Genomic DNA, 112,685 nt, shown 5'->3' with positions numbered 1-112,685 from the left:
TCGGAGAAGAGCCTGCGCCAGGGCCGGCGCCTGGCGGCACTGATGCGGCCGGCGGCGCGCCGCATGACGCTGGCCCTAGCCCAGACCGAGGCCGACGCCGAACGCATCCGCGCGATGGGCATGGCCCGTGTCGAGGTGGCCGGCAACCTGAAGTACGACATCGCGATGGACCCGGCCCTGATCGCCCGCGGCCAAGCTTGGGCCGCCCTCCTGGACCGACCCGTGCTGATGCTGGCCGTCAGCCGCGAGGGCGAGGAAAAAGCGCTGCTCCACGATTGGGTCAAGCTGCCTGCCCCTCGACCGCTGCTGGCCATCGTGCCCCGCCATCCCCAGCGTTTCGACGAGATCGCAGCGCTCATTCAGGCTGCCGGCCTGACGCTGGCGCGCCGCAGCCAGTGGGGCGATGAGCCGCCGCCCGAGGCCCTCACCGTCGACGTCTGGCTGGGCGACTCCATGCGCGAGATGCCGCTGTACTACGGCCTGGCCAGCGTCGCGCTGCTCGGCGGCAGTTTCGCGCCACTGGGCGGCCAGAACCTCATCGAGGCCGCGGCCTGCGGCTGCCCCGTGCTGGCGGGGCCGCACACTTTCAATTTCGCCGAGGCGACCGAGCTGGCCATTGCCGCGGGTGCGGCCAGACGCTGTGCCGATCTGTCCGACGCCGTCGCCCAGGGCCTGGCACTTTGTGGGGACACTGTGTCACGGCAGACCATGGCGGCACGGGCGCAAGCCTTCTCCCGGGCGCACCAAGGGGCTGCCGCCCGCATGGCGGTGGCCCTGCTTTCAATCATTCCCTGACGGCCATGACGACCTATTCCGGTGAATGCCTTTGTGGCCGGGTAAAGCTGGCCGCCCGAGGCGAACCGCTGCGCGTGGGCATCTGCCATTGCATGGACTGTCGCAAGGAGAGCGGCTCGGCCTTCACCTTCTACGCCGTCTGGCCAGCCGGCCAGTTCGAGCATCAAGGCGACACCGCCGAGTTCCGCGGCCAGCGCTTCTGCCCTCGCTGCGGCTCGCGGCTGTTTTCCCTCGACGACCAGGAGGCCGAGATCAAGCTCGGCATCCTGTCGCAGGCGCCCACGCCCCTCGTGCCGAGCTACGAGCTCTGGGTCAAGCGCCGCGAGCCCTGGCTTCAGGCCGTCCCGGGCGCCGAGCAGTTCGACGAGAACAGGGGCTGAGCCCCGGGATCAACTGCCCTGGGTCCAGCCGCCGCCCAGCGCCTTGACGAGTTGCGCCGTCGCCGCCCATTGCGCGCCGCGCAGCTGGGCCAGCGCGCGCTCGGTGGCGAGCGGCGTGCGCTCGGCCTCGGTCACGTCCAGATAGCTGACGGCGCCCTTGTCATAGCGGCTCTTGGCCACGTTCAACGCCTGGCTGCTGGACGCCAACGTGCGGTTCTGGGCGTCCACCACCGTCGCGCGCCCCTGCAGTTCGGCCAGCGCGTCGTCGACCTCGCGCAAGGCCTGCAGCATGCGGCCGCGGAAGGCGGCGAGAGACTCGTCCACCGAGGCCCTCGCGCCGGCGAGGTTGGCCTTGTTGCGGCCGCCTTCGAAGATGGGCAGCGAGATGCTCGGACCGATGTTGTACAGGCGCGCTGGCGCGGAGATCAGCGAGTCCAACTCCTTGCTCTGGTAGCCGAAGCTGCCGGTCAGGCGGATGGACGGGTAGAAGGCGGCCTCGGCGATGCCGACCTGGGCGGTTGCGGCATGCAGCTGGGCCAGGCTCTGGGCCAGGTCCGGGCGGCGTTGCAGCAGCTCGGACGGCAGGCCGGCGCGGATCTGCGGCGGTGCCGCCATCGGTGACGCCCGCAGCTTCAGCTCGGCCGCGGCCTGGCCGGTCAGCGCGGCGATCTGGTTGGCCACCAGCGCCTGGCGGCGCGGCAGGTCGGCCACGTCGGCGTCGGCCGAGGCCAGTTCGGCGCGCACGCGCTCCAGGTCCTGCGTCGTCGAGGAGCCCGCGTCGAAGCGGGTCTGCGCGACCTTGAAGGCGTTGGCGCGGCTGTCGCGCAGGCGTTGCAACGCTGCGGCCTCGTCGGCCAGCGCGCGCCACTGCCAGTAGGCGGCGGCGACGTCGGCGGTCAGCGCGACGCGGGCGGCGGCAGCGTCGAGCGTGGAGGCATCCAGCTGGGCTTGCGAAGCTTCAGCCTGGCGCTTCACGCGGCCCCAGAGGTCCAGCTCCCAGCCGATGGAGGCCTGCACACCGGTCTGGGTGCCGTCGAAGGTGATGGCCTGGCCGCCCAGCACCGGCGTCGTCACCGACTTGGCGGACGTGCGCAGGTTGGTGACGCTGCCGCCGACGTCGACACGCGGCAGCTCGTCCGCCTTTGTCGCGCCATACACGGCGCGGGCGCGTTCGACCCGCGCGGCCGCGGCCGCCAGCGTGGGGCTGGCCTGCAGGGCCTGCGCTTCAAGCGCGTCGAGCTGGGCGTCGCCAAACAGCAGCCACCAGTCGCGCTGCAGCTCGGCGCCGGCCACGAGGGCTGCGGCGCGATAGGCGGCCGGTGCGTTGGCGGCTGGGGTCTGATAGTTGGGGCCCAGCGTCGTGCAGGCGGCCAGCGCCGCCATGGCAACGAGGGTGAAAACGGTCTTGAGTTGGATCATGTTGATCTCCCGATTCAATGTGCGGCTTCGGCGGCGCCGGCGCCACCGAGCACCTTCTTGCTCATCCAGACGATGACGACACAGCTGACGAGCGCGATGCCAAGGATCAGGAAAGCGTCGTTGTAGGCCATGACGAAGCTGTCGCGGCGCACGACGTTGTCCAGGGCCTTGATGGCCATGTCCTGGGCGGTGGCGAGGTCGGCGCCCTTGCTGGCGAAGTTCTGCGCCAGCGTGTCCAGGCGAGCCTGCGTGGCGGGGTCGTAAAGGCTGATGGACTCGCCGACGCGGGCGCTGTGCAGGTGCTCGCGGTTGGTCAGCAGCGTGGCCAGCGTGGCGATGCCGACGGAGCCACCGAGGTTTCGCATCATGTTGAACATGCCCGAGGCGCTGGGCAGCAGGTTGGGCGGGACACCGTTCACCGCAAAGTTGGTCAGCGTGATCATGATCAGCGGCTGGCCCAGGGCGCGGACGATCTGCGCGAACAACAGTTCCGGGCCGGCCGTGTCGGCGCTCATGTGCGTGTTCATGAAGCACGAGGTGGCGAACAGCGCCAGGCCCACGCTCATCATCACGCGGTTGTCCAGCTTGGTGGACAGCTTGGCCGCGAAGGGCATGATGAAGAGCTGCGGCAGGCCCATCCACATGATGACGATGCCGATCTGCATCGGCGTGTAGCTGGCGATCTGGCCCAGGTACAGCGGCAGGATGAAGGCCGAACCGTAGAGGCCCATGCCGGTCGCAAACGCAATGACGCCGGCGATCAAGAAGCTGGGGCGGCCGAGGATGTGCAGGTCGATGAAGGTGTTCTTGCGCGTCAGGCCGCGCCAGGCCCAGCCATAGATGCCGCCCACCGCCAGCACGGCGGCCGTGATGATGAAGGGGCTGGCGAACCAGTCCTTGGCATTGCCCTCTTCGAGCATCGCGGTGAGAGACCCAAGGCCGATGGCCATGAAGACGACGCCCCACCAGTCCACTTCACGCAGCAGCCGCAAGTTCATCGGCTCCTTGTCCAGGCCGATGCTGACGCCGAGCATCAGCAGGATGCCGGGTGCCCAGTTGATGTAGAAGATGCTGGGCCAGCCATACAACTCGGTCAGGTAGCCGCCGACGGTGGGGCCAAGCGTCGGTGCCAGCGTGGCGGTCATGCCGAACAGCGCAAGGCCGATGGGGCGCTTGTTCAGCGGCAGCTTGCGCGTGACAAGCGTCATCGCCATCGGGATCATGACGCCACCGGTGAAGCCCTGGGCCGCGCGGAAGGCGATCATGGACTCCAGGCTCCAGGCCATGCCGCACAGCGTGCTGAAGATCAGGAACAGCGCGACGTTGACGACCAGGTAGCGGCGCGTGGAGAACACCATCGACAGGAAGCCCGCCAGCGGGATGACGACGATCTCGGCGACGAGGTAGGCGCTGGAGATCCAGGAGCCCTCTTCCTGCGTGGCCGACAGCGCGCCGAGGATGTCGCGCAGCGAGGAGTTAGTGATGGCGATGTCCAGCACCGCCATGAAGGCACCCAGCAGGCTGGCCAGCACGGCCAACCAGGTGCGGCCGCTGACCTTCTGGTCGGGCGGCGGGGGGAGGTAGTTTTCGTTGCCCATGTCAGGCTTACTCGGAAATTTCGACTTCCACCTGCACCGAGAGGCCCGGCACGATGCGTGTCGCGGCTTCACCCAGGCTCTTCAGGCTCTCGGGCTCGAAGACAACCTTGACCGGCACGCGCTGGACGATCTTGGTGAAGTTGCCGGTCGCGTTGTCCGGCGGCAGCAGCGCGAAGCTGGCGCCCGAGGCCGGGGCAAAGCTGTCGACATGGGCTTCCAGTTCCTTGCCCGGGAAGGCGTCGACCTTCACGTGCACCTTCTGACCCGGCTTCATCTTCGCGAGCTGGGTTTCCTTGAAGTTGGCGGTGATCCAGACCTCGGGCTCGACGATGGCCGCCAACTGCTGGCCGGCCTGCACGCGCTGGCCGACCTCGACCGTGCGCTTGCCGACGCGGCCGTCGCTGGACGCGCGCAGCTCGACATAGCCAAGCTGGTTCTGAGCGTCCTTCAGCAAGGCCTGCGTCGCACTCTTTTGCGCGTTGGCCGACTGGCGCGCGCTCTCGGCGGCGGCGATGGCTTCCTTGGCGGCCGAGGCGCCGGCCTTGCGGGCGGTCAGGTCGGCGCGGGCCACGTCGCGGGCGGCAAGCGCGGCATCCAGTTCCTGCTTGCTCGTGGCGCGCAACTCGGCGCCGAACAGCGCCTGGCTGCGCTTGGCGTCCAGCTCGGTGCGGGCCAGCACGCTCTCGGCCTGGGCGACCTGCGAGTTCGTCACCGCGGCCTGGGCCTTGGACTGGGCGATCTGCGCAGCCGTCGTTGCGATGGCCGCGTCGGCCTGCGCGATCTGGGCCTTCAGGCGCTCGATCTGCACGGCGGCGTCGGACGGGTCCAGGCGCAGCAGCACGTCGCCGGCCTTGACGACCGCGTTGTCCTGCATGCGCATCTCGGTGACGACACCGGCCACGCGCGTGGCGACGGGGTGCAGGCGGCCGGCGACGAAGGCGTTCTCGGTCTCGACGAGATGCTGTGCGCGCCACCACATGCGGCCACCCAGGCCGATGCCGCCGATCAGCAGGATCGCGCCGACGATGAGCAGGGGCACGGGCGGGCCGCTCTTGGCAGGCTTCGGGGCAACGGTGTTGTCTTGCGGTGCATTCATGACAGGGTTTCCTTGTTGTTGCTTGAGGTTGTTCTAGGGCTGAGGCGGCCCATGCCGCCAGACTGGAATCGCTGCAGCGCGGCCACAACCTGGCCTTCGTTGCTCATGACAAAGGGGCCGTGGCGCACGACGGGCTCGAAAAGCGGCCGGCCGCAGAAGCAGGCCAGGCGCAGCGCCTCAGCGGCCACGATGCGGGCGCCGCCACCGACGGACACGCTCAGGGCTCGGCCGGTGGTCAGTGGCAGCTCGCCGGTGTGGCCGCTGCCGTGGATGGGGATGGCAAAACCCTGCTCGCCCTCGGGCAGCACGAAATCGAAGGCAGCGCCGGCGTCAATGTCGACCAGCACCAGCGAGGTCGACCAAGGCAGGTCCAGCCCGGTGTCGGCGCTGAAGATCTGAATGGCGCGCCAGCCGTCACCCACGCGGCGCGGCATCTGCTCGGCAGCAAGCCGCATGACGGTAGGCGCGCGCAGCTTCTGCTCGGCGGGCAGGTTGACGAAGATCTGCAGGCCATGGGCTTCGCGGCCCGCCTCGATGGGAAATTCGTCATGCATGACGCCCCGGCCGGCCAGCGTCCAGTGCAGGCCACCCGGCAGGATTTCATGCTCGCCGCCCAGCGAATCGCGGCTGACCATGCCGGTGGCCGAGTCATCGAAGAGATAGGTCACCGCCGAGAAGCCGGCATGGGGGTGCGGCGCAAACGCCGGCTCGCTCATGCGGAAGTGGTCGACCATGATGAAAGGGTCGAGCAACGCCAGCGGCTCACGCCAACCCTCGGCCTGGAAGCCGGCGCCGATGCGGTGCCTTTGGGGCTGGAGAAGACGGGCGGTTGACATGATGGCCGCGACTGTAGAGAGTTCCATTTATGGCGAATAGCCACAAAACTCAAACTCACCGTTCCAGAAACGAAACGAAACCAAACGAGAAACAGCGAGATAAACGACGCCATGAAGATCGACGACCTCTTGCTGCTGGCCCAGGTTCACAAGGCGGGATCGCTGTCCGAGGCCTCCCGCCAGCTCGACCTGCCCAAGGCAACCTTGAGCCGGCGCCTCACGGCGTTGGAGACCTCGGTAGCCGCCCGCCTCTTTGTGCCCGGCGCCAGCCGGCTGACGTTGACGGAGCTGGGCGAGCAACTCGCCGAACGCGCCGCCCGCCACGAAGAGGACATCGCCGAGACGCGCGAATGGCTGGCCTCACGCGATGCCACGCCCACAGGGCGACTGCGCGTGTCCGTGCCGGCCGAGTTTGCGATGCTGGTGCTGGCGGAAAGCTTTGCTCGCTTCATACGCCGCTACCCCAAGGTGGAGCTGGAGGTGGACACGACGCCACGCCGTGTCGACCTTTTCAACGAGCCCTATGACGTGGCCGTGCGCATGGGCCCGGTGGACGAGCCCGACCTGGTGGCGCGCCAGTACATGCTGTTGGAGCGAGGCCTGTATGCCAGCCCGGTCTATCTGCAGGCCAGGCCCGCACCGCAGACGCCTGCAGACCTGGCCGAGCATGACTTCGTCGTGCTGACCCAGGGCAAGGGCATGTACCGCACGCTGCAGAACGGCAAGCAGACGGCCGAGGTGCATCCGGTTGGCCCGCTGGAAGCGAACTCCATCGGCCTGGTGCTGTCGTTGACGCGCGCCGGCGGCGGGCTCGGCAGCTTTCCCTTCGGCATGGTGGCGTCGGACATCGTGGCGGGCACCCTGGTGCCCGTGTTGCCCGAGTGGAGCTACGAGCCCCTGCCCGTGACGCTGCTGACGGCCAGCCGCCGGCTGATGCCGGCCAAGACGCGCGCCTTCATCGACCACCTGTTCGAGACCGTGCCCGAATGGGCGCATGTGAAGGGCGTGCTGGGGCCGGACGCGACGCCGCGGCGCAAGCCCTGATCAGGCGCCGGCCGGCCGCGCCACCTCCACCGCCGGGGCGGCGTACTCGACCTGTTCGATGCGAGCGATGAAGCGCGAGGCCGACGGTGAATCGGCCTCGCGCGTCTCGCGGCGGATGTCGGCGGGCATTCGCCCATCGTAGCCAGCCTCGTGCTCAGTTCACCTGGGCAAAGAAGCTGCGGATGTCATCGATCAGCAACCGCGGCGCATCCGTTGCGGCGAAGTGGCCGCCCTCCGGCATCTCGGTCCACTGGCGGATGTTGCTGTGCGAACGCTCGGCAAAGGCCCGCACGGAGCGAAAGTCGTTCGGGAAGGAGGCGACCGCGGTGGGCGCCGCGTTGGGCAGCTCGCGGTAGCCGGCGCCGGTGCGGGCGTTCTCCAGATAGAACTCGGCCGCCTGGCCGCCGGTGGCCGTGAACCAGTACAGCGACACATGCGTCAGGAAACGCTCGCGATCCATCGTGGTGGCGGCCTCGCCCTCGAAGCCGAAGAAGAGCTCGGCATTCCAGGCCAGCTGCGCGACCGGTGAATCGACCAGGCCGAAGCCGAGCGTCGCCGGCCGCTTGGACTGGATCTCGGCGTAGCCGTTGTACTTCTGGAAGCGCGCCAGGTTGCCCAGGCCGGCCTTCTCGAAAGGCGACAGCTTCTCCATCTCGCCCGGCGCGCCGCTCGGGAAGGCAAAGATCTGCTGCAGGTGCACGCCCACCAGCCCTTGCGGATTCAGGATGCCCAACTCGCGGGTCAACAGCGCGCCGGCGTCGCCGCCCTGCGCGCCGTAGCGCTCATAGCCGAGGCGCTTCATCAGCACATCCCACGCGGCGGCGGTGCGGGCGGCGTCCCAGCCGGGCCCCGCCAGCGGCGACGAGAACGCGAAGCCAGGCAGCGACGGGATGACGAGATGGAAGGCCTGCGCGGGGTCGAGGCCATGGGCGCGCGGGTCGCTCAGCGGGCCGATCAGGTCGAGGAACTCGGCCACCGTGCTGGGCCAGCCATGGGTGAGGATCAGCGGCAGCGCATGCGGCTCGGGCGAGCGCACGTGCAGAAAGTGGATCGTCTGGCCGTCGATCTCGGTTGTGAACTGCGGGTGGCGGTTCAGCGCGGCTTCCTGCTGGCGCCAGTCGAAACCGTTCAGCCACTGGTGGGCCAGTTCACGGACGAAGGCGACGGGCTGGCCGCGGCTCCAGTCCTGCGCCACGGCCTGCGGCCAGCGCGTCTGGCGCAGGCGCTGCTTCAGGTCGTCGATGGCGGCTTGCGGGATGTCGATGTGGAAGGGGCGGATGGCAGCGGTCATGGTGGGCTCCAGGTGAGGTGAATCGATGGAACCCAGTGTCCGCAGCGGTCGGTTGGGGGTCTTGTAAAAACCCGCCACGGGGCGCTCGCATTTCTTCATCCACCGGCTGTCCGAAAGCTGTCGCCAGGGCTGCGGCTCTCGTCACACAATGACCGGCGCCGCCTCCCGCGCGGCGGCGTACTTCCAAGACTCAAGGAGCCGCACATGAAAAGGATTTCCCAGCTCAACGTCATCGCGCTCACGGCGGCCCTGCTGCCAGCCGCCGGCTTCTGCGCCGAAACGGCGACCGCACACCCCGGCCAGCACCCGGCCCACTGGACTTACAGCGGCGTGACCGGGCCGGCCAAATGGGCCAGCGTCGACGAGAAGTTCGGCACCTGCGCGATGGGGCAGACCCAGTCGCCCATCGACATCCGCACCACCGACGTCCAGTCGGCTGCCCTGCCCGCGATCAGCTTCGACTACAAGCCCACGCCGCTGAAGATCATCGACAACGGCCACACCGTGCAGGTCAACATCGCGCCGGGCAGTTCGATCACCGTCGGCGACAAGCGCTACGAGCTGCTGCAGTTCCACTTCCACAAGCCCAGCGAGGAACGGGTGAACGGCAAAGCCTATCCGCTCGTGGCTCATCTCGTTCACAAGAGCGAGGACGGCAAACTGGCCGTCGTGGCGGTCTTGATGGACAAGGGCGCCAGGCTGCCGCTGATCCAGGCCGTGTTCGACAACCTGCCCAAGGCCAAGGAGCAGGAGTCCAGCGTCGCCGGCCTTGGCATCGACCTGAACGCCCTGCTGCCCGACAACCGCGCCTACTACAGCTTCGCCGGCTCGCTGACGACGCCGCCCTGCAGCGAAGGCGTCAGCTGGTTCGTGCTGAAGACGCCGGTGCAGGTGTCTGCCGAGCAGATCGCCCGCTTTGGCCGCGTCTATGCGATGAACGCCCGACCCGTGCAGCCGCTCAACGGCCGGGTCATCCAGGTCAGCCAGTGAGCGGGCGGGCGCTGCTCAGGCGCCCGTCTCCAACAAGGCCCGCAGGCCGGCCTCGTCGAGCACGGGGACGCCGAGGCTGCGGGCCTTCTCCAGCTTGCTGCCGGCCTCCTCGCCGGCGATGACGTAATTCGTCTTCTTCGACACCGAGCCGCTGACCTTGCCGCCCGCCTCCTCGATCAAGGCCTGGGCCTCGTCGCGCGAGAGTGTCGGCAGCGTGCCTGTCAACACCAGCGTCTTGCCCAGCAGCGGCCGCGGCCGGTCGTCGGCCTCGCCCGCGCTTTCCTTCGGGCTTACGCCGGCCGCCAGCAGCTGCTCGACGACCTCGCGGTTGTGCGGCTGGGCGAAGAACGTGTGGATGCTGGCCGCGACGATGGGGCCGACATCAGGCACTTCGAGCAATTGCTCGACGCTGGCGTTCATCAGCTTGTCCAGCGTGCCAAAGTGCCGCGCCAGCTCCTTGGCCGTCGTCTCGCCAACCTGGCGGATGCCGAGCGAAAACAGGAAGCGCGCGAGCGTGGGCGTCTTGCTCTTTTCCAGCGCGTCAACGATGTTCTGCGCGCTCTTCTCGGCCATGCGGTCCAGCGCCGCGAGCTTGGCGACACCGAGTTTGTAGAGGCCGGGCAGGCTCAGCACGATGCCGGCGTCCACGAGTTGCTCGACCAGCTTGTCGCCCAGGCCTTCGATGTCCATCGCGCGGCGGCCGGCGAAGTGCAGCATGGCCTGCTTGCGCTGGGCCGGGCAGAACACGCCGCCCGAGCAGCGGTGGTCCATGCCGCCGCGCTCGCGCACGACCTCGCTTTTGCAGACGGGGCAGGCGCGCGGCATGTGGAAGTTGGGGACGTAGCTGGCGCGCTCGCCGGGCACGCGGCCGACGACCTCGGGAATCACGTCGCCGGCGCGGCGGATGATGACCTTGTCGCCGACGCGCACGCCCTTGCGGCGCATCTCGAAGACGTTGTGCAGCGTGGCGTTGCTGACGGTCGTGCCACCGACGAACACCGGGTCCAGCCGCGCCACCGGCGTCAGCTTCCCTGTCCGGCCCACCTGCACGTCGATGGCCAGCAGCGTCGTCACCTGCTCCTGGGCCGGGTATTTGTGGGCCACGGCCCAGCGCGGCTCGCGGGTCTTGAAGCCGAGCCTCTGCTGCAGCTCGCGGGAATTGACCTTGTAGACGACACCGTCAATGTCGAACGGCAGGTCGTCACGCGCAGCCGCCACGCGCTGATGGAATTCGACCAGGCCCGCCGTACCGGCTGCGACCGTGCGCAGCTTGTTGACGGGCACGCCGAAGTCGGCCAAGGCATCGAGCAGACCCGACTGCGTCGCCGGCAGCGCCCAGCCCTGCACGTCGCCGATGCCATAGGCGTAGAAGCTCAGCGGCTTGTCGCGCGCTTGGCGCGAGTCGAGCTGGCGGATGGCGCCGGCGGCCGTGTTGCGCGGGTTGACGAAGGTCTTGTCGCCCTTGGCACGCTGGCGCTCGTTCAGCGCCTCGAAGGCGTCGCGTCGCATGTACACCTCGCCGCGCACCTCCAGCACCGGCGGGGCGTCACCTTTCAAGCGCAGCGGGATCTGGCCGATGGTGCGCACGTTGTGCGTGACGTCCTCGCCCGTCTCGCCGTCGCCGCGCGTGGCGGCCTGCACGAGCACGCCGTCCTCATAGCGCAGGTTGATGGCCAGGCCGTCGAATTTCAGCTCGGCGTTGTAGTCCACCGCTGCGTCGCCCTCCTTCAGCCCCAACTCGCGGCGTACGCGGGCGTCAAAGGCGATGGCTCCGCCTTCGGTCGTGTCGGTCTCGGTCGTGATCGACAGCATGGGCACGACATGGCGCACCGGCGTCAGCCCCGGCAGCACGGCGCCGATGACGCGCTGGGTGGGCGAGTCCGCCGTCAGCAGCTCAGGATGGGCGGCCTCGAGGGCCTGCAGCTCGGCAAAGAGCTTGTCGTACTCGGCGTCCGGCAACTCGGGCGCGTCGAGCACGTAGTACTGGTGGGCGTGATGGTTCAGCTGGGCGCGCAGATCGGCGGCGCGGGAGGCGGGGGCGGCGGTCATGGGGGCATTTTGTCGCGGTCGGACAATCCGTCGCATGAGCTCCCGTGTCGATTTCCTGCACGCCGGCCCCGCTGTCGGTTTCGACCAGCCCTTCGAGATGCTGGCCGCCTGCCACGAGCGCGTGCGCCGCAGCCTGGACCTGCTGCAGCGCCTGCATGCACATGTCCAGCAGCATGGCGTGGACGCCCAGGCGCGCGACGCTGCGGCCGATGTGCTGCGCTATTTCGACCGCGCCGGCCCGGCTCACCACGAAGACGAGGAGCGTCATGTGCTGCCGCGGCTGCGCAGGGCTGGCCTGACGGATCTGGCCGATCGACTGCACGCCGACCACGTCGAGATGGGGCGACTGTGGGCGCTGTTGCGCGAGCCTCTGCTCGCATGGACCGGCGGAAGAACCGCGCCTCTTGATGGCAACGTGTTACTTAACTACACAACTCACTATCAGGCCCATTTGGCAGCCGAAGACGATCAAGCATTCCCCATCGCCCAGTCCCATCTGGACAAAGCATCCCTCTCCAAGATTGGAGAAGAGATGGCATCGCGTCGGAAATCGCTCTGAGTCACCTCGCCGCCGCCGAATGTTCTAGGGATTTTGCTCGTTGATTGGTAGTTTTCCTACATTTAAATTACCGCCGTCTGTCTAGAGTCGCAGCACTTTCCTGAACGGGAAAGGCGGCCAGGGCAAGCAGTCGATTGGCCGAACCCAGCCGCCCCATGACGAGGGCGGCGGTCGACCACATGACGGAGACACACCCATGCCATCGCTGCTGCCCGCGAGCTTCCGACTCGCCCCTTCGCTCTCGTTCGCGCTCGCACTGAGCGCCGCCCTCGCCTCACCGGCCCACGCGCTGAACCCCAACTCGATATCGGTCCAGATGTTCGAGTGGTCATGGCCCGACATCGCCACCGAATGCACCCAATGGCTGGGCCCCAAGGGCTTTGGCGGCGTGCAGATCTCGCCGCCCGGCGCGTCCAAGAACGCCAATGGCTGGTGGGGCGTCTACCAGCCCGTCAACTACACCAACCTGACCAGCCGCATGGGCACGCCCGGGCAGCTACAGACCATGATCAACACCTGCCACACGGCCGGTGTGCGCGTCTATGCCGACATCGTCGTCAACCAGATGGCCGACGGCAGCGGCACGGCCACCGATGGCTCGACCTGGAACGCCGGCACGCTCGCCTACCCCTTCTTCAGCGCCAGCGACTTCCACGCCAACTGCAACATCGCCGACAGCGACTACAACTCGCCCTCGGGCCGCTGGGCGGTACAGAACTGCCGCCTCGGCGGCCTGCCTGACCTGTCTACCGAAAGCAGTTATGTGCAGGGCCAGATCGTCAACTACCTGAAGGCCCTGCTGGCCATGGGCGTGGACGGCTTTCGCATCGATGCGTCCAAGCACATGCCGGCCGGCGCCTGGACGTCGATCATGAACGCCGTGAAGGCCGCCTACCCGACGACGCTGCAGGGCGAGCCGATCTGGGTCACGCAGGAGATCATCAACGACGGCGAGGTGGACCGGCCGAGCTACTTCCCCGTAGGCACGCTCAACGAGTTCCAGTTCACGTCGGCCATGCGCGATGTCTTCCGCAACAACAACGGCCTGAACCTCGCGAGCATCCCGAGCGTCATGGGCACCTGGGGCAACTGGGGCGGCAGCTGGGGCTTCATCCAGCCGCAGAACGCAACCGTCTTCATCACCAACTGGGACACCGAGCGCAACGGCGGCTCGCTGAACATCAACAACAACGGCGGCGCCGATGCGACCGGGCAGCGCTACACGCTGGCGCACGTCTTCATGCTGGCCCAGGGCTATGGCGAGGCCCAGCTCTATTCGGGCTTCAAGTTCACCGACACCGGTGCCGACCGCCCCAGCGCCAGCCCCTATAGCGGCGGCGCGCCACAGATCAACGTCGTCTGGGACTTCGCCCACCGCTGGACGCCGCTGGCGAACATGGTGGCCTTCCGCAATGCCAGCCTCGGCCAGGCGCAGCAGAACTGGATCGTCGGCAACAACGGCAACCAGGTCGCCTTCAGCCGCGGCAATGTGGGCTTCGTCGCGCTGAACAACAGCGGCAGTGCCTGGACGCGCACGTTTGCCACGGGTCTCTCCGCAGGCACCTACTGCAACGTCATCAACGGCACCAAGAACGCCGCCGGCACGGGCTGCACGGCCGACTCGATCACGGTGGATGCCAGCGGCAACGCCAGCATCACGGTGCCGGCCAACAGCGGCAGCCCCACGCCGGCCGTGGCCATCTACACCGGGCAGAAGACCAGCGGCGGCGGCGGCAGCAGCTGTGCCGTGACCTTCACGATCGCCAACGCCAACACGGTGATGGGCGAAAACCTGCGCGTCGTTGGCAACGTGACCGGTCTCGGCGCCTGGGCGCCGGGTTCAGGCTTCGCGCTGACCATCCAGGGCTCAGGCGCCAACGTGCCGTGGAGCGGCACGGTCAGCCTGCCCGCCGGCACGGCGATTCAATACAAGTATGTGAAGTGGAACGGCTCGTCGGCCGTCTGGGAAAGCAATCAAGCCACCGGCAGCGGCAACCGCGAGTTCACGAGCTGCGCCAGCGGTTCGCAGGCTCGCAGCGACGGCAACTTCAAACCCTGACGGCAGGCGCTACCGCGGTGATCATGACCTGGTCGACCCGGTAGCTGTCCACGTCAACCACCTCGAAGCGCCAGCCTTCCCACTCGACGACATCGGTGCGCCGCGGAATGCGGCGCAGCATGACCATCAGGAAGCCGGCCAGCGTGTCGTAGGTGCCGGCATGCGGCCAGCCCTCGATGCCCAGCGACCGCTCGACATCCGGGATGGGCGTGATGCCGTCGGCCAGGAAGGAACCGTCCTCGCGACGCACGATCTGTTCCTCGTCGTGCGGCGCGACCAGGCTGCCCATCACCGTGTTCATCACGTCGTTCAGCGTGATGACGCCCACCACGCGGCTGTACTCGTTGACGACGACGGCGAAGTCCTCATGCGCGTCGCGAAACTGCGTCAGCATCTCGGACAGCGTCAGCCGGTCCGGCACGATCAGCACTTTCTTGACCAGCACGCCGCCGTCCTCGCGCAGCGACAGTTTCTCGTCGCGCAGCACACGCTGGAACAGGTCGGTTGCGTCCACGTAGCCGACGACCTGGTCGACGTCGCCGTCGCAGACGACGTAGGTCGAGTGGGGTGTGTCGGCGATGCGGTTGCGGATCAGCACGTCATCGTCGTCGCGCGAGAAGAAGACGATGCGCTCGCGCTCCGTCATCACCGTCTCGACGGTGCGCGTGTCCAACTCGAACACGTTGGCGATGACCTGCTGCTCCTCGTCTGCCACGACGCCGGCCTGGTAGCCGGCCTCGGTCAGCGCGAGGATGTCGCGGTAGCTGATGGTCTCGTCACGCTTGGCCGGCAGGCCCAACACGCGGATCAAGCCCTCGGTGATGCCGCTGAACAACCAGGCCAGGGGCTTCAGCACGCGGCACAGGGCCAGCATGGGGCCTACCAGCGTCATGGCGACGCGCTCCGGCTCGTTCATCGACAAGCGCTTGGGCACCAGGTCGGCCAGCACGATGAAGAGCGACGTGATGCTGATGAAGGAGGCGGCAAAGCCCAGCGTCGCGGCCAGTTCGGGTGAAACGACGAGACGAAGCGCCGCTTCGAAATGCGGCGTGAACGCACCCTCGCCAACGATGCCGGCCAGGATGGCGACCGTGTTGACGCCGATTTGCACGACGGTGAAGTAGTCGCCCGGATGTTCCTGCACAGCCAGCACCTTGGCTGCGCGGGCATCGCCGGAGTCGGCGCGCTGCTGCAGGTTGAGCCGCCGCGAGGCCGCCAGTGACAGCTCGGCCATCGAGAAGAAGGCGCTGGCGGCGATGAGGAGGGCAATCAGCAGCAGGCTGGTGGTCAAGCGCCGAGTCCGAGGTCTGAATGGAGCTTCAGTTTATTCCGCGATCCCGCCCTCACGGCTGCACCGCTCCAGGAAGGCCGTCGCCTCTCGCACAGGCTGCGGGCGCGCATAGCCAAAGCCCTGCATCACGTCGCACTGCCAGTTGCGCAGGCAGGCCTCCTGGCTGGCATCCTCAACGCCTTCCGCGACCACGGTCATCCCCAGGCTGTGCGACAGCTGGATCATGGCCTGCACGATGGCCGCACCGCCCTCGTCCTGGCCGAGGTCTCGCACGAAGGCGCGGTCGATCTTCAGGCGGTTGATGGGAAAGCGCTTCAGATAGGCCAGGCTCGAATAGCCGGTGCCGAAGTCATCGATGGCCAGGTGCAGGCCCAGCGCACGCAGCTCGGCCATCTTGGCGATGGTGGACTCGGCGTCGTCCATCATGGCGCCCTCGGTGATCTCCAGCTCGATGAAGTGCGGATCCATGCCGCTGCTCTCCAGCGCCTCGCGCACCGTGGCCATGAACTCGGGATGCTGGAACTGCCGCGGCGAGATGTTGATGGCCATCACGGGCCGGCCCAGCCCGCTGTCATGCCAGATCCTGGCCTGGCGGCAGGCCTGCTGCAGCACCCAGCGGCCAATGGGCACGATGAGACCGGATTCCTCGGCCAGCGGAATGAAACGGTCCGGCGCAATCAGGCCGTCGGGGCTGCGCCAGCGCAGCAGCGCCTCAAAGCCCGACAGCCGGCGCGTGCGCAGATCGCACTGCGCCTGGTAGAAGAGTTCGAGTTCACCGCGCTCCAGGGCCTGCGACAAGCGGGCCTCCAGTTGCAGCCGGTCCTGCTGGTCGGCCAGCAGGCCTGCCGTGAAAACCACCGCGCTGTTGCCCGGCTGGCCCTGCGCCTGTCGCATGGCGAGCTGGATGGCCTTGGCCACGTCGGAGGTCTGCGCGCCGTGCCGCGGGTATTCAGCGGCACCGATGCTCAAGGTCACCGCGAGCTGCTGGCGCTGCACTTCGAAGACAGGCTGCATCACCTGCAGCAGCTGCTCCAGCAGGCTGCGCAGGGCGGCGTCATCGCCCAGTGCGGGCACGATGGCACCGAAGGAAAGTCCGTCCATCCGGTAGAGCCGGCCACCGGCGCCCTCGACGACGGACTTCAGCCGAGCTGCCACCTGGCACAGCAAGTCGTCACCGGCGGCATGGCCCAGGCTGCCCATGATGCGGCTGAAGCGATTGATGGCTATCCCCAAGCCGATGAAGCTCTCGTTGCCGAGCTCCCGGGCCCGCCGCTCCAGTGCGCGCCGGTTGGGCAGGCCGGTCACGCGGTCATGCAGGCCGACGTAAGCCAGCTCGGCGTTGTGGGCCTGCAGCGTGCGGTTGGCCTTGCGGGCGCGGCGATACAAGGTCACTGTCAGCAGCACGACGATGAGCAGGGCGAGGGCCAGGCCCAGGGTCAGCCGCCTTTCGCTGCTGTGGCGCTCGAGCTGGCTGGCTTGCAGCTCGTTGTCATGCTTGAGGCTCTCCAGGGCGCGCTGGTTCTGCTCGAAGCTGGAGCGGCGCTGCAGTTCCAGCACCGTGCTGACACGGTCGTTGCGCACCAGCTCGGCCTCCAGCCCCAGTGCCTTGCGCGATTGGCGCAGCGCGCCCGCCGCATCGCCCAGGGCTTCCAGCAGGCCGGCATGCCGGTTCAACTGCTCCAGCAGGCGCACCTTGCGGCCCTGCTTCTCCAGCGACGCCAGGCCCTCGTTCACCAGTTGGTCGCCGGGGGCCGTCTGGCGCAAGCCGAGTCGCGCCAGCCCGGAACTGATCGTGGCCACGGCCACAGCGTCCTCGTCACCTTCCTGTCGGGCCAGCTTCAGCGCAGTCTCGGCATAGCGCTGCGCGGCCACAAAGTTGCGTGCGCTCAGGTGCAGGTCGGCCAGTTCCTGCACGACCTCCGCCTGGGTGTTGAACCAGGTCGCGCTGCCCGAAGCAGGATTCACGGCGGCAGCGCTGGCGGCCAGCGTGGGCTCGATCTGGGCGGCCAGCCGACGGGCCTGCTCCCGGGCCAGGTCGCGCGCCGGGCCGCGGCCGGCCTCTTCCTCGGCCAGGGACTCGATCAACTTGGCCGCCAGTTGCAGGGGCAGGCTGCCCGCGGACTCGGCCAGGCGAAAGGCCTGCTGCGCATCGGCACGGGCACCGTCGATGTCGTGCAGGACCAGGCGTATGGGCGCCAGCGCCATATGGGCCTGCGCCCCGCGCCGCGGGTTGGACTGGGCCTGCGCCGACCGGCTCGCCGCCGCGTAGCTGCGCAGGCCTTCCTGCAAATGCCCCGTCGCGAGGCTCAGATTGCCCGCCGTCATGAACACCCAGTAGCGCAAGGGCTCGTCCTGGGTCTTTTCCACCCAGGGCAGGGACGCGTTCACCCAGTCGTAGGCGACGCTCAGGCGGCCCGACAGTTGCAGGACGGTCGCGCGCAGTGCCAGCGCCGAAGCCATGGCCGCGGCATTGCCTTCGCGTTCGCCCAGATCGATGAGCTCGGCCGTTGCCGCATCGACCACCGTGAACTGGTCCATCATGCCGTGGGCATAGCCCCAGGCGGCGAGAAAGACGCGCAGGTTGTCGCCGCCCATGGCGCGGGCCTGCGCTTCCAGCGGCCGCAGGCGCGCGACCACCTCGGGCGGCTCGCTGCCATGGCTGGCTTCGATGGCTTCGATCTGCTGGGCGAGCGTGGGGGCGGCGAGGCTTGGCCCAGCGAACAGCGACAGCAGCAACAGCCAGCCCACCAGCCAGAACTGGGTGGCTGGACGAAGGGTGGGACTGAAAACTTGGGGGAAGCCGCCGCTGCGCATCAGGCTTGAAGGGCCGTGTAACGCGCAGACTTTAGAAGCTTTGCCTCCCGCCGCCCCGTCGGTTGTCAGTCAGACCGCGGCGTTTGCGCGGCCAATGTCACGCGATCAGCTGAACAGCCTTCGTGCGGCAGGCGAGCCGGCGGCCAGATCACGCTCCGCCAAAGCTTCGTAGAGTTTCTTCAGCTCAACGTCGATGGACGCGAAGGCATGCAGGCCCAGCACCTGGCCACGGTCGTCGCAAACCTCGGCCTCCAGATCGCGGGCCAGTGCGCGGGCCGACTCCTGCCAGAGCGCGAACGGCTCCTGATCGGCCGACGTCTGCGGCACGTCCAGCGCCAGCGTCAGCTCGCGCAGCGACAGGGCTTCGGGGTCTTCAGCCAGCGCAGCCTGGGCATCGAACTGCAGCGTCAGCACCGGCGGCGCGCCCTCTTCTGCCGACGGCATGACGAGGCGGCCTGGCAGCGCACCGGCGACGAAGCCGTGGCGACCCGCGGCCTGCTGCACAAAGCCTGGCGTCCAGGCCGCGGCCTTGGCACGCAGCAGCAGGGCAAGCTGGGCGTCATGGCTGGCCGCGAACTGATCCAGCTCGCGGGCGCGGGCGACGACGTCCAGCATGTCGGGGAACTGCACGAAGCCGCCAACGCCGTCGGCAAAGGCCTGGATCTTCTGCACGAACTCCGAGTACTCGATCTCGTTGAGGGCGCCGCTGCGGTTGGCCATCTTCAGCCCGGCCTGGAATTCGCTGTAGCGCTGGCCGGGCGCGGGCAGTTCCCAGTCGCCGGTTGCGGCATTCAGACCTTCGATTTGCAGCGGCTTGGTGCCGGCGCGGCGGCTGCCGGGCTGGTGCTGCAGGGCCATTTCGCCAGAGATGGGAGCCTCGACGGTGATGGTCGCGATGGCGTCAATCAGCGCGTCGATCCGCGCCGACGGCCGGCGCAGCGGGCGGGCCACGGCGGGCAGCGTCGCTTCCAGCGCCTCGGCCTCGGCAGTCGCCTCCGCCGTCACGGGCGGCGCGTCGAAATGCGGCTCCTCCAACGACGGCACCGCGCGCTTCGGTCCCGCCTTGCGGGCGGCCCAGGCGCCCTGGGCGATGACGCCGATCAGCACCACGCCACCCGTGATGGCCAGAAGTTCGGTCAACGAAACGTTCATGCCGCCTCCGCCATCGCCAGGGCTTTGTCCATGTCGACGGCCACGATGCGCGACACACCCTGCTCCTGCATGGTCACGCCAATCAGTTGTTCAGCCATTTCCATCGCAATCTTGTTGTGCGAGATGAAGAGGAATTGCGTGCCCGCACTCATCTTGGTGACGAGGCGCGCATAACGCTCGGTGTTGGCGTCGTCCAGCGGTGCGTCCACTTCGTCCAGCAGGCAGAAGGGCGCCGGGTTGAGCTGGAAGATCGCGAACACCAGCGCGATGGCCGTCAGCGCCTTTTCGCCGCCCGACAGCAGGTGGATGGTGCTGTTCTTCTTGCCCGGCGGCTGGGCCAGGACCTGCACGCCGGCGTCCAGGATCTCGTCGCCCGTCATCACGAGGCGCGCCTCGCCGCCACCGAACAGCTCGGGGAACATGCGGCCGAAGTGGTCGTTGACCTGGTTGAAGGTCGAGCCCAGCAGGTCGCGCGTCTCCAGGTCGATCTTGTGGATCGCGTCTTCCAGCGTCTTGATGGCCGAGTTCAGGTCGGCGCACTGCGAGTCGAGGAAGGTCTTGCGCTCGCGGGCCGTGGTCAGCTCGTCGAGTGCGGCGAGGTTGACGGCGCCCAGGGCCGCGATCTCGCGGTTGATGCGATCGATCTCGCCCTGCAGGCCGTAGAGCTTGACGACGCCGTCTTCGATGGACTTGGCCAGCACTTCCAGGTCGACGGCCGCCGCTTCGAGTTGCTCGCGGTACTGCGCACCGCCGAGCTGGGCGGCCTGCTCCTCGAGCTGCAGCTTGGTGATGGCCTCGCGCAGCGGGTCCAGGCTGCGCTCGAAACCCATGCGCTGCTCGTCGGCCTTGCGCAGGCGCAAGCTCAGATCGTCGTAGTTGGTGCGCACGGCGGCCAAGGCCTGCTCGCGTTCGACCTTGACGGCCAGCGCGTCCTGCAGCCCGGCTTGCGCCGCGGCGTCGTTCAGCGTGTCCAACTCGCCTTGCAGGCTGGCGGCCGAGGTTGCGACGGTGGCGATCTGCGCCTCTGCAGTTTCGATGCCACGCTGCAGCTCGCCGCGGCGGGCAGCCAGCGTCTGGGTTGCGAAGCGCGCTTCCTGAGAGCGGCGCTCCAGCGCGCGCAATTGCTCGCGCGCATCAGCCAGCTTGCGCTCGGCGGCGATGGTGCCGTCTTCGAGCTCCGCGTGGCGCTGCTGCGCGTCGCCGAGCTGGATGTCCAGTTCCTCGAAGCGGGCCTCGCCGACGGCGCGGCGCTCCTGCAGGCCTTCCTGCTGGGCGGCGATCTCGGCCAACTCGGCATCCAGCACGCTGCGGCGCTGCTGGCTGGCTTCGGCCTGTTGGGAGAGGCGCAGCAGCTCGACGTGGATCTGGTGGGCGCGGGTCTGCGCCTCACTGGCCTCGCGGCGCAGCGTCGTCAACCGTCCATTGGCGTCGTTGAACTGGTGCTCGATGCGGCTCAGCGACAGGCGAGCCTCGTCGGCGATCAGGTTCTGGGCGCGCTGGGCCGTCGTCAGCTGCTCGATCTCCTGGGCGCGTGCCAGCAGGCCGGCCTGCTCGGAGTCGGGCGCGTAGAAGGTGACCGAAAACTGGCCAACGGCGTGGCCGGCCGGCGTCAGGATCAGCTCGCCGTGCGTCAGCTTGCCGCGCGCGGCCAGCGCGTCATCGAGCGTCGGCGCGGTGTAGACGCCTTCCAGCCAGTCATTCAGCAGCGCGGACAGGCCCGCGTCGTTCAGGCGCAGCAACTCGCTGAGCTTGGGCAGCGTCTCGTGCGTGTTGGCGATGGAGCCGCTCGGCGTCGAATAAAAAGCCAGGCGAGCTGGCGGCGAGTCGGCCTCGAAGGCACGCACCGTGTCCAGCCGGCCGACGCTCAAGGCGCCCATGCGCTCGCGCAGCGCGGCTTCCAGCGCGTTCTCCCAACCCTGGGCGATGTGCAGCTTGGTCCACAGGCCTTGCAAGCCATCAAGGCCATGCTTGGCCAGCCAGGGCTTGAGCTTGCCCTCGGTCTGCACCTTCTCCTGCAGGGCCTTTAGCGCTTCGAGCCGAGCGGTCAGGTCGGACTGCCGGGCGAGCTGGGCGTTGGTGTCCTGCTGGGCGTTGCGGCGCTGCTCTTCGAGTTGCGGCACCTGCTCGGCCAATTCCTGCAGGCGAGCGTCGGACAGATCGCGCGCCTCGTCGGCCGCTGCGCTGCGCTCCCGCAGGGCTTCCAGCGCCTCGTGATCGGGCGCACCGAGGGCGCGCGACTCGGCCGTCAGCTTGTCCTCGCGCTGGCGCAGCGCCCTCGCCTGCTCGTCCACGCTGCGGCTCTCGGCCGCCAGCACCTGGATCTGCTGCTGCACCTGGGCGACCAGGGCACGCTGCTCGTTGGCTCGGGCCTGGGCGGCACGCACGGCGTCCTCGCTCTGCGGCAGCTGGGCCTGCTGCTCCTCGGCCTGGGCGGCCAGGATCTCGCTCTGTTCGTCGGCGCCGGCAATCTGCTCGGCAATGCCTTCCAGCTCGGCCTTGGCCTGTTCGACGCGCTCGCGCCACTGGCCGTCCTGCGTGTGCAACTCGGTCAGGCGGGCTTGCGCGCGGTTGCGGCTCTCGACGACAAAGCGGATGCGCTCTTCCAGCCGGCTCACTTCGAGCTGGGCCTCGGCGTAGCGGCCTTGTGACGCGTGCAACTCGTCGCCCGCCGCGTAGTGGGCCTGGCGAACTTCTTCCAGCGTGGCCTCGACGGCGCGCAGCTCGGCAGTGCGCGACTCCAGCGCATTCAGCGCCTCGGCGTGTGCCGCCTTGACGCGCGTCGCCTCGTTGCCGGCGTCGCGCAGCTTCAGGAACCACAGTTGATGCAGCTTCAGCGTGCCGCTGTCCTGCAGGCTGCGATAGCTCGCCGCGACCTCGGCCTGGCGTTCCAGCTTCTCCAGATTCGCGTTCAGCTCGCGCAGGATGTCGTCGACGCGGGTCAGGTTCTCGCGGGTGTCCTTGAGCCGGTTCTCGGTCTCGCGGCGGCGTTCCTTGTACTTGGACACGCCGGCCGCTTCTTCCAGGAACAGGCGCAGCTCTTCCGGCTTGCTCTCGATGATGCGCGAGATGGTGCCCTGGCCGATGATGGCGTAGGCGCGCGGCCCCAGGCCCGTGCCCAGGAAGACGTCCTGCACGTCGCGGCGGCGCACCGGCTGGTTGTTGATGAAGTAGCTGCTGGTGCCGTCACGCGTCAGCACGCGCTTGACGGCGATCTCGGTGAACTGGTTCCACGGGCCGCCGGCGCGGGCGGATTGGTTGTCGAACACCAGCTCCACGCTGGAGCGCCCCGCGGGCTTGCGGTTGCCCGAGCCGTTGAAGATGACGTCCTGCATGGACTCGCCACGCAACTCACTCGCCTTGCTCTCTCCGAGCACCCAGCGCACCGCGTCCATGATGTTGGACTTGCCGCAGCCATTGGGCCCGACGACGCCGACAAGTTGCCCGGGCAACTGGAAGGTCGTGGGTTCAGCAAAGGATTTGAAGCCGGCCAGCTTGATCGAGTTCAGCCGCATGAAGCTTGCGCGTAAGCCCTTGATTTGGCTAAAGAAAAGCGCCTTTCAGGGGCGCTTCAACGGGGTCGGATGATAGCATTCGCACCCTCTCTGATTGACCCTGCATCATGGCTACCAAGAAGTCCGCCTCCGCCCCCGCCGCCAAGAAGAAACCCAAGATGCGCGAGGTGCCCAAGAACCCGCCCACCAAGCCCAGCAAGGACATCCTGGTCTTTCCGAATCCGAACCCGGAACGCGACTACGTCATCCAGTTCCAGGTGCCCGAGTTCACCTGCCATTGCCCGCTGACCGGCCAGCCCGATTTCGCCCACTTCACGATCGACATGATTGCGGACGAACTCTGCGTGGAGCTCAAGAGCCTGAAGATGTACTTCTGGAGCTACCGCAACGAGGGCGCCTTCCACGAGAAGGTCACCAACACCATCCTCGACGACATCATCAAGGTCACCGACCCGCGTTTCATCCGCATCACGGCCAAGTGGTATGTGCGCGGCGGCATCTACACCAACGTGGTGGCCGAGCACCGCAAGCCCGGCTGGACGCCCGCGCAGCGCGTGGACCTGCCGGCCCATGGGTTTGAGTCGGGGATGCTGGGCTGATCAGCGTTTCATGATGGGGTTGCGCCGCCACGCGTCCTGGTTGTCATCGACGATGCGGCCGGCGTTCAAGGTGGACAGATAGCGCTTGAGCATGGCATCGAACTCCTGCAGCCGCCCCAGGCAGGCGCTTCGGCGTGACCAGCCCACATAGTTCAGCGCCTCAGCCGCATAGGGCTTGAGCGCAACGTACTTGCCCTCGTTGCCGCTGGTGATCAGATGGGACAGTGCCGGGTAATGTGGCGAAATGAAGTAGTCGATGCGGCCGGCGTCGAGCTTCAGGAAGTTCTCCTTGATGCCCGGCCCTGCCTCGACATTGAGATTGGCCTCGATGTACTCGTCCAGCCCGTCACCGAACCGCGTGCCATGCGTGACGCCGCCGCGCAACCCGCGCAGGTCTTCGCGTTTGGTGAACTTCAGGTTTTGCCCGGCTCGCACAAACACCGACGAAGGGTTGGTGAAGATGGGCGTGTCGGCGAAGGCCAGGTATTGCTCGCGCTCGGCATTGCGCTTGAGTTCGGTGACGATATCCACCTCGCCGACGCGCGCGTTCTGCAGCACGCGCACGAACGGCCCGACATAGCGCAGTTCATAGGGCAGCTTGATCGCTTGCAGCACGGCCAGCACCACATCGACGCTGGCGCCCCGCAGCGTCTGGCCGTCATACCAGGCATAGGGCGGGTACTCGGGATCGGCCGTCACGACGACCTTCTGGCAGGCTGCCTGGCCCAGGGCTGCGCCATTTGCGGCAAGCAGCGCGCAGATCAGCCAACAGCGTTTCGTCACATGCCTCCCCAGGCTGCAGATCACGGGCCGCGCCCTATCATGCCTGCATGAGTTTTCCCGTCAATCCGCGGCTCGACCGGCTGCACCCCTATCCTTTCGAGCGCCTGCGCGAGCTGACCGCCGGCATCACGCCCAATCCCGACCTCGCGCCCATCTCGCTGGGCATCGGCGAACCGCGCCATGCCGCACCGGCCCTGATCGCGGAGGCCATCAGCAACTCGATGAAGAGCCTGGCGGGCTACCCGGCCACTGCCGGCACGCCGGCCCTGCGCGAGGCCATCGTTGGCTGGATCGCGCGTCGCTACGGTTTGACGCTGGACCCGGCCACGCAGGTTCTGCCCGTCAATGGCTCCCGCGAGGCGCTGTTTGCCATCGCCCAGACCGTCGTCGACTCGAGCCGACCCGGCGCCACCGTCGTCTGCCCCAATCCCTTCTATCAAATCTACGAAGGGGCCGCGTTGCTGGCCGGTGCCGAGGTGGCCTACGCCAATTCCGATCCGACGCGCAACTTCGCCGTCGACTGGCGCCAGATCGATGACGCGACCTGGGCGCGCACCCAGCTGCTCTATGTCTGCTCGCCGGGCAACCCGAGCGGCGCGGTGATGCCGCTGTCGGAATGGCAGGCCCTGTTCGAATTGAGCGATCGCCACGGCTTCGTCATCGCGTCGGACGAGTGCTATTCGGAGATCTATTTCCGTGACGAGGCGCCCCTGGGAGGCCTTGAGGCCGCTGCCAGGCTGGGCCGCCCCGACTTCCGCAACCTGATCGCCTTCACGTCCCTGTCCAAGCGCTCCAACGTACCGGGCCTGCGCTCGGGTTTCGTGGCCGGCGACGCGGCCCTGCTGAAGAAGTTCCTGCTCTACCGCACCTATCACGGCAGCGCCATGAGCCCCATCGTGCAGGCGGCCAGCATCGCGGCCTGGGGCGACGAGGCCCATGTGGTCGAAAACCGGGCCCGCTACCGCCACAAGTTCGCCGAAGTCACGCCCCTGCTGGCTGACGTTCTGGACGTGGCCCTGCCCGACGCCGGCTTCTACCTCTGGGCGGCTGTTCCAGGCGGTAACGACGTGCGCTTCGCCCAGGAGCTGCTCGCTCAATACAATCTCGCCGTCCTGCCGGGCAGCCTGCTGGCGCGCGAAGCCAATGGCAGCAACCCTGGCGCCGGGCGCATCCGCCTGGCTCTCGTGGCCGACGAGGCCGAATGCCTCGAAGCCGCCCGCCGCATCGTCTCCTTCACGAAATCTCTCCCATGAACACCGCTGAACTGCAAAGCCTGATCGACCTCGCCTGGGACAACCGCGCGGCGCTGGATCCCACCAACGCGCCCGAGTTGCGCCAGGCCGTCGAGCACGTCATCGCCGAGATGGACGCCGGCCGCCTGCGCGTGGCCACCCGCGAAAGCGTCGGCCAGTGGACGGTGCACCAGTGGGTCAAGAAGGCGGTCCTGCTGTCCTTCCGGCTGAACGACAACCGCATCATGGGCGACAAGGAGTTGACCTTCTTCGACAAGGTGCCCACCAAGTACGCGGGCTGGAGCGACGAGCAGCTGCGCGCCAGCGGCGTGCGCATCGTGCCCCCGGCCGTCGCGCGCCGCGGCAGTTTCCAGGCAAAGAATGTCGTGCTGATGCCCAGCTACGTGAACATCGGCGCCTACGTGGATGAAGGCGCCATGGTCGATACCTGGGCCACCGTCGGCTCCTGTGCGCAGATCGGCAAGAACGTGCACCTGAGCGGCGGCGTCGGCATCGGCGGCGTGCTGGAGCCGCTGCAGGCCAACCCGACCATCATCGAGGACAACTGCTTCATCGGTGCCCGCTCCGAGGTCGTCGAAGGCGTCATCGTCGAGGAGAACTCGGTGATCTCGATGGGCGTCTACATCGGCCAAAGCACGCCGATCTACGACCGCGCCACCGACACCGTCAGCTACGGCCGCATCCCGGCCGGCTCCGTCGTCATCTCGGGCAGCCTGCCCAAGGATGGCGGCCGCTACTCGCTGTACGCGGCCATCATCGTCAAGCGGGTCGACGCGCAAACGCGCTCCAAGACCAGCATCAACGAACTGCTGCGGGCCTGATCATGAGCAGCCCCGGCGCCGGCAACATGGAACGCATCCTGCGGCTGATGGCCGACAAGGGTGCTTCGGACTGCTATCTGTCAGCCAACATGCCGGTGCTGATCCGGATCAATGGCCAGACCGTGCAGCTGTCAGACCAGCTGCTGACGCCGCCCCAGCCGCGCCAGCTCATCGCCGAGGTCATCGACCCGGCATCGCTGGCCGAACTGGACAACACCGGCGAGCTGAACATGGCGGTGTCGGTGCGTGGCGTGGGGAGCTTCCGGTTGTCGGGCTTTCGCCAGCGCGGCTCGATCGCGGGCGTGTTCCGCCACATCCCGCACGACATCCCGACGCTGGAGAGCCTGCAGCTACCGGGCGTGCTGGGCACGATGATCAAGGAAAAGCGCGGCCTCATCCTGATGGTGGGCGCCACCGGCACCGGCAAGAGCACCACGCTGGCCTCCATGCTGGAGATGCGCAACCAGACGATGACCGGGCACATCCTCACCATCGAGGACCCGATCGAATACCTGTTCAGCAACAAGCGCTCGGTCGTCAACCAGCGCGAGATCGGCCGCGACACGGCGTCGCTGCAGATCGCGCTGAAGAACGCGCTGCGCCAAGCACCCGACTGCATCCTGATCGGCGAAATCCGCGACCGCGACACCATGACGGCGGCCATCAGCTATGCACTGTCCGGCCACCTGGTGCTGGCCACGCTGCACGGCAACAACACCTACCACGCGCTGAACCGCATCCTGTCGTTCTATACGCCCGAGTCCCGCCCGGCGCTGCTGAACGACCTGGCGGCTGGCCTCAAGGCCATCGTGTCGCAGCGCCTCGTGCGCGCCACGACGGGCGGGCGCGTGCCCGTCGTCGAGATCCTTTTCAATACCAAGCTGACGTCCGAGCTCATCGAGCAGGGCGATTTCGCCGGCGTGAAGGAGGCGATGGAAAAGTCCATCGCCGAGGGTTCGCAGACCTACGAAGAGCATTTCGCCAAGCTCATCACCGAAGGCACCATCACCCGAGAGGAAGGCCTGGCGTTCGCTGACTCGCCGACCAACCTGCTGTGGCGGCTGCAGAACGAAGCGCCGGGCCAACGCCTGGTCACGGCGCCGCGCAAAGAAGAAAAGGCCGGCGACGACGCCAGCTTCACAGAAATCACATTGGACGTCCGCGGCTCTTGAAACTGATCACCTGTATCGAAACCCAAGCCGCCCGCCTTGACCAGGCGGGCGTGTTTTTTGGCCATGGCACATCGACCGCCTTTGACGAGGCCGCGTGGCTGGCGCTGTGGCGCCTGGGACTGCCCCTGGACGCGCTGGACGCACACGCCGAGCGTGAGCTGAATGAGGCCGACCTAGCCAGCATCACCGAACTCGTCGACCAACGCATTGCAACGCGCAAGCCCGCTGCCTATCTGACCGGCGAGGCCTGGCTGCAAGGCGTGCCCTTCACCATCGACGAGCGCGCCATCGTGCCGCGCAGCTTCATTGCCGAGCTGATTGCCGACGCCAGCATCGACCCCTGGCTACATCCCGACAGCCGCCGCGTGCTGGACCTGTGCACCGGCAACGGCAGCCTGGCCGTGCTGGCAGCGATGGCCTGGCCGGAGGTCGAGGTGGACGCGCTGGACATCGACGTCGATGCACTCGCCGTGGCGAAATTGAACGTGGAGCGCCACAACCTGGCGCTGCGCGTGCGCCTGCTGCAAGGCGACGGCCTGGCCGGTGCCGAAAGCACCTATGACCTCATCCTCTGCAACCCGCCCTACGTGAACAGCACCAGCATGGCCGCCCTGCCCGCCGAATACCGCGCCGAGCCCGAACTGGCGCTGGCCGGCGGCAGCGACGGCATGGATTTCATCCGCGAGCTGCTGCGCGCCGCGCCCGCTGCGCTGAACGACGACGGCGTGCTGGTGCTCGAGATCGGCAACGAACGCGAGAATTTTGAGGCGGCCTTCCCGGCCCTGGAAGTTGTCTGGCTGGAAACCTCCGCGGGCGACGACCAGGTCCTGCTGGTCACGAAGGAGGCTCTCGCATGACAGCCCCCACGTTCGTTTCACTCACTGCCCCCCGAGGGGGCTTCGCCGCCTTTGGGGCGGCCCGGCAGGCGGCGACATGATCACACTTCGCGACATCACGCTGCGCCGCGGCGTCAAGGTGGTGCTGGACAACGCCTCGGCCACGCTGCAGCCCGGCGAAAAGATCGGCCTGGTCGGCCGCAACGGCGCGGGCAAATCCAGCCTGTTTGCGCTGCTGACGCACCGCCTGGGCAACGACAAGGGCGAGGTCGAGGTGCCCAAGCACTGGCGTCGTTCCGAGGTCGCCCAGAACATGCCCGAGACCGAGGACGGCGCGACCGACTACGTGCTCGAAGGCGACCTGCCGCTGGTTGCTGCCCGCGCCGCGCTAGAAGCCGCCGAAGCCGCCAACGACGGCCATGCGATGGCCGACGCCCACGCGCTGCTGGCCGACGTTGGCGCCTTCGACGCCCGCTCCCGCGCCCAGGCGCTGCTGATGGGCCTTGGCTTCAAGACCGAGCAGCTCGACGCTCCCGTCAACAGCTTCTCCGGCGGCTGGCGCATGCGCCTGCAGCTGGCCCGCGCGCTGATGTGCCCGGCCGAACTGATGCTGCTGGACGAACCCACCAACCACCTGGACCTGGACGCCCTGGTCTGGCTGGAAGCCTGGCTGCAGCGCTACGACGGCACGCTGATCATCATCAGCCACGACCGCGAATTCCTTGACGCGATCACCAAGGTCACCCTGCATCTGGACGAAGGCAAGCTCGTGCGCTACGGCGGCAACTACACCAGCTTCGAGACGCAGCGCGCCGAGCGCATGGTGCTGCAGCAGGCCGCCTTCTCCAAGCAGCAGGACCGCGTGGCCCACTTGCAGAAATTCATCGACCGCTTCAAGGCCAAGGCCAGCAAGGCCAAGCAGGCGCAGAGCCGCGTGAAGGCGCTGGAGCGCATGGAGCGGCTGGCGCCCGTGCTGGCGTCTGCCGACTTCAACTTCGAGTTCCGCGAGCCGCTGAATCTGCCCAACCCGATGCTGATGTTCGACGAGATGTCGGCCGGCTATGGCACGACCACGATCGTGCGCGACATCGACCGCTCGGTGCTGGCCGGACAGCGCATCGGCATCCTCGGCGCCAACGGCCAGGGCAAGTCCACGCTGGTCAAGACGATTGCCGGCACCCAGCCGGCGCTGGCGGGCAGGCTAACGCAGGGCAAGGGCCTGTCCATCGGCTACTTCGCCCAGCAGGAGCTGGACGTGCTGCGCCTGGACGAAGGCCCGCTGGAGCACATGGTGCGGCTGGCCCGTGAGGTCGGCCCGGCCGGCCGCGAGCAGGAACTGCGCGACTTCCTCGGCCAGTTCCGCTTCACTGGCGACATGGTCAACCAGGCCGTCGGCAGCCTGTCTGGCGGCGAGAAGGCGCGGCTGGTGCTGGCCATGCTGGTGTGGCAACGCCCCAACCTGCTGCTGCTGGACGAACCCACCAACCACCTGGACCTGAACACCCGCGAGGCGCTGTCGATGGCGCTCAACGAGTTCGAGGGCACCGTCATGCTGGTCAGCCACGACCGCGCGCTGCTGCGCGAGGTCTGCGACGAGTTCTGGCTGGTGGCCGACGGCGTCGTCAAGCCTTTCGACGGTGACCTGGACGATTACCAGAAATGGCTGCTCGACCAGAGCAAGGAAGCCGCCCGTGCGGCCAAGAAGCAGTCGGCGGCAGCGCCGGCGCCAGTGGTCAAGGCTTCAGCTGCGCCTGCGCCTGCCGCGCGCGAGGACCGCAAGGTTTCGGGTCAGGCGCGCGCCAAGCTGGCCGACCAGACGCGGCCGCTGCGCAAGGAGATGGAGCAGATCGACAAGCGCATGCATGCTCTCGCCACTGAGCGCGCCGGCATCGAAGCCCAGCTCGCCGAAGGCGCTGCCGCCTCGGCCATTGCCGAGATGGGCAAGCGCCTGAAGGCGATCAGCGACCAGCTCGAAGCCGACGAGGCGCGTTGGCTGGAGCTGGGTGAGCAGATCGAGGCGCTGAACGCCTAGATCGCGAGCACCGCTGCCAGGGCAATCGCGCCTGGCAGCGCCTGCACGAAAAGGATCTTCTTCGAGGCCGTGGCCGCGCCGAACACGCCGGCCACGACGACGCAACCCAGGAAGAACACCAGCCAGGGCTTGCCCGCGCCTGCGGCGCCCTGCATCAGGCCCCAGGCCAGGCCTGCGGCGAGAAAGCCGTTGTAGAGGCCCTGGTTGGCCGCCAGTGCCTTGGTCTGCTCGGCGAAGTCCGCCTTCAGCCCGAAGGCCTTGCGGCCCAGCGGCTTGGTCCAGAAGAACATTTCCAGCACCAGGAAATACAGGTGCAACAGCGCGACCAGCGCCGACAGCACGATTGCGACCATCTGCATCGTCTCTCCTCGTCTTTTGTGATTGGGGGTGGCGCATCGTCTCAGATCGCCCTAGCGTCCGGTGTCGCATGAAAGACCATTTAACTTGTGTGCAATTTAATTGCGAACTACATTAATGGCCATGGCACGCAGCAAGACCTCCACCCCCACCGCCGATCCTCGCGGTGAATGGCTGCAGCTGGACCGCCAGCTCTGCTTCGCGCTGTACAGCAGCTCGCTGGCCATGACCCGCATCTACAAGCCCCTGCTGGCGCCGCTGGGCCTGACCTATCCGCAATACCTCGTCATGCTGGTGTTGTGGGAGGTCGAAGGCCCCAGCGTCTCACAACTCGGCCAGCGCCTGTCGCTGGACTCGGGCACGCTGACGCCGCTGCTCAAGCGCCTGGAAGCCCTGGGCCACATCGAGCGCCGCCGCGCCAGCGACGACGAGCGTCGTGTCGACATCTTCCTGACGCCGCAGGGCCGCAAGCTGCGCGAGCAGGCCCTGGACATCCCGGGCCACCTCGCCTGCGCCAGCGCCTGCGAACTGGACGAGGTCATCGCGCTGACGCAGCGGCTCACGCAATTGCGCCAGCAACTCAACCGGGCCGCCGACACGGCTGCCTGATTTCTTCCCCCACCACCCCAAAGGAGCCACCATGGCCATCGAAAAAGCCCTCTACACCGCCACCGCCACTGCCACCGGTGGCCGCGCCGGCACCGCCAAGTCGTCCGACGGCGCCATCGACGTGACGCTGTCCACGCCCAAGGAACTCGGCGGCGCCGGCGGCCCGGGCACCAACCCCGAGCAGCTGTTCGCGGCCGGCTATTCCGCCTGCTTCATTGGCGCCATGAAAGCCGTCGCCGGCAAGCAGAAGATCAGCCTGCCTGCCGAGGTCTCGATTACCAGCGACGTCGCCATCGGCCCACACGCCAACAAGCCCGGGGCCTTCGGCATCCAGGTCGACATGAAGATCTCCGTGCCCGGCATGGACCGCGCCGCCCTGGAGGCTCTGGTCGCCACCGCCCACGAGGTCTGCCCCTACTCGAACGCCACGCGCGGCAACGTCGACGTCTCGCTGACTGTCGTCTAACCGTCGTCTGAATGGCCGTCACGCCGGCGTCACGTGCGCCGGTCAGCATCGCGGGTTTTCCAATCACACCCGGAGACCCGCGATGCGCCTCTTCCTGACCACCGCCATCGCCAGCGCCCTGCTGGCCCTCGCCGCTCCATCCCGCGCGGCCGAACCGGTGCTGATCGGCATGGGCAACCTCAGCGGCTCGCTGAGCGACCTTTCCGGCCTGAACTACTCCCTCGAAAGCGGCCTCGCGGCCAACCTGCTCGGCGGCATGGGCTCGGGCCTGGCCTGGGCCGGCGGCAACACCTTCCTGGCGCTGCCGGACCGCGGTCCGAACGCCAATGACTGGGGCGCGCCGCAGCTCGACAACACGACGTCCTTCATCGCCCGCTTCCAGACGGTGCAGCTCAGCCTCACCGCCAACGCGGCCGGCTCCGCCCTGCCGTACACGCTGACGCCGACGCTGCAGGCCACCACGCTGCTGTCCAGTTCCACAACGCTGAACTACGGCCCCAAGGCCGCGACACTGAGCGGTATCGTCGACAGCAGCACAGTCCTCGCCGGCAGCAAGAACTACTTCTCGGGCCGCTCCGACAACTTTGCTTCCGGTCTGTCGACCAACCCGGCCAACGCGCGCCTGGACCCCGAAGGCATCCGCGTCTCCAACGACGGCAAGAGCGTCTTCATCTCCGACGAGTACGGCCCCTACGTCTACCAGTTCGACCGCGCGACGGGCGAGCGCATCCGCACCTTCAGCCTGCCGAGCAGCTTCGCCGTTGGCAACGTCAGCTCTTCCGGCGCCGCCGAGATCTCTGGCAACACGGCAGGCCGCGTCGCCAACAAGGGCATGGAGGGCCTGGCCATCTCGCCCGACGGAAAGACGCTGTTCGGCTTCGTGCAGAGCCCGCTGGCCCAGGACGGCGGCGACGGCGGCCGCTACAACCGCATCGTCAAGATCGACGTCGCCACGGGAGCCACCAGCCAGTTCGCTTTCGACAACCAGATCAACGGCAAGGCCTACAACAGCAGCGAGTTGCTGGCACTGAACGACCACGAACTCATCGTGCTGGAGCGCGACGGCAAGGGCATGGGCGACGGCTCCAAGGCGGCGGTGAAACAGCTCGTCAAGATCGACCTGACCGGTGCCGCCGAGGTCAGTGGCATCGCTGACCTGCGCACCCAACCCGGCACGGCAATAGTCGGCACGCGATTCCTCGACATCAAGGCCGCGCTCAACGCCGCCGGCATTTCCGACGCGCTGATACCGGCCAAGCTCGAAGGCATTGCCTTCGGCGAGGATGTCATCGTCAACGGCAAAACGATGCACACGCTGTATCTCGCCAACGACAACGACTTCCTGGCCACGGCAATCCCGAACGGCGGCAGCGCGCCGGCAGCCTACGGCAACCAGTTCTACGTCTTCGCTTTCGAGGGCAATCTGACCAACCAAGCCATCGCGGCCGTGCCTGAACCCAGCCAATATGCCCTGCTGCTGGCCGGCCTGAGCCTGGTCGGTTTCGTGGCCCGGCGCCGCAGCCGCTGAGGCTCAGTCGCCCAGCAGGCTCAGGATCAGTTCGATCCTGGCCTTGACCGGGCTCAGCGCGCCGGCGCTGGGCAGCAGCCCGGGCAAGTCCATGACCGGGCCGGCGTCGCAGCGCGTGCTGCGCCAGACCTTGACGCCGCCGGCCCGGGCTTCGTGCAGCGCGGCAGCCAGCGTGGTGCTGAGCGTGCCGTTGCCCGTGCCAGCGGCGACCAGCCCGTCGATGCCTGCCGCGCAGAGCGCCCGCACGACAACGCCATCCGCACCGGCATGGTTCATGACGATCTCGACCCTCGGCCAGCGTGCGGCCGGCCGGGCGATGCGCGCCAGCCCCAGGCCATCGCCCACGGGCCAGCGGCCAAGCTGGCGCACGACGCCCTCCTCCACCCGCGCCACCAGCGCCCCGTCGACCGACTCGAAGGCGTCAACGCGATAGCTGTGTGTCTTGCGCACCTGGGTCGCATCGTGCACACGGCCTGCGAATGCGACGACGACGCCCGCCGCATCGGACGTCGCTGCCACCTGCACCGCATCGAAAAGGTTTTGCGGCCCGTCGGGCGCCAGCGCCGTCGCCGGCCGCATCGCGGCCGTCAGAACGACGGGCTTGACAGGTGCCAGCACGCGCTGCAGGAAGTAGGCGGTCTCCTCGAGCGTGTCCGTGCCATGGGTGATGACGATGCCAGCGACTTCAGGCCGGTCGAGGTGCTGCTGTACGGCGACTGCGAGCCGCTGCCAGGTCGCGAAATCCATGTCCTTGCTGTCGAGCTGGGCAACCTGCTGCGCCTCGAGCTTCTGGCCCGACAGCGCGGGCACTGCCGCCAGCAAATCCTCAACGCTCAATTGCGCCGCCGTGTAGCCCACACCGTCGCTGGCGGTTTTGGCAGTGCCGGCAATCGTGCCGCCGGTGCCCAGAATGACGATCAGACGGTCAAAGGTTTGCAATTTCTTGGATTCCTGGATGAAAATACAGGTGCTGGACAAATTTCCAGCCCTGACGAAAAGGCCGCCCCGTGCAAGACCGACCCAAGCTTACCGCCCGACAGCAGCAGATCTTCGACCTGGTCCGCAACGCGATCGAAAGCACCGGCTCGCCACCCACCCGCGCCGAGATTGCCGCCGAGCTGGGTTTCAAGTCCGCCAACGCGGCCGAGGAGCATCTGCAGGCCCTGGCTCGCAAGGGCATGCTGGAACTCGTCGGCGGCACCTCGCGCGGCATTCGCCTCAAGTCCGATGCGCTGAGCGCCGTCAACCGCGCCCGCCAATTCAACCTTCCGATTCCCCACTTCGCCCAGCTGACCCTGCCCCTGATCGGCCGCGTCGCCGCTGGCGCGCCCATCCTCGCGCAGGAGCATGTCGAGCAGACCTATACGGTCGAGCCCGGCCTGTTCGCTAGGAAGCCCGACTACCTGCTCAAGGTCAAGGGCATGAGCATGAAGGACATCGGCATCCTCGATGGCGACCTGCTGGCTGTGCAGTCGGCCAAGGAGGCGCGCAATGGCCAGATCGTCGTGGCTCGGGTCGGCGACGAGGTCACGGTCAAGCGCTTCAAGCGTGGGCCTGATGGCATCCAGTTGCTGCCCGAGAACGCCGATTTCGAGCCCATCCGCGTCGATGAGCACAGCGAGAGCTTCAGCATCGAGGGCCTGGCTGTTGGGCTGATTCGCGGACAGGGGTTCAATTGACCCCGGCGCACTCGAGATGAAAAAAGGCCCGTGTCACCGACACGGGCCTTCTCAATTGGATGGTGGAGCCGGGGGGAATTGAACCCCCGTCCGCAAGCCATCACCGGGCAGATCTACATGTTTAGCCGGCTGATTTGAATCTCACGGTCAACTCGCGCAGTGGCACGCTAGCTTTCCCGCCAGTCACTTGATCTCACGCCCCACCGAGTGACCCGGTGCGACGCCAGCCGATGTGAGTGACTTCTCAGCCTTGCCCCTTGCGGAACTCAGCCCGGCCCATCGGCCTGCCGTTGAGAAGCTCATCCGCAATTAAGCGGCGAGTGCGAACGTAGAGTCGTTTGCAGTTACTTTGTTTCCAGTGGTTTTACGAGCGAACTGGTGCTCGACATGCCCTACTCCGGATCCGCACCCACGTCGAAACCAAGTCGGCCCCAGAGACCTCGCATCTTAGGCCAGACCGAGCGCTTTCAAGAGCTCACCCGGCGCGGACAGCTCCAGGTCGGCGCCCCAATGACGAAATTCACCGCTATGGCCGAGATAGCCCCACGCCGCAGCGGCCGTTGCCATGCCAGCAGCGCGACCGGCCAGGATGTCGCGTTCGTCGTCTCCGACATAGAGGCAGGACGCCGGTACCACGTTCAAGCGGCGTGCTGCCTCCAGCAGCGGGGCGGGGTGCGGCTTGGTATGGCTCGTGGTGTCGCCGCCCACGATGGCGCCGGCCGCCAAACCCAGCGCCTTGGCAAGCGGCAAGGCGAAGCGTTCGGCCTTGTTGGTGACGATGCCCCATGCCAGGCCCGCATCAGCGAGCCCGAGAAGTTCCGCCTCGATGCCGACAAAGGTGCGCGTGCTGTCATACATCAGCGCTTCGTAGCGATCCAGAAATTCACGCTTGAGTTCGTCATAGCCCGACTGACCAGGCGCCGCGCCGAAGGCTTGGCCCAGCATGCCGCGCGCGCCGGAGCCGCCATGCGGCCGATATTGCGGCAACGGCAGCGGCGTGAGACCACGATCGGCGCGCATCGCATTGGCCGCCGCCGCAAGGTCAGCAGCACTGTCGATCAACGTGCCGTCCAGGTCGAACAGCACGGCCTGCAGATGCGACCAGGGGGCGGCAAGCTTCAAGCGGGACGGCGGCAAGCCAGCAGGTAGTTCACGTCGGTGTCGCTGCCGAGGCTGTAGCGCTGCGTGAGCGGGTTGTAGGTCAGGCCGCGGCTGCCTTGCAGCTCAAGCCCGGCGTCGCGACAGAACTGCGACAGCTCCGACGGCTTCAGGAAGCGCGCATATTCGTGCGTGCCCTTGGGCAGCATCTGCAGTACGTACTCCGCACCAACGATGGCGAGCAAGAACGACTTGGCGTTGCGATTGAGCGTCGACAGGAAGACCCAGCCGCCGGGCTTGACCAGCGTCGCCAGCGCCCGCACGACCGAGGCCGGGTCGGGCACATGCTCCAACATCTCCATGCAGGTAACCACGTCGAAGCTGGCCGGTTGTTCAGTGGCCAACACTTCGACAGCGATTTCGCGGTATTCCACGCCTTCGGTCCCCGCCTCCATGGCGTGCAGTTCTGCGACGCGCAGCGGCTTGGTCGACAGGTCGATGCCCAGCACCTGGGCGCCGGCACGTGCCATGGAATCGCTCAGAATGCCGCCGCCACAACCGACGTCCAGCACACGCTTGCCTGCCAAAGGGCAGAGCTGCTGAATCCATCCCAGGCGCAGCGGGTTGATCTCGTGCAGCGGTTTGAAGTCGCTCTCGGGGTCCCACCAGCGGTGGGCCAGTTCGCCGAATTTGGCGAGCTCTTGCGGATCGGCGTTGATCGTCATGACATCCAGAAAGTAGAAAAGCCCCGACGGCGGACCGTGCGGGGCTTTGCGCAAAGCGCCCGAGGGCGCTGAGCTTACTTGTTGCGCGTACCGACGACTTCGATCTCGGTGCGGCGGTTCTTGGCGCGGCCTTCGGTCGTCTTGTTGTCGGCGACGGGCTGCTTTTCGCCCTTGCCTTCGGTGTAGACGCGGTTCGGCTCGACACCCTTGCCAACCAGGTAGGCCTTGACGGCTTCCGAGCGGCGGATCGACAGCTTCTGGTTGTACTCATCGCTGCCCACCGAGTCGGTGTGGCCAACGGCGATGATGACTTCCAGGTTGATGCCCTTGGTCTTGCTGACCAGGTCGTCCAGCTTGGCGGTGGCTTCGGGCTTCAGCGTCGACTTGTCGAAGTCGAAGAAGGCATCAGCGGCGAAGGTAACCTTCTCGCTGACCGGAGCCGGCGGCGGGGGAACCGGCTTCGGAGGCTGGGGAGCCGGGGCCGGAGGCGGGGGAGCAACCGGTACCGGCGGCTCAACCTTGGGTGCCGGCTTGATTTCGCCGTCGCAGCCCTTGGCGGCCGTAGCGGGTGTCCAGAAATTGTCGCGCCAGCAATATTCGTTGGTGCCGTTCTTCCAGACGGTGCCGTCGGTTGCGCGCCAGTTGTCGATAGCTTGGGCCGATGCGCCAGACGCAGCAACGGCGACCGCGGCCACCGCAAACAGCGACGCCACACGATTCAGTTTCTTCATGATTCTCCTCTCAAGGAATGCCGCAGTTGCCCTGCGAGAGTCAGTACTCAACCTCTAACCTCAGGAGAGACTTTAGGGTTTCTCCTAGGGACCCGACGATTGTGCCATGGGGGCACCGAGACCAACGCATTGTGGCGGCCTACGTTCAAGGCCATGGTGACGATGTTGCGCTGCTGCTACAGGGGGGCGGGCCGCATAGAATTCGCGCCTTTCACCTACCTCTGAGGACGCCGCGGCCGTGTAGCGCGTGCGTCATCCTGCCGCATGACCCAGTTCGCCAAGGAAACCCTCCCGATCAGCCTCGAGGAGGAGATGCGCCGCTCCTATCTCGACTACGCGATGAGCGTGATCGTGGGACGCGCCCTGCCCGATGCGCGTGACGGCCTGAAGCCGGTGCACCGTCGCGTGCTGTACGCGATGAACGAGATGGGCAACACCTACAACGCCAAGTACCGCAAGAGTGCGCAGGCGGTGGGCGAGACCATGGGCAAATACCACCCGCACGGCGACTCGGCCATTTACGACACCATCGTCCGCATGGCGCAGCCATTCAGCCTGCGCCACATGCTGATCGATGGTCAAGGCAACTTCGGCTCGATCGACGGAGATAACGCCGCTGCAATGCGATACACCGAGATTCGTCTCGACAAAATCGCTCACGAAATGTTGGCTGACATCGACAAGGAAACCGTCGATTTCGGGCCGAACTATGACGGCAGCCATAAGGAACCCCTGGTACTGCCGACCCGTTTGCCGAATCTTCTGGTGAATGGCGCTTCGGGTATTGCCGTGGGTATGGCCACGAATATCCCGCCGCACAACCTCAACGAGGTTGTCGACGCCTGCCTGTTCGCGCTGAAGAGCCCGGAATGCACCGTTGACGAGCTGATGGAGATCATCCCGGCGCCGGACTTCCCGACCGCCGGCATCATCTACGGCCTGGCTGGCGTGCGCGATGGCTACCGCACCGGCCGCGGCCGCGTCGTCATGCGCGCCAAGGTGCATTTCGAGGACATCGACAAGGGTTCGCGCCAGTCGATCATCGTTGACGAGATCCCCTACCAGGTCAACAAGAAGACCCTGCTTGAGCGCATTGCCGAACTGGTGCAGGAAAAGAAGATCGAGGGCATCAGCCACATCCAGGACGAGTCCGACAAGTCCGGGATGCGCGTGGTCATCGAGCTCAAGCGCGGTGAAGTGCCCGAGGTGGTGCTGAACAACCTGTACAAGCAGACGCAGCTGCAGGACAGCTTCGGCATGAACATGGTCGCCCTCGTCGATGGCCAGCCCAAGCTATGCAATCTGCGCGACATGGTCATCGTGTTCCTGGAGCACCGCCGCGAGGTGGTGACCCGCCGCACGATCTACGAACTGCGCAAGGCCCGCGAGCGCGGCCATGTGCTGGAAGGCCTGGCGGTGGCGCTGGCCAACATCGACGAATTCATCGAGACCATCAAGACCTCGCCGACGCCGCCCGTCGCCAAGGCTGCCCTGATGGCCAAGAGCTGGGATTCGTCGCTGGTGCGCGAGATGCTGTCGCGCACCGAGACGCTGTCGGCCGGTGGCCCCTCCGCCTACCGTCCCGAAGGCCTGGAGCCCGAGTACGGCATGCAGGCCGACGGCCTGTACCGCCTGTCGGAATCGCAGGCTGGCGAAATCCTGCAGATGCGCCTGCAACGCCTGACTGGCCTGGAGCAGGACAAGATCGTCGGCGAGTACAAGGAAGTGATGGCGGAGATCGCCGATCTGCTCAACATCCTTGCCACGCCTGCCCGGGTGACAACCATCATCAGCGACGAGCTGGTGCAGCTGAAGAACGAGTTCGGCCAGACCAAGCTGGGCGCTCGCCGCAGCGTCATCGAGCACAACGCCCAGGAACTCGGCACCGAAGACCTCATCACGCCGACCGACATGGTCGTGACGCTCTCGCACACCGGCTACATCAAGAGCCAGGCATTGAGCGAATACCGCGCTCAAAAGCGCGGCGGCCGCGGCAAGCAGGCCACGCAGACGAAGGACGACGACTGGGTCGACCAGCTCTTCATCGCCAACACCCACGACTGGCTGCTGTGCTTCTCCAACCGCGGCCGCGTCTACTGGCTCAAGGTCTGGGAAGTACCGCAGGGCTCGCGCAACTCGCGCGGCAAGCCCATCGTCAACATGTTCCCGCTGCAGGCCGACGAGAAGATCACCGTCGTGCTGGCGCTGACCGGCGAGTTCCGCAGCTTCCCTGAAGATCACTTCATCTTCATGGCCACGGCCATGGGCACGGTCAAGAAGACCTCTCTGAAGGACTTCAGCAATCCCCGCAAGGCCGGCATCATCTCCGTCGACCTGGACGAGGGCGACCACCTGATCGGCGCCGCACTGACCGACGGCCACCACGATGTGATGCTGTTCAGCGACGGCGGCAAGGCCGTGCGCTTCGACGAGGACGACGTGCGCCCGATGGGCCGCACCGCCCGCGGCGTGCGCGGCATGATGCTCGAGCCCGACCAGCGCCTCATCGCCATGCTGGTGGCCGAAGACGAAACCCAGAGCGTGCTGACCGCCACCGAGAACGGCTACGGCAAGCGCACGTCCATCGTTGAGTACACGCGCCACGGCCGCGGTACCAAGGGCATGATTGCCATCCAGCAGAGCGAGCGCAATGGCCGCGTCGTCGCCGCGACGCTGGTGCGCCCCGAGGACGAGATCATGCTGATCACCGACAAGGGCGTGCTGGTGCGCACCCGCGTCAGCGAGATCCGCGAACTCGGCCGCGCCACGCAAGGCGTCACACTGATCGCGCTGGACGACGGCAGCAAGCTGTCCGGCCTGCAGCGCATCGTCGAGAACGACGCCAACGAGACCGATGCCCCTGCCGAAGATGGCGAGGCCGGCCTTACCGATGACTCCTCCGAAGCCCCCAAGGACTGATCACATGACCTCTCGCAACCTGGGCCTGGCCCTCGCCCTGGCCCTGGCCACTGGCACCGCCCTGGCCGATCCGTCGCCGGCCAAGAAGGCTCTGATCGACAAGATCGTGGCGCTGCAGCAGCAGGGCATGGCCGACAGCATGGCGGCCAGCATCGTGCAGCAACCCCTGCCGCAGCTGACGCAAGGCGGCCGCGCCGCGCTGCAGCAAGTGCCGCCCGAGAAGCGCGACGCGACGGCCAAGGCCATGGACGCCGAGCTGAAGAAGTTCATCGAGGAAAACGTGCCCTACCTGAAGGACAAGATCGCCAAGGCGATTGGGCCCACGGCTTCGGCCCTGCTGGACGAACGCTTCAACGAGGACGAACTGAAGCAGGTCGTCGCCTGGGCAGAATCGCCGGTCAGCCAGAAATTCGGCCTTGCCAGCGTCGAACTGCAGAAGGCCGTCGCGCAAAAGGTGATGGCCGAGGCCGGCCCCACGCTGGAAGGCCGTCTCAAGGCCTTGCAGACCACGCTGGCCAAGCAATTGGGCCTGCAGCCTCCGCCGGCCGCCGCGCCCAAGCCCGCAGCCTCCGCGCCCAAGAAGTAGCCTCCCGGATCTCGATGACCACAGCCCGCCCGTTCAATTTCGCCCCCGGCCCCGCCACACTGCCTGAACCGGTGCTGCAACAGGTGGCGGCCGAGATGCTGGACTGGCACGGCAGTGGCATGAGCGTCATGGAGATGAGCCACCGCGGCAAGGAGTTCATCTCCATCGCGGAAGCGGCTGAGCGGGATCTGCGCGAGCTGCTCGCCGTGCCGGCCAACTTCCGCATCCTCTTCATGCAGGGTGGCGGCTTGGGTGAAAACGCCATCGTGCCGCTGAACCTGAGCCGTGGCGGCAAGGTCGATGTCGTCGTGACGGGCTCTTGGTCGCGCAAGAGCGCCGCCGAGGCGCGCCGCTATGCCGACGTGCAGATCGCCGCCGACATCGGCAGCGGGCATGCCATCCCCGGCGACTGGCAACTTCGCAGCGACGCGAGCTATGTCCACGTCTGCACCAACGAGACCATCGACGGCGTCGAATTCCATGACCTGCCCCGTATCGGCAACGGCGTGCCGCTGGTCATCGACTGCTCCTCCCACCTGTTGTCGCGCCCCATCGACTGGAGCCGCATCGGCCTGGCCTTCGGCGGCGCGCAGAAGAACATCGGCCCGGCCGGCATGACCCTGGTCTTCGTGCGCGAAGACCTTCTGGGCCGCGCACTGGAGATCTGTCCTTCGGCCTTCAACTACGAAACCGTAGCGGCAGCCCAGTCCATGTTCAACACGCCGCCAACCTTCGCGATCTATGTGGCGGGTCTGGTGTTCCAGTGGGTGAAAGGCTTTGAGTACGCCGGCAAGCGCGACCTGGCCGCCATTGAGCAGCGCAACATCGACAAGGCCGGCCTGCTCTACGCGACGCTGGATGCCTCCGGCTTCTACGAGAACCGCGTCGACGCCAGCTGCCGCTCACGCATGAACGTGCCCTTCTTCCTGAAGGATGAAAAGCTCAACGAGAGCTTCCTGACCGCGGCCAAGGCCGCTGGCCTGCTGCAGCTCAAGGGTCACAAGTCGATGGGCGGCATGCGCGCGTCCATCTACAACGCGATGCCGCTGGAAGGCGTGCAGGCGCTGGTGTCATTCCTGAAGGACTTCGAGGCCCGCCATGGCTGAACCTGTCGCCTCCCAGGCACTGCTCGCGCTGCGCGACCAGATCGACGGCCTGGACCGCCAGCTGCTGGACCTGCTGAACCAGCGCGCCCGCGTCGCCGAGCAAGTCGGCGAGATCAAGCGCGCCGAGGGCACACCCTTTTTCCGCCCGGACCGCGTCGCCCAGGTCATCGACAAGATCCGTGCCGCTAACCCGGGGCCGTTGAAGTCCGAGCACGTCGCGGCCATTTGGCGCGAGATCATGTCCGCCTGCCTGGCGCTGGAGTCGCCGCAGCGCGTCGCCGTGCTCGGCCCCATCGGCACCTTCTGCGAGCAGGCCGCTCTCGAATACTTCGGCAGCGCCGCCGACATGACCTACTGCGCCACTTTCGACGAGGTCTTCCACGCGACGGCCAGCGGCAGCGCGCAGTTCGGCGTCGTCGGCGTCGAGAACATGACCGAGGGCGTCGTCACGCGCTCGCTGGACCTGTTCCTGCACACGCCCTGCCATGTGGTCGGCGAGGTCAGCCTGCTGATCCGCCACAACCTGATGCGCAAGGAGCCTTCGATGCACGGCATCGAAGCGGTGCTCGCGCACCCGCAAGCCCTGGCCCAATGCCAGAACTGGCTGAACAAGCACCTGCCCGACGTCGAGCGCCGCGCCGTGTCCAGCAATGCCGAGGGCTCGCGCCTGGCCGCCACCAACCCGGCCTGGGCCGCCCTGGGCAGCGAACGTGCCTCGCAGGTTTTCGGCCTGCACATCACCGCGCACGCCATCCAGGACGAGGCATACAACCGCACGCGCTTCGCCGTCATCTGCCTGCCGCAGACGATGGCCACACCGCCGGCCACCGGGCGCGACTGCACCAGCCTGGTCGTTTCCGTGCCCAACCGGCCCGGCGCCATGCACGATCTGCTGGTGCCGCTGAAGAAGCACGGCGTATCCATGACCCGCCTGGAGTCCCGCCCGGCCCGTACCGGCCAGTGGGATTACTACTTCTACATCGACCTCGACGGCCATCCGACGCAGCGCCACGTCGCCGACGCGCTGGCTGAGTTGCGCGAGCTCTGCGCCTTCTTCAAGATGCTGGGCGCCTACCCGGTGAAAAACTAACCATGTTTCAACAGCTCGGCGTGATTGGATGCGGCCTGATGGGTGGCAGCTTCGCGCTGGCGATGAAAAAAGCCGGCCTGGTCAAACGCGTCGTCGGCTACAGCAAGTCGCCGTCCACGACGGAGCAGGCCAAGAAGCTGGGCGTCATCGATGTGGCCGCCGAATCGGCGCTGCTGGCGGTGTCAGGTTCGGACATCGTGCTGATCGCGGTACCCGTGTCGGCCACCGAGAGCACGCTCAAGGCCATCCGCCACCTCGTCAATCCGGGCGTCCTGTTCATGGACGTCGGCTCGACCAAGTGCGACGTCATCGAGGCCGCGCGCCGCGCCCTGGGTGACCGCTCTTCCAGCTTCGTGCCCTGCCATCCCATCGCCGGCAAGGAGTCGGGCGGTGTCCAGCATGCCGAGGCGAATCTCTACGAAGGCCGTCAGGTCATCCTGACACCCCAGCCCTTCACCAATCCGCAATTGGTGCAGCGTGCAACCGACGTTTGGTCCGCCCTGGGCGCCACGGTGCTGAAGATGCGGCCGCACAACCATGACGCGGCCTTCGCCGCAGTCAGCCACCTGCCGCATCTGCTGGCCTTTGCCTATTTCCAGGCCATCGCCGAGCAGCCGGCCGCGCGCGACTACCTGAGCCTGGCCGGCCCAGGCTTTCGCGACTTCACCCGCATCGCCGCCGGCGAGCCGTCCGTGTGGCGCGACATCCTGCTGGCCAACAAGCACGAGGTGCTGGCCCAGTCCAAGCGTTTTCGCACCATGCTGGATCAGCTCGAAGCGCTGATCGAATCCGGTGACGCGCCGGCCCTGGAAGCCGCGCTGCGTCCCATCTCCGAAGGCCGTTCGGCCTGGGGCAATCCGCCCCCTGCCCCTCCTCCCGGCCGACCAGCCGGCAAGTGATGTTCAAGATCCCCTTTCTCGACCTGCCGCCCCTGCGCGGCGCCGCAGGCACCGTGCGCCTGCCCGGTTCCAAGAGCATTTCCAACCGCGTGCTGCTGCTGGCAGCCTTGAGCGAAGGCAAGACCGTCGTGCGCGACCTGCTGGCGTCCGACGACACGGCTGTCATGCTCGATGCGCTGCGGGCGCTCGGCTGCGGCGTCTGGAACGAAGGCGAGGCCGTCGTCATCGACGGACTGGGTGGCCGCCTTCGCGCCAAGGACGCCAAACTGTTTCTCGGCAACGCCGGCACCGCCATGCGACCGTTGACCGCAGCGCTCGCTCTGCTGGCCGCGACGCAGGGGGCGAGCTTCGAGGTGTCCGGCGTGGCGCGCATGCATGAGCGCCCCATCGGCGATCTCGTCAACGCGCTGCGCGGCCTGGGCTGCGAGATCGACGACCTCGGCAATGCAGGCTACCCGCCGCTGCGCCTGCGCGGCCCGTCCCAGCTCGCGCTGGACACGCCAGTGCGCGTGCGCGGTGACGTGTCCAGCCAGTTCCTCACGGCCCTGCTGCTGGCCCTGCCGCTGGTGGCCGAGCGCGACATTCGCATCGAGGTCATCGGCGAGCTGATCTCCAAGCCCTATATCGAGATCACGCTGGCCCTGCTGGAGCGTTTTGGCATCGCGGTGAAGCGTGAAGGCTGGGAGGCTTTCATCATCCCGGCCGGAAGCCGCTATCGCTCGCCCGGCGAGGTCTTCGTCGAGGGCGATGCGTCCTCGGCGTCCTATTTCGTCGGCCTCGGCGCCATCGCCGCGATCGATACGCCGATCCGCATCGAAGGTGTCGGCAGCGAATCCCTGCAGGGCGATGTGCGTTTCATCGAGGCCGCTGCCGCCATGGGTGCGCAGGTCAAGACCGGGCCCAATTGGCTGGAAGTACGCCGCGGCGCCTGGCCGCTGAAGGGCCTCACGCTGGACTGCAACCACATCCCCGACGCGGCGATGACGTTGACAGTGATGGCGCTTTACGCCGACGGCCCGACCACGCTGACCAATATCGCCAGCTGGCGCGTCAAGGAGACCGATCGCATTGCTGCCATGGCCGCCGAGCTGCGCAAGCTGGGTGCCACGGTCGACGAAGGGCCGGACTGGATCCGCGTTGAACCGCTGCAGGACTGGAAGGCCGCGGCCATCCACACCTACGACGATCACCGCGTCGCCATGTGTTTCTCGCTGGCCGCCTTCAACGGCCTTGTCAGCGCGCAGGCCGTGCCGGTGCGCATCCTCGAGCCGCACTGCGTCGCCAAGACCTTCCCGGACTACTTCGAGACGCTTTTTGGCGTCGTGGTGGCCAACGCTGCCGACATTCCGGTCGTCACCATCGACGGCCCGACCGCCTCCGGCAAGGGCACGCTGGCCGATGAGGTGGGCAAGGCGCTCGGCTTTGCCGTGCTTGATTCCGGTGCGCTCTACCGCGTCGCGGGCTTGGCCGCGCGCCGCGCCGGCTTGAACCTGGATGACGGCGACGCCGTCGCCGCCATCGTGCCGACGCTGCAACTGCGCTTCAGCGATGGCCATGTCTTCCTGGGCCAGGAAGACGTCAGTGCCCGGCTGCGAGCCGAAGCGACCGGCCTGCTGGCCTCACAGGTCGCCGTCCATCCTCAGGTGCGCAAGGCCCTGCATCAGTTGCAACTCGACTTCCGCCGCCTGCCCGGTCTCGTCGCCGACGGCCGCGACATGGGCACAGCCATCTTCCCCGACGCCTCCCTCAAGGTATTCCTCACCGCCAGCGCCGCGACGCGCGCTGAGCGCAGGCATAAGCAGTTGATTTCCAAAGGAATTTCGGCTAATATTGACAGCTTGCGCGAAGATCTGGAGGCGCGGGACGAACGGGACAAGAACCGCTCAGCCTCGCCACTGGAACCCGCGCAGGACGCGCAGCTGCTCGACAACTCGGCGCTGACCATCGAAGCCTCGGTGGATCAGGTGCTGGATTGGTGGCAACAGCGCAGGCCTTTTTGACGCGCCTCGTTACGCACGAGGTGCCAGAGAAGGTCCAGGCTTGAGACGCCACGGCCCGCGGCCCTTCCCTCCGAACGTCAGTTCACTGAGGGTCGCGATGTCAACAACTTAACCCGCAGCTTGTCTGCACGCCGCGTCCGGGGTTCCCCGGCGCATCAGGATCCATCACATGTCCCAAACCCAAACCGCCCAAGCCTCCGGCATGGAATCCTTTGCCGCCATGTTCGAGGAGTCGCTGCAGCGCTCCGACATGCGCGCTGGCGAAGTGATCTCGGCCGAAGTCGTTCGTGTCGAACACAACTTCGTCGTCGTCAACGCAGGCCTCAAGTCCGAAGCCTACGTGCCCATCGAAGAGTTCAAGAACGACCAGGGCGAACTGGAAGTCCAGGTCGGCGACTTCGTCTCCGTCGCCATCGACGCCATCGAAAACGGCTACGGCGACACCATCCTGTCGCGCGACAAGGCCAAGCGCCTGGCCTCGTGGCTGAGCCTGGAAACGGCCCTGGAGTCCGGCGACTTCGTGACCGGCACCGTCTCCGGCAAGGTCAAGGGCGGCCTGACCGTCCTGGTCAACGGCATCCGCGCCTTCCTGCCCGGCTCGCTGCTGGACACGCGCCCGGTGAAGGACATGAGCCCGTTCGAGGGCAAGACCATGGAATTCAAGGTCATCAAGCTCGACCGCAAGCGCAACAACGTTGTGCTGTCGCGTCGTGCCGTGGTCGAAGCCTCCATGGGTGAAGAGCGCGCCAAGCTGCTCGAAACGCTGTCCGAAGGCGCCATCGTCAACGGCGTGGTCAAGAACATCACTGAATACGGTGCGTTCGTGGACCTCGGCGGCATCGACGGCCTGCTGCACATCACCGACATGGCATGGCGCCGTGTCCGTCACCCGTCCGAAGTCGTGACGGTTGGCCAGGAACTGACCGCCAAGGTCCTGAAGTTCGACGCCGAGAAGAACCGTGTCTCGCTGGGCATCAAGCAGCTGGGCGACGACCCGTGGTTCGGCGTTGCGCGCCGCTACCCGACCGGCACCCGCCTGTTCGGCAAGGTCACGAACATCGCCGACTACGGCGCGTTCGTCGAGATCGAGCCGGGCATCGAAGGCCTGGTGCACGTCTCCGAAATGGACTGGACCAACAAGAACATCGCCCCTAGCAAGCTGGTCTCGCTGGGCGACGAAGTCGAAGTCATGGTCCTGGAAATCGACGAAGACAAGCGTCGCATCAGCCTGGGCATGAAGCAGTGCAAGGCCAACCCGTGGGAAGAGTTCGCCGAGAACGTCAAGCGCGGCGACAAGGTCAAGGGCCCGGTCAAGTCGATCACCGACTTCGGCGTGTTCGTGGGCCTGGCGCAAGGCATCGACGGCCTGGTGCACCTGTCCGACCTGTCCTGGGACGAGACCGGCGAAACCGCCGTTCGCAACTTCAAGAAGGGCCAGGAAGTCGAAGCCGTCGTGCTGGCCGTGGACGTCGAGCGCGAGCGTATCTCGCTGGGCATCAAGCAGCTGGACAGCGATCCCTTCACCGCCTACACCACGATCAATGACCGTGGCGCTTCGGTGACCGGCATCGTCAAGACCGTCGACCCGCGCGGCGCCGAGATCGAGCTGGCTGACGGTGTGATGGCCTATCTGCGCGCTTCGGAAATCTCCCGCGACCGCGTGGAAGACGCCCGCAACGTGCTGAAGGAAGGCGACGAAGTCACCGCCGTCGTCGTCAACATCGACCGCAAGACCCGCAACATCCAGCTGTCCATCAAGGCCAAGGACAACGCCGACAACCAGGAAGCCATGACGCGCCTGAGCCAGTCGAGCGAGCGTGAAAACGCCGGCACCACCAGCCTGGGCGCCCTGCTGCGCGCCAAGCTGGACAACCAGGGCAATTAAGCCCTGTTTGAACTGCCCGGTCCTCTAGCGAATTGCTGGAGGCCGGGTATGCTCCCCACAGGCTCGCCGGCCTCGCCAGCGGGCCTGTTTCAATTCCAAGACCGACAAGCTGCCTCGCTTATGACCCGCTCCGACCTCGTCGCCGTGCTCGCCGAAAGATTTGGCCAATTGACCCAGCGGGACACAGAGTTCGCGGTCAAGACCATCCTCGACGCGATGAGCGACGCCCTCGCGCGCGGCCACCGCATCGAGATCCGCGGCTTTGGCAGCTTCTCCATCAGCCGCCGCCCGCCGCGCGTGGGCCGCAACCCGCGCAGCGGCGAGCAGGTCATGATCCCCGAGAAACTGGCTCCTCATTTCAAGCCCGGCAAGGCGCTGCGCGAGGCTGTCGACAAGCATCTTCCTGTGACGGACGCCTGACCCCGCCTGAGTCAGAATCCCGGGCCATGCGCACCCTCGTCTGGCTCCTGCGAGCCCTGCTCTTCTTCACACTGTTTGCCTTCGCGCTGAACAACAGCCACGAAGCCGTCGTGCGCTGGTTCTTCGGCCACGAGTGGCGCGCGCCGCAGGTCATCATCGTGCTGCTGGCCTTTGGCTTCGGCGCCGCCTTTGGCGTGCTGGCCATGGTGCCCGCCTGGTGGCGCCACCGCCGCGCCGCCCAACGCGTCGAACCCCTGCCCGGCATGCCCCAACCCACACCCGAAGTCCCCGCAGCCCCTTACGCCGCCCACCAAGATGGAGTTTGATCCGCGCTGGCTGCTCTTTGTCCTGCCCGTCGTCTTCGTCCTCGGCTGGCTGGCCTCCAAGCTCGACTCCAAGCAGTGGAAGCTGGAACAGCGTGATTCGCCCAAGGCCTATTTCAAGGGTCTGAACCTGCTGCTGAACGAACAGCAGGACAAGGCCATCGATGCCTTCATCGAGGCCGTCCAGAACGACCCCGACACCTCCGAGCTGCACTTCGCCCTGGGCAGCCTGTTCCGCCGCCGCGGTGAGACCGAGCGCGCCGTGCGCGTACACGAGCATCTGTTGCGCCGCGGCGACCTGCCCAAGACCGACCGCGATCGCGCCCAGCACGAACTGGCCCAGGACTTCTTCAAGGCCGGCCTGTTCGACCGCGCCGAGGCGGCCTATGCCGAACTGCGCGGTACCGCCTTCGAGCGTGAGGCGCGCCTGGCCCTCTTGTCGCTGTACGAGCGTTCGCGCGACTGGGCCAAGGCCGCCGAGGTTGCCGCAGAACTGGAAGCCGCAGGTACGGGCTCCTTCTCCGGTCGTATCGCGCATTACCTCTGCGAGCAGGCCCTGGTCGCCCAGTCCCAGGGGCATGTCGACCTGGTGCCCTCCCTGCTTGAACAGGCGCAGCGCCGCGCGCCCGAAGCGGCCCGCGCCTATGTGCTGCAGGGCCAGATGCTGCTGAAGGCCGGCCAGGCCGAAGCCGCGCTTGCCGCCTTCACCAAGCTGCTCGCAGCCAATCCGCCGGCCTTCAACCTCGTTGCAGCCGACTGCGCCGCCGCCGCCAAGTCTCTGGGCCAGCCCGAGCGCGCCATCGCGTTGATCAGCGAGCAGTACCACCGCTCGCCCAGCATGCATTTGCTGCGCGCGCTGGCAGGCCTGCAGCCTGGCCCCCAACGTGAGCGCCTCGCGGCCCATCTGCGCGAGCAGCCGGCCCTGTCGGCCGCCACGGAGCTGCTCAAGCTCAATGCCGGCGCGTTGCCCGCCGACGAGGCCGCTCCCATGATCCAGACGCTGGAAAAGGCCGCCAAGCCGCTGCAGCGCTATCGCTGCGCCGCCTGCGGCTTCGAGGCCGCCCACTACTTCTGGCAATGCCCGGCCTGCCTCAACTGGGACAGCTATCCGCCGCAACCCATTGAGGAGCTTGCGTAGATGAAGCCCCTCGCCCAGCCGCACACCGCTGAACGCGGTGCGCCTGACCGGTCCCCCGGGGGGGACGGCGATGCTTGCCGGATTGACCGGCAAGCACATCGCCAGCGCGGGCCGGCTTGGGAGCGGCCCGGCGCTCGGCCCGCAATGACTATGGAACAACTGAAATGAGCAGCGCAGCCGAAGACCGCTTCGTCATCTGCATGAAGTGGGGCACCAAGTACGGCCCCGAGTACGTCAACCGCCTGTACGGCATGGCCGCGCGCCACCTGCGCGGCCCCTTCCGCTTCGTCTGCTTCACCGATGACGCCAACGGCATCCGCTCCGAGGTCGAAAGCCTGCCGCTGCCCGAGACGCACGCCAGCCAAGGCAAGCGCGATGGCGGCTGGAAAAAGCTCGGCACCTACCAGGCCGACCTCTTCGGCCTGAAGGGCACGGCCCTGTTCCTGGACCTGGACGTCGTCATCGTCGGCGACCTGACCGAATTCTTCGCTGTGCCCGGCGACTTCCTCATCATCAAGGACTGGAAGCGCCCCTGGCGCGTGACGGGCAACTCCTCGGTCTACCGTTTCCGCATCGGCGCCCACGCCGACGTGCTGGCCCACTTCATCGCTCACCAGGACGAGGTGCGCGCCAAGTACCGCAACGAGCAGGAATATCTCAGCCATTTCCTGCACGACCAGGGCAAGCTGGGCTACTGGCCCAAAGACTGGTGTGCCAGCTACAAGTACCACTGCCTGCCGATGTGGCCCACCAGCTTCTGGCGCGACCCCTTCATTCCGGCCGGCGCGCGCGTGCTGGTCTTCCACGGCGTGATGAACCCACCCGATGCGCTGGTCGGCCGCTCGGAAGGCAACTGGCGTCACGCCCGCCCGGCAAAGTGGATCGCCGATCATTGGCGTGAATGAGGCCAGGGGCATGGACAACCGCATCGTCACTGTCGACAGCCGCGACTGGACCTCGCCCAGGCATGGTCTCGTGCCCGACCTGGAAGCCGGTCGGGTGCTGTTCTTCCCCGAGCTGCGCTTCGAGCTGACTTCAGAAGAAGCCGGGCTGCTGCGCCCCGACGTGCGTGACGAGAAGGCACGCAACATCAGCCTGCGCCTTGACGGCGTGCTCGCTGGCGCCGCCGTGCAGGGCGAAGAGCGGGCAAGGCTGGCAGCCATGATCGGGCGTTTCCGCGCCCGCGCCTGCTCGCTGATCGACGCAATCGCGCCAACCTACAAGCCGGCGCTGCGCCTGGCACCCACGAGCTATCGGCCCATGCAGGTCGAGTCGCGCGTGCAGTCCTGGCGCGCTGATGACCGCCGCCTGCATGTGGACGCCTTCCCCTCGCGCCCCAACCGCGGCGAGCGCATTCTGCGTGTGTTCACCAACCTCAACCCCAACGGCGAGCCGCGCGTCTGGCGCGTCGGCGAGGCCTTCGAGGACATCGCCCGGCGCTTCGTGCCACGCGCCAAGCCTTATGTGGCCTGGCAGGCCAAGGCCCTGAAGGCGCTGCACGTGACCAAGTCGCTGCGCACCGAATACGACCACCTGATGCTGCAGTTGCACGACGGCATGAAGGGCGACCTGGACTACCAGCGCAGCAGCCCGCAGGTCGAGATGCCCTTCCCGCCTGGCTCGACCTGGGTTTGCTATTCCGACCAGACGTCGCATGCGGTCATGTCCGGCCAGTTCATGATGGAACAGACCCTGCACTTGCCGGCCGAGGCCCAGGTGGACCGCACGGCCAGCCCCCTCGCCATCCTTGAGCGCCAGCTAGACCGCCGGCTGACCTGAATGCCCTGGTTGTCCACGGGCATCGTCCTCATCGTCGCCGGCCTGTTCCTGCGCGAACTGGCCACCGTGCTGAGGGCCCGCGTACCGACGCAGACCCGCGCCATCATGGTGGGCGACAACGCGCCGCTCTGCCAGGACGAGATTCCCAGGATCATCTGGACCTACTGGCAGCCCAGCCCGGCGCCGGCCTTCATCCAGGACTGCCTGGCCAACTGGCGCCGCTTCGCGCCCGACCACCAACTGCGCCTGCTGGACCGCACCAGCGTCTCGCAATGGCTGCCCGCGCTGCGAACAGATTTCGACGAGATGCCGCCCCACCGCCAGGCCGACTGGCTGCGCGTCCAGCTGCTGGCGCGGCACGGCGGTGTCTGGATGGACGCCTCCATGCTGCTGAGCCGCGACTTGGGCTGGCTGCACGAGACGCGCCGGCGCCGCGCCGCGGACTATGTCGGCTTCTACATCGACCGCTACACAACCCGGCCTGAGCTGCCCATCATCGAGAACTGGCTGATGGCTTCGGTGCCTGGCGGGGCTTTCGTGACCGCGCTGGCTGCCGACTTCGACCGGGCGCTGGACGAAGGCGCCGAGGCGCTGCTGCCGCGCCTGCAGACCGATGGCCGGCATGCACGCGTCGTCCAGGCGCTGCCCGATGACCTCCAGCGCCATCGATTGATGCAGATTGCAGCAACGGAGCTGCTGGACTGCGAGCCCCAGCTCGCTCGTCTCGTGCTGCTGCGCGCCGAGGACGGCCCTCTCGCCTGGCAGGCCGGCGTCGGCTGGCGTCATCGCCACTTGTACGCTCGCTTGGCCCTGGTGCCCTGCCCGCGCGTGCTGCCCGCCGTGCTCAAACTGCGCAGCGCTGACCGCGCCATCGTCGAGCGCAACTGGCGCCGCGGCCTCGTGTCGCCCTTCAGCGCCCTGGTCCAGCTTATGGACCGCAGCAAGTAAAGCCACCTCAGCTGCAGACCTGCCTGGCTTCGTCGAAGCCCTTGCTCGCCGCAACTGCGGCCCCGGCCGCGAGCACACGGCGACACGCCGCGCACCTCTAACTCCCATCACTCTCGATATTAGGGTTCGCGCGAAGCACGGAAGAGCCACAGCCAGTAATCAACAGGTAAACAACCCCAACGTAAGCTCCTCAAAGCCGGCCTCGATCCACGTTCTGTTCAGTTAGAACGGCCATATATTTCGGGCCGGCAAATCAGAGAAGTCACATATACGCAAGGGTAAGATGAAAAAACTGTCATTCGCCAAATCCATGATTGCGGCAGCGGCGCTCGTATGTTCCGCCAGCAGCATGGCCCAAACCAGTCCGAGCCCGTTCGTCGGGCAATGGAATCAGTTCTACGCAAGTCTGAACGGCAACGCCGAATATATCGACAAGCATTCGATCCAGGGTTACGCCTTCAACGCCTTCTATCACAACTGCGGCGGCAGCGCATACCAGGACTGGGCAACAAACAACGGCCAGTCCCAGTATCTGGTCCAGATGTCCACTGGCGGATACATGACTGGGCTGCACGTCATCAACAATGAGCTGCTGTGCGCCAAGGGTGCATCGTCCGCCATCCCTGCCTTCATGGAGTCCAGCACCGTGCGGCAAGGGATGCTCGCCTGCCCGTTGGGCACCATCATGACCGGCCTCCATGTCCAGAACAACAAGATCTGGTGCGCGTCACCGGCCAGCGGCCGGATCCTGCATACCTGGGCCGAAACCGTCGACTATTCAACCGGCCGCCCCGGCACATCAGCTGCACATATGCACGCATGCCCGCCAAAGTGGGTCATGACCGGCGTCCATGTTGGCAACAACGCCTTCCTTTGCACGCCGTATGAAGGCCCGGGCATTGATCCGTGGAGCGCCGCGCCGGTGGCTGATCCCAGCGTTGGCCCGGCCGCGTCCGGCGGTGGCGGTGGCGGTGGTGGCGGCGGCGGTGGTGGCGGGCAGCAGCAGTACTGATATTCCGCTTCAGCACAGCCGTTGAACTGCAGGGTGTGCCAGCCAATCCACTGGCGCACCCGACCAGTTCCAAATTGGAATCGCTTGGCAGGAGTTCCATCCAGGAATATTAATCTCCAGGTTTGATTCGAGCATCTTCGGGAGTTGCAGCCATTGTCTTTGGAGAATGGCTGCAACTCCCGATCTGCATGAGGACTCTCGCGTCCCGTCACCACGCCCTTTGGCCGCGTGCCCCGCCTGTGCGCGAGTGCCCCGCCCCTCCAGCGCGGGTCAGTCGGCTGGCACCACCGCCCCATCACCGATACTTGAAACCATCGGTCTGCAAGCGGGTGAGAGCCCCGGTCTCCTCATGAGTTCCCTGTTTCTGCGCAATCTCGATGAACACCTGCAACTGATGCAACTCCTGGGAGCGCTGGACCCACAAGTGCAGCAGGCCGGCCAACGGCTCGCCGACGCGCTGAAGGCGGGCGGCAAGATCATGTTCTGCGGCAACGGCGGCTCGGCCGCGGACAGCCAGCACCTGGCCTCCGAGCTGACCGGCCGCTTCATCAAGGACCGCCGCCCGCTCGCCGGCCTGGCGCTGACGACCGACAGCTCGGCGCTGACCTGCATCGGCAACGATTACAGCTTTGACGATGTGTTCGTCCGCCAGGTCCAGGGCCTCGGCCGCGCCGGCGATGCGCTGATCGGCATCTCGACCTCGGGCAACTCGGCCAATGTGCTGCGCGCCGTCGAGGCCGCCAAGGCCATGGGCATCTACACGCTGGGCCTGCTGGGCCGTGACGGCGGCAAGCTGGGCGCGCTGTGCGACGACAGCATCATCGTGCCGCACGGCATCACCGCCCGCATCCAGGAGGCGCACCTGCTGATCGGCCACACGCTGTGCGGCCTGATCGAGGCCAACCTGGGCGTGGGCCAATGAGCGCCCTGCCCTCGCGTGAACTGCTCGCCTCCCGCCGCATCCTCGTCGTCGGCGACGTCATGCTGGACCGCTATTGGCACGGGGCCGTGGAGCGCATCTCGCCCGAGGCGCCCGTGCCCGTCGTGCGCATCGAGCGCGAGGAAGAGCGACTCGGTGGCGCCGCCAACGTCGCGCTCAACATCCGCACGCTGGGCGCGCGGGCCACACTGCTGACCGTCGTCGGCCAGGACGAACCGGCCCGCCGCCTGCGCGAACTGCTGCACGAGCGCGACATCGAAACCGTGCTGCGCGAGGACAAGCAGCTCTACACCATCGTCAAGCTGCGCATCATTGGCCGCGCCCAGCAGTTGCTGCGCGTGGACTTCGAGAACGAGCCCGACCACGAGGCGCTGGGCGAGATGCTTGAGGCCTTCGCCGAGCAGTTGCCCCGACACGACGTCGTGCTGTTCTCCGACTATGGCAAGGGCGGCCTCACGCACATCCCGCGCATGATCGAAATGGCCCGCGCCGCGGGCAAGCCCGTGCTGGTCGACCCCAAGGGCAGCGACTACAAGCGCTACGCCGGCGCCAGCGTCATCACGCCCAACCGGGGCGAACTGGCCCAGGTCGCGGGCGCCTGGCGCGGCGAGGAAGAGCTGCGCGCCAAGGTCGAGACGCTGCGCGCCGACATCGACGTCGGCGCCGTGCTGCTGACGCGCTCGGAAGAAGGCATGACGCTGTTCGAAGCCAGCGGCGTCACTCACGAGCCGGCACGCGCCCGCGAGGTGTTCGACGTGACCGGCGCAGGCGACACCGTCATCGCGACGCTGGCCGTGATGACCGGCGCCGGCGTGCCGCTGCCCGAAGCCATGCGCCTGGCCAACAAAGCTGGCGGCATCGTCGTCGGCAAGTTCGGCACGGCAACTGTGAGCTACGACGAGCTGGCGGCATGAGCATGCTGGAAGACAAGCTCATCGACGCCGCCGCGCTGGGCGACGCCGCGCTGGCAGCGCGGTTGGCCACGCTGTGCCGCCCCATGGTGTTCACCAACGGCGTGTTCGATGTGCTGCACCGCGGTCATGTGGCCTACCTGCATGCGGCGCGCGAGCAAGGGGCGAGCCTCGTCGTGGCCGTCAACTCCGACGCCTCCGCGCGTGGCCTCGGCAAAGGGCCGGACCGGCCGCTGAACCGCGACGTCGACCGCGCCCTGGTGCTGGCTGGCCTGGCGTCGGTCGACGCGGTGCTGTTCTTCGACGAGCCCACGCCTTGCGCACTGCTGGCGCGCGTGCGCCCGCAGCTCTACGTGAAGGGCGGCGACTACGACATGGAAGCGCTGGAAGAGACGCGCCTCGTGCGTTCGTGGGGGGGCGATGCGCGCGCCATTCCCTTCGTCGACGGCTACTCGACGACCGCCCTGGTCAACCGCATCCGCGCACAGGGCCGATGAGCGCACGCCGCCCCGCCGCCTTCCTCGACCGCGACGGCGTCATCAACATCGACCACGGCTACGTCTACCGCTGGGAGGACTTCAGCTTCGTGCCCGGCGCGTTGGATGGCCTGCGCCGCCTGCAGGCTGCCGGTTACGCCCTCGTCATCGTGACCAACCAGTCGGGCGTGGCGCGCGGCTACTACGACGAAGCGGCGGTGCAGCATCTGCACGACGCGCTGCGGGAGCACCTGGCGCAACAGGGCATCACGCTGGCCGCCATCGAGTACTGCCCCCACCTGCCCGACGCGCAGTTGCCTCGCTACGCGCTCGACTGCGACTGCCGCAAGCCCGCGCCCGGCATGATCCTGCGCAGCGCCGAAGCGCTGGACATCGACCTCGCCGGCTCGCTGATGTTCGGCGACAAGCCATCGGACGTCGAAGCTGGCCGGGCGGCAGGTGTCGGGCGCCGCGTTCTTCTCGCGAAGAACGGGCAGCCGACCCCGTCGGCCGTGGACTACCTCGACCTCCCGCAGGCGCTGGACGCACTGGGCATCGCCTGACATGAGCCGCCCGCCCGTCTTCGCGATCGAGGCCACCAACCTGACCGACGAACGCGGCACCGGCATCGGCCGCTACACGCGCCAGCTCATCGAAGCCTTGTCGGCGCTGCAGGTGCCACCGCAGGACGAATTCGAGCTGCTGCAGCTGTGCAAGCGCTCGCGCTGGCAGCTGCGCGACCGGCTGGCCCAGGGGCCCCGGCTGTCCAGCCGCTGTTGGTGGGGCCCCGTCTGGCCGCTGCCGCGCCCGGCCTGTGCCTTGCTGCATGTGCCCGACGAACGCCAGCCGCCCTGGCGCGTGCCCACCGTCGCGACCGTGCACGACCTCTACGCGGCGCTGAACATCAACTACACCGACGAGAAGAAGCGCCAGCGCAAGCTGCGCCACTACGAACATCTGCGCGACAGCTGCGCGCGGCTGGTGTGCGTCAGCGAGAACACGCGGCAGGACTTCCTGCGCCTGGTCGGCGGTGATCCGGCGCGGCTCAAGGTCGTCCATCCGGGCGTCGCACCCGAGTTCCGGCCGCACACGGCGGACGAGATTCAGGCCGTGCGCACGCGCCATGGGCTGGCGGGGCCCTATCTGTTGTTCGTCGGCTCCACGCCCAACAAGAACCTGGCACGCACCATCGAGGCCTTCGCCGCTGGGCGCTTCGGCCAGGACTACACATTGTTGGTCTGCGGCGAACACTCCCGCACCCAAGGCGAGGCCCTGGCGGCACGGCTTGCCGAGCTGGGCCTGGCCTCGCGCGTGCACTTCGCAGGCTTTGTCAGCGACACGGACCTGCCCGCGCTCTACGCTGGCGCGGCGGCCTATCTCTTCCCGTCCTTGTACGAAGGCTATGGCCTGCCCATCCTGGAGGCCATGGCCTGTGGCACGCCCGTGCTGGCCAGCGACCGCGGCAGTTGCCCCGAGGCGGCTGGTGGCCACGCCGCGATCGCAGACCCGGAAGACATCGAGGCGCTGGCCGCGGGCATTGCGGCCGCGGTGGCGATGACGCCCGCTCGCCGCGCAGCGGCACTGGCCTACGCGCGCACGCGGACCTGGGAGGTCACGGCCCGCGGGACGCTGGCGGTCTGGCGGGAAGCGCTGGCGCGCTAGCCGATCACGTCTTGCACACGGGCCTCGACGTCCGCGGCGCGGATGTCCGACAGCTGCGCGGCCTGCAGCAAGTGCACATGCTCGGGGTCATGCTCCAGCGGCGGGCGCGGGCCGAGCACGATGAAGGCATGCGTGGCCACCGCGGCCGCGATGTTGACGGCACCCGTGTCGTTGCCGATGCAGGACCGCGCCAGCGACAGGGCCGCCACGCTCTCGGCGACGCTGCTGTCGGTCATCGTCGCCACGCGCTCGCGCAATGCCGGCTCGACGCGCGCCAGGATGGCCTGCGCCAGCACGTCTTCCGCCGGCCCGCCCAGCAGCAGGACCCCGTGGCCACGCGCGGCCAGGCGATTGGCCAGTTCGACGAAGTTGTCTTCGCCCCACTGCTTGTAGGGCTCGGACGCGCCGATGGCCAGTGCATGAAAGGGCCGCGGTAATGGCGCCAGGCGCTCGCCCATGCGCGCCAGCGCATCGGGGCGCACGCTGATGCGCGGCACGATGGGCGCGCTGCAGAAACCCTGGGCGATGGAGAAATTCGTCGCGTCTTTGTGGCCGGCCACGGCGGGGCCGCGGTAGCGACTGATCCAGGGCGATCGGGTCAGCAGCAGGCGCTGCAGCCAGGTCTCGCCGAAGCCGAGGACGGTGCGGATGCCGGCGCGCCAGCAGACGATGATGGCGCGACCCGGATGGTCAGAAAACAGCACCATGCGGTCGAAACGCTTGGGGGCCAGCTCGGCACCCAGGCGCAGCAGCCCATCCAGGCCGCTGTGGCGGCCGCGGCGACGCTCGCTCTTGCGCGGGCGCCGGTCGAAATCGATGATTTCGCGCACCCAGGGTTCGTGGCCCAGCAGCTCGCGGGCCATCGTGGTGGGCGCGGCGATGAGGCTGACCTGGCCGTCGCGGCTCTGCTCGGCCACGCAGCGGAAGTACTGCGCGTGCCACACAAGATCGCCCATGCCATTGAGCTGCAGCTGCACGGCCGTTTTGGGGCGGGTATCTGCCGGGCTCATGCGGCCTGCGCCAGCGCGATACGGGCAACGTCGCCGGGCTGGATGTCGGCCAGCCTGGGCGCGGTCAGCATGTGCAGCGTTTCGGGGTCATGCGCCAGCAGCGGACGTGGGCCCAGCATCACCCAGGTCGGCGTGCCGACCGCAGCGGCTATCTGCACGCCGCCCGTGTCGTTGCCCAGGCAGGTCCGCATCAGCGACATGGCCGCCACGGTCTCGGCCACCGTGCCGTCCGTGACGGCCAGGATGCGCGGGCGCAGTGCCGGCTCGACGCGCTGCAGGATGGCCTGCGCCATCTCGCGCTCCGCCGGGCCGGCGATCAGCAGCACCCCGTGGCCGGCGCGGGCGAGCTCGGCGGCCAGCGCGGCGAAGTTGTCGGTGCCCCACTGCTTGTAGGGCTCCGACGAGCCGATGCACAGCGCATGCATGGGCTGTGGCAGGCCCTGCACCCGCGCCTTCATGCGCTCCAGCGCTTCGGGGCGCACGACGAGGCTCGGCACGATGGGCGCATCGCACCAGCCATGCGCGATGGCGAACATCGTGGCGTCCTCGTAGGTGCCGACCGCCGGCCCGCTGTAGCGCTGAATCCATGGCCCATGCGACAGCAGCCGGCGCTGCAGCCAGGTCGTGCCATAGCCCAGGCGCTCAGGGATCTTCGCGGCCAGCGCCACCAGGGAGCGGTTCGTGTAGTTGGTGAACAGCACGATGCGGTCGAACTGCTTCTCGCGCAGCTCCACACCCATGCGGAACAGGCCCAGCACGCCACGGTGACGCCCCTGTCGGCCCTCATGGCGGCGCGGGTGGCGGTCGAAGTCGATGATCTCGCGCACCCAGGGTTCATGGCCCACCAGCTGCGGCGCGAACACGGTCGGCGAGGCGATCAGCGACACCTGCCCTCCAAAACTGGTCTCGGCGACGCGTCGAAAGTACGGCACATGCCAGACCAGGTCGCCCATGCCGACCCACTGCAGCAGGACCACGGTGCGGGGTCGGGTGTCGGGGCCTGCCGGGCCGTCCGCGGCGGAAGGGATCACCGGCGCGGGCGAAGGCGGAATCGGATGCATCGGGCGTGAGAAGCGGGGGGCGGCGGCGATTCTATGGGCCGGGCATGGCGGCACCGGCTGGCAAAGCGCCTCCAAACACGCACGACAATCACGCCCGATGTCGACCTCCGCCGAAGCCAATCCTGCCCGCCGCCTGGGCCAGTACATCTACCCGCACCGTTGGGGCGCGCTGTTGACGGTGCTGGCCTACATCGGCGCGGCCGCCACCGAGCCGATGATCCCCAAACTGATCGGCTATGCCTTCGGCGAGGGCTTCACCAAGGATGCCTTTCCGCTGTGGATGATCCCGGTCGTGCTGATCGGCCTGTACCTGATGCGCGGCGTCTTCGGCTTTGCCGGCCAGTACCTCTTCAACTGGACGCTGACGCGCAGCGTGATGGACTTCCGCTCCACCCTCGTCAACGCACTGCTGCGGCTGGACGCGCAGGTCTACACGCGCATGCAGCCCGGCACGGCGGTCAGCAAGGTCGTCAACGACCCGCAGCAGATCCTGCAGCTCGTCGGCGATGTCGGCGTGAGCGTGCTGCGCGACGGCCTGCCGGCGCTGGCAATGCTGGGCTACCTCTTCTATCTGAACTGGCAGCTGACGCTGCTCAGCCTGGTCGTCACGCCGCTGATGGCGCTGGTGATGAAGAAGCTCAACCAGCGCATGCGGCTGATGGCGACGCGCTCCTATGACTCTCAGCTGCTGCTAGTCAACAAGGTCGACGACCTGACTCGCGCCTGGCGCGTGGTGCGCCAGTTCGGCGCGGCCGCGCACGAACGCGAACGCTTCGCTGCCGTTGCCCACGACGTGCGCCGCAACAACCTGAAGACGGCAACCGCCGGCGCCTTGGCCCAGCCATTGTCGCAACTGGTCGCCAGCGTCGGCCTGTCCTTCATCATCTGCGTGGCACTGTGGCAGGCGCGCACCCAGGGCACGGGGGTGCAGGCCTTCGCCGAGTTCGTCACGGCCCTGCTGCTGCTGACCTCGCGGCTGCGCCATTTGTCCGACCTGGCCGCGCCGCTGACTCGGGCTACCGTCATCGCCAAGGGCTGCTTCGAGCTGATGGATGCGCCCAAGGAGGCCGATAGCGGCACCCGAGAGCTGCCGTCGCACGCACAGGGCGAGCTGACGATGGAAGACGTGCGCCTGACCTATCCCGGCGCCTCCCAACCGGCTCTGGACGGACTCAGCCTCGCCTTTCACGCCGGCAAGACGACGGCCCTGGTTGGGGCCTCTGGCGCGGGCAAGAGTTCCATCATCCATCTGCTGCTGGGCTTCGGCCGGCCCGATGCCGGCCGCATCCTGCTGGACGACATCGACATCGAGGCGCTGACGCGTCTATCCCTGCGCCGCCAGTTCGCCGTCGTGTCGCAGGACATCGTGCTGTTCGACGACTCGGTCGCCAACAACATCGCCTACGCCCAGCCGCGCGACGAGGCCAGGCTCGAAGCCGCGCTGCGCGCCGCCCATCTTTGGGACTTCGTGCAGACGCTGCCCGAGGGCGTCGAAACCCACGTCGGCGCCAATGGAAGCAAGCTCTCTGGCGGCCAACGCCAGCGCCTCGCGATTGCCCGAGCGCTGTACAAGGACGCACCGATCTGGATCTTCGACGAAGCCACCTCAGCGCTGGACACCGAGAGCGAGCGCGCCGTGCAACAGGCCCTGGCCGCCTGGTCGGGCCGCAAGACGCTGATCGTCATTGCCCACCGGCTGTCCACCATCCGCGATGCGGACGCCATCCACGTGCTCGGCGCCGGCAAGCTTGTAGAGACCGGCACGCACGCCGAGCTGATCGCGCACGATGGTGCTTACGCGGCCATGGTGCGGGCACAGCTCGGCGAAGCCTGACGATGAAGCGGCGGGCCCTGCTGCTGTGGGTGGCACTTCCCGCCCTGGCTCAGAGTGAGGTCGAGGCCAACACCGCGACCCGCGCGGAACTCGAATCCCTGCCTGGCCTGGGCCCGGCCCTGGTGCAGCGCCTGCTGGCCGCGCGGCCGTTCAAGGACTGGGCCGACCTGATGCGCCGTGTGCCAGGCATCAAGGCAGGAACCGCCCGCAAGCTCTCCAGCGCCGGCCTGCGCGTGGCCGGCCAAGCCTTCTCAACAGCCGGCAGCGAACCCGGCTGAGCGGCTCTTGCGAAGCAGCGCCGGGTCGATCTGCGGCGCCCGCGCCGGCCAGCCGAAGAAGCGCTGCACCTCGGCGCGCTTGGCCAGCGTGTCGCTCATGCCCAGGTTGATCAATTCGTTGACGAAGCTAGGTTCGAACAGCAGATAGCTCACGAGCGCCGAGCCGCTGGTCGTCTTGCCCTTGCCGCTGACGCCGAAGGCCCGCAGCATGGCGCGCACCGAGGGCGGCAGGCTGGCCTGATGCTCGCCGGCCAGTTCGTCCAGGCGCCGGCTGGGCGCAATGACGAGCAGCTCGATGGGCCGCAGCGCCGTTGCCGCTCGCGTCTCGCGTGACAACAGGGCCAGCGTGCGGTTGATGCGGCGCAGCCGTTCGACGTCCACCGCCAGCGCATCCAGGAAGATGTTGGACAGCGCATGGCCGGCAATCTGGGCCATGCTGGGATGGGCCTCGGTGGCGGTGACGCGGCGCCCCTCGGGTTCCTTCATGCGGCCCGCGCCGATGACGAGGACGCGCTCGGCACCCAGGTGCACGGCCGGCGAGATCGGCGCGCTCTGGCGCATCGAGCCGTCGCCGAACCACTCGGCCACGCCCTCCAGCTCCAGCAGCTCGGCCGGGAAGATGAAGGGGATGGCCGAGGACGCCATCAGGTGACTCAGGCTCAGCTTGGTCTGCACCGCCATGCGCTGCTCGCGCAACCACGGCACGACGTGGTGATGGGTCTGGAAGAAGGTGACGTGCTGGCCCGAGGTGTAGCTGGAACCGGTCAGCGCCAGCGCGCGCAGATGGCCGCCGTCCAGCATGGTCTCGATGCGCGGCATGTCGAGGTAGCGGGCCAGCAGCTCGCGCAGCGGTGAATTGTTCAGCAGGCTGCGCGGGCGGCTGCGCGTCCAGCGTGCAATGGCCCAGCCCAGGCTCAACATGCTGAGCCAGCGCGCGCCGCTCCTCACCGCCTCGAACGCGTCGGCACGGTAGATGTTCTCGACATGCAGGCCCTGCCAGAGGTGCAGCAGACCGTCGACGGCGGCGTCGAAGTCGTCCGCGTGGCAGGCCAGCGTCGACGCATTGATGGCGCCGGCCGAGGTGCCGCTGATCACGGGAAACGGGTTCTGCTGCGTCGCGCCGGCATCGCGGCGCAGCTGGGCGATGGCCGCCAGCACGCCCACCTGGTAGGCGGCACGTGCGCCGCCGCCGGTCAGGATCAACCCCGTGACCGGTGGCGTACGGTTGAGCCCCATCGACTGGGATGCGGGCTTGGGCACGGCTTGCAGCATCGGCGGGAATCATCGCCGATGCCGGGGCTCATCCAGCTTCGTAAATGACCTCAGCCGCTGTGCCCAATTTGGCTAAAGCCTCGTCCGCGGGCCAGAAACGGCTGGCCTCGCCAAGTTCCACCAGCCAGCGCGCGCCGACGCTGTCGCCATCCGGCTCGGCCTTGACCGACACGCGCACGGGCAGGCCGAGCTTGCGCTTGCCGCCCTCCTCCGTCTCGACCTCGCGCGGCGGAAAGCGCTCGACCAGCTCCTTGACCAACCCGGCGGCACCGGCATTGCCCAGCAGCAGATGCCGGCCGAACTTGGCGCGCGCCGCCGACAGGCTCCACACCGCCTGCACATTCATGCGCAGGCCGCCCGAGAAGCGGTCGTTCTGCACCTTGCCCTGGGCAATGATGAGTTCGTCCTCGGCCAGCAGTTCCTTGTTGGCGTTCAGCAGTTCCTCGTTGGCCACGGCCTCGATGGCGTCGCTCTTGTCGTCGATCTTGAAGATGGCGACGCGGCCGCGCTGGCCGTTGATGACGCGCATGTCGCTGACGATGCCGGCCACCAGCGTCGGCTCGCGGCTGTCCACCAGGTCGGCGATCTGGCGCTTGACGATGCGCCGCACCTCGGCGCCGCCGTGGTCGAAGAGGTGGCCCGACAGGTAGAAGCCGATGGCGGTCTTCTCCAGCGACAGGCGCTCCTTGATGCTCCATACGGGCGCGTCGACCAGATCGGGCTCGACATGCGAGGCCGCATGCGAGTCACCAAAGTCGAACAGGCCGCCCTGGTCGGCATTGGCCTCCTGCGTCTCGGCATGCGTGTAGCCGCGGCCGACGCTGGCGAGCAGCCGTGAGCGCTCGGGGTTGATGCTGTCGAAGGCGCCGGCCTTGATCAGCGCCTCCACCGCGCGCTTGTTGACGGCCTTGCGGTCCACGCGCAGGCAGAAGTCGTAGAAGCTCAGGAAGGGCCCGCCTGATTCGCGCGCCGCGATGATGGCCTCGATGGCGCCGCGGCCCGTGCCCTTGACGGCACCCAGGCCGTAGTTGACGAGGCGGTTCGTCATCGGCTCGAAGCGGTAGACGCCCTTGTTGACGCAAGGCGACTGGAATTCGATGCCGAAGATCTTGGCGTCGTTGAGCAACACCTTGAGCTTGTCGGTGTCGTCCATTTCGATGGTCATGTTCGCGGCGTAGAACTCGGCCGTGTAGTGCGTCTTCAGCCAGGCCGTGTGATACGACAGCAGCGCGTAGGCGGCGGCGTGCGACTTGTTGAAGCCGTAGCCCGCGAACTTTTCCATCAAGTCAAAGACTTCATCCGCCTTGGCCTGGTCGATGCCCTTCTCCGCGGCTCCCTTGCGGAAGATCTCGCGGTGCATGGCCATTTCCTCGGCCTTCTTCTTGCCCATCGCGCGACGCAGCATGTCCGCGCCGCCGAGGCTGTAGCCGCCCAGCACCTGGGCGGCCTGCATCACCTGCTCCTGGTAGACGAAGACGCCATACGTCTCCTCCAGCACCTGGCCCAGCAGCGGGTGCGGGTACTCGATGGTCTCCTTGCCGTGCTTGCGCGCCACGAAGGAAGGGATCAGGTCCATCGGGCCGGGGCGGTACAGCGACACCAGCGCGATCAGGTCCTCGAAGCGCGAGGGCTTGGCGTCCTTCAACAGGCGCTGCATGCCGGGCGATTCAAACTGGAACACGCTCTCGGAGTAGCCCTTGCCGAAGAGGTCGAAGACTTTCTTGTCGAGCAGCGGCACATTGGCCCAGTCGAAGCCGGCGCGGTCGGCGTGGCGGGCGACGATGAAGTCCTTGGCCAGCTCCAGGATGGTCAGCGTCGCCAGGCCCAGGAAGTCGAACTTCACGAGGCCGATGGCCTCTACGTCGTCCTTGTCGAACTGGCTGACGGCCGAGGTTGAGCCGGGCTGCTGGTATTGCGGGCAGAAGTCGGTGATCTTGCCCGGCGCGATCAGCACGCCGCCGGCGTGCATGCCGATGTTGCGCACCATGCCTTCGACGCGGGCGGCGAGCTTCAACAACTCGGCCACTTCCTCGTCGCTCTTCTCGCGCTCCTCGAGTTCCGGCGCCTCGTGGCGGGCGTAGATGACCTTGGCCTTGTCGGGGTCGAAGTTGGGCGGCAGCTTGGCCAGCGTCACCGTCTTGCCCGGCGGCGCGGGGATGAGCTTGGCGATGCTGTCCACATGGCCGAAGCCCATGCCCAGCACGCGGCCGATGTCTCTCAAAGCCGCTTTCGCGGCCATGGTGCCAAACGTCGCGATCTGGCTGACCGCCGGGCGGCCATACTTGTCCTTGACGTAGTCGATGACGCGGTCGCGGTTGCCCTGGCAGAAGTCGATGTCGAAGTCGGGCATCGAGACCCGCTCGGGGTTCAGGAAGCGCTCGAACAGCAGGTTGTACTTGAGCGGGTCCAGGTCGGTGATCAGCAGTGCATAGGCCACCAGCGAGCCCGCACCCGAGCCCCGGCCCGGGCCGACCGGGCAGCCGTTGGCCTTGGCCCAGCGGATGAAGTCCGACACGATGAGGAAGTAGCCCGGGAAGCCCATCTTGATGATGGTGTTCAGCTCGAACTCGAGCCGCTCGACGTAGCGCGGGCGCTCCTTGTCGCGCTCGGCCTCGTTGGGGAAGAGATGCTTGAGCCGCCCCACCAGCCCCTCGTGGCTCAGCTCGCGGAAATACTGCTCCATCGGCATCGGCGTGCCGTCGTCCAGCAGCGGCGTCGGGAAATTGGGCAGCTGTGGCTTGCCCAGCACCAGCGTCAACGAGCAGCGGCGCGCGATCTCGGTGGTGTTCTGGATGGCGCTCGGGATGTCCTTGAACAGCTGGCGCATCTGCGCCTGCGTCTTGAAATACTGGCTGGGCAGGAAGCGCTTGATGCGCTTGGGGTTGGCGAGAGTCTCTCCTTCGGCCACGCAGACGCGCGCCTCATGGGCCTCGAAGTCGTCCTCGCCGAGAAACTGGATCGGGTGCGTCGCCACCACCGGCAGGCCCAGCTCCGCCGCCAGCGGCACGCTGGCCTGCACCAGCGCCTCCTGGCCCGGCAGACCGGCGCGCTGCAGCTCGATGTAGAAGCGGCCCGGGAAGACCTCGGACAGCCGCTGCGCCCATTCCCTGGCGCGCACCTTGTCGCCCTGCATCAGCGCCTGGCCCAGGCCGCCATGCTGGGCCCCGGACAGGCAGATCAGCCCGCCACCCAGCTCCGTCAGCCATTCCCATTTCAGGCAGGCCTGGTTGCGCTGCACGTTGTCGATCCACGCGCGTGACAGCAGCTCGCTGAGGTTCAGATAGCCCTGGCTGTTCTGCACCAGCAGCAGCAGGCGCGTCGGCGGCTTGTCGGTGGCGTCGGTCTCCAGCCAGCAGTCGGCGCCGAGGATGGGCTGCACGCCCTTCTTGCGCATCGCGCTGTAGAACTTGATGCCGCCGAACAGGTTGGCCAGGTCGGTGATGGCCGCCGCCACCTGCCCGTCAGCCGCGGCCGCATCGGCGGCATCGTCGGTGCGCAGGGTGCCGTCCACCACCGAATACTCGGTGTGCATGCGCAGGTGGACATAGGGCAGGTCTTGCAGGTCTTGAACAGCGGTCTCGGGCATCGCCGCATTGTAGGAAGCCCCTCCGCCGTTAAGCTGCGCGCCCATGAAACACATCGCTCTCGCGCTGGCCACTGCCGGCCTGCTGTCCACCGCCCTTGCCGCACCCTCCAAGGCTGCCAAACCCCCGGTCAAGGCGGCCGCGAAGAAGACCGCCCAGCAGATCCTCGCTGGCTCGCCGGCCAGCGACTGGCGCGGGCTCGATCCCGAGAACACGCTGCTGATGGAGTTGGCGTCGGGTCAGGTCATCATCGAACTGGCCCCGCGCTTTGCGCCAGCCCATGCTGCCAACATCCGCGCCCTGGCCCGCGGTGGCTACTGGGACGGCCTGGCCATCCTGCGCGTGCAGGACAACTTCGTCACCCAATGGGGCGACCCCGATGGCGAGGACGCCGCCAAGGCCAAGCCGCTGCCGGCCGGCGCCTCAGCCAAGCTGCCCGCCGAGTTCTCCGTGCCGTTGGACAAGGTCGGCAAGGAAGCCGCCTTCACCAGGCTGCCCGACGTGGAAGGCTGGGCGCCACGCACCGGCTTTGCCGAAGGCTTCCCGGTCGCTGCCGATCCCAAGGCCGGCAGGGCCTGGCTGGCCCATTGCTACGGCATGGTCGGCGCCGGGCGCAGCGACGCGATCGATTCCAGCAACGGCACCGAGCTCTATGTCGTCATCGGCCAGGCGCCGCGCGGGTTGGATCTCAACATCACCGTGGTGGGTCGCGTGCTCAAGGGCATGGAGCTGCTGTCCGGCCTGCCCCGCGGCGGCGCGGCCATGGGCTTCTACGACAAGCCCGAGCAGCGCACCGGCATCCAGCGCATCCGCCTGCTGGCCGAGGTGCCGGCCGCCGAGCGGCCCGCGCTGCAGGTGCTGCGGACCGAGTCCACCACCTGGACGCAGCTGCTCGATGCCAGGCGCTTTCGCGGCGGCTGGTTCGTGCACAGCCCCGGCTATATCGACATCTGCAGCGCGTCGGTGCCGACGCGGCCCACTCCCTGAAGCCCCTCGTCCGGTCTCGCCCCGCTGAACGCGGGCGCGCCCAGCCGGTCCCCCGAGGGGACGGCGATGCTTGCGGCATTGAGCCACAAGCACACGCCCAAGCGGGCCGGCTCGGGAGCGGCCCAGCGCTCGGCCCAGAATACGCTGACGTCAAGCGCCCAAGTAAAGCGCGACGCGGTAGGTGACGAAGGAGGCCAGATAGGCCAGTCCGAACAGATAGCCCGTCATGATCAACGGCATCTTGTAGCCACCGGTCTCGCGCTTCACCGCCGCCAGCGTGGCGATGCATTGCGGCGCGAACACATACCAGGCCAGCAGCGACAGGGCCGTTGCCAGGCTCCAGCTCTGCTGGATCAGCGGCGCCAGCGCCTGGGCGGCATCGTCGCCGGTGGCCGACAGCGCGTAGACCGTGCCCAGCGCACTGATGGCCACCTCGCGCGCCGCCAGGCCCGGCACCAGGGCCAGGCTGATCTGCCAGTTGAAGCCGATGGGCGCGAAGATCTTGGCCAGGCCCGCGCCTAGATAACCCGCGACGCTGTACTGGATGGGCGCCCCGGTCGCGCCCTCCGGCGGGCCGGGGAAGCTGGACAGCAGCCACAGCGCGATGGTCAGCACGAGGATGATGCCGCCGACACGCTTGATGAAGATCATGGCGCGCTGCCACAGGCCAATGGCGATGGAGCGCGGGTGCGGCCAGTGGTAGCTCGGTAGCTCCATCATCAGCGGCCGCACGAGGCGGCCCGTGCTCGTGAAGCGCTTGAGCACCCAGGCCACGGCCAGCGCGCCCAGGATGCCGGCGAAATACAGGCCGAACAGCACCAGCCCCTGCAGCTCGAAGCCCATCACCTCGCGGTGTGGCACAAAGGCGCCGATCAAGAGAGCGTAGACCGGCAAGCGCGCCGAGCAGGTCATCAGCGGCGCGATCATGATGGTGACGAGGCGGTCACGCGGGTTGGAGATGGAGCGCGTGGCCATGATGCCGGGGATGGCGCAGGCAAAGCTGGACAGCAGCGGGATGAAGCTGCGCCCCGACAGGCCGACGCTGCCCATCAGCCGGTCCAGCAGCAGGGCCGCGCGCGGCAGATAGCCCGACTCCTCCAGCAGCAGGATGAAGAAGAACAGGATCAGGATCTGCGGCAGGAAGGCCAGCACACCGCCGCAGCCGGCGATGACGCCGTCGACGATGAGGCTGCGCAGCCAGCCCTCGGGCAGCCACAGGCCGACCTGGTTGCCGAGCCAGGCCATGCCGCTCTCGATGGCGTCCTTGGGCGGCTCGGCCCAGGAGAAGACGGCCTGGAAGAGCAGGAAGAGCAGGACGGCCAGGATGACGGAGCCGGCCACCGGATGCAGCAGCACGCGGTCGACGCGGTCGCTGGGCAGGGTGGGCAGTTCATGGTCGAGGTGGAGCTCGCGCAGCAGCGTCCGCACAGTGACATGGTCGTCGACCTGCTGCTCGCCGGCGACGGCAAGGGGCGCGGCCTCCCAGACCTCGGGCTTGTCGAGCAGCGCACGCAGCTCATCCAGGCCTTCGCGGTGGATGGCGACGGTGCGCACGACGGGCACGCCAAGCTGGGCGGCCAGGGCCACCGGGTCGATCTTGAGGCCACGCCGGGCGGCCAGGTCGGCCATGTTCAGCGCCACGACGACGGGCAGGCCCATGCGGCGCACGGCCAGCAGCAGGCGCAGGTTGCGGCGCAGATTGGTGGCATCCAGCACGCAGACGACCAGGTCGGGCCGCTTCTCGCCCTTGGCGCGGCCGGCCAGCACATCGCAGGTGACGCGCTCGTCGGGTGAGCGCGGGTGCAGGCTGTAGGTGCCGGGCAGGTCCAGCAGGCGCAAGGCCTTGCCGGCCACGGTGACGAGGCGGCCTTCCTTGCGCTCGACGGTCACGCCAGCGTAGTTGGCGACCTTTTGATGGCTGCCGGTCAGGCCGTTGAACAGGGCCGTCTTGCCGCAGTTGGGGTTGCCAACCAGGGCCACCAGCTTGCCGCCGCGGTGGACATGGACAATGGACTCAGTCATGGCCGCGCGGCGTCACGGCGATGCATTCGGCTTCGGCATGGCGCAGCGCAAACGTCGATTGCCCGATGCGCACGACCAGGTTGCCGGTGCGCTGGGCGCCGCGGCGCAGCACGCGCACGGCTTCACCCGGCAGAAAGCCCAGATCGGCCAGCCACGCCGCCCATTCCGGCGAATGCCCGGGTGCGCTGACCTGCTGGACGGTCAGCGCCTGCCCGGCAGGGGCGGCGGCGAGGCTGGAGAACAGCGGCTCGGACATGGGCGGGCTCGGCGGACGAGTCGGTTTGATGAGAATGATTCTCATTGTACGCAAGCCCATGGCGCCCGCACCCCGGGAATGGGTTTTGCCCTATCGGCGGCTCGGCCGGCGCTCAGCGGGGATTGAGGCGGTCCAGCAACTGGTCGCAGGCCTTCAGGGCCTTGCCGAAGTCCAGCTTCGCCACCGCCGTGGAAAGCTGGGCAAGCTCGGTGCCGAAGGCGTCGGCGTGCTGCGTGGATAGCTCTTCGCAGACTGCGACCGAGCGCATATTGCGTTCGACCAGCAACTGGCGCAGCCGGCGCAGTGCTTCCAGAGGCTCGCTCACGATGGCGGGAGCAGTGGGCGGCGGTGGGCCGGGCACGACAGCGGCGGACAGCACGGCGAGGCTGGCGTCGAGCAGCCCCTGCAAGCCGACCAGATCGACCGCGCTGGCGCTGCCACCCTCGCGCAATGCCAACTCCTGGTGGCCGGCCGATACGGCCAGCGCGGTGGCGCCGACGGCGCCAGCCAAGCCGCGCAGGGTATGCAGCACGCGCGTCGCGTCGGCCAGGGCTTGTTGTTGCAGATGGCACCTGAGCGTGTCCATCTCCGCGGGCGCGTCCTGGGCGAAGGACTTGGCGAGTCGCTCGTACAAGGCGGCCCGACCGCCCAGGCGCTGCAGCGCTGCCTCGCGCTCCAGCAGCGGTGCCGACACCGGCGGCGGGGGCGGCGCCGGCCGCATGGGGATGGGGCCGACGTGGCGGCGCAGGCTGGCGACGAGCTGCTCCAGGTCCACGGGCTTGGCAACATGGTCGCGCATGCCGGCGGCCAGGCAGGCCTGGCGGTCCGATTCCATGGCGTTGGCCGTCATGGCGATGATGAGGCTGTCGGGCCGGTGCGCGAGGATGCGCCGCGTCGCCTCGAAGCCGTCGATGTCGGGCATCTGCAGGTCCATCAGGATGGCGTCGAAAACGGGCTCCGCCACCTTGGCCAGATGGGCGCCTTCGACGCCGCCGCCGGCCACCGTCACGACGGCGCCCTCGCCTTCCAGCAGCTCCTGGGCCACCTGCTGGTTGACGCTGTTGTCCTCCACCAGCAGCAGGCGCATGCCCTGCAGTCGGGGTTCGGCGGTGGCCCGCGGCAGCGGCGCCGGCTGCCCACGCGTGGCTTCAGCAACGGCGTCGTGCAGCATGGACGCCGTCACCGGCTTGACGAGATAGCCGCCCAGGCCCTGGATGTCCTGCTCGCTGCGCTCGGCCAGCAGCTCGCGGCCATGGGCCGTGACCATGATGATGACGGGCGCATCGGACTCGTGGCTGGCGCGGATGCGCCGCGAGGTCTCCCAGCCGTCCAGCCCCGGCATGCGCCAGTCCATCAGGATCAGTTCGTAATGCGGCTCGCCGCGCTCGGCGGCCTCGTGCACCACGTCCAGCGCCTGCTCGCCACTGGCTGCCAGGTCGCAGTCCCAGCCCAGGCTGGCGCCGATGCCCTGCAGCACCTCGCGGGCCATCGGGTTGTCGTCGACGATCAGCACCTTGAGGCCGCGCTGCGCCGTGTCGGGCTCACCGCGCTCGGCCGGCGCAGTCGCCATCAGCAGATCGAAATGGAAGCGGCTGCCCTCGCCGACGCGGCTGTCCACGCGCAGCTCGCCACCCATCAGCGCGACCAGCCGCCGGCTGATGGCCAGGCCCAGGCCCGTGCCGCCGTAGCGGCGCGACGTCGACTGCTCGGCCTGGCTGAAGCCGGCAAAGATGTGATCGAGCTTGTCCGCCGCGATGCCGATGCCGGTGTCGCGAACCTCGAAGCGCAGCCGCGCCTGCCCACCCGTCTCGCCCAGCAACGACAGCCCCAGCACCACCTCGCCGCGCTCGGTGAACTTCAGCGCATTGCCGGCCAGGTTGAGCAGCACCTGGCGCAGCCGGGTGGCATCGCCGACGAGGGCGCTGGGCAGGCGCGGGTCGAGGCGGAACAGCACCTCGATGTCCTTGGCACCAACGTTGGCCGACAGGATGACGGCCAGCTCGCGCATGAAGTCGCTGAGCTCGAAGCGGTGCGGGTCCAGCTCCATCTTGCCGGCCTCGACCTTGGAGAAATCCAGCACATCGTTGATGACGGCCAGCAGCGCCTGGGCCGCCGTGCGGGCCTTCGCCGCATAGTCGAGTTGGCGCGGCGACAGCTCGGTGCGCAGCAGCAGGTTGAGCATGCCCAGGGCCCCGCTCATCGGCGTGCGGATCTCGTGGCTCATGTTGGCCAGGAAATCGCTCTTGGCCTGGCTGGCCGCCTCGGCCGCGACCCGGGCACGTACCAAATCAACTTCGGCGCGGTGTCTCTCGGTCACGTCGACCAGCATCTGCACGACGTTGACGAGGCGGCCACGGCGATCGCGGATGGCGCTGGCGCTGCCGTCGACGAACAGCTCGCCGCCGCCGGGCAGCGCGAAACCACGCTCGAAGCGGACATGGTCCAGCCGCCCGGCCGCCAGGCGGGCCAGCTCGCCGCCAGGCAGGCGGCCGGGGCGGAAGTCCGGCAGATCGGCGAGCTTGGCGCCGCGCAGCGCCCCGGCCTCGCGGCAGAGCATCGCCGTCAGCGCCTGATTGACGTCGAGGATGACACCCTGGGCGTCGCACAGCGCAATGCCGACCTGGGCGCGCTCGAAGACGCCGCGAAAGCGCTGCTCGCTCTCATTGAGCGCCCGCGTGCGTTGCTCGACGCGCGCCTCCAGCAGTTGGCGCTCGACGACGAGCTGTTCCGTCATTTGGTTGAAGCTGCGCGCCAGCTCGCGGAACTCGGCAAAGCCGCAGACCGGCGCTCGCTCATCCAGCTTGCCCCCGGCGATGCGGGCCACCGCACCGCTCAGCATCTGGACGGGCTCGACCAGGCGACGCCCCAGCAGCAGACCCAGGCCCAGGGCCAGCAGAAGGGACAGGCCGAGGGCGAGAGCCAAGCGGTCGCGCAGCGCACGCGCCGGCGCAAACGCCTCGGCCGCGTCGATGTTGACGGAGATGCCCCAGTCCAGCGCGGGCAGGTGGCGCCAGGACGCGACGATCTCGATACCGGCGTAGTCGCGCGTCAGGCCGCTGCCGCTTTCGCCGCGCAGGGCGCGCACGGCCGGCGGCGGCTCGGGCGAGGCCAGGTCCAGCGAGCCGGTCAGCGTCTGCAACGGCGGCCGCTTGAGGTCGTTGATGAAGACGGCCCGGTCGCCCTGGCGTTGCACCAGCACCGTCTCGCCCGTCAGCGCCAGCCCCGAGCGCTCGGTCGCGACCCGCAGCAGGCGGTCCAGGTCGAGCTGCAACACGACACTGCCGAGCACGCGATCGCCATCGACCACCGGATGGACCAGGAAAAGCGTCGCAGGGCCCTCGCCGCGCAGGCGCTGGGCCGGCGTCAGCTGCGGGTCCAGCTGGCCGATGGCGCGGCGGTGCGCGGCCAGCAGCTCGCTGCCTTCGTAGGCGCCGCCGTCCAGCCGCGCCAGCTCGGGTGTCGAGCCGGCCGGTGCCTTCATCGCGAAGCTGATGCGGCCGTCGGGCTGCACCAGCAGCAGGTTGAGGTACTTTCCGCTGTCGTAGAGGCGCTCGAAAAAGGCCCGGCTGCCGGCACTCACGCGGGTAGCCACCGCGTCGCCGCGCTGCACCAGCAGCTCGCGCGTGTCGCTGGCCTGGGCGACGAGGCGGCCATCGACCTCGACCTCGTTGAGGTATTCGTTGATCTCGTGGACCTTCTTGCGCGAGATCGCCACCAGGCCTTCGGTCACCGTCTCATGCAGGCTGTTCTCAAAGCTGGAGAGCTGCCACAGCCCGACCAGCCCCAGGGGCAGCATCGACAGCAGCATCAGGCCCAGCAGCAGGGCCGGGCCGACGCGCCAGGCGCGGCGCGTCGACTCCACGACCGGCACGGCGGCGATCACGGCGCGCCCTCGGTGCGCGGCAGCACCGCCATCCAGTGCTCTGCCGAACGGAAGACCGGCCACGGTGCCGGCTTGATGTAGCGCGGCAGCGCGAACACCTCGGCGAGCTGACCGCCCGGCTTGACCTGGGCGATGCGCAGCTGGCGCCACAGATGCCGGCTCTGGCTGTCCACCGCCCCGAAGCCCTGGGGGGCTGAGATGCTCTGCTGCAGCACATTGGCATTGACCGCGTCCGTCTGCGCGCTGCCAACCTCGCGCACCGCGGCGGCCCAGAGCTGCACGCCGATGTAAGCCGACACCGCCGGATCACTGGCCTGGATGCCCTCGCCCTGGCTGCGCCGCAGCCGCGCCAGGAAGGCCTCGTTGGCCGGCCCGGGCTGCGACTGCAGATAGCTCCAGGCCGTGAAATGGCGGTCGAGCCGGCCGCCGTCATAGGCGGTCATCTCCGGCTCGGCGGCGCGCAGGGACATGAGCGGCAGGTCGGTCAGGCCGGCCGCCACCAGGGCATCGAAGAAGGCGCGATTGCTGCTGCCACCAATGGTGCTGATGACGACATCGGGCTGGACGCGCTGCAGGTCGGCCAGCACGCCGCCCATGTCGGTGCCTGCCAGCGGCACATAGCGCTCGGCCAGCACCTGGCCGCCACTCAGCAGGATGAAGTCGCGCAGCATCGCGTTGACACGCCGCGGGTAGAGGCCGTCGGTGCCGATGAGGTAGACCCGCCGGCCGAAGCCATGCATGGCCCAGTCGGTGGCGGGCAGCGCGTGCTGGTTGGGCGTGGGGCCGGTGTAGATGATGTTCGGCGACTGCTCCATGCCCTCGTAAGCCAGCGGGTAGAACAGCAGATGGCGATGAGTCTCGACGACAGGCCTGACGGCCTGGCGGCAGTTGGACGACCAGCAGCCGAACAGGGCGACCGCATGTTCGGTGCTGATGAGGCGCTCGGCGGCGGCGGCAGCAACGCGCGGCTCGGAGCGCGTGTCCTCGATCCTGAGTTCGACGCGTCGGCCCAGCAGACCGCCGCCGGCATTGATTTCCTCCACTGCCAGCTTGACGGTGGCCACCAGCGGCGCCTCGCTGACCGCCATCGGGCCGCTCAAGGCATGCAGCAGCCCGATGACGATGGGGCCCTGCGCGGCCTGCGCCGACGGCCTTTGCAGCAGATAGAGCCCCAGCCCCAGTGCCAGCACCAGCAGCAGGCCGCCCAGCAACGCCAGTCGGGCGCGAATGCCTGCCAGCATCAACCCGCCGCGCGCCGCGCCTCGGGCGATATCAGCGGCAGCGTCAACCGCACCGTGGTGCCCACGCCGGGCGTGGACTCGACCTGGATCTGCCCGCCCAGTGCAAAGGTGACGAGGTTGCGCACGATGTACAGGCCAGGCTCGCTGCGGTTGGGGCCGAAACGCGTCGAGAAGAAGGGGTCGAAGACGCGCCCGAGCATGCCGGGCGGGATGCCGACGCCATGGTCCTGCACGGTGACTGTGAGCTGGTCCGTGCCCAGCGGCCGCACGCGCAGGTGGACCTCGCCTCCGGCCTCGCGGTAGGCATGCTTGACGGCGTTCTGGATCAGCGTGGACAACACCTTGGCCAGGGCGCCGCGAAAGCTCAGCAGGTGCAGATCGTCGCCGGCGTCCAGCTCGCAGCGCACCTGATGAGTCTGGAGTGCCGGTGCCAGACCGGCCACCACCTCGTGCACCAGTTCCAGCAGCGAGAAGCTGCGGCGCTGGTCGCCGAAGTTATCGGCCGTGGACTGCAGGAAGGAGTCGACGATGGACAGGGTGCGTTGCAGGTTGGACAGCACCAGGCCGACGCTCTCCTCGCTGACGCGCAGGTGCTTGTCGAGGTCGCTGCGCTTGATGTTGCTGGTGCCGGACAAGCCGCGCAGATGGGTCAGGTCGTCCTGCAACGTGCAGGCCGAGATCAGCGCGTTGCCCAGCGGTGAGCTCAGCTCCTGGGCGATGCCCGAGATGGTGCGGCCGACCGAGGCCAGCTTGTCGCGCTGGAAGAGCTCGATCTGCGAACGCGCGAAGCTCTCGGACGCCAGCTTGAGCGCCAGCTGGGTGCGTACCCGCGCCTTGACGACGACGTCGACAAAGGGCTTGGGGATGTAGTCGACCGCGCCGTGGGCAAAACCCCGGGCCTCGTCGTCGGCGCTGCCCTGCACGGTGACGAAGATGACGGGCACGCCGCGCGTGCGCGGATCGGCCTTCAGGCGGTCGCAGACCTCATAGCCGCTCATTTCGGGCATCAGCACGTCGAGCAGGATCAGGTCGGGCAGCTGCTGGGCACAGAAGGCCAGCGCCTCGGCGCCGCTGGTGGCCATGGAGACCTCGCATTCGTCCACCAGCAGCTGGTAGAGCGCATGGATGTTGCTCGGCTGGTCGTCGACTACGAGGATGAGCGGCATGGCGGGTCAGAATAACCGCTGCACCTCCCCGACAACCACAGGCATGCCCGGGGCTTTCCCCAGGGCGTGGCTACGGATTCCGTCGCACATTCGGGTCATCCGCGACAACCATAATCGGCAAGTTCACACGCGATCGCCCATGCCCCAGCGCACGTTCACGCTCGGCCTACTCTGGCTTGCCATGGCGGCGCTGCTGGCGCTTCTGGCCCTGCTTTGGAGCCTGCGCGACGCAGGCGGCGCGGCCGTCGACGCCGCCCTGGTCATCAATACCTTGTTGCTGCCGCTGCCCGCGCTGTGCATGCTGGTGCTGCGGCGCGGTGTCGATGCGGCCGAGTCACACCGGTCGGCCACCGAAGCCAGGACACGCTTCCTGACCCAGCTCAGCCACGAGATCCGCACGCCCATGAATGCCGTCATGGGCATGACGCAACTGGCGCTGCAGACCCAGCTCACGCCCGAACAGCGTGACCTGCTGACCAAGGCCGATGCCGCCTCGCGCATGCTGCTCAGCCTCGTCAACGACGTGCTGGACGTCGCCAAGATCGAGGCCGGCCACATGGCGATCGAGTCACTGCCGCTGCGGCTGGAGGACGTCGTCGGCCAGGCCATGGAGCTGGTGCGGCCGGTCCATGCCAACCCCGCTGTCGCGCTCATCTGCGACTGGGCCGACGCCAGCCTGCTCGGCCCGCGCGGCCAGCTCCGGGGCGACGCACTGCGGCTGCAGCAGGTGCTGGTCAACCTGCTGGCCAACGCCCTCAAGTTCACGCCGGCGGGCCAGGTGCAACTGCGCCTGGCGGCCGCACCCACCGACGATCAGGGCCGCGTGCCGCTCTGCATCACCGTGCAGGACAGTGGCATCGGCATGAGCACGGAGCAGCTCGACGGCCTGTTCCGCGAATTCCGGCAGGGCGACGCGCCCATGCAGCGGCGCCATGGCGGCACCGGCCTGGGCCTGGCCATCACGCGCCGCCTCGTCGAGCTGATGGGTGGCGTGCTCGGCGTGCACAGCACGCCCGGCCAGGGCAGCAGCTTCGAGATCCGCTTGCCGCTGCCGCTGGACGCGGGCGCCGCGACGCCCGCGACGCTCAAGCCGCAGCGTCTGCTGCTGGCCAAGGCCCGCCCCGAGGGTCGCGAGGCGACGCTGGCCCTGCTGCGCCATCTCGGCTTCGGCGCTGGCCTGGCCGCCAGCACCGATGCCGCCAGCACGCGGGCCGCGCTGGTCGAGGCCCACCAGGCCGGCAAGCCCTTCGAGTGGCTGCTGCTCGACTGGCAGTTGCCCGGCCCGGGCGCAACCGGTGCCGAGTTGCTGGCCCAGTTGCGACGCGATCACCCGGCCTTGCGCATCGCCGTGCTCTGCCCGCCAGGCGTCGACGACGGCCCGGCCCAGGCGCGCAGCTTCGGCGCCCGCGCGCTCTGCCCCAAGCCGCTGCTGCCCGGGGAGTTGCGCCGCTTGCTCGGCGACGCCTCGGCCGACCGGCCCGCCGGCCTGGATGCCCAATCCCTGGCCGGGCTGCGCGTGCTGCTGGTCGAGGACCATCCCGTCAACCAGGAGATCGCGCTGCGCCTGCTGAGCAGCCGCGGCGCCCAGGTCGACGTCGCAGCCAACGGACAGGAAGGCCTGGACCGCCTGCTGGCGCGCGGCCCAGCCGCCTACGACCTCGTGCTGATGGACCTGCAGATGCCCGTGCTCGATGGCCTGAGCGCGACGCGCAAACTGCGCGAGCTGCCCGAGTTCGACGCCCTGCCCGTGCTGGCCATGACGGCCCATGCGCTGGCCGAGGAGCGCGCCCAATGCACGGCCGCCGGCATGCAGGGCCATATCGCCAAGCCGCTGGACGTGGCCCGCCTGGTGCGCGAGCTGCAGCGCTACCGTCCTGCTGCCAAGCCCCCGGCGCCGCTGCCGCCGCGCCCGGCGCTGGACCTGCAGACCGGGCTGCGCCAATTCGATGGCCAAACGGCGCTTTACCGTCGCACGCTGCAGGGTTTTGCCGACCAGTACACCGCCGGGCTGGCCGGCTGGTCCGACTGGCTGGCTACTGGCAACTGGGCTGAACTGCGCCGCGCCGCCCACACGCTGCAGGGCCTGGCCGCGACGCTGGGCGCCCAGCCCCTGCACCAGACCGCCCTCGCGCTGGAACGCGGTGCCGCCGCGGCCGACGCCGACAGCGCCAGGCGGCATCTCGGCCGCGTCGAACCTGCCCTGGCGCTGCTGATGACCGAGATCCAGGCCGCCCTGGCACGCAGCTGGGATGACGTGACGGCCCCGCGCCCGAGCGGCCCGGGTGACGTGGCCGAGCTGCATCGGCTCCTGACTCAGAGCGACAGCCGCGCGCTGGACTGGTGGCAGGCCCATGGCGCCCACAGCGGCCTGGCACCCGATGTGCGCCAGCGCCTGGAGCAGGCCCTGGCCGCACTCGACTTTGACGCCGCGGCCGTCGCGCTGAAGGGCCAGGCTTGAGGGCCCCGGTCATCGTCGTCCTCGGCCCGGTCGGCACGCGCTGGCTCTTCAAGGTCATCGTCGCCTCCGCGCTGTTCGCCTGGGCGAGCGAGGCGGCCATGGGTGTCATCGAGCCCAGCGACCGCATCGCCTACCCGCTGATCGCGACCGCCTTCTCAGCCCTGGCCCTGCTCGTCTGGCGGCGGCCGCAGCGGCTGCGCCTGTGGCAGCGCATCGGCGCCACGCTGCTGGCCCTGTACTTCTCCTTGACCATGCTGGTGTTCACGCTGCGGCCCGACCCGGGACCGAGCCTCTACACCCTGGGCAGCTTTGCGCCTTGGGCCATGGGTGGCAGCCTGCTGCTGTTCACGACCTGGCGCGCCCGCGAGGCGCTGTGGATCTCCCTGAGCCTGCTCGTCGTCATGCTGGCGCCGCCCACACTGCTGCGCTTCTCCGGCACGCCACCGCAATGGCTGATGCAAGGCTGGCCGCTGATCGCCAACCTTGGGCTGTGCCAGACCATGTTCTGCGTCGCGCTGTGGGGCTTGTCGCGCCAGCTCGGGCGCCTGACCCAACTCGCGCCCGCTGCCAGGGGCCTGGGCACGGCCGAAGACCTCATCGAAGCCCGTCTCATCGAACTGGAGCGTTCGCGCGCCGCAGCCGAAGCGGCCTCGCGGGCCAAATCCGACTTCCTGGCCAATATCGGCCACGAGATCCGCACGCCCATGAACACCGTGCTCGGCCTGACACGGCTGATGCTGGCCGGGCGGCTGCCCGGTGAGCAACGCGGCCGGCTGCAGCAGGTGGCGAGCGCCGGCGAGTCCCTCGTCAAGCTCATCGATGGCCTGCTGGATTACGCCGACCTCGACACCGGCCGCATGCAGCTCGCCGCCGAGCCCCTGCACCTCGAGCAGCTGCTGGCCAGTGCTTTCGACGCCGTGCGGCCGGCGGCACAGGCCAAGCAGCTGGAACTGGTCTGCGACATCGCCTCGCCGGAGCTGCTGGGCGCGGCGGGCGCGCGCCGCGGCGACGTGGTGCGACTCACCCAGCTCGTCACCGAGCTGCTCGTCAACGCCGTCAAGTTCACGCCAACCGGACAGGTCAAGCTCAGCGCCGAGCTGGATGCGGCCGGCGGCTGGATCCTGCGCGTGCGTGACACCGGTCTGGGCATGGCGCCGGACCAACTGGCGCGCCTGTTCACGCCCTTCGCCCAGGCCGAGGCCGGCGCGACACGACGCTTTGGCGGCACGGGCCTGGGCCTGGCGATCTGCCGCGCGCTGGCCGCGCGCATGGGCGGAACCCTCTCGGCAAGCAGCGCTCCGGGCCGCGGCAGCGAGTTCGAGCTCAGCCTGCCGCCGGCGCCCTGCCCTGAGCTGGCGCCACCGCCCGCCCCGCCACCGCAGCGCGTGCTGCTGGTGCAGGCGGCCCACAGCGGTGGCCACGAGACGCTGATCGCGCTGCTGAAGGCGCTGGCACCGACCAGCCGCGTCGACCTGCTGGCCCAGGGCCGCCAGGCCTTGTCCCGCCTGGTCACCGTGCCGGCCAGCCAGCCCTATGACCTGTTGATCGTCGACTGGGTGCTGCCCGACATGGAGGGCAGCGAGCTGCTGGCCAGCCTGCGCGACAGCGGCCCGTCGCGCGCTCGCCGCACCGTGCTGCTGAGCGCCTTCGACACGCCGGTACTGCGCGAGCGCGCATTGCGCCTGGGCGCTGAGGCCCTGTGCAGCAAGCCCCTGCTGCCGCACATGCTGCGCCGCCTGCTGGACCTGGACCGCCCTCTGCCGGTCGACCTGCTCCTGCCCCCGCCCAAAGTCCTGAACCGGACAACGCCCGGCGCCGACCCGGCCACGCTGATCAATGAGCTCGACACCCTGCTGGGCGAGGCCGACAGCAATGCGCTGACGTTGTGGGAGCAGCATGAATCCGCCTTCATCGAGATGTTGCCGGCACCGCGGGCCAAAGCCCTGGCGGGTGCCATGCAACGCTTCGATTTCGACGAGGCCCAGGCCGCGTTGCGCGGTGAGACCAAGGACGCGAGCCCGCCATGACGATGATGCTGCCCGAGTTCACCGGTACGTCACAGGCCACGGTGCTGGTCGTCGACGACACGCCGGCCAACCTGACGCTGCTGGCTCAGGTGCTCAAGCCCGACTACCGCGTGCAGCTGGCCGTCAGCGGCGCGAAGGCGCTGGAAATATGCCGCCGCCAACCGCCCGACCTGATCGTGCTCGACGTGATGATGCCGGAGCTGGATGGCTACGAGGTCTGCCGCCGGCTCAAGGCCGATCCGGCCACGCGCCGCGTGCCCGTCATCTTCCTGACCGCGCTGACCCGGCCCGAGGACGAGAGCGCCGGCTTCCAGGTCGGCGGCGCCGACTTCATCCACAAGCCCTTCAACCCCGCCACCGTGCTGGCCCGCGTTCGCACCCATCTGCAGCTCAAGTTGGCCGAGGACCACCTGCTGCGCCACAACGCGCTGCTGAGCGGCGAGCTGGGCGCGCGCCGGCGTGAGGTCGAGCGGTTGCGCGACACCACCCTCTTCGTCATGGTCGGCCTGGCGGAGTTCCGCGACGCCGATACCGGCAACCACATCCAGCGCACCCAGGAATACGTGCGCACGCTGGCACAGTGGATCGCCGCCCAGCCCGACGGGCCGCTGGACCTCACGCCCGAAGCCATCGACGAGCTCGCCAAGGCCGCGCCGCTGCACGACATCGGCAAGGTTGCCATCCCTGACGCCATCCTTCTCAAGCCCGGCAAGCTGTCGCCGGACGAATGGCAGGTCATGAAGACCCATGCCGAACACGGCGCCGACCTGCTGCAGCGCGCCATCGACCGCCTTGGCGACGACGCCGGTCCGATGCTGACCTTCGGCAAGCAGATTGCCCGCCACCACCACGAGAAATGGGACGGCAGTGGCTATCCGGACGGCCTGGCCGGCGAGGCCATTCCGTTGTCGGCCCGGCTGATGGCCGTTGCCGACGTCTATGACGCCTTGATCAGCGTGCGGCCCTACAAGCAGGCCATGAGCCACGACGAGGCGCTGGCCTTCATCCGCAACGGCGCCGGCAGCCATTTCGACCCGCGCATCGTCGAGGCGCTCAATGCCTGCCTGGACGAGGTGCGCGGCATTGCTTCGCGCTGGGCTGACTGAGCCGCCCCGATAATCCGCGGCCTCATGCAGTCCGGCCCCATCCTCAACATCTCCTGCTATCTCTTCGTCTCGCTGGCCGACACGGCAGCGCTGCGCGATCGGCTCCATGCTCGCGCCGAAGCCCTGGGCCTCAAGGGCACGGTGCTGATCGCCGAGGAGGGCATCAATCTCTTCCTGGCCGGCCCGGCCGAAGCCGTGAACACCTGGGTGGCCGAGCTGCGCGCCGACCCACGCTTCGCGACGCTGACACCCAAGGAGAGCTGGAGCGAGGTGCAACCCTTCCAGCGCCTGAAGGTCAAGGCCAAGCCTGAGATCATCCGCATGAACCACCCGACCATCCGCCCCGACCAGGCGCCGCGCGCACCGGCCCTGGCGCCGGCCGTGCTGGCCCGCTGGCTGGACCAGGGCCATGACGACGCCGGCCGCGAGATCGTCATGCTGGACACGCGCAATGGCTTCGAGGTCGACCAGGGTGCCTTCGACGGCGCCATCGACTGGCGGCTCGACAAGTTCAGCGACTTCCCCGAGGCCCTGGCCTCGCACAAGCAGGAACTGGTCGGCAAAACCGTGGTGAGCTATTGCACCGGCGGCATCCGCTGCGAGAAGGCGGCCATGGTGCTGGAGGAGCAAGGCCTGACGGCCTGGCAGCTCGATGGCGGCATCCTGAAGTATTTCGAGGACACCGGCGGCAAGCATTACCACGGCAACTGCTTCGTCTTTGATGATCGTCGCGGCGTCAACGCCGATCTGAGCCCAACGTGATGAAAGGGCGATTTGGCGACTTCGCGCTGAAGGCCATCGGCATCCTGCTGATGCTGGCGGCGCTCGGCTTTGCCGTCAGCAAGGCGCCGGACCGCTCACTGGAAAGCCTGGTGCCACGCTGGGCGCCGCCGCCGTCGGACTTCGTCGACCTCGATGGCCTGCTCGTGCACTACCGCGACCAGGGGCCGAGCAGTGACCCGCTGCCCATCGTCCTCATCCATGGCACCGGCGCCAGCCTGCACACCTGGGAAGGCTGGGCGGCCGAGTTGAAGTCCACCCGGCGCGTCATCAGCTTCGACCTGCCCGGCTTCGGCCTGACCGGGCCGAACGCCGACAACGACTACAGCGATGCCCGCTACGTCGCCTTCGTGCGCCAGTTGCTGGCGCGCCTGGGCGTGGGTCGGGTCATTCTGGGTGGCAACTCCCTGGGCGGCGAAATCGCCTGGCAGGTGGCCCTGGCCGACCCCGCCAGCGTCGCCGGCCTCGTCCTGGTCGACGCCGCTGGCTTCGATTTCGAGCCGGAATCCATGCCGCTGGGCTTTCGCATCGCCCGCATCCCGGTGCTGCGCGAGCCCATGCGCTGGCTGCTGCCACGCCGCGCCATCGAGGAAAGCGTGCTCGACGTCTACGGCGACAAGAGCCGCGTCACCGCCGCCCTGGTGGACCGTTACTACGAACTGACGTTGCGCGAAGGCAACCGTGTCGCCTTGATGCGGCGCATGGATCAGCTCGCTCCTGGCCCCTTCCAACGCCTGCCCGAGATCAAGATCCCTACCCTCATCCTCTGGGGCGAGCGCGACCGGCTGATCCCGCTGCGCTGGGGCCGCGAGTTCGCAAAAGCCATCCCGAACAACAAATTGGTGGTTTTCCCGAAGCTGGGCCATGTGCCTCAGGAGGAAGACCCGGCTGCTACCCTTGCGGCCTTGCGCGACTGGTTGCCGGCGGTCCCCTCGTCCAAGGACTACCTTGGCCGGTCCCCCGAGGGGACGGCGATGCTGTGGCCGGCGACCGGCAATCACATCGCCCCAGGCGGGCCGGCTAGGGAGCGGCCCGTCGCTCGGCCCGCAAGTCGCTGAATAAACGGAAGGTCTGACATGAAGAAGATTGCCCTGTTCACCTTGGCCTTGGCCGCATCGCTGGCCCAGGCCCAGGCCCCCGAATGGAAGAAGCTGCGCATCGGCGTCGAAGGCGCTTACCCGCCCTTCTCCGAGATCGGCCCGGACGGTAAGCTGAAGGGCTTCGAGATCGAGCTCGTGCAGGCCTATTGCGCCGAAATGAAGGCCCAGTGCACCCTGGTGCAGCAGGACTTCGACGGCCTCATCCCCGCCCTGCAATCGCGCAAGGTGGACGCCATCTTCGCCAGCGTCTCCATCACCGAGGAACGCCAGAAGGTTGTCGCCTTCTCCAAGCCTTACTACAACACCCCGGCCCGCCTCATCGCCAAGGCGGGCGTGAAGCTCGACCCCACGGCCGCCGGACTGAAGGGCAAGAAGATCGGCGTGCAGCGCGGCACGACGCATGAGACCTACGCCGCCGCGACCTTCAAGCAGAGCGAGATCGTGCGCTACGGCAGCCAGGACCAGGTCTTCCTGGATCTCAAGTCCGGCCGCATCGACGCCACGCTGATGGATTCGCCCGCCGGCGACTTCGGATTCCTGAAGAAGCCAGAGGGCAAGGGCTTTGCCTTCTCGGGCCCCGCCATCATCGACGACAAGGTCTTCGGCGTCGGCACCGGTGTGGGCATGCGCAAGGCCGACGAGGCCACGCTGGGCAAGAAGTTCAACGCCGCCATCGATGCCGTGCAGGCCAACGGCACCTTCAAGAAGCTCGCCGACAAATACTTCGACTACGACATCGCGCCGCGCACCAAGCAGTGATGCGTCGCCGCTCCGCCCTGGCCTTGCCCGTTGCCCTGGCCCTCGCCGGTACGGCCGGGGCCCAGGCGCCGCAGCGCCTGCGCATCGGTTTCGCCGTGGGCTACGCCCCTTTCAGCGAGATCGGCACCGACGGCCAGCTCAAGGGCTTCGAGATCGACGTGGCCCAGGCCCTGTGCGCGCGTCTGGGCCAGCAGTGCGCGCCCGTCATCCTGGAGTTCGACGGCCTGATCCCGGCGCTGCAATCGCGCAAGATCGACGCCATCATGGCCTCGATGTCGATCACGCCGGAGCGCCAGCAGGTCGTTGCCTTCTCGTCGCCCTACTACTACTCGCCGGCCCGCCTGGTCATGCGCGGCGACCCACGCGCCGACGTCAGCCCAGCCGGCCTGAAGGGCAAGCGCATCGGCGTGGAGCGCGGCACCATCCATGAACGCTTCCTGGCCGAACAATTCAAGGGCATCCAGCTGATGCGCTACGCCACCCAGGACCAGGCTTTCCTGGATCTGAAGTCTGGCCGCCTGGACGCCACGCTGGTGGACGCCGTCATCGCGCAGTTCGGCTTCCTCAACCATGCCGACGGCCGCGGCTTCGGCTTTGTCGGGCCCGACTTCGCCAAGGACCAGCGCTACTACGGCAAGGGCATCGGCGTGGGCCTGCGCAAGGCCGATGCGGCGACGCTGGGCCAGCGCATCGACGAGGCACTGGCCGCGTTGCGTGGCAACGGCACTTTGAAGACTCTCAACGACCGCTATTTCAGCTTCGACCTCATCACCCCTCCCCGCTGAGCGCGGCCTTCTTTCTCATGTTGCACGGATTCCTCCCCAGCCTGCTCGAAGGCTCCGCCGTCACGCTGGCGGTGGCCCTGTCCTCGCTGGCCATTGCCTCCCTGCTGGGCCTGGTTGGCGCGCTGGCCAAGCTGTCGCGCTCACGCGTCGCGCGAGGCGTGGCAGCCACCTACACCACGCTGATCCGCGGCGTGCCCGACCTGGTGCTGATGCTGCTCGTCTTCTACGGTGGCCAGCTCGCCGTCAATACCATCGCGCCCAAGCTTGGCCATGATGACTTCATCGATATCGACCCCTTCATCGCCGGCGTGCTGACCATCGGCTTCATCTTTGGCGCCTACCTGACCGAGGCCTTCCGCGGCGCCTTCCTGGCCGTACCGCCGGGCCAGCGCGAGGCGGGCCTGGCCTATGGCATGAGCCCCCGCCTGGTGCTTTGGCGCATCACACTGCCGCAGATGCTGCGACATGCCCTGCCCGGCATCTCCAACAACTGGCTGGTGCTGATCAAGAGCACGGCCATCGTGTCGATCATCGGCCTGTCCGACCTGATGACGCGCGGCAAGCAGGCCGCCGGCACGACGCGCGAGCCCTTCACCTTCTTCCTGGCCGTGGCCCTCATCTATCTCGTGTTCACCAGCGTGTCGGAACTCGTCTTCGCCTGGGCACAGCGGCGCCTGGCCATCGGCACCAAGGCGGGCCGGTTATGAGCGCCGCACGGCCGCCCGAAGGGGCTCGCTACCGCTTGGCGGGACAGCGCGAAGCGCGAAGGGTGCACAAATGAACTTCGATGCCGTCGGCGAAAACTTCCCGCTCTACCTCACCGGGCTCGTCACCTCGCTGCAGCTGCTGGTGCTGTCATTGGCAGGCGGCCTGGTGCTGGCCGTGCCGCTGGCCATCGTGCGGACCGTGTTCCTGGGCTGGCCATCGCGGCTTGTCTGGCTCTACACCTATGTCTTCCGCGGCACGCCGATGCTGGTGCAGCTCTTCCTCATCTACTACGGCGCGGCCCAGTTCGAGATCGTGCGCGACAGCTGGGCCTGGCCCTGGCTGTCGTCGGCCACCTTCTGCGCCTGGCTGACCTTCACGCTGAACACGGCCGCCTACACGACCGAGATCATTGCGGGCAGCATCCGCGCTTTGCCGGCCGGCGAGATCGAGGCCGCCAAGGCGCTGGGCATGGGCCGCGGGCTGATGCTGCGCCGCATCGTTCTGCCTGCCGCGCTTCGCCGTGCCCTGCCGGCCTATGGCAACGAGGCCATCTTCATGCTGCATGGCACCTCGCTGGCCAGCACGGTGACACTGCTGGACGTGACCGGCGCGGCCCAACAGGTCTATGCCAAGTACTACCTTCCCTTCGAGGCCTTCATCACGGCCGGCGCCTTCTATTTCGTGCTGACGCTGTGCCTGGTCGGTCTGTTCCGCTGGGCCGAGAACCGCTGGCTCAAGCCGATGATGTCCCGCTAGCCATGAATATCCAACGCCATCCCTTGCTCTCCCCTGCCCCGGGCACGCAGCGCGAGCTGGTCTCGCTGCATTACGGCCAGCCCGGCGGACAAAAGGCCTATATCCAGGCCTCGCTGCATGCCGACGAGTTGCCCGGCATGCTGGTCGCCCACCACCTGCGCCGCCTGCTGGATGAGCTGGACGCCGCCGGCCAGGTCAGCGGCGAGATCGTCCTGGTTCCCATGGCCAACCCCATCGGGCTGAGCCAGTTCGTCATGCACGGCCATCAGGGTCGCTTCGAGCTGACGACGGGTGAGAACTTCAACCGCCACTACCCCGATCAGATCGACAACGTCGCCAAGGCCGTCGAGTTCGACCTCGGCCCGGACGCGGCTGCCAACGTCGCCACACTGCGCCGCGCGTTGAAGTCCGCCGTGCTGTCGTCGCCCGTCGAGACCGAGCTGCAGTCACAACGCCGCACGCTGCTCGGGCTGTCCTGTGACGCCGACGTCGTGCTGGACCTGCACTGCGACGCCCAGGCGCTGATGCACCTCTACACCGAGGTTCCCTGCTGGCCCGACTGCGAGCCGCTGGCGCGCTTCCTGCGCTCGCGAGTGACGCTGCTGGCTCAGGACTCCGGTGACAACCCCTTCGACGAAGCCTGTTCCCAGGTCTGGTGGAAGTGGGCCAGGCATTTCGCCGGCCGTTTCCCCATCCCGCAGGCCTGCCTGTCCGTCACCGTGGAGCTGCGCGGTGCCGTCGACGTGACGCACGAGTTGGCCGCTGCGGACGCGCAGAACATCGTCGACTTCCTGCGCTGGCGTGGCCTGATCAAAGGCGACAGGCCGGCCCTGCCCGAGGCCGTCGGCGACGCCCGCCCACTGGCCGGCAGCATGCCGATCAAGGCGCCCGTGGCCGGCGTGCTGACCTTCCTGAAGGAGGTGGGTGCCGAGGTACGGGCCGGCGATGTGCTGGCCCAGGTCATCGACCCCGTCACCGCCGAGATCACGGATCTGAAGAGCCCCGTGGACGGCCTGTTCTTCGCGCGCGACTTCGTGCGCTTCGCGAGCGCCGGCATGCGCATCGCCAAAGTGGCGGGGCGCGAGGCGCTGCGCACCGGCAAGCTGCTCGGTGCATGACAAGAACAACATGAGCGATATCCAACTCCAGGCCACCAATATCCACAAGCGCTTCGGCGATCGCGAGGTGCTCAAGGGCATCTCCTTCGCGGCGCGGCGCGGCGACGTCGTCACGTTGATCGGCTCCTCGGGCTCGGGCAAGAGCACCTTCCTGCGCTGCCTCAACCTGCTGGAGCAGCCCAACGAAGGCGAATTGAGCCTGTGCGGCGAGGCGCTGAAGCTGACCCGTGACCGCGACGGCACGCTCAAGGCCGCCTCGCCTCAGCAGCTGCAGCTGTGGCGCGCCAAACTGGCCATGGTGTTCCAGAACTTCAACCTCTGGGCTCACATGACAGTGCTGGAGAACGTCATCGAGGCACCCATCCACGTGCTGGGCAAGCCCAAGGCCGAGGCCATCGAGCGCGCGCAGGCGCTGCTGGCGCGCGTCGGCGTCTCGCATCGCGCGAACGTCTACCCGGCCCAGCTGTCGGGCGGCGAGCAGCAGCGCGTGGCCATTGCCCGGGCGCTGGCGGTCGACCCCGAGGTCATGCTGTTCGACGAGCCCACGTCGGCGCTGGACCCGGAACTGGTCGGCGAGGTCCTCAAGGTCATGCGCGACCTGGCGGCGGAAGGCCGCACGATGATCGTCGTGACCCATGAAATGGGCTTTGCGCGCGAGGTCTCCAACCACTGCCTGTTCCTGCACCAGGGCAAGGTCGAAGAGGAAGGCAACCCCAAGGAAATGTTGCTGCGCCCGCAGTGCGAGCGATTGCAGCAGTTCCTCAGCGGCGGGTTGAAGTAGGCAGCGGCATGCACCGCGCGCTGGCCCGACTGCTGTGGCGCGCGCTGGCGGCGCTGAGCCTCGTGCTGGCCATGATCGGCGTCGTGCTGCCGGTGCTGCCGACGGTGCCCTTCCTGCTGCTGGCCGCCTGGGCGGCCGGCAAGGGCTGGCCGGCGCTGGAGACCTGGCTGCTCAACCACGCGCACTTCGGCCCCGGCATCCGCCGTTGGCGCGAGCGCGGCGCCGTGCCGCGTCGCGCCAAGTGGCTGGCGGTCGTGATGATGGCCTGCAGTGCCGTCATGCTGGGGCTGACACCGGCGCCGCTGGCCGTGAAGATCGCCGTGCCCGCCATGATGGCCGCCGTGGCGATCTGGCTGTGGCGCCGCCCGGAAGCCTAGGCCACCGGCCGCCAGTCGTGGGCCACCAGTGAATCGATGACGGCCTGCTGCGCCGTGCTCAGCGGCCGCTCCGACTGCACCAGCAGCTTGACCTCTCGGACGATCGGGCAGTCGGCCGTGCGCACATGCATCAGCCCGGCCGCGTCGGCGATGGACCGGGGCATAAAGGCGACACCGAAGTTGGAGCGCACGAAGGCCTGGATCCAGTCCTCGCGGTGGGACTGCTGTACCACCTCCAGGCGCACGCCGCGCTCGTCCAGCAGGCGCTCGATGTAGCTTGAGAACTCGCAATAGATGCGCTCGCAGTAGCGCTCCCGGTCCAGTTCGGCCATGGCGATGGCGTCGCGGCCGCTGAAGCGGTGATCCTCGCCGATGGCGACGACATAGTCCTCGCGAAACAGCAGCCGCGCGTCAAAGCGCCGCGGCGTTTCGTAGGGCGAGCACATGATGCCGATGTCGACGTCGCCACGGTCCAGCTCGTCGGTCAGCGCCTCCAGGTTGCCCTCGCGGAAATGCAGTTCGATGGCATGCCGATCCTGGCTGTCGACAAAGCCTGGCAGCACCTGATGGAAGTCGATGGTGCACATGACGCCCACGCGCACCACCTCGCGCTTCTCGCGCTTGAAGCGCCGCGCCTGTTCGCGGGTGGCCTGGGCGGTGTCGAAGATCTGGCGGAAGTTGGGCAGCATGGCCTGGCCCAGCTCGCTGAGCTGCACGGAGTTCTTGGTGCGGTCAAACAGCCGCCCGCCGATGGTCTCTTCCAGGCGCTGGATGGCCTTGGTCAGCGCGGGCTGGGACACGAAGGAACGCTCCGACGCGCGCGTGAAGTTCAGCGTTTCGGCCACGGCCAGGAAGTAGCGGATCTGGTAGAGCTCCATGCGCGGCGGTCGCACGGGCCGGTGGTTTCCTTACACAAACCGCGATAACCGACACGCATCGGGTCATGAATTGATGAGATTTCACGGCTGACGCGGCGATCCAGACACTGCGGCCCTCGCTTCCTCCAGCCGCCATGTCCACCACAGCACCTAACCCGCCAGTCCGCACGCTCGCCATCATCGGCGGCGGCTTTGCCGGCACCACGCTGGCCAAGTCCCTGCATGGCCGCCTGCCCGCGGGCTGGCAGCTGCTGCTGATCAGCGAGGAGAGCTACACCACCTTCAACCCCATGCTGCCCGAGGTGGTCGGCGCGGGTGTCTTTCCGGAGCATGTGGTGGCACCCATCCGCGAGATGCTGCCCGGCGTGCGCTTTGTGATGGGCGCCGTCAGCCGCATCGACAAGGCCGCGCAGCGCCTGACCTGCGACACCCTGCACGGCCCATTGACATTCGGCTACGACCACCTCGTGCTGGCCCTGGGCCAGCGCGCCCGGCTGGACCTGCTGCCCGGCATGGCCGAGCACGCGCTGCCGCTGAAGCTGGTGGGCGACGCGATGCACATCCGCAACCGCGTGCTGCAGGCGCTGGCTCGCGTGGAACTCTGCGATGACGCGACGCAGCGGCGGGCCCTCGCCCACTTCGTCGTCATCGGCGGCGGCTTCTCCGGCGTCGAGGTGGCCGGCGCGCTGGCCGACTTCGTCAAGAGCGCCAGCCGCCACTACCCACGCACCCGCGCCGCCGGCTTCGGCATCACGCTGCTGCACGACGGCGACCGCCTGCTGCCCGAACTGCCGCCGGCCCTGGGCGACGCCGCCGCACGCTCGCTGTCGCGCCGCGGCGTGCACGTGCGCTGCGGCACGCGGGCGGCGCGCATCAGCGCCGATGCCGTCGAACTGTCGGGCGGCCAGAAGCTGCCCAGCGCGACCGTCGTCTGCACCGTCGGAACCCGCCCCAATCCGCTGGTGGAGGCGCTGGCTTTGCCGCTGCAACGTGGCCGCGTCGCCACCGGCGCGGACGGCCGCGTGTCAGGCGAGCCCGGCCTATGGGCGCTGGGCGACTGTGCCGCCCAACCCAACGCCCGGGATGGCCAGACCTGTCCACCGACGGCGCAGTTTGCCGTCGCCCAGGCCAAGGCCCTCGCCGACAACCTGCTGCGCTGCCTCAGCGGCCAGCCGACCCGGCCCTTCGCTCATGCAGCCCGCGGAATGATGGCCACGACCGGTCACCTCAAGGGCGTGGCGCTGCTGTTCGGCCTGCGGCTTTCCGGCCTGCCCGCCTGGCTGCTGTGGCGCGGCTACTACCTGCTGCGCATGCCCACGCTGGGCCGCAAGACGCGCATCTGGGTCGAGTGGACCTGGGGCCTGTTCTTCCCGCTCGACATCACGCACCTGCGCTTCACCCGCACGACCGAGGTTGACCGCGGCACCCCACCCCCTTCAGTTTCCAAGTAAGGAGAACCCTCATGTTCATCGGCAAGACCGCCCTCGTCACCGGCTCCACGTCGGGCATCGGCCTCGGGATCGCCCGCTCGCTGGCCGCCCAGGGCGCCAACGTCGTGCTCAACGGCTTCGGCGACCCGCACGACATCGAGAAACTGCGCCTGACCCTGATCGAGCAGCACGATGTGCAGGTGCGCTACGACCCGGCCGACATGAGCCAGCCCGACCAGATCGACCGCATGATGGGCAAGGCGATTGCCGAGTTCGGCGCCATCGACTTGCTCGTCAACAACGCCGGCATCCAGCATGTGGCGCCGGTCGAAGAGTTTCCGATCGACAAGTGGTACGCCATCCTGGCGATCAACCTCAGTGCGGGCTTTCACACCACCCGCCTGGTCGTGCCGGCCATGAAGAAGAAGGGCTGGGGCCGCATCGTCAACGTGGCTTCGGCGCATGCGCTGGTGGCCAGCAAATACAAGTCGGCCTACGTGGCGGCCAAGCACGGCGTGGCTGGCTTCACCAAGACCGTGGCGCTGGAGTTGGCCGAGGCCGGCATCACGGTCAACGCGGTCTGCCCGGGCTATGTGCTGACACCGCTGGTCGAGCAGCAGATCCCCGACACCGCCCGCGCCCGCGGCATCAGCGAGCAGGCCGTCATCCGCGACGTGCTGCTGGCCGCCCAGCCCACCAAGCAATTCGTCACCGTCGAACAGGTCGCGGCGCTGACGTCCTTCCTCTGTTCCGACGACGCCGCCTCCATCACCGGCGCCGTGCTGCCCATCGAGGGCGGCTGGACGGCGCAGTGATTCTTTCCTCCCCTTCCCCCCAACGCTCCAGGAGCATCCCATGAAGACCATCCGCACCCGCACTTCCCGCTTCAGCCACCTCGTGGCCGCCGTTGCCGCCCTCGTCGCCAGCCTGGCAGGCGGCAGCGCGCACGCAGGCGATTGCCCCGCCGACAAGGTCATGGCCAACGCGCTGGCCGACGCCGCCACGGCCCCCATCGGCGTGACCGACACCGAGCTGGCGTCCATCGACCTGGCCAAGGAGAACGTGCACCTGGCCCAGCGCCGCCTGCGCATGCGCCACATGACCATTGCGCCCGGCGGCGTCGTGCCCTTCCACAGCCACGAGGACCGGCCCGCGCTGATCATGGTCAACAGCGGCGAGATCTACGAGAACTCCAGCAAATGCGCCGTGCCCATCCTGCACAAGGCCGGCGACATCTCGCGCGAGTTCCTCGGCACCAAGCACTGGTGGAAGAACAGCACCAACGCGCCCGTCGAGCTGACCATCGCCGACATCGTCAACGACGGCAAGCCCGCCACGATGAAGGAACACATGTAAGCCCGCGCCCCAGCCCGCCGACCCACGCCCACCTACCCAGCCGAGACCCACCATGGCCACCAAGAATGCTTCTCCCACATCGCGTCCGCAGGTCGTCCTGGTGCTCCAGGGCGGCGGTGCGCTGGGCGCCTACCAGGTCGGCGTCTACCAGGCGCTGCACGAAGCCGGCATCGAGCCGGACTGGGTCATCGGCACGTCCATCGGCGCCATCAACGCCGCGCTGATCGCCGGCAACCCACCGGAGCGGCGCATGGAGAGGCTCAACGACTTCTGGCGCCACGTCGAGCAGCAGAACCGCCTGGCCGGGCCGCTGGACTGGCTGGGTATGGGCAACCTGATGGCCAACATGACGACGGTGATGCGTGGCATCCCGGCCTTCTTCGAGCCCAACCTGGCGGCCCTGCGCGGCAGCCAGGCGCAGCTGGGCGTGGACAAGGCGTCCTACTACAGCACCGAGCCGCTGCGCGAGACACTGCGCGGCCTGGTCGACTTCGAGCAACTGCAACGCGGCGGCATGCGCCTCACTGTCGGCGCGGTGAATGTGCGCAGCGGCCAGATGCGCTACTTCGACTCGCGCGAAGAACCCGTCGGCCTGGAGCACGTCATGGCCTCAGGCGCATTGCCGCCGGCCTTCCCGGCCGTCGTCATCGACGGCGAGGCCTACTGGGATGGCGGCCTCTACTCCAACACGCCCATCGAGGCCGTGCTGGACGACAACCCGCGCCGCGACGCGCTGATCTTTGCCGTCAACGTCTGGCACCAGACGGCGCCACAGCCTGAGTCGATCTGGCAGGTGATGGGCCGCCAGAAGGACATCCAGTACGCCAGCCGGGCCGACAGCCACATCACCCGCCAGAAGCAGATCCACCGGCTGCGCCACATCATTCGCGAGCTCGGCGGCCTGCTGTCGCCCGCGCAGCAGCGCGCCGCCAAGGAGCTCACCGCCTGGGGCTGCGGCACCACCATGCACGTGGCTCACCTGCTGGCGCCGCGCATCGAGGGCGAAGACCACACCAAGGACATCGACTTCACGCCCGCCGGCGTCAAGGCGCGCCGCTCCGCAGGCCTGGTGGACGCCCGCCGCATGATCGAACGAGCGCCCTGGCAGGCGCCAGTGGACCCGATCGAGGGCGTCATCGAGCACGTGTTGGAAGAGGCGGCATGAACCCTTTGGCGTTCATCGGCGCCGCGGCCTGCGCGCTGCTGATGGGCGCGGCCATCCAGCGCGGCGCCACCTGTACCGTCGCCGCCGTGGGCGAACTCGTTGACCAGCGCAAGGCCAGCCGCCTGCGCAGCCTGCTGGAAGCCTCGCTGTGGGTGGCCGGCGGACTGCTGTTGTTGCGCCTGCTGCCTCTTCCCCACCCAATCCTGCCCGCGCCCTTTGCACTGACCGTTTGGACGCTGCTGGGCGCCGCTCTGCTGGGCCTGGGCGCCTTCGTCAACCAGGCCTGCGTCTTCGGCGCCATCGCGCGGCTGGGCAATGGCGAGTGGGCCTATCTGGCAACGCCGCTGGGCTTCTATGTCGGCTGCGCCAGCGTGGATGGCCTGTTCGCCGCGGCCCGGCCACAACCGCTGCCGGCTGGCTCCGCGCTGTGGGTGGCACCCGCCGCGCTGGGGCTGGTGTTTGCCGCCTTTGCGTTGTGGCGCGCCTTCATGCGCAGGCGCCAGCCGTGGTGGACGCCGCACACGGCCACCGTCTCCATCGGCCTGAGCTTTTTGGCACTGCTGCTGCTCGAAGGCGCCTGGGCCTACACCGACGCGCTGGCCGAGCTGGCCCATGGCATGACCATGCGCAGCGCCGCGCGCCTGACCCTGTTCGCCTGCCTGCTGGCCGGCGCCATCTTCGGCGGCTGGCACGCCGGGCTGTTGAAAACCCGCCCACCGAGCGCGGCCGGCCTGGCGCGTTGCCTGATCGGCGGCCTGCTGATGGGCTGGGGCAGCCTGCTGATCCCCGGTGGCAATGACGGCCTCATCCTGCTCGGCCTGCCTCTGCTGTGGCCCTACGCCTGGATGGCCTTCGCGACGATGTGCGCCGTCATCGCGCTGGCCCACCAATGGGCCGGCCGCTAAGTCACGCCAACACGCGCGCAGGGCTTCACCGCAACTCGGCCCAGGTCTTCAGCACCTGCGTCTCGTTGATGCCGTCGCCCTGGGTATCCAGTTCCAGGCGGGCCTGGGTCGAGCTGACCGGGGTGATGCGAAGCGTCGAGTTGTCGCTGCCCTTGATCACCCACTGGCCGCTGCTCGGATAGGCGTCGTTGCCCGTGGCCACGAGGGGCAGGCGCGTCGTGATCAGCACCTGCTTGTCGCCAAAGCGGCTGCTGGCCAGGCCGCCGGCGTAACTGAAGCTGCTTTTCTGGCCGCCGCCCAGCGGTTCGACGCGCAGGGTCAGCTGGGCGTCGATCAGCGTGGTCGAGAACGCCTGGCCGCTCAAGCGACCACTGAGGACGAGACGAGGCGTGGACAGGCTCAGTTCGCTGACGCCGGCAGGCGTCTGGCTCAACGTGAGATTGAGCGTGCCGTCGCCCTGCACGGTGTCCGTGCCGCGGGTGGCGCTGAAGGCGGTCAGCGTCATCGCCAGCGTCGCGCTGTAGCTGTTGCTGTCGAAGACGCCGGTCAATACCTGCAGCCCCAAGCCGATGCGCCCCTGCATGACGGAGCCATCTTCCTTGCAGGCCTGGGCGTCGAGGGTGATGGCATCGCCGACGTCGACGTTGCCGTTGTTGTTGGCATCGCTGATGTTCAACACAACATTGCCGCCCTGGCTGCAGCTGATGGTCTGGCGCAGCTCGATGCCCATCGGCAGCGCAGGCTGAACGCGCGCCTCAAGCACCGTGCGGCGCGCGACGACGATCGCGCGGCGCAACAGGCCTGCCTCGCCGCCGACCTGGGTACCGGTCAGCGTGCCTCCGGTGTTGCCGAGGTAGAAGGCGCTGGACACCGTCGCCTGGCCGATGGCCTCGTAGTTGCTCGCGCTGACTGCCAGCAGCGACGAGTCGGGCGGCGCCGGCAGGTTGGGCACGCCGGCGGTGCCGCCGCCGCCACCGCAGGCGGCGAGGCCGAGCATGCCGGCCAGCACGGGAGCAGACAGGAGGATGCGATGTGTCGACATTTGTTGGAACTCCCTGGATAACGTCGCGACCGCCCGCAATGCGGTCGCGCCAGGGTTTTACATCAGGCGGGCAGCAGACCCCTATCCTTCAACATGGGCTCCACGACCGGGTCACGGCCGCGGAAGGCCCGGAAAGCCTCGCCCGGCTCGCGGCTGTTGCCAGTCGAATAGATGCACTCGCGCAGCCGCGCAGCGACCGCCGCATCGAACACATTGCCGGTCTCGACGAAGGCGTCGAAGGCGTCGCAGTCCAGCACCTCCGCCCACAGGTAGACGTAGTAGCCCGCCGCATAGCCAGCGCTGCTGAACAAGTGCTGGAAGTGCGTCAATCGGTGATTGAGGCCGACCTCGCTGGGCAGCTGCCACTTTTCGAGCGTTTCGCGCTCGAATGCAACCACGTCATCAGGTGCTGCCGGCAGCGCGTGCGCGGCCATGTCGACGAGGGCGCTGGCCGTGTAGCGCAGCGTCTCGTAGCCCTGGCCGAACTGGCGCGCGGCCTGCAGCTTGGCCAGCAGCGCATCGGGCAGCGGCTCGTCGGTCTGCCAGTGACGGGCGAAGGTCTTCAGCACCTGGGGCTCGGCCATCCAGTGCTCGTAGAGCTGGGAGGGCAGCTCGACAAAGTCGCGCAGCACCTGGGTGCCCGCCAGGCGCTCATGCTCGACGCTGGACAGCAGGCCGTGCAGGCCGTGGCCAAATTCGTGGAAGAGCGTGCGCACATCGTCGAAGCTCAGCAGCGTGGGCTCGCCAGCGGCGCCACGGGCGAAGTTGTTGTTGTTCAGGATGACCGGCGTCGCGCCCAGCGCGCGGCTCTGGTTGCGCATCGCGTTCATCCAGGCGCCGCTGCGCTTGGTCGGGCGGGCGAAGTTGTCCTGCAGGAAAAGGCCGCGCAGACTGCCGTCGGCGTTGAAGACCTCATAGGCGCGCACGTCGGCGTGGTAGCCGGCGAGGTCGGGCCGGGCCTTGAATTGCAGGCCGAACAGGCGGCTGGCGCAGTCGAACATCGCCGCCACCATGCGCTCCAGCGAGAAGTAGGGCTTGACCTCGGCCTCGTCCAGCTCGAAGCGGGCGCGCCTGGCCTGCTCGGCGTAGAAGCGCCAGTCCCAGGGCTCAAGTTCATGTGTGGCACCGGCCGCCGCCATGGCACCGAGTACCGCCTCGCGCTCGCGGGCCTGAGCGGCCAGCGCCGGGTGCCAGACGCGCTCCAGCAGGCCCATGACGGCGCCCTGGCTGCGTGCCATGGTGTCTTCCAGCGCATAGTCGGCGTAGCAGGCATGGCCGTGCAGCTTCGCCTGCTCGGCGCGCAGCTCAAGGATCTCACGGCAGATTTCTCGGTTGTCCGTGTCACCGGTGTCATCGCCGCGGCCGACCCAGGCACGCCAGGCCTGCTCACGCAGGTCGCGCCGTGCGCTGAAGGACAAAAAGGGCACGATCAACGAGCGCGACAGCGTGATGACGTGGACACCCTCTTGAAGGCCACGGTCGACGGCAGCCTGGCGGGCGGCGGCACGCACGAAGCCGGGCAGGCCGGCGAGCTCCTCCTCGGTCGTCAACCGCAGTTGGTAGCCGCTCTCCGCGGCCAGCACGTTCTGCGCAAAGCGCGTGTTCAGCTCAGCCAGGCGGGCCATGACAGCGGCATACCGGGTGCGCGCCTCGGGCGCCAGGCGGGCTCCGGCACGCAGGAAGTCCAGGTGCACGCGCTCCAGCAGCCGGCGCTGCTCGGGCGTCAGCCCCAGGCGCTTGCGCTGTTCGAACAAGGCGTCGACCCGGGCAAACAAGCCCTGGTGCATGTAGATGGCGCTGCCGTGTTCGGCCAGCGGCGCGGCCAGGGCGCGCTGCACGGCCTGCAGCTCGGGCGAGGTGGCCGAGGCAGCCAGGGTGTAGAAGAGGTGTTCGAGCCGGGTGAGCTGGCGGCCGCCGGCGTCGAAGGCGGCCACGGTGTTGGCAAAGTCCGGCGCCGCGGCCTGCGCCGCGATGGCGTCGATCTCGGCGCGGTGGGCAGCCAGCGCGGCGTCGAAGGCAGGTTGGAAATGCGCCGGGGTGATGTCGGCGAAGGGCGGCAGGCCGTGTGGGCCGGCCCAGTCGTGCAGCAGCGGGTTGCTCATGCAAAGTCCTTCAGAAAACAAAAAGGGCCGCTTCCTGCCGGAGGCGGCCCGCTTGCAAGGGTCAGTGAACGGCGCGGATCACTTGCCCGCGGCCGCCTTTTCCTTGCGGATGGCCTTCTCGTCGTTCTCGTCGTAGGCCTTGTTCTGGCACTCGGCCTTCCACTTGTCGTTGCCGTCGAAGTGCTTCTCGGTGCGCTCTTCGAGCGCCTTGAACTGGGCATCCAACGCGTCCACCTTGTCAGAGAAGCCCTTGCGCTTGATGCCTTGCTCGGCATCCGCGGCCTTGACGGCCTCGACCGCCGTGCCGAAAGCTGTGGTGCGCGCCGTATAGGCGTCGTTGCGAGCCTTCAGTTCGGCCTTCTCGAGCTTGGGGGCCTCGGCCGTCAGCGCCTCGTGCGCCTTCAGGATGGCTTCCTTCTCGGCCTTCACGTCGGCGATCTGCTTGCCCAGCACGGCCTCGGCGGCCTCAAGGGTGGCCTTCTCCGACTTGAGTTTGTCGGCATTGGCCTTGTAGGAAGCCTGCTCGGCCTTGATGGCCTCGGCTTCCTTGCTGTTGTTGTCCTGCTGGGTGATGCAGGCGCGCAATTCGTCGCGCGACATCAGTTTGGCCTTGGGCTTCTCGACAACCGGGTTGCTGACCTTGTTGTTCTTCGGGTCGACCTTGGCCTTGGAATTGGTGGTGACTTGTGCCTGGGCGGAGACAGCGAGACCCAAGGCCAACGTAAGAAGAATGCGTTTCATGAAGAGGGCGCAACCGGGTTGCGAAGGTTCAAAGCGGGAGGCGGAATGATGCCACGAGGCTTCGCCGCGATAATCCTCGGCTGCTCTTCGTTACAGGGGCCCCGGCCCCTTCCCCATGGCGCTCAAAGCCACCATCCACAAAGCCCAGCTGCAGATCGCCGACATGGACCGCCATGTCTACGGCGACCACGCCCTCACGATCGCCCGCCACCCGAGCGAGACCGACGAGCGCATGATGATCCGCGTGCTGGCCTATGCACTGAATGTGCCGGCCGACGATCTCAACGGCCGGCTCGAATTCACCAAGGGCCTGTCCGACGTGGACGAACCCGATCTCTGGCAACCCGACCTGACGGGCGAGCTGCAGCACTGGATCGACCTCGGCCAGCCCGACGAACGCCGTCTGATGAAGGCCCATGGCCGCGCCCGCCGCGTCAGCGTCTACAGCTTCGCATCCAGCACGCCGGTGTGGTGGAGCGGCATCGAAAACAAGCTGACGCGCGCGCCACGCCTGGCCGTATGGCAGATTCCCGCCGAGCAGTCCCAGGCCCTGGCAGCCCTGGCCGAACGCAGCATGCAGCTGCAGATCAGCATCCAGGACGGCAGCGTCTACGTGTCGACCGCCAGCGCATCGGTGGAGGTCCACCCGGTTGCCCTGAAGGCACCCACCGAATGACACCCCGGCACGAACCCGGCCACCAGCGCTTCACGCTGCCGACCACGCCCCTCAGCGTGCTCGACTACGAGCTGAGCGCTGGCCGCGTCGTGTTCACCCACACCGGCGTGCCGCCGGCCTATCGTGGCCAAGGTCTCGCCGCCAAGTTGGTTGAGGCCGGCCTGCAATGGGCCCGCGCAGAAGGCCTCAAGGTCGTGCCCGCCTGCAGCTACGTCCAGCTCTACATCCAGCGCCACCCCGAGTGGCAGAACCTCGTCTAAGAGACCCTCACCATGTCCACGATCCTGCAATCCGTTCCCGTTGGCCAGAAGGTCGGCATCGCTTTCTCCGGTGGCCTCGACACCTCCGCAGCCCTGCATTGGATGAAGCTCAAGGGCGCCCTGCCCTACGCTTACACGGCCAACCTCGGCCAGCCCGACGAGCCGGACTACGACGAAATCCCCCGCAAGGCCATGCTGTACGGCGCCGAGAAGGCCGTTCTTGTCGACTGCCGCGCCCAGTTGGTCGCCGAAGGCATTGCCGCGCTGCAGGCCGGTGCCTTTCACATCAGCACCGCCGGCGTGACCTACTTCAACACGACGCCCATCGGCCGCGCCGTGACCGGCACCATGCTGGTGGCGGCCATGCAGGCCGACGGCGTCAACATCTGGGGTGACGGCTCGACCTACAAGGGCAACGACATCGAGCGCTTCTACCGCTACGGCCTGCTGACCAACCCGGCGCTGAAGATCTACAAGCCCTGGCTGGACCAGACCTTCATCGATGAACTGGGCGGCCGCGCCGAGATGTCGGCCTTCATGACCGAGAAGGGCTTCGCCTACAAGATGAGCGCGGAGAAGGCCTATTCGACCGACTCCAACATGCTGGGCGCCACGCACGAGGCCAAGGACCTGGAGCATCTGAACAGCGGCATCAAGATCGTCAATCCCATCATGGGCGTGGCGTTCTGGCGCGATGACGTCGTCGTCAAGGCCGAAGCCGTGTCGGTGCGCTTCGAGGAAGGCGTGCCCGTGGCGCTGAACGGCGTCGAGTACCGCGATCCGGTGGCCCTGCTGGCCGAGGCCAACGTCATCGGCGGCCGCCATGGCCTGGGCATGAGCGACCAGATCGAAAACCGCATCATCGAGGCCAAGAGCCGCGGCATCTACGAGGCCCCGGGCCTGGCGCTGCTGCACATCGCCTACGAGCGTCTCGTGACCGGCATCCACAACGAAGACACCATCGAGCAGTACCGCGACAACGGCCGCAAGCTCGGCCGCCTGCTCTATCAGGGCCGCTGGTTCGACCCGCAGGCCATCATGCTGCGCGAGGCCGCCCAGCGCTGGATCGCCCGCGCCGTCACCGGCGAGGTCGCCATCGAACTGCGCCGCGGCAACGACTACTCGCTGCTGGACACCCAAAGCCCCAACCTGACCTATGCGCCCGAGCGCCTGAGCATGGAAAAGGTCGAAGGCGCCTTCAGCCCGGCCGACCGCATCGGCCAGCTGACGATGCGCAATCTCGACATCAGCGACACGCGCGGCAAGCTGGGCATCTATACCGGTGTCGGCCTGCTGGCCGGCGGCGGGCTGCCCAGGCTCGAGTAATTTCCCGCTGAACACTGGCGAGGCCCGGGTGAATACTGTATAAATCAACAGTATTCGCTTTTGAGGAGCCCGCCATGCACAGCCAGTACCGCCAGAACTACGTCCCCGGCCGCCCGCTGCCTCTGTGGTTGCAGAAGCTGCTGAGCTGGCTTTGACAAGCCTTCAGAACGCCTCGGCCACCCGCAGGAAGCTCGCGAAGCGGGGCTTGCCACTCGGCGTCAGGTCGCGATAGCGATAGGTGACAGTCGAGCCGATGGGCGGCGGGTCGCGGCGCTGGGCGTCGCTGAAGCCGGTGCCCAGCTTGAAGCGCTGGCCCTCGGGTGTCTGCAACTCCAGTGCCCCCAGCTGACCCGCCAGCCGTCCCTTGCCCGGCTCATGGCCGACGACAACGGCTTCGGCATCCGCCAGCGGCTTGAGCTTGAGCAGCAGGTCGCTGCGGCCCGAGGCCAGCGGCGCGTCGGCCCGGTGCAGCATCAGGCCCTCGCCACCGGCGTCGACCACCTGCTTGAGCCTGGCCCGAAGTTCGGCGTTGGAGCTGAGGCGCTGTTGCTGCACCGGCATGACGACGCCGCCAGCCATCGTCGCGAGCTTGGCCGCGCGCCGCTCGAAATCCCCGTCGCCCGCTGGCAGCTCGAAGACGCGATAGCTGACGAGCCGCCATTCGGCGTCCACCGGCTCGGTGCGCCGTACGGCCGCCGATAGCGCATCAAAGCTGCGCCGCCCCATCCACAGTTCACCGTCGAGCGGCTGCCTGGGAAGTTCGGCCAGGAACCAGGCCGGCGCAGCGACGGTGCGACCGCTGCGGAACTTCAAAGCCTGCCCATCCCACAACGCCCGCACGCCATCGAACTTCTCGCTGACGAGATAGGGCCGCGGGTCGATGCCGGCCGGCGCATTGCGCGCTAGCAGCGGCTCCAGCGCCCAAGCTGGAAGCCCGGCAGCCCCCAGCAGGCCCAAGAGTGCACGCCGGGTTAGCCTCATAGGACGACCGGCTCCGGCTCCAGCCGGATGCCAAAGCGCCCGTAGACGCTCTCCTGGATGGCCCGTGCCAGCGTCACGACTTCCGCGCCGCGCGCGTCCGCCTTGTTGACCAGCACCAAGGCTTGTTTTTCGTAAACCGCCGCTCCGCCCACTGTCTTCCCCTTCCAGCCGCAGGCGTCGATCATCCACCCGGCGGCCAGCTTCACGCTTCCGTCGGGCATGGGATAGTGAACGATGCCGGGGTCGCGGCCAATGATGTCGCGGCACTGCTCGGCCGTGACGACCGGGTTCTTGAAGAAGCTGCCGGCATTGCCGATGACGGCAGGGTCGGGCAGCTTGGCGCGGCGCACGGCGCAGATCCAGTCGTAGATCTGGCGCGCATCCGGCGCGGTGATGCCGGTCTCGGCCATCTTGCGTTCAATTTCGAGGTAACCGAGCACCGGCTGCCAGGGCCGGGGCAGGCGAAAGCGCACACGGGTGATGACGCTCTTGCCCGCCAGACCGCCGAAGTCGCTGTGCTTGAACACGCTGTCGCGGTAGCCGAAGCGGCAGACCTCCGCCGGCAGCAGGGCCGGCCGCCCGGTGATGAGATCCATGACCTCGACGGCCTCCAGCCGGTCCTTGACCTCGATACCGTAGGCGCCGATGTTCTGCACCGGTGCGGCCCCCACCGTGCCGGGGATCAGCGCCATGTTCTCCAGGCCTGGGTAGCCGTGGTCCAGCGTCCAGGTGACCAGCTCATGCCAGACGACGCCGGCACCTGCCTCGACGATCCAGGCGTCGTCGCGCGCTTCCAACAGCCGGATGCCGGTAATTTCCACCTTCAGCACGACGGCATCGACATCCTTGGTCAAGACGAGGTTGCTGCCGCCGCCCAGCACGAACTTGGGCGCACGGCCCAGTTCGGGGTGATCGACGACGCGGCGGACGTCGGCCGCCTCGCGGATGCGCACCAGGCGCTTCGCCACGGCCGGCAGGCCGAAGGTGTTGTAGGGCTTGAGATTGACGTCCGCCTCGATATGGAGGGGGAGCGGCACTCCGTTCGAGGGGGTCTGTAACTGCGTGGACATGGGACAATTTTTGGATGGTTTGCGCGGCGCGCAAACAGCAAAATTTTCGCCGATTCATCTACCGACCTCCCAAATGCCCAGCTTCGACACTGTTCTCGAGCCCGATCACGTCAAGATCCGCAATGGCGTGGACAACGCCATCAAGGAAATCGGCACCCGTTTTGACTTCAAGGGCACGGGCGCCAAGGTCGAGCTCAAGGACAAGGAAATCCACGCCACGGGCGACAGCGAGTTCCAGCTGGAGCAGATCGAGGCTGTGTTGTACGGCAAGCTGACCAAGCAGGACGTGGTGATCAGCTTCCTCGACAAGGCCGAGAAGATCGAAAAGCTCGGTGGCGACAAGGTGCGCCAGGTCTACAAGATCAAGGAAGGCATCGAGGCAGCGCTGGCCAAGAAGATCGTGAACTCGCTGAAGGAAAGCAAGCTCAAGGTCCAGGCCAGCATCCAGGGTGATGCCGTGCGCGTGACCGGCAAGAACCGCGACGACCTGCAGACCGGCATCGCCCACCTGAAGAAGAACTTCAGCGACACGCCGCTCACCTACAACAATTTCCGCGATTGAGCATGCGCCGCTTTACGGGGCTCATTGCGCCCCTTCTCCTGTTGCTGGCCACGAGCCGCGCCCCGGCGCAGCCGCTGCCACCCCCGCCATCGCAGGTCCAGCTCAATGGCATGCTGGGATCACGCGCGGCCCTGTTGGTCATCGACGGTGAGCCGCGCACTGTCGAGGTCGGCGCCATGGTCAAGGGCGTCCGGTTGATCTCACTGGAGGATGGTCGCGCCGTCGTGGAATACGGCGGTCGGCGCCAGGCTCTCGCCCTCGGCGCCGCACCGGGCCGAGTGCTTGCGCAGAATGCCGCGCCGCCGCGCCAGATCGTGCTGCCCGTAGGCCCCGGCGGACATTTCACGACGCTGGGCATGATCAACGGCCAGGTCACGAGCTTCCTCGTCGACACCGGGGCGACCAGCATCTCCATCGGCCAGATCGAGGCCGAAAAGCTGGGCCTGCGCTATATGTACGGCAGGCGCATCGTCACCCAGACGGCCAATGGCGTCGTGCCGGCCTATCAGCTCCAGTTGGCGAGCGTGCGCATCGGCAGCGTCGAGGTTCGCGACGTCGAGGCCATCGTCATCCCCGGCCTGATGAGCCATGTGCTGCTTGGCAACAGCTTTCTGAACCGCTTCCAGATGCGGCGCGAGAACGACGTCATGACTTTGGAGCTGCAGCACTGATAGCAGCGGGCGGCTTCTGCAAGAATCCGGCGCCCCTCCCTAGCCGGTCCGCCTCGATGCCCCTTCAACCCGCCTTGCTGTCTGGCCTGCTGGCCGCCCTGTTGATTGCCGGCGCCCCCGCCGCGCTCGCCCAGGACGCCGCCAAGGCCTCGCGCTTCTACGAAGACGCTCTGCAGCGGTATGAAAAGCGGGACATTCCCGGCGCCATCGTGCAGCTGAAGAACGCGCTGCAGGCCGACAAGAGCCAGCTCTCGGTCCACGTGCTGCTGGGCAAGGCCTTGCTGGCCGACAGCCAGCCGGCGGCGGCCGAATTCGAGCTGGGCGAGGCCATCCGCATGGGCGTCAACCGCGCCGAGGTTGCCGTCGCCCTGGTCATGGCGCTGAATGCCCAGGGCAAGCAGTCCCAGGCGCTGGAGGACCCACGCATTCAGCCCGCCGGCCTGCCATCCGGCATCCAACAGCAGCTCATGCTGGAGCGCGCTCTGGCTCAGTCCGATATGGGCGATACCAAGGCCGCACTGGCAAGCGTGCTGGATGCACGTGCGCTGAACACCAGCGACGTGAACAGCTGGATCGCCGAAGTCCCGCTGCGGGTGCGCGGGCGCCAGTTCAACGAGGCCCATGCCGCGGCCGACCAGGCACTCAAGCTCTCACCCGACAACGCCGAGGCTCTCTATCAAAAGGCATCCGTCTTCCATGCCAACGGCCAGGTCGCCCCGGCGCTGGCCGGCTATGAGCGTGCCCTCAAGGCCCAGCCCAAGCATGCCGAATCCCACCTGGGCCGCGCCGGCCTGCTGATCGACCTGAACCGCGACGCCGAGGCGCTGGCCGAGGTCAACGAGCTCCAGACCATCAAGCCCAACGATCCGCGCGGCGCCTATCTGCGTGCTGTGCTGGCCGAGCGCGCCAACGACGCGCCCACTTCACGGGCCGCGTTGAAACGGATCACCGACCTGCTGGACCCCGTCCCCATCGAGTACATCCGCTACCGCACCCAGTTGCTGATGCTCAACGGCCTGGCGCACTACAGCCTGGGCGAGCTGGAAAAGTCCAAGCCCTTCCTGGAACTGGCCTCCCGCCAGCAACCCGGCAGCCCTCTCGTCAAGCTGCTGGCCCAGGTCGCATTGAAGGAACCCAACGTCAACCGCGCCGTCGAATTGCTGGACGCCTACGTGAAGGCCCGGCCGGGCGACGGCCAGGCATTGCTGATGCTGGCTTCCGCCCACATGAGCCAGGGGCGGCACTCGCGCGCCGTCGCGCTGATGCAGGACGCGATCAAGGCCAAGGATTCGCCGGAGTACCGCACGGCTTTGGGCCTGTCCCTGCTGCAAAGCGGGAAGGCGACACCCGCAGCCGACGAACTTGCCAAGGCCTACAAGAGCGACCCCAAGCAGACCTATGCCGGGCTGGCGCTGGTCACCCTGTATCTGCGCGAAGGCCAGGCCCCCAAGGCCCTGGCCGTGGCCGATACCCTGGCGCGCGCCAACCCGAACAATGCAACCGTCCTCATGGTCCAGGCCTATGCCAAGACCCAGGCGGGCGACTATCCCGGCGGACGCTCCGGCTATGAGAAGGCGCTCAAGCTCGATCCGCAGCTGATGGAGGCCCGCCTGGGCCTGGTTCGCATCGACACCGTGACTGGCAATTTCGAAGCCGCCAACAAGCGGCTGCGGGAAGTTCTGAAAAATGACGAGCGCAATACCAATGTGCTGTTCGAACTGGCCCTGCTGAACGAACTGTGGGGCAAGGACGACGAGGCACTCAAATGGCTGGAAAGTGCCGCAGAGGCCAGCAGCGCCCGCGAAACGCGCGCCAATTTCGCCCTCGTCGCCTGGCACCTGCGCAAAGGCCAGCCGGCCCGCGCGGTCGACGCGGCCAAGTTCTTGCTGGCCAAGCTGCCCGAGGATGTCGAAGCCCTGCAGGCCTATGCCAGCGCCCAGGCTGCCAACGGCGACGCGGCCGGGGCCAAGACCACATTGACCAATGCCGCCCGCCGCGCCGCCTTCGATGCACCGCGCCTGCTGGAAGTCGCGCGCCAGCAAGTCGGCATCAAGGACTACGCCGGCGCTGCCTACAGCCTTGACAAGGCTCTGAGCGGCAACCCCGACTATCTGCCGGCCCAGGCCATGCTCGCCAGCATCGAGCTGACGCAGGGCGATGCGGCGAAGTCGGAGCAGCGCGCCAAACAGGTCATCCAGGCAGCGCCCAAGTCGGCGCTCGGCTACAACCTGCTTGCCGAAGTCGCCACCTACCGGGGCCAGGCCACGGCCGCCATCGACGCGCTGCGCAAGGCCCATGACATCGAGAAATCCCAGGCCAGCCTGGTGCGTTTGATGCGCGCCGTCGGCAACCAGAGTGGTCCCAAGGCCGCCGTCGAGCTGGGAGACGCCTGGCTCAAGCGCAGCCCCAGCGACCTCGCGGTGCGCAACGCCGTCGCTGTGCAGCACTTGCACGCGCGCGACTTCGCCGCTGCGCGCAAGCAGTACGAAGCCATCCTGAAGCAGCGTCCCAACCATGCCGAAACGCTGAACAACCTCGCCAACGTGCTGATGGAGTCGAAAGACCCCGGCGCCTTGGAGATGGCCGAGCGCGCCTACAAGGTCGACATCCGCAACCCCATGTTGATGGACACCGCCGGTTGGGCCAACCACCTCGCCGGGAAACCCGATCGCGCGTTGCAATTGCTGCGCGACGCCCGCCTGCGCGCGCCCGACAACCCCGACATTCGCTACCACCTTGCCGCGGTGCTCGCCAAGGCGGGGCGCAGCGGTGAAGCGCGCGAGGAACTCCGCGCCGCTTTGCGCACCGTGAGTTTTGCCTCGGCCGAGGACGCCAAGAAATTGCTGGCCACCCTCAACTGAGGGGGCGAAAGGCCTTATTTGGCTGTCGGTTGTTCTTACAATTTCCAACAGTCACCACCCTGATCAAATTGGCAAGACATTGAAAGTCAAGGAGTTTTCTGGTTTGGCATCAAGCTTGCTAGAAACCTCTCGAATGCGAATAAAAGCTGGTGACAGCCCAAAAGGAAAACCGATGAAAGCCCAAAAGTCCCGCTGGATTGCCCTGAGCGCCCTCGTCGCCGGCTTGAGCCTGGCTTCGAGCGCCCAAGCCTACTGGGGCCTGGACACCACGCCCACCACCACGGTCGGCGATAGCGGCAACGCCGCCTACACGGTTCAGATGTCGGGCTTCTACGCCTCCAACGACGTCAACAACAAGGTCAATGGCAACTGGACCAGCAGCGCGCTGACCCAGTTCGCGGGCAACGGCCAGGGCATGTACACCGGCACCGACAACGGCTCGCCCTATCACGCATTGGACAATAACCAGAATACCGAGGCGGTGCTGTTGAGCTTCAGCGCTTCGACCGTGCTGAGCAGCGTCGGCCTTGGCTTCACGTCCAACGTCGAGATCAGCTGCAAGAACACCACCACGCAGGCGATGACGTACCAGAACGGCGGCACCTGCGGTGCAGGTACCACGCAAGTCGGCACCGGCCTGGTTGATGTGTCCGTGTTCCGCTGGACCGGTGCCGCAGCGCCCACGCTGACTGGCGCTGCAGCCGGCACGATGGCTGGCTGGGAACTGGTTGGCAACTATGGCGACATGGTTCAGGACACCAGCAATCCCTACAACTCGGTCAACGGCGCCGGCAAGACGTCCAGCTGGTGGCTGATTAGCGCCTACAACTCCGGTTTTGCTCAGACGGCCGGTGGCGCCAACAGCATCGCGACCGAAAACCGCGCCACGCTGACCAATGGCGACGATTTCTTCAAGCTCTACGCCGTGGCCGGCACCAAGTGCACGCAAGCCGTCGATTCCAAGGGCGTCTGCGGTGGCACCAACCTCAAGCTGCCCGAGCCCGCCTCGCTGGCCCTGACCAGCGTCGCTCTGGTCGGTGTCGCCGGCCTGCGTCGCCGCAAGGCAAAGCTCGCCGCCTGATCCGAGTCATCTCGACTGAAAGCCGCCTCCGGGCGGCTTTCTGCTTTCTGGAAACCAGCTCGCTGTTCTGTCCCAGGCCGGACAGCCAGGATGCGAACGACCGTGCTAAAAGCCGGGTATTCCCATCACGACAATACGGCGAGACATGGACCTCAACTTCACCGATGCGGAGCTGGCCTTCCGCGCCGAGGTGCGCGACTGGGTGCGCGCCAACCTGCCGGCCGATATCGCCCACAAGGTACGCAACGCGCTGCGCTTGAACAAGGACGATCTGCAGCGCTGGGCCAAGATCCTCGGCGCCAAGGGCTGGCATGGCTGGGCCTGGCCCAAGCAGTTCGGCGGCCCAGGATGGAACGCCGTGCAGCGCCATCTGTTCGAAGAGGAATGTGCGCTGGCCTGCGCGCCGCGCATCGTGCCCTTCGGCCCGGTCATGGTCGCGCCGGTCATCATGGCCTTTGGCACGCCGGAGCAGCAGCAGCGCTTCCTGCCCGGCATCATGAGCGGCGAGGTCTGGTGGAGCCAGGGCTATAGCGAACCCGGTTCGGGCTCTGACTTGGCTTCGTTGAAGTGCCGCGCCGAGCGCCAGGGCGACAAGTTCATCGTCAACGGCCAAAAGACCTGGACGACGCTGGGCCAGTACGGCGACTGGATCTTCTGCCTGGTGCGCACATCGACCGAAGGCAAGCCGCAGACCGGCATCTCATTCCTGTTGATCGACATGAAGACGCCCGGCGTCAGCGTCAAGCCCATCATCATGCTCGACGGCGAGCACGAGGTGAACGAGGTCTGGTTCGACAACGTCGAGGTGCCCGCCGAGAACCTGATCGGCGAGGAAAACAAGGGCTGGACCTATGCCAAGCACCTGCTCTCCCACGAGCGCACCAACATCGCCGACGTGAACCGCGCCAAGCGCGAACTCGAGCGGCTCAAGCGCATCGCCAAGGCCGAAGGCCTCATGGACGACCAGCGCTTCCGCGACCAGATCGCGCTGTGCGAAGTCGACGTCGTCGCGTTGGAGATGATGGTGCTGCGCGTGCTTTCGGGCGAGCGCACCGGCAAGCAGCCGCTGGACGTCGCGGGCCTGCTCAAGATCCGCGGCAGCGAACTGCAGCAGCGCTACACCGAGCTGATGATGCTGGCCGGTGGCCCGCTGGCCCTGCCCTATGTGCACGAGGCCATGGAGGCCGGCTGGCGAGGCGACCAGTGGCTGGGCGGTGCCTGGATCGGCGGCGCCATGCACGCCATCCCGCTGACCGGCAACTACCTGAACGTCCGCAAGACGACGATCTACGGCGGCTCGAACGAAGTGCAACGCAACATCGTCGCGCAGACGGTGCTTGGCTGAGCGGGAGACAAGACAAATGGATTTCGATTTCAGTGAAGACCAGGAAGCTCTGCGCGACGCGGTGCGCCGCTTTGTCGACAAGGACTACGCCTTCGAGCGCCGAACAAAGATCGAGCGCGCTGGCGGTTTCGACCGCGCCGCCTGGGACGGCCTGGCGGGCCTGGGCCTGACCGCGCTGGCAGTGCCTGAGGCACACGGCGGCATGGGCTTCGGCGCCGTCGAGGCGATGGTGGTCATGGAAGAGCTCGGTCGCGGCCTCGTCATGGAGCCGGTGGCGCAGGGCGCGCTGATCGCGCCGGCGCTGCTCGGACGCGCGCCCGATGAACTGCAGGCCACCTGGCTGCCACGCATCGCCGGTGGCGAGGCCCTCGTCGTGCTCGCGCACCAGGAGGCCAAATCGCGCTACCGCCTGAATCAGGTAGCCACGCGCGCCGTCGACGGCAAGCTGACCGGCGTGAAGAGCCTGGTGCCGGCTGGCGACATCGCCGACGCCTTCATCGTGCCGGCCCGCGTGTCCGGCACCGACGACGCCCCGCACGGCGTGGCCCTCTACCTCGTTGAGCGCTCGGCGGCTGGCGTGCACACGCGGCCCTATTCGCTCTATGACGGCTCGCGCGCGGCCGAGGTCCACTTCGACAACACGCCCGCCCAGCTCATCGCCGGTCCCGACCAAGGCCTGGCCCTGCTGGAACTGGCCGCCGACATCGGCATTGCCGCGCAGGCTGCCGAGGCCATCGGCGTCATGGAGAAGTACCTCGCGCTGACCGTCGAGTACATGAACACGCGCAAGCAGTTCGGCGTCGTGATCTCCAGCTTCCAGGCACTCAAGCACCGCATCGCCGACGTGAAGATGCAGCTCGAACTGGCCCGTTCGATGAGCTACTACGCCACGCTGCGCCTGGGTGACGCGCCCGCCGTGCGCCGCCGCGCGCTGTCGCAGGCCAAGGTGCAGCTTGGCAACTCGATGCGCTTCGTTGGCCAGCAGTGCACCCAGCTGCACGGCGGCATCGGCGTCACCGACGAATACGCCGGCAGCCACTACTTCAAGCGCCTGACCGTCATGGAGATGCAATGGGGCGACACCATGCATCACCTGGGTCAGGTCAGCCAGAGCATGTTGGATACTGCGGGCGTGTTTGCCTGAGCGTGAAGGAGCCAAGGTCTCACCACGCTTTCATTCGGGAGACCTTGCCATGATCGCTGCTCGCTGTATTGCCCTTTCCCTGGTCGCGCTGGCGACTTCCGCCTCGGCCCAGATGATGAAGCCGGGCCTGTGGGAGATGAAACAAACCACCCAGGTCGACCCCGAGCGCAAGGCGCAGATGGAAAAGGCCCAGAAGGCCATGGAGAGCATGCCCCCGGCTCAGAAGCAGATGATGCAGGAGATGATGGCCAAGCGCGGCGTCAGCATGGATTTCGCGGGTGGTGCGGTCACTGTCAAGAGCTGCCTCACCGAGGAGCAGGTCAAGCGCGACCTCACGCCCTCTCATCCGGCCGGCAACTGCACCCACGATGTCCGCCGCAGCGGCAATGTCATCCACAGCCATTTCGTCTGCACCGACCCGGCCACCGAGGGTGAGGGCACGACCACCTTGCAAGGCAACACCGCCTTCACCAGCGACGTCAAGCTGACCCGCCAGCGCGACGGCAAGACCGTGACCACGGCCGTCAGCGGCGAAGGCCATTGGATCAGCGCCGACTGCGGCAACATCCAGCCCATTCAGGCTCGGCCCAAAGCCACGCCGTGAAGCAGCGGCTCTCACAGATCCTCTTCAGCCAGGGCTTCGGAACGCGGCGCCTGTGCGCAGGGCTGGTATGGAACGGCGAGGTGTCGGTCAACGGCGAAGTCGTCGACGACCCGGAGGCCGAGTTCGAGACTCAAGGCATGCGCTTCACGGTCGGTGGCCTGGAGTGGCCCTGCTACGACAAGGCACTGATCCTGCTGAACAAGCCGGCCGGCTACGAATGCTCGCAAAAGCCCAAGCACCACCCCAGCGTGCTCAGCCTGCTGCCAGCGCCGCTGCGCGAGCGCGGCGTGCAGCCCATCGGTCGGCTCGATGAAGACACGACCGGCCTGCTGCTGCTGACCGACGACGGCACCTTGATCCACAAGCTGACCTCGCCCAAGCACCATGTGCCCAAGGTCTACGAAGCGCGCTGCAAGCATCCGCTGACGGCGACCATGGTCGAGCAGTTGCTGGCCGGCGTCGAGCTGAAGGAGCCAGAGAGCAAGCTTCCGGCCAAGTTCCAGCGACCGCCCGAGATCAGCAAGGCCGAAGGCGCCGAGATCGCCGACGAGACGCTGCTGCGGCTGACCCTTGTCGAAGGGAAATACCACCAGGTCAAGCGCATGGTCGCGGCCGTCGGCAACCGCGTCGAGGCCCTGCACCGGCCGCGGTTCGGCGCGCTGACGCTGCCGGCCGACCTGGCGCCCGGCCAATGGCGCTGGGTGGCGAGCCCTGCGGAGGTCTGGGGCCAATGACGCAGCGGGGACAATGAGCCCATGCGAGTTTTCAGAGGCTTTCACCACCCCGGCATCGCACCTGCCTGCGCACTGACCATCGGCAACTTCGACGGCGTGCACCGCGGGCACCAGGCCATGCTGGCGCTGCTGCAGTCAGAGGCCCGCCACCGCGGGCTGCCGACCTGCGTGCTGAGCTTCGAGCCGCATCCGCGCGACTTCTTCGCCGCCAAGGCCCACAAGCCCGAACTCGCGCCCGCCCGCATCGCCAATCTGCGCGACAAGCTCGTCGAGCTGGAGCGCTGCGGTGTCGACCAGGTCGTCATCCTGCGCTTCGACGAGGCCCTGGCCTCACTGCCGGCGCCGGACTTCATCCGCCAGGTGCTTGTCGACGGCCTGGGCGCTCGCTATGTGCTGGTCGGTGACGACTTCCGCTTTGGTGCCAAGCGCCAGGGCGACTATGCGACGCTGGATGCCGCCGGCCAGGCGCGCGGCTTCGACGTGGCCCGCATGATGAGCTACGAGGTGCACGGCCTGCGCGTCAGCAGCTCGGCCGTGCGCGAGGCGCTGGCCGCGGGCGACATGGCGGCCGCCGCGGCGCTGCTGGGTCGGCCCTATGCCATCTCGGGCCACATCACGCACGGGCGCAAGCTGGGCCGCCAACTGGGCGAGAGCGCCCCCGGCGCGGCCGACGGCTTTCGCACCTTGAACCTGCGCTTCGACCATGACAAGCCGGCCGCCCAGGGCATCTTCGC

Annotated in this window: 99 protein-coding genes and 1 other RNA gene (2 of these 100 running past the window's edge); 67 read left to right on the top strand and 33 right to left on the bottom strand. The window is 67.7% G+C overall.

What is annotated here, in order from left to right; all coding sequences use genetic code 11:
- Together ASC91_RS22480 and ASC91_RS22475 are read left to right on the top strand one after the other, a co-directional pair.
- A protein-coding gene (locus tag ASC91_RS22480) for a 3-deoxy-D-manno-octulosonic acid transferase (protein WP_056202204.1) crosses the window boundary here: on the top strand, positions 1-795 show its 3' portion. The gene continues 477 nt to the left of window position 1, outside the view; only the last 795 of its 1,272 coding nucleotides appear in the window; the start codon falls outside the window, past its left edge; its stop codon occupies positions 793-795.
- 5 nt (positions 796-800) lie between these two features.
- Positions 801-1,175, top strand: coding sequence for a GFA family protein (locus tag ASC91_RS22475; protein WP_056202199.1), 375 nt, complete (start codon positions 801-803; stop codon positions 1,173-1,175).
- Between the two features lie 9 nt (positions 1,176-1,184).
- On the opposite strand, the gene ASC91_RS22470 is transcribed toward ASC91_RS22475, so the two are convergent.
- The 4 genes from ASC91_RS22470 to ASC91_RS22455 are packed head-to-tail and all read right to left on the bottom strand — an operon-like array spanning position 1,185 to position 6,151.
- Positions 1,185-2,594, bottom strand: a complete 1,410-nt coding sequence (locus ASC91_RS22470) for an efflux transporter outer membrane subunit (protein ID WP_082532919.1) — start codon at positions 2,592-2,594, stop codon at positions 1,185-1,187.
- Positions 2,595-2,608: 14 nt separating this feature from the next.
- On the bottom strand, positions 2,609-4,192 hold the full coding sequence (locus ASC91_RS22465; protein ID WP_056202196.1) for a DHA2 family efflux MFS transporter permease subunit: 1,584 nt from the start codon (positions 4,190-4,192) through the stop codon (positions 2,609-2,611).
- Positions 4,193-4,199: 7 nt separating this feature from the next.
- Positions 4,200-5,288, bottom strand: coding sequence for an HlyD family secretion protein (locus ASC91_RS22460; RefSeq protein ID WP_056202193.1), 1,089 nt, complete (start codon positions 5,286-5,288; stop codon positions 4,200-4,202).
- A complete protein-coding gene (locus ASC91_RS22455; protein WP_082532918.1) occupies positions 5,285-6,151 on the bottom strand; it encodes a pirin family protein in 867 nt (288 codons plus the stop codon). The genes ASC91_RS22460 and ASC91_RS22455 overlap by 4 nt, the downstream gene beginning before the upstream one ends.
- An 84-nt stretch (positions 6,152-6,235) precedes the next feature.
- On the opposite strand from ASC91_RS22455, the gene ASC91_RS22450 reads away from it, so the two are divergent.
- Positions 6,236-7,168, top strand: coding sequence for a LysR family transcriptional regulator (locus ASC91_RS22450; protein WP_056202187.1), 933 nt, complete (start codon positions 6,236-6,238; stop codon positions 7,166-7,168).
- Here ASC91_RS22450 and ASC91_RS30700 read toward each other — a convergent pair whose 3' ends face one another.
- Positions 7,169-7,297, bottom strand: coding sequence for a hypothetical protein (locus ASC91_RS30700; protein ID WP_268795282.1), 129 nt, complete (start codon positions 7,295-7,297; stop codon positions 7,169-7,171).
- Positions 7,298-7,322: 25 nt separating this feature from the next.
- Entirely contained in the window at positions 7,323-8,459 is a 1,137-nt protein-coding gene (locus tag ASC91_RS22445) for an epoxide hydrolase family protein (RefSeq protein WP_056202534.1), read from the bottom strand.
- Between the two features lie 204 nt (positions 8,460-8,663).
- Between ASC91_RS22445 and ASC91_RS22440 the strand changes: the two genes are divergently transcribed.
- Complete coding sequence (locus tag ASC91_RS22440; RefSeq protein WP_056202185.1) at positions 8,664-9,449, top strand: carbonic anhydrase; 786 nt, start codon at positions 8,664-8,666, stop codon at positions 9,447-9,449.
- Between the two features lie 15 nt (positions 9,450-9,464).
- Here the strand turns inward: ASC91_RS22440 and ligA are convergent, their stop codons facing one another.
- On the bottom strand, positions 9,465-11,498 hold the full coding sequence (gene ligA, locus ASC91_RS22435; protein WP_235532063.1) for an NAD-dependent DNA ligase LigA: 2,034 nt from the start codon (positions 11,496-11,498) through the stop codon (positions 9,465-9,467).
- 34 nt (positions 11,499-11,532) lie between these two features.
- Between ligA and ASC91_RS22430 the strand changes: the two genes are divergently transcribed.
- Both ASC91_RS22430 and ASC91_RS22425 read left to right on the top strand, forming a co-directional pair.
- The gene (locus ASC91_RS22430) at positions 11,533-12,057 is read left to right on the top strand and encodes a hemerythrin domain-containing protein (protein WP_056202179.1); all 525 of its coding nucleotides are present in this window, start codon (positions 11,533-11,535) and stop codon (positions 12,055-12,057) included.
- Between the two features lie 196 nt (positions 12,058-12,253).
- Positions 12,254-14,116 carry a carbohydrate-binding module family 20 domain-containing protein gene (locus ASC91_RS22425; RefSeq protein ID WP_056202177.1) on the top strand — a complete coding sequence of 621 codons (1,863 nt, stop codon included), beginning with the start codon at positions 12,254-12,256 and terminating at the stop codon, positions 14,114-14,116.
- Here the strand turns inward: ASC91_RS22425 and ASC91_RS22420 are convergent.
- The 4 genes from ASC91_RS22420 to smc form a co-directional block, all read right to left on the bottom strand.
- Positions 14,106-15,407: a hemolysin family protein gene (locus ASC91_RS22420; protein ID WP_056202175.1), complete on the bottom strand. Its 1,302-nt coding sequence runs from the start codon at positions 15,405-15,407 to the stop codon at positions 14,106-14,108. The genes ASC91_RS22425 and ASC91_RS22420 overlap by 11 nt on opposite strands.
- 33 nt (positions 15,408-15,440) lie before the next feature.
- On the bottom strand, positions 15,441-18,155 hold the full coding sequence (locus ASC91_RS30695; RefSeq protein WP_157281949.1) for a bifunctional diguanylate cyclase/phosphodiesterase: 2,715 nt from the start codon (positions 18,153-18,155) through the stop codon (positions 15,441-15,443).
- 171 nt (positions 18,156-18,326) lie between these two features.
- On the bottom strand, positions 18,327-19,373 hold the full coding sequence (locus tag ASC91_RS22410) for a cell division protein ZipA C-terminal FtsZ-binding domain-containing protein (RefSeq protein ID WP_056202169.1): 1,047 nt from the start codon (positions 19,371-19,373) through the stop codon (positions 18,327-18,329).
- A complete protein-coding gene (gene smc / locus ASC91_RS22405) occupies positions 19,370-22,885 on the bottom strand; it encodes a chromosome segregation protein SMC (protein WP_056202165.1) in 3,516 nt (1,171 codons plus the stop codon). The genes ASC91_RS22410 and smc overlap by 4 nt, the downstream gene beginning before the upstream one ends.
- Positions 22,886-23,043: 158 nt before the next feature.
- On the opposite strand from smc, the gene queF reads away from it, so the two are divergent.
- Positions 23,044-23,484 carry a preQ(1) synthase gene (gene queF, locus ASC91_RS22400; protein WP_056202531.1) on the top strand — a complete coding sequence of 147 codons (441 nt, stop codon included), beginning with the start codon at positions 23,044-23,046 and terminating at the stop codon, positions 23,482-23,484.
- Here the strand turns inward: queF and ASC91_RS22395 are convergent, their stop codons facing one another.
- Positions 23,485-24,267: an ABC transporter substrate-binding protein gene (locus tag ASC91_RS22395; RefSeq protein WP_056202162.1), complete on the bottom strand. Its 783-nt coding sequence runs from the start codon at positions 24,265-24,267 to the stop codon at positions 23,485-23,487.
- A gap of 47 nt (positions 24,268-24,314) precedes the next feature.
- Here ASC91_RS22395 and dapC point away from each other — a divergent pair, with 47 nt between their 5' ends.
- From dapC to ASC91_RS22370, 5 genes are all read left to right on the top strand, one after another.
- Entirely contained in the window at positions 24,315-25,520 is a 1,206-nt protein-coding gene (dapC, locus tag ASC91_RS22390) for a succinyldiaminopimelate transaminase (RefSeq protein ID WP_056202159.1), read from the top strand.
- Positions 25,517-26,341: a 2,3,4,5-tetrahydropyridine-2,6-dicarboxylate N-succinyltransferase gene (dapD, locus tag ASC91_RS22385; RefSeq protein ID WP_056202156.1), complete on the top strand. Its 825-nt coding sequence runs from the start codon at positions 25,517-25,519 to the stop codon at positions 26,339-26,341. The genes dapC and dapD overlap by 4 nt, the downstream gene beginning before the upstream one ends.
- Positions 26,342-26,343: 2 nt before the next feature.
- Positions 26,344-27,513: a PilT/PilU family type 4a pilus ATPase gene (locus tag ASC91_RS22380; protein ID WP_235532062.1), complete on the top strand. Its 1,170-nt coding sequence runs from the start codon at positions 26,344-26,346 to the stop codon at positions 27,511-27,513.
- Complete coding sequence (gene prmB, locus ASC91_RS22375) at positions 27,510-28,370, top strand: 50S ribosomal protein L3 N(5)-glutamine methyltransferase (protein ID WP_056202154.1); 861 nt, start codon at positions 27,510-27,512, stop codon at positions 28,368-28,370. The genes ASC91_RS22380 and prmB overlap by 4 nt, the downstream gene beginning before the upstream one ends.
- A gap of 76 nt (positions 28,371-28,446) precedes the next feature.
- Complete coding sequence (locus ASC91_RS22370) at positions 28,447-30,381, top strand: ATP-binding cassette domain-containing protein (protein ID WP_056202151.1); 1,935 nt, start codon at positions 28,447-28,449, stop codon at positions 30,379-30,381.
- On the opposite strand, the gene ASC91_RS22365 is transcribed toward ASC91_RS22370, so the two are convergent.
- On the bottom strand, positions 30,378-30,740 hold the full coding sequence (locus ASC91_RS22365) for a DUF1304 domain-containing protein (RefSeq protein ID WP_056202148.1): 363 nt from the start codon (positions 30,738-30,740) through the stop codon (positions 30,378-30,380). The genes ASC91_RS22370 and ASC91_RS22365 overlap by 4 nt on opposite strands.
- Positions 30,741-30,861: 121 nt before the next feature.
- On the opposite strand from ASC91_RS22365, the gene ASC91_RS22360 reads away from it, so the two are divergent.
- The 3 genes from ASC91_RS22360 to ASC91_RS22350 all read left to right on the top strand — a co-directional run bounded on the left by ASC91_RS22360 (position 30,862) and on the right by ASC91_RS22350 (position 33,341).
- Positions 30,862-31,347, top strand: coding sequence for a MarR family winged helix-turn-helix transcriptional regulator (locus ASC91_RS22360; RefSeq protein WP_056202525.1), 486 nt, complete (start codon positions 30,862-30,864; stop codon positions 31,345-31,347).
- A gap of 31 nt (positions 31,348-31,378) precedes the next feature.
- Positions 31,379-31,813, top strand: coding sequence for an organic hydroperoxide resistance protein (locus ASC91_RS22355; RefSeq protein ID WP_056202145.1), 435 nt, complete (start codon positions 31,379-31,381; stop codon positions 31,811-31,813).
- An 82-nt stretch (positions 31,814-31,895) separates the two neighbouring features.
- Positions 31,896-33,341, top strand: a complete 1,446-nt coding sequence (locus ASC91_RS22350) for an esterase-like activity of phytase family protein (protein WP_056202143.1) — start codon at positions 31,896-31,898, stop codon at positions 33,339-33,341.
- 3 nt (positions 33,342-33,344) lie between these two features.
- Here ASC91_RS22350 and ASC91_RS22345 read toward each other — a convergent pair whose 3' ends face one another.
- Positions 33,345-34,280 (bottom strand): asparaginase, encoded by a 936-nt coding sequence (locus ASC91_RS22345; protein ID WP_056202522.1) that lies wholly within the window; start codon positions 34,278-34,280, stop codon positions 33,345-33,347.
- Between the two features lie 68 nt (positions 34,281-34,348).
- Between ASC91_RS22345 and lexA the strand changes: the two genes are divergently transcribed.
- Positions 34,349-35,020, top strand: coding sequence for a transcriptional repressor LexA (gene lexA, locus ASC91_RS22340; RefSeq protein WP_056202140.1), 672 nt, complete (start codon positions 34,349-34,351; stop codon positions 35,018-35,020).
- Positions 35,021-35,080: 60 nt separating this feature from the next.
- Here lexA and ssrA read toward each other — a convergent pair.
- The 4 genes from ssrA to ompA all read right to left on the bottom strand — a co-directional run bounded on the left by ssrA (position 35,081) and on the right by ompA (position 37,574).
- Positions 35,081-35,453, bottom strand: a transfer-messenger RNA (tmRNA) gene (gene ssrA, locus ASC91_RS29030).
- 14 nt (positions 35,454-35,467) lie between these two features.
- Positions 35,468-36,142 carry an HAD-IA family hydrolase gene (locus ASC91_RS22335; RefSeq protein WP_056202139.1) on the bottom strand — a complete coding sequence of 225 codons (675 nt, stop codon included), beginning with the start codon at positions 36,140-36,142 and terminating at the stop codon, positions 35,468-35,470.
- Positions 36,139-36,843 carry a bifunctional 2-polyprenyl-6-hydroxyphenol methylase/3-demethylubiquinol 3-O-methyltransferase UbiG gene (ubiG, locus tag ASC91_RS22330; protein ID WP_056202136.1) on the bottom strand — a complete coding sequence of 235 codons (705 nt, stop codon included), beginning with the start codon at positions 36,841-36,843 and terminating at the stop codon, positions 36,139-36,141. The genes ASC91_RS22335 and ubiG overlap by 4 nt, the downstream gene beginning before the upstream one ends.
- Positions 36,844-36,917: 74 nt before the next feature.
- Positions 36,918-37,574, bottom strand: coding sequence for an outer membrane protein OmpA (gene ompA / locus ASC91_RS22325; RefSeq protein ID WP_056202133.1), 657 nt, complete (start codon positions 37,572-37,574; stop codon positions 36,918-36,920).
- A gap of 264 nt (positions 37,575-37,838) precedes the next feature.
- Between ompA and gyrA the strand changes: the two genes are divergently transcribed.
- From gyrA to ASC91_RS22230, 19 genes are all read left to right on the top strand, one after another.
- Positions 37,839-40,493 carry a DNA gyrase subunit A gene (gene gyrA, locus ASC91_RS22320; protein WP_056202130.1) on the top strand — a complete coding sequence of 885 codons (2,655 nt, stop codon included), beginning with the start codon at positions 37,839-37,841 and terminating at the stop codon, positions 40,491-40,493.
- 4 nt (positions 40,494-40,497) lie between these two features.
- Positions 40,498-41,079: a DUF2059 domain-containing protein gene (locus ASC91_RS22315; protein WP_056202128.1), complete on the top strand. Its 582-nt coding sequence runs from the start codon at positions 40,498-40,500 to the stop codon at positions 41,077-41,079.
- 14 nt (positions 41,080-41,093) lie between these two features.
- Positions 41,094-42,185 (top strand): 3-phosphoserine/phosphohydroxythreonine transaminase, encoded by a 1,092-nt coding sequence (serC, locus tag ASC91_RS22310; RefSeq protein WP_056202125.1) that lies wholly within the window; start codon positions 41,094-41,096, stop codon positions 42,183-42,185.
- Positions 42,178-43,275, top strand: coding sequence for a prephenate dehydratase (gene pheA / locus ASC91_RS22305; protein WP_056202122.1), 1,098 nt, complete (start codon positions 42,178-42,180; stop codon positions 43,273-43,275). Before serC ends, pheA begins: the two co-directional genes overlap by 8 nt.
- Positions 43,276-43,277: 2 nt before the next feature.
- A complete protein-coding gene (locus tag ASC91_RS22300; RefSeq protein WP_056202119.1) occupies positions 43,278-44,174 on the top strand; it encodes a prephenate dehydrogenase/arogenate dehydrogenase family protein in 897 nt (298 codons plus the stop codon).
- Positions 44,174-46,174 (top strand): bifunctional 3-phosphoshikimate 1-carboxyvinyltransferase/cytidylate kinase, encoded by a 2,001-nt coding sequence (locus tag ASC91_RS22295; protein WP_056202116.1) that lies wholly within the window; start codon positions 44,174-44,176, stop codon positions 46,172-46,174. The genes ASC91_RS22300 and ASC91_RS22295 overlap by 1 nt, the downstream gene beginning before the upstream one ends.
- A gap of 169 nt (positions 46,175-46,343) precedes the next feature.
- Positions 46,344-48,059: a 30S ribosomal protein S1 gene (gene rpsA, locus ASC91_RS22290; RefSeq protein WP_082532915.1), complete on the top strand. Its 1,716-nt coding sequence runs from the start codon at positions 46,344-46,346 to the stop codon at positions 48,057-48,059.
- Positions 48,060-48,179: 120 nt separating this feature from the next.
- Positions 48,180-48,479, top strand: coding sequence for an integration host factor subunit beta (locus tag ASC91_RS22285; RefSeq protein WP_056202110.1), 300 nt, complete (start codon positions 48,180-48,182; stop codon positions 48,477-48,479).
- A 26-nt stretch (positions 48,480-48,505) separates the two neighbouring features.
- Complete coding sequence (locus ASC91_RS22280) at positions 48,506-48,805, top strand: lipopolysaccharide assembly LapA domain-containing protein (protein WP_056202107.1); 300 nt, start codon at positions 48,506-48,508, stop codon at positions 48,803-48,805.
- Positions 48,795-49,940 carry a lipopolysaccharide assembly protein LapB gene (gene lapB, locus ASC91_RS22275; protein ID WP_056202104.1) on the top strand — a complete coding sequence of 382 codons (1,146 nt, stop codon included), beginning with the start codon at positions 48,795-48,797 and terminating at the stop codon, positions 49,938-49,940. Before ASC91_RS22280 ends, lapB begins: the two co-directional genes overlap by 11 nt.
- Before the next feature lie 164 nt (positions 49,941-50,104).
- Positions 50,105-50,845, top strand: coding sequence for a hypothetical protein (locus tag ASC91_RS22270; protein ID WP_056202100.1), 741 nt, complete (start codon positions 50,105-50,107; stop codon positions 50,843-50,845).
- 10 nt (positions 50,846-50,855) lie between these two features.
- Entirely contained in the window at positions 50,856-51,719 is an 864-nt protein-coding gene (locus ASC91_RS22265) for a Kdo hydroxylase family protein (RefSeq protein ID WP_056202097.1), read from the top strand.
- Complete coding sequence (locus ASC91_RS22260; RefSeq protein WP_056202096.1) at positions 51,720-52,667, top strand: glycosyltransferase family 32 protein; 948 nt, start codon at positions 51,720-51,722, stop codon at positions 52,665-52,667.
- Between the two features lie 283 nt (positions 52,668-52,950).
- Positions 52,951-53,679: a hypothetical protein gene (locus ASC91_RS22255; protein WP_056202093.1), complete on the top strand. Its 729-nt coding sequence runs from the start codon at positions 52,951-52,953 to the stop codon at positions 53,677-53,679.
- 349 nt (positions 53,680-54,028) lie between these two features.
- A complete protein-coding gene (locus ASC91_RS22250) occupies positions 54,029-54,601 on the top strand; it encodes an SIS domain-containing protein (RefSeq protein ID WP_056202090.1) in 573 nt (190 codons plus the stop codon).
- Positions 54,598-55,533 (top strand): D-glycero-beta-D-manno-heptose-7-phosphate kinase, encoded by a 936-nt coding sequence (gene rfaE1, locus ASC91_RS22245; protein WP_056202087.1) that lies wholly within the window; start codon positions 54,598-54,600, stop codon positions 55,531-55,533. The genes ASC91_RS22250 and rfaE1 overlap by 4 nt, the downstream gene beginning before the upstream one ends.
- Entirely contained in the window at positions 55,530-56,027 is a 498-nt protein-coding gene (locus ASC91_RS22240) for an adenylyltransferase/cytidyltransferase family protein (RefSeq protein WP_056202084.1), read from the top strand. The genes rfaE1 and ASC91_RS22240 overlap by 4 nt, the downstream gene beginning before the upstream one ends.
- The gene (gene gmhB / locus ASC91_RS22235) at positions 56,024-56,569 is read left to right on the top strand and encodes a D-glycero-beta-D-manno-heptose 1,7-bisphosphate 7-phosphatase (protein ID WP_056202081.1); all 546 of its coding nucleotides are present in this window, start codon (positions 56,024-56,026) and stop codon (positions 56,567-56,569) included. Before ASC91_RS22240 ends, gmhB begins: the two co-directional genes overlap by 4 nt.
- 1 nt (position 56,570) lies before the next feature.
- Positions 56,571-57,668 carry a glycosyltransferase family 1 protein gene (locus ASC91_RS22230; protein WP_056202079.1) on the top strand — a complete coding sequence of 366 codons (1,098 nt, stop codon included), beginning with the start codon at positions 56,571-56,573 and terminating at the stop codon, positions 57,666-57,668.
- Here ASC91_RS22230 and ASC91_RS22225 read toward each other — a convergent pair.
- Both ASC91_RS22225 and ASC91_RS22220 read right to left on the bottom strand, forming a co-directional pair.
- Positions 57,665-58,678, bottom strand: a complete 1,014-nt coding sequence (locus tag ASC91_RS22225; protein ID WP_056202076.1) for a glycosyltransferase family 9 protein — start codon at positions 58,676-58,678, stop codon at positions 57,665-57,667. The genes ASC91_RS22230 and ASC91_RS22225 overlap by 4 nt on opposite strands.
- Positions 58,675-59,709 carry a glycosyltransferase family 9 protein gene (locus tag ASC91_RS22220; protein WP_162247841.1) on the bottom strand — a complete coding sequence of 345 codons (1,035 nt, stop codon included), beginning with the start codon at positions 59,707-59,709 and terminating at the stop codon, positions 58,675-58,677. Before ASC91_RS22220 ends, ASC91_RS22225 begins: the two co-directional genes overlap by 4 nt.
- A gap of 127 nt (positions 59,710-59,836) precedes the next feature.
- Here ASC91_RS22220 and ASC91_RS22215 point away from each other — a divergent pair, with 127 nt between their 5' ends.
- Both ASC91_RS22215 and ASC91_RS22210 read left to right on the top strand, forming a co-directional pair.
- Entirely contained in the window at positions 59,837-61,573 is a 1,737-nt protein-coding gene (locus ASC91_RS22215) for an ATP-binding cassette domain-containing protein (RefSeq protein WP_056202072.1), read from the top strand.
- 2 nt (positions 61,574-61,575) lie between these two features.
- Positions 61,576-61,851 (top strand): helix-hairpin-helix domain-containing protein, encoded by a 276-nt coding sequence (locus ASC91_RS22210; RefSeq protein WP_056202069.1) that lies wholly within the window; start codon positions 61,576-61,578, stop codon positions 61,849-61,851.
- Here ASC91_RS22210 and ASC91_RS22205 read toward each other — a convergent pair.
- Positions 61,825-63,123: a patatin-like phospholipase family protein gene (locus ASC91_RS22205; RefSeq protein WP_082532913.1), complete on the bottom strand. Its 1,299-nt coding sequence runs from the start codon at positions 63,121-63,123 to the stop codon at positions 61,825-61,827. The two genes, ASC91_RS22210 and ASC91_RS22205, sit on opposite strands and share 27 nt — an antisense overlap.
- 28 nt (positions 63,124-63,151) lie before the next feature.
- Positions 63,152-66,709 (bottom strand): DNA polymerase III subunit alpha, encoded by a 3,558-nt coding sequence (gene dnaE, locus ASC91_RS22200; RefSeq protein WP_056202066.1) that lies wholly within the window; start codon positions 66,707-66,709, stop codon positions 63,152-63,154.
- A 43-nt stretch (positions 66,710-66,752) separates the two neighbouring features.
- Between dnaE and ASC91_RS22195 the strand changes: the two genes are divergently transcribed.
- On the top strand, positions 66,753-67,694 hold the full coding sequence (locus ASC91_RS22195; protein WP_056202063.1) for a peptidylprolyl isomerase: 942 nt from the start codon (positions 66,753-66,755) through the stop codon (positions 67,692-67,694).
- 150 nt (positions 67,695-67,844) lie between these two features.
- On the opposite strand, the gene ASC91_RS22190 is transcribed toward ASC91_RS22195, so the two are convergent.
- The 5 genes from ASC91_RS22190 to ASC91_RS22170 form a co-directional block, all read right to left on the bottom strand.
- Entirely contained in the window at positions 67,845-69,716 is a 1,872-nt protein-coding gene (locus tag ASC91_RS22190; protein WP_056202060.1) for a ferrous iron transporter B, read from the bottom strand.
- Positions 69,709-69,972 carry a FeoA family protein gene (locus ASC91_RS22185; protein ID WP_082532912.1) on the bottom strand — a complete coding sequence of 88 codons (264 nt, stop codon included), beginning with the start codon at positions 69,970-69,972 and terminating at the stop codon, positions 69,709-69,711. Before ASC91_RS22185 ends, ASC91_RS22190 begins: the two co-directional genes overlap by 8 nt.
- 112 nt (positions 69,973-70,084) lie before the next feature.
- Entirely contained in the window at positions 70,085-73,855 is a 3,771-nt protein-coding gene (locus tag ASC91_RS22180) for a response regulator (protein WP_056202057.1), read from the bottom strand.
- Positions 73,852-75,096, bottom strand: a complete 1,245-nt coding sequence (locus ASC91_RS22175; RefSeq protein WP_056202055.1) for an urea ABC transporter substrate-binding protein — start codon at positions 75,094-75,096, stop codon at positions 73,852-73,854. The genes ASC91_RS22180 and ASC91_RS22175 overlap by 4 nt, the downstream gene beginning before the upstream one ends.
- The gene (locus tag ASC91_RS22170; protein ID WP_056202052.1) at positions 75,096-76,262 is read right to left on the bottom strand and encodes a hybrid sensor histidine kinase/response regulator; all 1,167 of its coding nucleotides are present in this window, start codon (positions 76,260-76,262) and stop codon (positions 75,096-75,098) included. Before ASC91_RS22170 ends, ASC91_RS22175 begins: the two co-directional genes overlap by 1 nt.
- Before the next feature lie 139 nt (positions 76,263-76,401).
- Between ASC91_RS22170 and ASC91_RS22165 the strand changes: the two genes are divergently transcribed.
- From ASC91_RS22165 to ASC91_RS22110, 12 genes are all read left to right on the top strand, one after another.
- Entirely contained in the window at positions 76,402-78,720 is a 2,319-nt protein-coding gene (locus ASC91_RS22165; protein ID WP_056202049.1) for a hybrid sensor histidine kinase/response regulator, read from the top strand.
- Positions 78,717-80,747, top strand: a complete 2,031-nt coding sequence (locus ASC91_RS22160) for an ATP-binding protein (protein WP_056202046.1) — start codon at positions 78,717-78,719, stop codon at positions 80,745-80,747. Before ASC91_RS22165 ends, ASC91_RS22160 begins: the two co-directional genes overlap by 4 nt.
- Positions 80,744-81,853: an HD-GYP domain-containing protein gene (locus tag ASC91_RS22155; RefSeq protein ID WP_157281946.1), complete on the top strand. Its 1,110-nt coding sequence runs from the start codon at positions 80,744-80,746 to the stop codon at positions 81,851-81,853. The genes ASC91_RS22160 and ASC91_RS22155 overlap by 4 nt, the downstream gene beginning before the upstream one ends.
- A gap of 24 nt (positions 81,854-81,877) precedes the next feature.
- Complete coding sequence (locus tag ASC91_RS22150; protein ID WP_056202044.1) at positions 81,878-82,615, top strand: sulfurtransferase; 738 nt, start codon at positions 81,878-81,880, stop codon at positions 82,613-82,615.
- Positions 82,615-83,691 (top strand): alpha/beta fold hydrolase, encoded by a 1,077-nt coding sequence (locus ASC91_RS22145; RefSeq protein WP_082532909.1) that lies wholly within the window; start codon positions 82,615-82,617, stop codon positions 83,689-83,691. Before ASC91_RS22150 ends, ASC91_RS22145 begins: the two co-directional genes overlap by 1 nt.
- Positions 83,692-83,709: 18 nt before the next feature.
- Positions 83,710-84,492 (top strand): ABC transporter substrate-binding protein, encoded by a 783-nt coding sequence (locus tag ASC91_RS22140; protein WP_056202041.1) that lies wholly within the window; start codon positions 83,710-83,712, stop codon positions 84,490-84,492.
- Positions 84,492-85,277: a transporter substrate-binding domain-containing protein gene (locus tag ASC91_RS22135; RefSeq protein WP_056202038.1), complete on the top strand. Its 786-nt coding sequence runs from the start codon at positions 84,492-84,494 to the stop codon at positions 85,275-85,277. Before ASC91_RS22140 ends, ASC91_RS22135 begins: the two co-directional genes overlap by 1 nt.
- Before the next feature lie 17 nt (positions 85,278-85,294).
- Positions 85,295-85,984 (top strand): ABC transporter permease, encoded by a 690-nt coding sequence (locus ASC91_RS22130; protein ID WP_056202034.1) that lies wholly within the window; start codon positions 85,295-85,297, stop codon positions 85,982-85,984.
- A 70-nt stretch (positions 85,985-86,054) separates the two neighbouring features.
- Positions 86,055-86,741 carry an ABC transporter permease gene (locus tag ASC91_RS22125; protein WP_056202031.1) on the top strand — a complete coding sequence of 229 codons (687 nt, stop codon included), beginning with the start codon at positions 86,055-86,057 and terminating at the stop codon, positions 86,739-86,741.
- A 2-nt stretch (positions 86,742-86,743) separates the two neighbouring features.
- Entirely contained in the window at positions 86,744-87,859 is a 1,116-nt protein-coding gene (locus ASC91_RS22120) for a succinylglutamate desuccinylase/aspartoacylase family protein (protein ID WP_056202029.1), read from the top strand.
- A 10-nt stretch (positions 87,860-87,869) separates the two neighbouring features.
- Positions 87,870-88,640, top strand: a complete 771-nt coding sequence (locus ASC91_RS22115) for an ABC transporter ATP-binding protein (RefSeq protein WP_056202508.1) — start codon at positions 87,870-87,872, stop codon at positions 88,638-88,640.
- An 8-nt stretch (positions 88,641-88,648) separates the two neighbouring features.
- Positions 88,649-89,017, top strand: a complete 369-nt coding sequence (locus tag ASC91_RS22110) for a YbaN family protein (protein ID WP_056202025.1) — start codon at positions 88,649-88,651, stop codon at positions 89,015-89,017.
- Here the strand turns inward: ASC91_RS22110 and ASC91_RS22105 are convergent.
- Complete coding sequence (locus tag ASC91_RS22105) at positions 89,014-89,910, bottom strand: LysR family transcriptional regulator (protein WP_157281943.1); 897 nt, start codon at positions 89,908-89,910, stop codon at positions 89,014-89,016. The genes ASC91_RS22110 and ASC91_RS22105 overlap by 4 nt on opposite strands.
- Positions 89,911-90,029: 119 nt before the next feature.
- On the opposite strand from ASC91_RS22105, the gene ASC91_RS22100 reads away from it, so the two are divergent.
- The 5 genes from ASC91_RS22100 to ASC91_RS22080 are packed head-to-tail and all read left to right on the top strand — an operon-like array spanning position 90,030 to position 94,751.
- A complete protein-coding gene (locus tag ASC91_RS22100) occupies positions 90,030-91,346 on the top strand; it encodes an NAD(P)/FAD-dependent oxidoreductase (protein WP_056202018.1) in 1,317 nt (438 codons plus the stop codon).
- Between the two features lie 11 nt (positions 91,347-91,357).
- A complete protein-coding gene (locus ASC91_RS22095) occupies positions 91,358-92,140 on the top strand; it encodes a 3-hydroxybutyrate dehydrogenase (RefSeq protein ID WP_056202015.1) in 783 nt (260 codons plus the stop codon).
- A 40-nt stretch (positions 92,141-92,180) separates the two neighbouring features.
- Positions 92,181-92,681, top strand: a complete 501-nt coding sequence (locus ASC91_RS22090) for a cupin domain-containing protein (protein ID WP_157281940.1) — start codon at positions 92,181-92,183, stop codon at positions 92,679-92,681.
- A gap of 52 nt (positions 92,682-92,733) precedes the next feature.
- Positions 92,734-93,846 (top strand): patatin-like phospholipase family protein, encoded by a 1,113-nt coding sequence (locus tag ASC91_RS22085; RefSeq protein WP_056202011.1) that lies wholly within the window; start codon positions 92,734-92,736, stop codon positions 93,844-93,846.
- Positions 93,843-94,751 (top strand): YeeE/YedE thiosulfate transporter family protein, encoded by a 909-nt coding sequence (locus ASC91_RS22080; RefSeq protein WP_056202008.1) that lies wholly within the window; start codon positions 93,843-93,845, stop codon positions 94,749-94,751. Before ASC91_RS22085 ends, ASC91_RS22080 begins: the two co-directional genes overlap by 4 nt.
- Positions 94,752-94,776: 25 nt before the next feature.
- Here the strand turns inward: ASC91_RS22080 and ASC91_RS22075 are convergent, their stop codons facing one another.
- The 3 genes from ASC91_RS22075 to ASC91_RS22065 form a co-directional block, all read right to left on the bottom strand.
- Entirely contained in the window at positions 94,777-95,793 is a 1,017-nt protein-coding gene (locus ASC91_RS22075; protein ID WP_056202006.1) for a hypothetical protein, read from the bottom strand.
- 62 nt (positions 95,794-95,855) lie between these two features.
- A complete protein-coding gene (locus tag ASC91_RS22070) occupies positions 95,856-97,895 on the bottom strand; it encodes a M3 family metallopeptidase (RefSeq protein ID WP_056202003.1) in 2,040 nt (679 codons plus the stop codon).
- A 78-nt stretch (positions 97,896-97,973) separates the two neighbouring features.
- Positions 97,974-98,636, bottom strand: coding sequence for a hypothetical protein (locus tag ASC91_RS22065; protein WP_157281937.1), 663 nt, complete (start codon positions 98,634-98,636; stop codon positions 97,974-97,976).
- Between the two features lie 115 nt (positions 98,637-98,751).
- Between ASC91_RS22065 and ASC91_RS22060 the strand changes: the two genes are divergently transcribed.
- Genes ASC91_RS22060 through argG form a run of 3 tightly spaced genes read left to right on the top strand, consistent with a single transcriptional unit; the run spans position 98,752 to position 100,898 of the window.
- On the top strand, positions 98,752-99,312 hold the full coding sequence (locus ASC91_RS22060) for a YaeQ family protein (protein ID WP_056201997.1): 561 nt from the start codon (positions 98,752-98,754) through the stop codon (positions 99,310-99,312).
- Complete coding sequence (locus ASC91_RS22055; RefSeq protein WP_056201994.1) at positions 99,309-99,572, top strand: GNAT family N-acetyltransferase; 264 nt, start codon at positions 99,309-99,311, stop codon at positions 99,570-99,572. Before ASC91_RS22060 ends, ASC91_RS22055 begins: the two co-directional genes overlap by 4 nt.
- 12 nt (positions 99,573-99,584) lie before the next feature.
- Complete coding sequence (argG, locus tag ASC91_RS22050; protein ID WP_056201991.1) at positions 99,585-100,898, top strand: argininosuccinate synthase; 1,314 nt, start codon at positions 99,585-99,587, stop codon at positions 100,896-100,898.
- A gap of 162 nt (positions 100,899-101,060) precedes the next feature.
- On the opposite strand, the gene ASC91_RS22045 is transcribed toward argG, so the two are convergent.
- Both ASC91_RS22045 and murB read right to left on the bottom strand, forming a co-directional pair.
- Complete coding sequence (locus ASC91_RS22045; protein ID WP_056201987.1) at positions 101,061-101,879, bottom strand: DNA ligase; 819 nt, start codon at positions 101,877-101,879, stop codon at positions 101,061-101,063.
- A complete protein-coding gene (gene murB / locus ASC91_RS22040; protein ID WP_056201985.1) occupies positions 101,876-102,949 on the bottom strand; it encodes a UDP-N-acetylmuramate dehydrogenase in 1,074 nt (357 codons plus the stop codon). Before murB ends, ASC91_RS22045 begins: the two co-directional genes overlap by 4 nt.
- Before the next feature lie 73 nt (positions 102,950-103,022).
- Between murB and ASC91_RS22035 the strand changes: the two genes are divergently transcribed.
- The 9 genes from ASC91_RS22035 to ASC91_RS21995 all read left to right on the top strand — a co-directional run.
- Positions 103,023-103,511: a YajQ family cyclic di-GMP-binding protein gene (locus tag ASC91_RS22035; RefSeq protein WP_056201983.1), complete on the top strand. Its 489-nt coding sequence runs from the start codon at positions 103,023-103,025 to the stop codon at positions 103,509-103,511.
- A gap of 41 nt (positions 103,512-103,552) precedes the next feature.
- The gene (locus tag ASC91_RS22030) at positions 103,553-104,182 is read left to right on the top strand and encodes a TIGR02281 family clan AA aspartic protease (protein ID WP_235532060.1); all 630 of its coding nucleotides are present in this window, start codon (positions 103,553-103,555) and stop codon (positions 104,180-104,182) included.
- A 56-nt stretch (positions 104,183-104,238) separates the two neighbouring features.
- Positions 104,239-107,043: an XrtA/PEP-CTERM system TPR-repeat protein PrsT gene (gene prsT, locus ASC91_RS22025; RefSeq protein ID WP_082532908.1), complete on the top strand. Its 2,805-nt coding sequence runs from the start codon at positions 104,239-104,241 to the stop codon at positions 107,041-107,043.
- Positions 107,044-107,215: 172 nt separating this feature from the next.
- A complete protein-coding gene (locus tag ASC91_RS22020) occupies positions 107,216-108,124 on the top strand; it encodes a PEP-CTERM sorting domain-containing protein (RefSeq protein ID WP_056201975.1) in 909 nt (302 codons plus the stop codon).
- 145 nt (positions 108,125-108,269) lie between these two features.
- The gene (locus ASC91_RS22015) at positions 108,270-109,469 is read left to right on the top strand and encodes an acyl-CoA dehydrogenase family protein (protein WP_056201972.1); all 1,200 of its coding nucleotides are present in this window, start codon (positions 108,270-108,272) and stop codon (positions 109,467-109,469) included.
- A gap of 16 nt (positions 109,470-109,485) precedes the next feature.
- Positions 109,486-110,613 carry an acyl-CoA dehydrogenase family protein gene (locus ASC91_RS22010; protein ID WP_056201969.1) on the top strand — a complete coding sequence of 376 codons (1,128 nt, stop codon included), beginning with the start codon at positions 109,486-109,488 and terminating at the stop codon, positions 110,611-110,613.
- A 49-nt stretch (positions 110,614-110,662) separates the two neighbouring features.
- Positions 110,663-111,217: a DUF3617 domain-containing protein gene (locus tag ASC91_RS22005; protein WP_056201967.1), complete on the top strand. Its 555-nt coding sequence runs from the start codon at positions 110,663-110,665 to the stop codon at positions 111,215-111,217.
- A complete protein-coding gene (locus ASC91_RS22000; RefSeq protein ID WP_056201964.1) occupies positions 111,214-111,951 on the top strand; it encodes a 16S rRNA pseudouridine(516) synthase in 738 nt (245 codons plus the stop codon). The genes ASC91_RS22005 and ASC91_RS22000 overlap by 4 nt, the downstream gene beginning before the upstream one ends.
- 21 nt (positions 111,952-111,972) lie before the next feature.
- On the top strand, positions 111,973-112,685 hold the 5' portion of the coding sequence (locus ASC91_RS21995) for a bifunctional riboflavin kinase/FAD synthetase (protein ID WP_056201961.1). It continues 304 nt past the right edge of the window; the window shows 713 of its 1,017 coding nt (coding positions 1-713); it begins with the start codon at positions 111,973-111,975; its stop codon lies beyond the right edge, outside the window.

Source organism: Pelomonas sp. Root1237, assembly GCF_001425055.1.
GTDB lineage: Bacteria > Pseudomonadota > Gammaproteobacteria > Burkholderiales > Burkholderiaceae_C > Pelomonas.
The sequence above is the reverse complement of the archived record's forward strand: the minus strand, read 5'-3'. Positions and strand labels throughout refer to the sequence as shown.

What these genes read in the sequence shown, in the direction of transcription:
- ASC91_RS22475 (WP_056202199.1), top strand. Translation starts at nt 801, where the DNA reads ATGACGACCTATTCCGGTGAATGCCTTTGTGGCCGGGTAAAGCTGGCC.
- ASC91_RS22470 (WP_082532919.1), bottom strand. Translation starts at nt 2,594, where the DNA reads ATGATCCAACTCAAGACCGTTTTCACCCTCGTTGCCATGGCGGCGCTG.
- ASC91_RS22465 (WP_056202196.1), bottom strand. Translation starts at nt 4,192, where the DNA reads ATGGGCAACGAAAACTACCTCCCCCCGCCGCCCGACCAGAAGGTCAGC.
- ASC91_RS22460 (WP_056202193.1), bottom strand. Translation starts at nt 5,288, where the DNA reads ATGAATGCACCGCAAGACAACACCGTTGCCCCGAAGCCTGCCAAGAGC.
- ASC91_RS22455 (WP_082532918.1), bottom strand. Translation starts at nt 6,151, where the DNA reads ATGGAACTCTCTACAGTCGCGGCCATCATGTCAACCGCCCGTCTTCTC.
- ASC91_RS22450 (WP_056202187.1), top strand. Translation starts at nt 6,236, where the DNA reads ATGAAGATCGACGACCTCTTGCTGCTGGCCCAGGTTCACAAGGCGGGA.
- ASC91_RS30700 (WP_268795282.1), bottom strand. Translation starts at nt 7,297, where the DNA reads ATGCCCGCCGACATCCGCCGCGAGACGCGCGAGGCCGATTCACCGTCG.
- ASC91_RS22445 (WP_056202534.1), bottom strand. Translation starts at nt 8,459, where the DNA reads ATGACCGCTGCCATCCGCCCCTTCCACATCGACATCCCGCAAGCCGCC.
- ASC91_RS22440 (WP_056202185.1), top strand. Translation starts at nt 8,664, where the DNA reads ATGAAAAGGATTTCCCAGCTCAACGTCATCGCGCTCACGGCGGCCCTG.
- ligA (WP_235532063.1), bottom strand. Translation starts at nt 11,498, where the DNA reads ATGACCGCCGCCCCCGCCTCCCGCGCCGCCGATCTGCGCGCCCAGCTG.
- ASC91_RS22430 (WP_056202179.1), top strand. Translation starts at nt 11,533, where the DNA reads ATGAGCTCCCGTGTCGATTTCCTGCACGCCGGCCCCGCTGTCGGTTTC.
- ASC91_RS22425 (WP_056202177.1), top strand. Translation starts at nt 12,254, where the DNA reads ATGCCATCGCTGCTGCCCGCGAGCTTCCGACTCGCCCCTTCGCTCTCG.
- ASC91_RS22410 (WP_056202169.1), bottom strand. Translation starts at nt 19,373, where the DNA reads ATGAACGTTTCGTTGACCGAACTTCTGGCCATCACGGGTGGCGTGGTG.
- smc (WP_056202165.1), bottom strand. Translation starts at nt 22,885, where the DNA reads ATGCGGCTGAACTCGATCAAGCTGGCCGGCTTCAAATCCTTTGCTGAA.
- queF (WP_056202531.1), top strand. Translation starts at nt 23,044, where the DNA reads ATGCGCGAGGTGCCCAAGAACCCGCCCACCAAGCCCAGCAAGGACATC.
- dapC (WP_056202159.1), top strand. Translation starts at nt 24,315, where the DNA reads ATGAGTTTTCCCGTCAATCCGCGGCTCGACCGGCTGCACCCCTATCCT.
- dapD (WP_056202156.1), top strand. Translation starts at nt 25,517, where the DNA reads ATGAACACCGCTGAACTGCAAAGCCTGATCGACCTCGCCTGGGACAAC.
- ASC91_RS22380 (WP_235532062.1), top strand. Translation starts at nt 26,344, where the DNA reads ATGAGCAGCCCCGGCGCCGGCAACATGGAACGCATCCTGCGGCTGATG.
- ASC91_RS22370 (WP_056202151.1), top strand. Translation starts at nt 28,447, where the DNA reads ATGATCACACTTCGCGACATCACGCTGCGCCGCGGCGTCAAGGTGGTG.
- ASC91_RS22365 (WP_056202148.1), bottom strand. Translation starts at nt 30,740, where the DNA reads ATGCAGATGGTCGCAATCGTGCTGTCGGCGCTGGTCGCGCTGTTGCAC.
- ASC91_RS22360 (WP_056202525.1), top strand. Translation starts at nt 30,862, where the DNA reads ATGGCACGCAGCAAGACCTCCACCCCCACCGCCGATCCTCGCGGTGAA.
- ASC91_RS22355 (WP_056202145.1), top strand. Translation starts at nt 31,379, where the DNA reads ATGGCCATCGAAAAAGCCCTCTACACCGCCACCGCCACTGCCACCGGT.
- ASC91_RS22350 (WP_056202143.1), top strand. Translation starts at nt 31,896, where the DNA reads ATGCGCCTCTTCCTGACCACCGCCATCGCCAGCGCCCTGCTGGCCCTC.
- ubiG (WP_056202136.1), bottom strand. Translation starts at nt 36,843, where the DNA reads ATGACGATCAACGCCGATCCGCAAGAGCTCGCCAAATTCGGCGAACTG.
- ompA (WP_056202133.1), bottom strand. Translation starts at nt 37,574, where the DNA reads ATGAAGAAACTGAATCGTGTGGCGTCGCTGTTTGCGGTGGCCGCGGTC.
- gyrA (WP_056202130.1), top strand. Translation starts at nt 37,839, where the DNA reads ATGACCCAGTTCGCCAAGGAAACCCTCCCGATCAGCCTCGAGGAGGAG.
- ASC91_RS22315 (WP_056202128.1), top strand. Translation starts at nt 40,498, where the DNA reads ATGACCTCTCGCAACCTGGGCCTGGCCCTCGCCCTGGCCCTGGCCACT.
- serC (WP_056202125.1), top strand. Translation starts at nt 41,094, where the DNA reads ATGACCACAGCCCGCCCGTTCAATTTCGCCCCCGGCCCCGCCACACTG.
- pheA (WP_056202122.1), top strand. Translation starts at nt 42,178, where the DNA reads ATGGCTGAACCTGTCGCCTCCCAGGCACTGCTCGCGCTGCGCGACCAG.
- ASC91_RS22300 (WP_056202119.1), top strand. Translation starts at nt 43,278, where the DNA reads ATGTTTCAACAGCTCGGCGTGATTGGATGCGGCCTGATGGGTGGCAGC.
- ASC91_RS22295 (WP_056202116.1), top strand. Translation starts at nt 44,174, where the DNA reads ATGTTCAAGATCCCCTTTCTCGACCTGCCGCCCCTGCGCGGCGCCGCA.
- rpsA (WP_082532915.1), top strand. Translation starts at nt 46,344, where the DNA reads ATGTCCCAAACCCAAACCGCCCAAGCCTCCGGCATGGAATCCTTTGCC.
- ASC91_RS22285 (WP_056202110.1), top strand. Translation starts at nt 48,180, where the DNA reads ATGACCCGCTCCGACCTCGTCGCCGTGCTCGCCGAAAGATTTGGCCAA.
- ASC91_RS22280 (WP_056202107.1), top strand. Translation starts at nt 48,506, where the DNA reads ATGCGCACCCTCGTCTGGCTCCTGCGAGCCCTGCTCTTCTTCACACTG.
- lapB (WP_056202104.1), top strand. Translation starts at nt 48,795, where the DNA reads ATGGAGTTTGATCCGCGCTGGCTGCTCTTTGTCCTGCCCGTCGTCTTC.
- ASC91_RS22270 (WP_056202100.1), top strand. Translation starts at nt 50,105, where the DNA reads ATGAGCAGCGCAGCCGAAGACCGCTTCGTCATCTGCATGAAGTGGGGC.
- ASC91_RS22265 (WP_056202097.1), top strand. Translation starts at nt 50,856, where the DNA reads ATGGACAACCGCATCGTCACTGTCGACAGCCGCGACTGGACCTCGCCC.
- ASC91_RS22260 (WP_056202096.1), top strand. Translation starts at nt 51,720, where the DNA reads ATGCCCTGGTTGTCCACGGGCATCGTCCTCATCGTCGCCGGCCTGTTC.
- ASC91_RS22255 (WP_056202093.1), top strand. Translation starts at nt 52,951, where the DNA reads ATGAAAAAACTGTCATTCGCCAAATCCATGATTGCGGCAGCGGCGCTC.
- ASC91_RS22250 (WP_056202090.1), top strand. Translation starts at nt 54,029, where the DNA reads ATGAGTTCCCTGTTTCTGCGCAATCTCGATGAACACCTGCAACTGATG.
- rfaE1 (WP_056202087.1), top strand. Translation starts at nt 54,598, where the DNA reads ATGAGCGCCCTGCCCTCGCGTGAACTGCTCGCCTCCCGCCGCATCCTC.
- ASC91_RS22240 (WP_056202084.1), top strand. Translation starts at nt 55,530, where the DNA reads ATGAGCATGCTGGAAGACAAGCTCATCGACGCCGCCGCGCTGGGCGAC.
- gmhB (WP_056202081.1), top strand. Translation starts at nt 56,024, where the DNA reads ATGAGCGCACGCCGCCCCGCCGCCTTCCTCGACCGCGACGGCGTCATC.
- ASC91_RS22230 (WP_056202079.1), top strand. Translation starts at nt 56,571, where the DNA reads ATGAGCCGCCCGCCCGTCTTCGCGATCGAGGCCACCAACCTGACCGAC.
- ASC91_RS22225 (WP_056202076.1), bottom strand. Translation starts at nt 58,678, where the DNA reads ATGAGCCCGGCAGATACCCGCCCCAAAACGGCCGTGCAGCTGCAGCTC.
- ASC91_RS22215 (WP_056202072.1), top strand. Translation starts at nt 59,837, where the DNA reads ATGTCGACCTCCGCCGAAGCCAATCCTGCCCGCCGCCTGGGCCAGTAC.
- ASC91_RS22210 (WP_056202069.1), top strand. Translation starts at nt 61,576, where the DNA reads ATGAAGCGGCGGGCCCTGCTGCTGTGGGTGGCACTTCCCGCCCTGGCT.
- ASC91_RS22205 (WP_082532913.1), bottom strand. Translation starts at nt 63,123, where the DNA reads ATGCTGCAAGCCGTGCCCAAGCCCGCATCCCAGTCGATGGGGCTCAAC.
- dnaE (WP_056202066.1), bottom strand. Translation starts at nt 66,709, where the DNA reads ATGCCCGAGACCGCTGTTCAAGACCTGCAAGACCTGCCCTATGTCCAC.
- ASC91_RS22195 (WP_056202063.1), top strand. Translation starts at nt 66,753, where the DNA reads ATGAAACACATCGCTCTCGCGCTGGCCACTGCCGGCCTGCTGTCCACC.
- ASC91_RS22190 (WP_056202060.1), bottom strand. Translation starts at nt 69,716, where the DNA reads ATGACTGAGTCCATTGTCCATGTCCACCGCGGCGGCAAGCTGGTGGCC.
- ASC91_RS22185 (WP_082532912.1), bottom strand. Translation starts at nt 69,972, where the DNA reads ATGTCCGAGCCGCTGTTCTCCAGCCTCGCCGCCGCCCCTGCCGGGCAG.
- ASC91_RS22175 (WP_056202055.1), bottom strand. Translation starts at nt 75,096, where the DNA reads ATGCTGGCAGGCATTCGCGCCCGACTGGCGTTGCTGGGCGGCCTGCTG.
- ASC91_RS22170 (WP_056202052.1), bottom strand. Translation starts at nt 76,262, where the DNA reads ATGCCGCTCATCCTCGTAGTCGACGACCAGCCGAGCAACATCCATGCG.
- ASC91_RS22165 (WP_056202049.1), top strand. Translation starts at nt 76,402, where the DNA reads ATGCCCCAGCGCACGTTCACGCTCGGCCTACTCTGGCTTGCCATGGCG.
- ASC91_RS22155 (WP_157281946.1), top strand. Translation starts at nt 80,744, where the DNA reads ATGACGATGATGCTGCCCGAGTTCACCGGTACGTCACAGGCCACGGTG.
- ASC91_RS22150 (WP_056202044.1), top strand. Translation starts at nt 81,878, where the DNA reads ATGCAGTCCGGCCCCATCCTCAACATCTCCTGCTATCTCTTCGTCTCG.
- ASC91_RS22145 (WP_082532909.1), top strand. Translation starts at nt 82,615, where the DNA reads ATGAAAGGGCGATTTGGCGACTTCGCGCTGAAGGCCATCGGCATCCTG.
- ASC91_RS22140 (WP_056202041.1), top strand. Translation starts at nt 83,710, where the DNA reads ATGAAGAAGATTGCCCTGTTCACCTTGGCCTTGGCCGCATCGCTGGCC.
- ASC91_RS22135 (WP_056202038.1), top strand. Translation starts at nt 84,492, where the DNA reads ATGCGTCGCCGCTCCGCCCTGGCCTTGCCCGTTGCCCTGGCCCTCGCC.
- ASC91_RS22130 (WP_056202034.1), top strand. Translation starts at nt 85,295, where the DNA reads ATGTTGCACGGATTCCTCCCCAGCCTGCTCGAAGGCTCCGCCGTCACG.
- ASC91_RS22125 (WP_056202031.1), top strand. Translation starts at nt 86,055, where the DNA reads ATGAACTTCGATGCCGTCGGCGAAAACTTCCCGCTCTACCTCACCGGG.
- ASC91_RS22120 (WP_056202029.1), top strand. Translation starts at nt 86,744, where the DNA reads ATGAATATCCAACGCCATCCCTTGCTCTCCCCTGCCCCGGGCACGCAG.
- ASC91_RS22115 (WP_056202508.1), top strand. Translation starts at nt 87,870, where the DNA reads ATGAGCGATATCCAACTCCAGGCCACCAATATCCACAAGCGCTTCGGC.
- ASC91_RS22110 (WP_056202025.1), top strand. Translation starts at nt 88,649, where the DNA reads ATGCACCGCGCGCTGGCCCGACTGCTGTGGCGCGCGCTGGCGGCGCTG.
- ASC91_RS22100 (WP_056202018.1), top strand. Translation starts at nt 90,030, where the DNA reads ATGTCCACCACAGCACCTAACCCGCCAGTCCGCACGCTCGCCATCATC.
- ASC91_RS22095 (WP_056202015.1), top strand. Translation starts at nt 91,358, where the DNA reads ATGTTCATCGGCAAGACCGCCCTCGTCACCGGCTCCACGTCGGGCATC.
- ASC91_RS22090 (WP_157281940.1), top strand. Translation starts at nt 92,181, where the DNA reads ATGAAGACCATCCGCACCCGCACTTCCCGCTTCAGCCACCTCGTGGCC.
- ASC91_RS22085 (WP_056202011.1), top strand. Translation starts at nt 92,734, where the DNA reads ATGGCCACCAAGAATGCTTCTCCCACATCGCGTCCGCAGGTCGTCCTG.
- ASC91_RS22080 (WP_056202008.1), top strand. Translation starts at nt 93,843, where the DNA reads ATGAACCCTTTGGCGTTCATCGGCGCCGCGGCCTGCGCGCTGCTGATG.
- ASC91_RS22075 (WP_056202006.1), bottom strand. Translation starts at nt 95,793, where the DNA reads ATGTCGACACATCGCATCCTCCTGTCTGCTCCCGTGCTGGCCGGCATG.
- ASC91_RS22070 (WP_056202003.1), bottom strand. Translation starts at nt 97,895, where the DNA reads ATGAGCAACCCGCTGCTGCACGACTGGGCCGGCCCACACGGCCTGCCG.
- ASC91_RS22065 (WP_157281937.1), bottom strand. Translation starts at nt 98,636, where the DNA reads ATGAAACGCATTCTTCTTACGTTGGCCTTGGGTCTCGCTGTCTCCGCC.
- ASC91_RS22060 (WP_056201997.1), top strand. Translation starts at nt 98,752, where the DNA reads ATGGCGCTCAAAGCCACCATCCACAAAGCCCAGCTGCAGATCGCCGAC.
- ASC91_RS22055 (WP_056201994.1), top strand. Translation starts at nt 99,309, where the DNA reads ATGACACCCCGGCACGAACCCGGCCACCAGCGCTTCACGCTGCCGACC.
- argG (WP_056201991.1), top strand. Translation starts at nt 99,585, where the DNA reads ATGTCCACGATCCTGCAATCCGTTCCCGTTGGCCAGAAGGTCGGCATC.
- ASC91_RS22045 (WP_056201987.1), bottom strand. Translation starts at nt 101,879, where the DNA reads ATGAGGCTAACCCGGCGTGCACTCTTGGGCCTGCTGGGGGCTGCCGGG.
- murB (WP_056201985.1), bottom strand. Translation starts at nt 102,949, where the DNA reads ATGTCCACGCAGTTACAGACCCCCTCGAACGGAGTGCCGCTCCCCCTC.
- ASC91_RS22035 (WP_056201983.1), top strand. Translation starts at nt 103,023, where the DNA reads ATGCCCAGCTTCGACACTGTTCTCGAGCCCGATCACGTCAAGATCCGC.
- prsT (WP_082532908.1), top strand. Translation starts at nt 104,239, where the DNA reads ATGCCCCTTCAACCCGCCTTGCTGTCTGGCCTGCTGGCCGCCCTGTTG.
- ASC91_RS22020 (WP_056201975.1), top strand. Translation starts at nt 107,216, where the DNA reads ATGAAAGCCCAAAAGTCCCGCTGGATTGCCCTGAGCGCCCTCGTCGCC.
- ASC91_RS22015 (WP_056201972.1), top strand. Translation starts at nt 108,270, where the DNA reads ATGGACCTCAACTTCACCGATGCGGAGCTGGCCTTCCGCGCCGAGGTG.
- ASC91_RS22010 (WP_056201969.1), top strand. Translation starts at nt 109,486, where the DNA reads ATGGATTTCGATTTCAGTGAAGACCAGGAAGCTCTGCGCGACGCGGTG.
- ASC91_RS22005 (WP_056201967.1), top strand. Translation starts at nt 110,663, where the DNA reads ATGATCGCTGCTCGCTGTATTGCCCTTTCCCTGGTCGCGCTGGCGACT.